General features: G+C 71.9%; 64 protein-coding genes and 1 pseudogene. 46 read left to right on the plus strand and 19 right to left on the minus strand.

Going from position 1 to position 86,579, the window contains the following annotated elements; all coding sequences use genetic code 11:
• Positions 1 to 83: pseudogene (locus tag ACIQM0_RS36265) on the minus strand (electron transfer flavoprotein subunit beta); the annotation flags it as partial.
• Between the two features lie 107 nt (positions 84 to 190).
• Here ACIQM0_RS36265 and ACIQM0_RS36270 point away from each other — a divergent pair.
• Both ACIQM0_RS36270 and ACIQM0_RS36275 read left to right on the plus strand, forming a co-directional pair.
• Positions 191 to 895: a TetR family transcriptional regulator gene (locus ACIQM0_RS36270; RefSeq protein ID WP_385025911.1), complete on the plus strand. Its 705-nt coding sequence runs from the start codon at positions 191 to 193 to the stop codon at positions 893 to 895.
• Between the two features lie 198 nt (positions 896 to 1,093).
• A complete protein-coding gene (locus ACIQM0_RS36275; RefSeq protein ID WP_401294957.1) occupies positions 1,094 to 1,495 on the plus strand; it encodes a Zn-ribbon domain-containing OB-fold protein in 402 nt (133 codons plus the stop codon).
• Positions 1,496 to 1,565: 70 nt separating this feature from the next.
• Here the strand turns inward: ACIQM0_RS36275 and ACIQM0_RS36280 are convergent, their stop codons facing one another.
• Positions 1,566 to 2,540 (minus strand): NAD(P)-dependent alcohol dehydrogenase, encoded by a 975-nt coding sequence (locus ACIQM0_RS36280; protein ID WP_401295057.1) that lies wholly within the window; start codon positions 2,538 to 2,540, stop codon positions 1,566 to 1,568.
• A gap of 123 nt (positions 2,541 to 2,663) precedes the next feature.
• Here ACIQM0_RS36280 and ACIQM0_RS36285 point away from each other — a divergent pair, with 123 nt between their 5' ends.
• The 3 genes from ACIQM0_RS36285 (at position 2,664) to ACIQM0_RS36295 (ending at position 6,979) form a co-directional block, all read left to right on the plus strand.
• A complete protein-coding gene (locus ACIQM0_RS36285; protein WP_401294959.1) occupies positions 2,664 to 3,353 on the plus strand; it encodes a TetR/AcrR family transcriptional regulator in 690 nt (229 codons plus the stop codon).
• 187 nt (positions 3,354 to 3,540) lie between these two features.
• On the plus strand, positions 3,541 to 6,240 hold the full coding sequence (locus tag ACIQM0_RS36290; protein ID WP_401294961.1) for a cellulose binding domain-containing protein: 2,700 nt from the start codon (positions 3,541 to 3,543) through the stop codon (positions 6,238 to 6,240).
• A gap of 181 nt (positions 6,241 to 6,421) precedes the next feature.
• Positions 6,422 to 6,979 carry a hypothetical protein gene (locus ACIQM0_RS36295; RefSeq protein WP_401294962.1) on the plus strand — a complete coding sequence of 186 codons (558 nt, stop codon included), beginning with the start codon at positions 6,422 to 6,424 and terminating at the stop codon, positions 6,977 to 6,979.
• Positions 6,980 to 7,190: 211 nt separating this feature from the next.
• Here ACIQM0_RS36295 and ACIQM0_RS36300 read toward each other — a convergent pair whose 3' ends face one another.
• Positions 7,191 to 8,075 (minus strand): SIS domain-containing protein, encoded by an 885-nt coding sequence (locus ACIQM0_RS36300; protein WP_401294964.1) that lies wholly within the window; start codon positions 8,073 to 8,075, stop codon positions 7,191 to 7,193.
• 184 nt (positions 8,076 to 8,259) lie between these two features.
• Between ACIQM0_RS36300 and ACIQM0_RS36305 the strand changes: the two genes are divergently transcribed.
• The 20 genes from ACIQM0_RS36305 to ACIQM0_RS36400 all read left to right on the plus strand — a co-directional run bounded on the left by ACIQM0_RS36305 (position 8,260) and on the right by ACIQM0_RS36400 (position 31,060).
• Positions 8,260 to 9,060, plus strand: coding sequence for a DeoR/GlpR family DNA-binding transcription regulator (locus tag ACIQM0_RS36305; protein ID WP_385025929.1), 801 nt, complete (start codon positions 8,260 to 8,262; stop codon positions 9,058 to 9,060).
• A 500-nt stretch (positions 9,061 to 9,560) separates the two neighbouring features.
• Positions 9,561 to 10,736 carry a Gfo/Idh/MocA family protein gene (locus ACIQM0_RS36310; protein WP_401294966.1) on the plus strand — a complete coding sequence of 392 codons (1,176 nt, stop codon included), beginning with the start codon at positions 9,561 to 9,563 and terminating at the stop codon, positions 10,734 to 10,736.
• 127 nt (positions 10,737 to 10,863) lie between these two features.
• Positions 10,864 to 12,039, plus strand: coding sequence for a ricin-type beta-trefoil lectin domain protein (locus tag ACIQM0_RS36315; protein ID WP_401294968.1), 1,176 nt, complete (start codon positions 10,864 to 10,866; stop codon positions 12,037 to 12,039).
• 364 nt (positions 12,040 to 12,403) lie between these two features.
• Complete coding sequence (locus ACIQM0_RS36320; RefSeq protein ID WP_401294970.1) at positions 12,404 to 13,402, plus strand: MBL fold metallo-hydrolase; 999 nt, start codon at positions 12,404 to 12,406, stop codon at positions 13,400 to 13,402.
• A gap of 95 nt (positions 13,403 to 13,497) precedes the next feature.
• On the plus strand, positions 13,498 to 14,871 hold the full coding sequence (locus ACIQM0_RS36325) for an ATP-binding protein (protein ID WP_401294972.1): 1,374 nt from the start codon (positions 13,498 to 13,500) through the stop codon (positions 14,869 to 14,871).
• Entirely contained in the window at positions 14,868 to 15,293 is a 426-nt protein-coding gene (locus tag ACIQM0_RS36330) for a roadblock/LC7 domain-containing protein (protein WP_363028602.1), read from the plus strand. The genes ACIQM0_RS36325 and ACIQM0_RS36330 overlap by 4 nt, the downstream gene beginning before the upstream one ends.
• A complete protein-coding gene (locus ACIQM0_RS36335; protein ID WP_401294974.1) occupies positions 15,290 to 15,643 on the plus strand; it encodes a DUF742 domain-containing protein in 354 nt (117 codons plus the stop codon). The genes ACIQM0_RS36330 and ACIQM0_RS36335 overlap by 4 nt, the downstream gene beginning before the upstream one ends.
• On the plus strand, positions 15,621 to 16,235 hold the full coding sequence (locus tag ACIQM0_RS36340; RefSeq protein WP_363028598.1) for an ATP/GTP-binding protein: 615 nt from the start codon (positions 15,621 to 15,623) through the stop codon (positions 16,233 to 16,235). The genes ACIQM0_RS36335 and ACIQM0_RS36340 overlap by 23 nt, the downstream gene beginning before the upstream one ends.
• On the plus strand, positions 16,232 to 17,506 hold the full coding sequence (locus ACIQM0_RS36345; RefSeq protein ID WP_401294976.1) for a cytochrome P450: 1,275 nt from the start codon (positions 16,232 to 16,234) through the stop codon (positions 17,504 to 17,506). Before ACIQM0_RS36340 ends, ACIQM0_RS36345 begins: the two co-directional genes overlap by 4 nt.
• Positions 17,507 to 17,589: 83 nt before the next feature.
• The gene (locus ACIQM0_RS36350) at positions 17,590 to 18,009 is read left to right on the plus strand and encodes a cell division protein SepF (protein ID WP_401294978.1); all 420 of its coding nucleotides are present in this window, start codon (positions 17,590 to 17,592) and stop codon (positions 18,007 to 18,009) included.
• Positions 18,010 to 18,454: 445 nt separating this feature from the next.
• The gene (locus ACIQM0_RS36355) at positions 18,455 to 19,588 is read left to right on the plus strand and encodes an ATP-binding protein (RefSeq protein ID WP_401294980.1); all 1,134 of its coding nucleotides are present in this window, start codon (positions 18,455 to 18,457) and stop codon (positions 19,586 to 19,588) included.
• Positions 19,585 to 19,944: a nucleotide pyrophosphohydrolase gene (locus tag ACIQM0_RS36360; RefSeq protein WP_401294982.1), complete on the plus strand. Its 360-nt coding sequence runs from the start codon at positions 19,585 to 19,587 to the stop codon at positions 19,942 to 19,944. Before ACIQM0_RS36355 ends, ACIQM0_RS36360 begins: the two co-directional genes overlap by 4 nt.
• Before the next feature lie 125 nt (positions 19,945 to 20,069).
• Positions 20,070 to 20,606: a DUF6099 family protein gene (locus ACIQM0_RS36365; protein ID WP_363028590.1), complete on the plus strand. Its 537-nt coding sequence runs from the start codon at positions 20,070 to 20,072 to the stop codon at positions 20,604 to 20,606.
• Between the two features lie 99 nt (positions 20,607 to 20,705).
• Positions 20,706 to 21,629, plus strand: a complete 924-nt coding sequence (locus ACIQM0_RS36370; RefSeq protein WP_385025964.1) for an LLM class F420-dependent oxidoreductase — start codon at positions 20,706 to 20,708, stop codon at positions 21,627 to 21,629.
• A 206-nt stretch (positions 21,630 to 21,835) separates the two neighbouring features.
• Complete coding sequence (gene mmuM / locus ACIQM0_RS36375; protein ID WP_401295059.1) at positions 21,836 to 22,738, plus strand: homocysteine S-methyltransferase; 903 nt, start codon at positions 21,836 to 21,838, stop codon at positions 22,736 to 22,738.
• A gap of 43 nt (positions 22,739 to 22,781) precedes the next feature.
• Positions 22,782 to 24,260, plus strand: coding sequence for a 3' terminal RNA ribose 2'-O-methyltransferase Hen1 (locus ACIQM0_RS36380; RefSeq protein WP_401294984.1), 1,479 nt, complete (start codon positions 22,782 to 22,784; stop codon positions 24,258 to 24,260).
• Positions 24,257 to 26,971 (plus strand): polynucleotide kinase-phosphatase, encoded by a 2,715-nt coding sequence (locus ACIQM0_RS36385; RefSeq protein ID WP_401294986.1) that lies wholly within the window; start codon positions 24,257 to 24,259, stop codon positions 26,969 to 26,971. The genes ACIQM0_RS36380 and ACIQM0_RS36385 overlap by 4 nt, the downstream gene beginning before the upstream one ends.
• A 102-nt stretch (positions 26,972 to 27,073) precedes the next feature.
• Positions 27,074 to 28,306: an arginine deiminase gene (locus ACIQM0_RS36390; protein WP_401294988.1), complete on the plus strand. Its 1,233-nt coding sequence runs from the start codon at positions 27,074 to 27,076 to the stop codon at positions 28,304 to 28,306.
• A 118-nt stretch (positions 28,307 to 28,424) separates the two neighbouring features.
• Complete coding sequence (gene argF, locus ACIQM0_RS36395; RefSeq protein WP_401294990.1) at positions 28,425 to 29,429, plus strand: ornithine carbamoyltransferase; 1,005 nt, start codon at positions 28,425 to 28,427, stop codon at positions 29,427 to 29,429.
• Between the two features lie 203 nt (positions 29,430 to 29,632).
• Positions 29,633 to 31,060, plus strand: a complete 1,428-nt coding sequence (locus tag ACIQM0_RS36400) for an amino acid permease (protein ID WP_401294992.1) — start codon at positions 29,633 to 29,635, stop codon at positions 31,058 to 31,060.
• 23 nt (positions 31,061 to 31,083) lie between these two features.
• Here ACIQM0_RS36400 and ACIQM0_RS36405 read toward each other — a convergent pair whose 3' ends face one another.
• Positions 31,084 to 31,518: an ATP-binding protein gene (locus ACIQM0_RS36405; protein ID WP_401294994.1), complete on the minus strand. Its 435-nt coding sequence runs from the start codon at positions 31,516 to 31,518 to the stop codon at positions 31,084 to 31,086.
• Between the two features lie 225 nt (positions 31,519 to 31,743).
• Here ACIQM0_RS36405 and ACIQM0_RS36410 point away from each other — a divergent pair, with 225 nt between their 5' ends.
• Together ACIQM0_RS36410 and ACIQM0_RS36415 are read left to right on the plus strand one after the other, a co-directional pair.
• On the plus strand, positions 31,744 to 32,571 hold the full coding sequence (locus ACIQM0_RS36410; RefSeq protein WP_401294996.1) for an enoyl-CoA hydratase family protein: 828 nt from the start codon (positions 31,744 to 31,746) through the stop codon (positions 32,569 to 32,571).
• A gap of 4 nt (positions 32,572 to 32,575) precedes the next feature.
• Positions 32,576 to 34,891, plus strand: a complete 2,316-nt coding sequence (locus ACIQM0_RS36415; protein WP_401294998.1) for a bifunctional salicylyl-CoA 5-hydroxylase/oxidoreductase — start codon at positions 32,576 to 32,578, stop codon at positions 34,889 to 34,891.
• Positions 34,892 to 35,015: 124 nt separating this feature from the next.
• Here the strand turns inward: ACIQM0_RS36415 and ACIQM0_RS36420 are convergent, their stop codons facing one another.
• The 3 genes from ACIQM0_RS36420 to ACIQM0_RS36430 are packed head-to-tail and all read right to left on the minus strand — an operon-like array spanning position 35,016 to position 38,344.
• The gene (locus tag ACIQM0_RS36420; protein ID WP_401295000.1) at positions 35,016 to 35,843 is read right to left on the minus strand and encodes a GNAT family N-acetyltransferase; all 828 of its coding nucleotides are present in this window, start codon (positions 35,841 to 35,843) and stop codon (positions 35,016 to 35,018) included.
• Positions 35,844 to 35,886: 43 nt separating this feature from the next.
• Positions 35,887 to 36,702, minus strand: a complete 816-nt coding sequence (locus tag ACIQM0_RS36425) for a PaaX family transcriptional regulator C-terminal domain-containing protein (RefSeq protein ID WP_401295002.1) — start codon at positions 36,700 to 36,702, stop codon at positions 35,887 to 35,889.
• A gap of 4 nt (positions 36,703 to 36,706) precedes the next feature.
• Entirely contained in the window at positions 36,707 to 38,344 is a 1,638-nt protein-coding gene (locus tag ACIQM0_RS36430; RefSeq protein WP_401295004.1) for an AMP-binding protein, read from the minus strand.
• A 197-nt stretch (positions 38,345 to 38,541) separates the two neighbouring features.
• On the opposite strand from ACIQM0_RS36430, the gene ACIQM0_RS36435 reads away from it, so the two are divergent.
• Together ACIQM0_RS36435 and ACIQM0_RS36440 are read left to right on the plus strand one after the other, a co-directional pair.
• Entirely contained in the window at positions 38,542 to 39,669 is a 1,128-nt protein-coding gene (locus ACIQM0_RS36435) for an acyl-CoA dehydrogenase family protein (RefSeq protein ID WP_401295006.1), read from the plus strand.
• On the plus strand, positions 39,666 to 40,067 hold the full coding sequence (locus ACIQM0_RS36440; protein ID WP_401295008.1) for a RidA family protein: 402 nt from the start codon (positions 39,666 to 39,668) through the stop codon (positions 40,065 to 40,067). Before ACIQM0_RS36435 ends, ACIQM0_RS36440 begins: the two co-directional genes overlap by 4 nt.
• Positions 40,068 to 40,157: 90 nt before the next feature.
• On the opposite strand, the gene ACIQM0_RS36445 is transcribed toward ACIQM0_RS36440, so the two are convergent.
• The 5 genes from ACIQM0_RS36445 to ACIQM0_RS36465 are packed head-to-tail and all read right to left on the minus strand — an operon-like array spanning position 40,158 to position 45,601.
• Positions 40,158 to 41,291 carry an FAD-dependent monooxygenase gene (locus ACIQM0_RS36445; RefSeq protein ID WP_401295010.1) on the minus strand — a complete coding sequence of 378 codons (1,134 nt, stop codon included), beginning with the start codon at positions 41,289 to 41,291 and terminating at the stop codon, positions 40,158 to 40,160.
• A 55-nt stretch (positions 41,292 to 41,346) separates the two neighbouring features.
• Positions 41,347 to 41,916, minus strand: a complete 570-nt coding sequence (locus ACIQM0_RS36450) for an ATP/GTP-binding protein (RefSeq protein WP_362962772.1) — start codon at positions 41,914 to 41,916, stop codon at positions 41,347 to 41,349.
• Between the two features lie 6 nt (positions 41,917 to 41,922).
• The gene (locus ACIQM0_RS36455; RefSeq protein WP_401295012.1) at positions 41,923 to 42,330 is read right to left on the minus strand and encodes a DUF742 domain-containing protein; all 408 of its coding nucleotides are present in this window, start codon (positions 42,328 to 42,330) and stop codon (positions 41,923 to 41,925) included.
• The gene (locus ACIQM0_RS36460; protein ID WP_123463130.1) at positions 42,327 to 42,764 is read right to left on the minus strand and encodes a roadblock/LC7 domain-containing protein; all 438 of its coding nucleotides are present in this window, start codon (positions 42,762 to 42,764) and stop codon (positions 42,327 to 42,329) included. Before ACIQM0_RS36460 ends, ACIQM0_RS36455 begins: the two co-directional genes overlap by 4 nt.
• Positions 42,761 to 45,601: a nitrate- and nitrite sensing domain-containing protein gene (locus ACIQM0_RS36465; RefSeq protein ID WP_401295014.1), complete on the minus strand. Its 2,841-nt coding sequence runs from the start codon at positions 45,599 to 45,601 to the stop codon at positions 42,761 to 42,763. The genes ACIQM0_RS36460 and ACIQM0_RS36465 overlap by 4 nt, the downstream gene beginning before the upstream one ends.
• 327 nt (positions 45,602 to 45,928) lie before the next feature.
• Between ACIQM0_RS36465 and ACIQM0_RS36470 the strand changes: the two genes are divergently transcribed.
• From ACIQM0_RS36470 to mnhG, 6 genes are read left to right on the plus strand one after another with little or no spacing between them, the layout of a single operon-like run.
• Entirely contained in the window at positions 45,929 to 48,865 is a 2,937-nt protein-coding gene (locus ACIQM0_RS36470) for a Na+/H+ antiporter subunit A (RefSeq protein ID WP_401295016.1), read from the plus strand.
• Positions 48,862 to 49,551: a Na(+)/H(+) antiporter subunit C gene (locus ACIQM0_RS36475; RefSeq protein ID WP_401295018.1), complete on the plus strand. Its 690-nt coding sequence runs from the start codon at positions 48,862 to 48,864 to the stop codon at positions 49,549 to 49,551. Before ACIQM0_RS36470 ends, ACIQM0_RS36475 begins: the two co-directional genes overlap by 4 nt.
• Positions 49,548 to 51,200 carry a Na+/H+ antiporter subunit D gene (locus ACIQM0_RS36480; RefSeq protein WP_401295020.1) on the plus strand — a complete coding sequence of 551 codons (1,653 nt, stop codon included), beginning with the start codon at positions 49,548 to 49,550 and terminating at the stop codon, positions 51,198 to 51,200. The genes ACIQM0_RS36475 and ACIQM0_RS36480 overlap by 4 nt, the downstream gene beginning before the upstream one ends.
• A complete protein-coding gene (locus ACIQM0_RS36485; protein WP_401295022.1) occupies positions 51,197 to 51,841 on the plus strand; it encodes a Na+/H+ antiporter subunit E in 645 nt (214 codons plus the stop codon). The genes ACIQM0_RS36480 and ACIQM0_RS36485 overlap by 4 nt, the downstream gene beginning before the upstream one ends.
• Entirely contained in the window at positions 51,838 to 52,173 is a 336-nt protein-coding gene (locus tag ACIQM0_RS36490; RefSeq protein WP_363028547.1) for an MrpF/PhaF family protein, read from the plus strand. The genes ACIQM0_RS36485 and ACIQM0_RS36490 overlap by 4 nt, the downstream gene beginning before the upstream one ends.
• Complete coding sequence (mnhG, locus tag ACIQM0_RS36495) at positions 52,170 to 52,523, plus strand: monovalent cation/H(+) antiporter subunit G (protein WP_401295024.1); 354 nt, start codon at positions 52,170 to 52,172, stop codon at positions 52,521 to 52,523. The genes ACIQM0_RS36490 and mnhG overlap by 4 nt, the downstream gene beginning before the upstream one ends.
• An 87-nt stretch (positions 52,524 to 52,610) precedes the next feature.
• On the opposite strand, the gene ACIQM0_RS36500 is transcribed toward mnhG, so the two are convergent.
• The gene (locus ACIQM0_RS36500) at positions 52,611 to 53,069 is read right to left on the minus strand and encodes a hypothetical protein (protein ID WP_401295026.1); all 459 of its coding nucleotides are present in this window, start codon (positions 53,067 to 53,069) and stop codon (positions 52,611 to 52,613) included.
• Positions 53,070 to 54,082: 1,013 nt separating this feature from the next.
• Between ACIQM0_RS36500 and ACIQM0_RS36505 the strand changes: the two genes are divergently transcribed.
• Complete coding sequence (locus ACIQM0_RS36505; RefSeq protein WP_401295028.1) at positions 54,083 to 54,643, plus strand: hypothetical protein; 561 nt, start codon at positions 54,083 to 54,085, stop codon at positions 54,641 to 54,643.
• 396 nt (positions 54,644 to 55,039) lie between these two features.
• On the opposite strand, the gene ACIQM0_RS36510 is transcribed toward ACIQM0_RS36505, so the two are convergent.
• Positions 55,040 to 55,597 (minus strand): MarR family winged helix-turn-helix transcriptional regulator, encoded by a 558-nt coding sequence (locus tag ACIQM0_RS36510; protein ID WP_401295030.1) that lies wholly within the window; start codon positions 55,595 to 55,597, stop codon positions 55,040 to 55,042.
• Between the two features lie 46 nt (positions 55,598 to 55,643).
• On the opposite strand from ACIQM0_RS36510, the gene ACIQM0_RS36515 reads away from it, so the two are divergent.
• Together ACIQM0_RS36515 and ACIQM0_RS36520 are read left to right on the plus strand one after the other, a co-directional pair.
• Complete coding sequence (locus tag ACIQM0_RS36515) at positions 55,644 to 56,948, plus strand: multidrug effflux MFS transporter (protein WP_401295032.1); 1,305 nt, start codon at positions 55,644 to 55,646, stop codon at positions 56,946 to 56,948.
• A gap of 91 nt (positions 56,949 to 57,039) precedes the next feature.
• Positions 57,040 to 58,140, plus strand: coding sequence for a P1 family peptidase (locus ACIQM0_RS36520; RefSeq protein ID WP_401295060.1), 1,101 nt, complete (start codon positions 57,040 to 57,042; stop codon positions 58,138 to 58,140).
• A 50-nt stretch (positions 58,141 to 58,190) separates the two neighbouring features.
• Here the strand turns inward: ACIQM0_RS36520 and ACIQM0_RS36525 are convergent, their stop codons facing one another.
• From ACIQM0_RS36525 to ACIQM0_RS36540, 4 genes are read right to left on the minus strand one after another with little or no spacing between them, the layout of a single operon-like run.
• Positions 58,191 to 64,901 (minus strand): beta-ketoacyl synthase N-terminal-like domain-containing protein, encoded by a 6,711-nt coding sequence (locus ACIQM0_RS36525; RefSeq protein WP_401295034.1) that lies wholly within the window; start codon positions 64,899 to 64,901, stop codon positions 58,191 to 58,193.
• A gap of 59 nt (positions 64,902 to 64,960) precedes the next feature.
• Positions 64,961 to 70,963 (minus strand): SDR family oxidoreductase, encoded by a 6,003-nt coding sequence (locus tag ACIQM0_RS36530; protein ID WP_401295036.1) that lies wholly within the window; start codon positions 70,961 to 70,963, stop codon positions 64,961 to 64,963.
• A gap of 56 nt (positions 70,964 to 71,019) precedes the next feature.
• Positions 71,020 to 72,603 carry a PfaD family polyunsaturated fatty acid/polyketide biosynthesis protein gene (locus ACIQM0_RS36535; RefSeq protein WP_401295038.1) on the minus strand — a complete coding sequence of 528 codons (1,584 nt, stop codon included), beginning with the start codon at positions 72,601 to 72,603 and terminating at the stop codon, positions 71,020 to 71,022.
• A gap of 33 nt (positions 72,604 to 72,636) precedes the next feature.
• Positions 72,637 to 73,785 (minus strand): SDR family oxidoreductase, encoded by a 1,149-nt coding sequence (locus ACIQM0_RS36540; protein ID WP_401295040.1) that lies wholly within the window; start codon positions 73,783 to 73,785, stop codon positions 72,637 to 72,639.
• Between the two features lie 631 nt (positions 73,786 to 74,416).
• On the opposite strand from ACIQM0_RS36540, the gene ACIQM0_RS36545 reads away from it, so the two are divergent.
• Positions 74,417 to 75,763, plus strand: a complete 1,347-nt coding sequence (locus ACIQM0_RS36545) for a hypothetical protein (protein ID WP_401295042.1) — start codon at positions 74,417 to 74,419, stop codon at positions 75,761 to 75,763.
• An 18-nt stretch (positions 75,764 to 75,781) separates the two neighbouring features.
• Here the strand turns inward: ACIQM0_RS36545 and ACIQM0_RS36550 are convergent, their stop codons facing one another.
• Positions 75,782 to 77,143: a flavin-containing monooxygenase gene (locus tag ACIQM0_RS36550; protein WP_401295044.1), complete on the minus strand. Its 1,362-nt coding sequence runs from the start codon at positions 77,141 to 77,143 to the stop codon at positions 75,782 to 75,784.
• A gap of 337 nt (positions 77,144 to 77,480) precedes the next feature.
• On the opposite strand from ACIQM0_RS36550, the gene ACIQM0_RS36555 reads away from it, so the two are divergent.
• From ACIQM0_RS36555 to ACIQM0_RS36585, 7 genes are all read left to right on the plus strand, one after another.
• On the plus strand, positions 77,481 to 78,095 hold the full coding sequence (locus ACIQM0_RS36555) for an ABC transporter ATP-binding protein (protein ID WP_401295046.1): 615 nt from the start codon (positions 77,481 to 77,483) through the stop codon (positions 78,093 to 78,095).
• Complete coding sequence (locus ACIQM0_RS36560; protein WP_401295048.1) at positions 78,092 to 78,967, plus strand: ABC transporter permease; 876 nt, start codon at positions 78,092 to 78,094, stop codon at positions 78,965 to 78,967. Before ACIQM0_RS36555 ends, ACIQM0_RS36560 begins: the two co-directional genes overlap by 4 nt.
• Before the next feature lie 186 nt (positions 78,968 to 79,153).
• On the plus strand, positions 79,154 to 79,675 hold the full coding sequence (locus ACIQM0_RS36565; protein ID WP_401295050.1) for a hypothetical protein: 522 nt from the start codon (positions 79,154 to 79,156) through the stop codon (positions 79,673 to 79,675).
• Between the two features lie 249 nt (positions 79,676 to 79,924).
• On the plus strand, positions 79,925 to 80,590 hold the full coding sequence (locus tag ACIQM0_RS36570; RefSeq protein ID WP_401295051.1) for a DedA family protein: 666 nt from the start codon (positions 79,925 to 79,927) through the stop codon (positions 80,588 to 80,590).
• A 198-nt stretch (positions 80,591 to 80,788) separates the two neighbouring features.
• Complete coding sequence (locus ACIQM0_RS36575; protein ID WP_401295053.1) at positions 80,789 to 81,001, plus strand: hypothetical protein; 213 nt, start codon at positions 80,789 to 80,791, stop codon at positions 80,999 to 81,001.
• Between the two features lie 285 nt (positions 81,002 to 81,286).
• Positions 81,287 to 81,922, plus strand: coding sequence for a response regulator (locus tag ACIQM0_RS36580; RefSeq protein WP_401295062.1), 636 nt, complete (start codon positions 81,287 to 81,289; stop codon positions 81,920 to 81,922).
• A gap of 639 nt (positions 81,923 to 82,561) precedes the next feature.
• Complete coding sequence (locus tag ACIQM0_RS36585) at positions 82,562 to 85,972, plus strand: S8 family serine peptidase (protein ID WP_401295055.1); 3,411 nt, start codon at positions 82,562 to 82,564, stop codon at positions 85,970 to 85,972.
• The last annotated feature ends 607 nt before the right edge of the window (positions 85,973 to 86,579 follow it).

An 86,579-nucleotide genomic window follows, 5' to 3' on the forward strand; every position in this document is an offset into this window, starting at 1 on the left:
TCCAACGTCAGGTCATCGGCGAAATGCCGGTCACCGGTCGCGTCGGGCACGTACTTCACACAGACAACGATCCTCAAGCTCACGCCGGCTCTCCTCACTGATGCGGTTCGTGTGCCGACCCTATGGCACTCAGTACCCTGAGTAAAGGTACCAAGTGCCGGATATCCGCTTCTGGTGCTACGTTTCCGCCATGACTGAGGACCGCGGACCAGCCAAGAAGCCGCCTATGCGTGACGTGCTTGCCGAGGCGGCCTTCGGGCTCTTCATGGAGCGCGGGTTCGAGCGGACCACGGTGGACGACATCGTCGCCAGGGCGGGGGTGGGGCGTCGTTCGTTCTTCCGCTACTTCCCGTCGAAGGAGGACGCCGTCTTCCCCGATCACGAGCGTTGCCTCGCGGACATGACCGCGTTCCTGGAGGCCGCCGGTGACGGCGATCCGGTGGACACGGTGTGCGACGCGGCCCGCCTCGTGCTGCGGATGTACGCCGTCAACCCGGAGTTCTCCGTACAGCGTTACCGGCTCACCCGGGAGGTGCCCGGTCTGCGCACCTATGAGCTCTCCGTCGTGCGTCGCTACGAGCGGACCCTCGCCGGATACCTGGAACGACGCGGCGCCGGCACCCGGGACGCCGCGCTCCGCGCGGAGGTGATCGCCGCCTCGGTGGTCGCGGCGCACAACAACGGCCTCCGGTCCTGGCTGCGTTCGGGCGGTGAGGGCGATGCCGGGGCCGAGGTGGACCGGGCGCTCGAACTCGTCCGCACGGTGTGGGGCCGGGCGGCCGGGCTGCCCGCCGTGAGCGCCCGCGAGGACGAGGTGATCGTGATGGTCGCGGCGAAGGGCGCCCCCATGTGGCGCGTGGTGCAGCGCATCGAATCGGCTCTCGGCAAGGACTGAGCCGTCGGCCGGAGGCGCTTCCGAGGCGCTTCCGGAGTCTGTTCGTGAGCAGTTCGAGGGCGCGTCGAGGACCCTTTCAGGGCGCTTCCCGAACTTTCGGCACTCAGTACCTTTACGTGCTGGCACTAAGTGCCATACGGTGCCGGTGTGCCGTCGCCGGAGGTGCGGCGCACCGAGTCGAGCGCGGGAGGCCGAGACGTGTTCAGTACCGGAACCGATGTGGGGCGGACAGCCGGCGACGCGGCGGAGCCGCACACCGTGGCGGGGCTGGCCTACCAGGTGTGCCGATGGTGCGGCACCGCCTCCTTCCGCAAACTCCTCTGCCCCGTCTGCGCGTCGAGCGACCTCGAACCGGAACGCAGCGATGGTCACGGCGTCGTCGTGCGGTCCAGTGTGGTGAACCGCTATTCGCGGGTCATGCGGAACGAGTCCCTGGTCCGCTTCCCCGAAGGCTTCGTGTACCGGTGCCGGATCGTGGGCGCGGCGCCCCATCTCGTGAGCGTCGGCGACCGGGTCCGTCCCGTCGGCGGCGCGACCTCCGAGGCGGGCGAGGTGGTCCTCGAACTGTGCGATCCGCCCCTCACGGCCAACTGGTACTGACGCGAACCGGGCCGCGCCGAGGACCGGCCGCGGAGCGGAGTCGCCCCCTCCGGTCCGCCGGGCCGGAGCCTCAGGCGGCCGGCAGCGTCTGATCCGTCGGTGCGATCCGGATGACGTGCTTGCCCCGGACGCCGCCGTCCTCAAGTGCCCGGTGCGCGGCCGCGACGTCCGCGAGGGGATGGACGGTGTCCACGACGGCGCGGATCTCGCCGGCCTCCGCGTACCGCGCCACCCGGGCGAGCAGTTCGGTGTCCGGGTTGCCGCTGAAGAAGCGCACCCGCCGGGAGCCGTGGACGGCCGAGGCGAGGAGGTAGGAGAGGGACGGGAGCAGGTGCTCCATGTCGAAGGCCACGGCGACCATGCGCCCGCCCGGGGCCAGGAGCCGCCGGTACGCGCGGTGCTGGGTGCCCACCGTGTCCAGGACGACATCGAACGCGCCCAGTTCGGCGGGGCCGGTCGTGCGGTAGTCGAAGGCCTCGTCGGCGCCCAGGCCACGGACGAAGTCGAGGTTCTTCGCACCCGCGAGCGCGGTGACATGGGCGCCGAGCGCCTTGCCGACCTGTACCGCGACGCTGCCGACCCCGCCGCTCCCGCCGCGCACCAGAAGCCGTTCACCGGGCCTGAGGCCCGACTCGGCGGTCAGGGCGGTCAGGCTCGTCGTCCCGCCGGCCAGCAGGGAGACGGCCTGTTCGGGCGTCAGGTTCTCCGGGGCGGGCGAGACGTTCCGCCGGGGGACGGCGACGTAATCCGCCGCACTGCCCAGTCGTCGCGGCAGAACGCCCCACACCCGCTCACCCACCCGCACCCCGGCCACCGACGGTCCCAGGGCGGCGACCTCGCCCGCGAAGTCGATCCCGGTGCGCTGGGGGAAGCGGCGACCCGTCACCAGCCGCACCTTCCCGGCCCGGCCGTACAGCTCACCGCCGTTGACCCCGACCGCGTGGACGCGGACCAGTACCTCGTCGGGCTTGATGTCCGGCACGGGCACCCGGCCCACGTACAGGACCTCCGGGGGGCCGTACCGGTCGTAGAGGGCCGCGCGCATCTCGTCCACGTTCTCGTCCTGCTCTTTCTCGGGAGCCGTGAGCGGAACAGCTTCTCCGCTTCCTCCTCCTCAAGCTAACAGCCTAAGTGGATGGCACCTTCCACTTACCGTAAAGTGAGAGACATGCCTGCTCAGCCCTCTCGGAAGCGCCCCGCACCGGCCGCTGGATCGATGCCGCCCGCATCGTCGGCCGGGCTGCGGGCCGACGCCCGGCACAACCGTGACCGCATCCTCGAAGCCGCCCGGGAGGCCTACGCCGCCCATGGCATCGACGTGCCCGTCACCACGATCGCCCGCCGGGCCGGCGTCGGGGTCGCCACCCTGTACCGGCGCTTCCCCACCAGGGACGCACTCGTCACGGAGGCGTTCTCCGAGCAGCTCGCCCTGTGCGTCGCGGTCCTCGACGAGGCGCTGCGGGATCCCGATCCCTGGCGCGGCTTCTGCTCCCTCATCGAGAAGGTGTGTGCGATGCAGGCCACCGACCGGGGCTTCACGGCCGCGTTCCTCTCCCGGTTCCCCGACGCCGTCGACTTCGGCGGCCAACGCGCCTGCGCCGAGGAGGGCATCGCCCAACTGATCCGCCGGGCCCAGGACTCGGGGCAGCTCCGCGCCGACTTCGACCCCAGCGACGTCACGCTCCTGCTGCTGGCGAACAGCGGTGTCGCCGGAGAGGCCCCGGAGGTCTCGGCGGTCGCGTCCCGGCGACTGACCGGCTACCTGCTCCAGTCCTTCCGGGCCGACCGGGCGGCCCCCCTGCCGCCGCCGGCCCCGCTGGAGCTGCGCCGCGTCCACCAGCTCCCTCAAGGTCCGTGAGCGGAGGTCAGCACGCCTCGATCGCGTCACGGACCGCCGCGCTGCCAAGTCATCCGATGAGCTCGCGTACCACCCTTCTCCCGGCGGGTTCGCGCCGCTACCATCGGGACGCGAATGGGAGCGCTCCCACATCCGTACCCGCCCCGTACCGCCGCTGTCGGCGGTCTCGTTCGGAGAGGACGCTTCCGTGCGCTCAAGCGCCAGACCCCTGGCCGCCCTGTTGGCGGCACTCACTCTCACCGCCGGGTTGTCCGCCGCCGGCGCTCCCGCATCGGCACGCCCCGCCGACGTCGCCCACGCCGCCGAAGCATCCGATGTGTCCCTGGCCGCGGACACATATGACTGGAAGAACGTGCGCATCGACGGTGGCGGCTTCGTGCCCGGCATCGTCTTCAACCGGTCGGAGAAGAACCTCGCCTACGCGCGCACCGACATCGGCGGCGCCTACCGCTGGGACCAGTCCGGCAAGCGGTGGACGCCGCTGCTCGACTGGGTGGACTGGGACCGCTGGGGCTGGTCCGGGGTGGCGAGCCTGGCCTCCGACTCGGCCGACCCGGACAACGTGTACGCGGCCGTGGGGACGTACACCAACAGCTGGGACCCGGCCAACGGCGCGGTCCTGCGCTCCTCGGACCGGGGCGCCAGCTGGAAGGCGAGCACGCTCCCGTTCAAGCTCAGCGGCAATATGCCGGGCCGCGGGATGGGGGAGCGCCTCGCCGTCGATCCGAACAGGAACTCCGTGCTGTACCTGGGCGCTCCCAGCGGCAACGGCCTGTGGCGGTCAACCGATTCGGGCGTGACCTGGTCGGAGGTGACGGCCTTCCCGAACCCCGGCAACTACTCTCAGGACCCTTCCGACACCAGCGGATACGGCAACGACAACCAGGGCATCGTCTGGGTGACCTTCGACGAGCGCACCGGCAGCGCGGGCAGCGCGACCCGGGACATCTACGTCGGGGTGGCCGACAAGGACAACACCGTCTACCGCTCCACCGACGGCGGGGCCACCTGGTCGCGCATCGCGGGCCAGCCGACCGGATACCTGGCCCACAAGGGAGTGCTCGACTCCTCCGGCGGCTATCTGTATCTGACGCTCAGCGACACCGGCGGCCCCTACGACGGTGGCAAGGGCCGGATCTGGCGGTACGCCACGGCGACCGGTGAGTGGAAGGACGTCAGTCCGGTCGCGGAGGCCGACACGTACTACGGATTCAGCGGGCTGTCCGTGGACCGGCAGCAGCCCGGCACCCTGATGGCGACCGCGTACAGCTCCTGGTGGCCGGACACCCAGATCTTCCGTTCCACGGACAGCGGGGCGACCTGGACACAGGCCTGGGACTACAGCGGTTACCCGGACCGCACCAGCCGCTTCACCCAGGACGTCTCCTCCGTGCCCTGGCTCACCTGGGGAGCCAGTCCGGCACCCCCGGAGACCACGCCCAAGCTGGGCTGGATGACGGAGGCGCTGGAGATCGACCCGTTCGACTCCAACCGGATGATGTATGGAACCGGCGCGACGATCTACGGCACAGAGAACCTCAGGAACTGGGACTCCGGCAGCCGGTTCAGGATCACCCCGATGGTGAAGGGACTGGAGGAGACGGCCGTCAACGACCTGGCGAGCCCGCCCTCGGGAGCCCCGCTGCTCAGCGCGCTCGGTGACGTCGGAGGCTTCCGGCACACCGATCTCGACACGGTGCCGGACATGATGTTCACCTCGCCGAACCTCACCTCGACCACGAGTCTGGACTTCGCGGAGGCGAGCCCCGGCACCGTCGTACGGGTCGGGAACGCGGACGCCGCCCCGCACATCGGCTTCTCCACGGACAACGGGGCCAACTGGTTCCAGGGCTCGGAGCCCTCCGGGGTGACCGGCGGTGGCACGGTGGCCGCGGCGGCCGACGCGAGCGGCTTCGTGTGGAGCCCGGAGGGCGCGGGAGTGCAGCACACCACCGGGTACGGGAGTGCGTGGTCGGCGTCCACCGGGATACCGGCGGGGGCGACGGTCGAGTCCGACCGGAAGAACCCGAAGAAGTTCTACGGGTACGCGGCCGGCACCTTCTACGTCTCGACGGACGGCGGCGCCACGTTCACCGCGAAGACGTCGAGCGGCCTGCCCGCGGAGGGCGACGTCCGCTTCAAGGCGGTGCCGGGCACCGAAGGCGATGTGTGGCTCGCGGGCGGCAGCGCGACCGGTACGTACGGGCTGTGGCACTCCACCGACTCGGGGGCGACGTTCACCAGGCTGTCCGGGGTCGAGCAGGCGGACTCCGTCGGCTTCGGCAAGGCGGCCGCGGGCGCCTCGTACCAGACGCTCTTCATCACCGCCAAGATCGGCGAGGTACGTGGCGTCTTCCGTTCCACGGACGCCGGTACCAGCTGGACCCGGATCAACGACGACGCCCACCAGTGGGGTTGGACCGGCGCGGCCATCACCGGCGACCCGAGGGTCTACGGGCGGGTGTACGTCTCGACCAACGGGCGCGGAATCATGTACGGGGACTCCTCGGACGGCGACGGCGGCGGCACGGACCCCGGTACGGACCCGGGGAATCCGCCGGAGGGCGCGGCCTGCTCGGTGACGTACAAGGTCACCAACCAGTGGGCCGACGGCTTCCAGGCCGACGTGACCCTCGCCAACACCGGGAGCACGGCCCTGGACGGCTGGAAGCTCGGCTGGACCTTCCCGGACGGTCAGCGGATCACGCAGATGTGGAACGCGGTCTCCGGGCAGGAAGGGCCGAAGGCGACGGCCGCCAACGTCTCCTGGAACGGGAAGGTGGCGGCCGGTGCGTCGGCGGGCTTCGGCTTCACCGGCAGCCTGTCGGGCGGCAACGGCAGACCGACCGCGTTCGCTCTGGGGGGCGAGGCCTGCACGGGCGGTTGACGCCTGAGGCCCCACGGCTGACGGGCAGTGGGCGGTGGCGGGCGGACCGGGCCGACGGGCCGCCGCACCACCGCCCACAGCCCCGTTCCGATCCGCTACGTCCGCGTCCGCGGGCACGGGCGGGGCCGGGTGAACACGGGCTCACTGGCCCCGTACAGGTTCGTCGGCCATACTGCCCGCCGTGGAGCAGCGCATAGATCCGAAGACTCAGCCCGCGTACGCCGCAGGGACAGACCCGGCGTACATCCCTGGTCTCACGGCCCCCCGAGCCACCGGAAAGGCGGACGAGGAGCCGGAGCGGACCGAGGAGCCGGCACCCGAGGACATGGCGTCCGACGGTGCCGGGCCCAACGATGCCGCAGTGGAGGCCGTGTCCGAGGACGCGGAGCCCGACGGCGAGGCCGTCGCCGACGCGGCGGACGACGAGGAGGAGGACGAGAAGGGGAGCAAGGACGGGGACGGTCCCGCGTTCGCGGTGAGCGACCGCCGCGGCTCGATCACCGCGGACCGCGAGGGCATCCGGTTCACGCTGGACGACCAGGAGGCCGACTTCCGCTGGGACGAGATCGGCGCGGTAGAACTGAAGCCGGCGCGGTTCGGCCGCCGGTTCACGATCACGGTCCACATGTCGACCATGCGTTGGTTCAACGCGGAGGTCGAGGCGGCGGCCAGGAGCAGCCTCAAGGAGTGGACGGAAGGCTTCGACGCGGTGCTGGACGCCTACTTCGAGGAGTCCTGACCGCTGGGGCCTCTCGTTTGGATCATGCCGTGCTCGCAGGGGTCAGACGGAGGGCCCTGGCCCACCTTGCCGTGTCCGCGCCGTGAAGGGCGTCGAGCACGGCACCCCGACTTCGCTGCCGTGCGCGGGTGCGGCGCGGAAGCCCGTCCAGGCATCCGCGCCGGCACCCGGTCCGGCGTGCACGCTGCTCGCGACGCCGTCCGGCACGGGCTCAGGCGTCGGCCAGCACCACGGAACGCGTCAGGTGGCGCGGGCTGTCCGGGTCCAGGCCGCGGGCGGCGGCGCGGGCGATGGCCAGGCGCTGGACGCGGACCAGCTCGGCCAGCGGGTCGAGCCCGCTCTCGACCCAGCGGGCACCGGTCGCCAGGACCTGCTCCCGCAGGCCCTCGGGGGCGGTGCCGAACATCCAGGTCGCGGTGCCCGTGGTGGCGATGCTGATGGGGCCGTGGCGGTACTCCATCGCGGCGTACGCCTCCGTCCAGGACAGCGAGGCCTCCTTCATCTTCAGCGCGGCCTCGTTGGCGAGACCGGCCGTCCAGCCGCGGCCGAGGAAGGTGAACTGGGTGCAGTCCAGAAGACCTTCGGGCAGCGGCTCGGCCAGCGCGGTCTCCGCGTCGCGGACCACGGCGTCGGTGTGCAGACCGAGGTGGGCGCGGAGCAGTGTCAGCAGCGTGGTGGCGAACCGGGTCTGCACGACGGACTGCTCGTCGGCGAAGTCGAGGACCACGACCGCGTCCGCGGACGTCATCACCGGGGTCTCCGGATCGGCGGTGATGGCCACCGTCGGGGTCACCCCGCGCAGCCGGTCGAGGAGTGCGAGCACCTCGGTCGTGGTGCCGGAGCGGGTGAGGGCGACGACCCGGTCGTAGCGGCGGCCGGACGGGAACTCCGAGGCGGCGAAGGCATCGGACTCGCCCTGTCCGGACTCCTCACGGAGCGCGGCGTATGCCTGAGCCATGTAGAACGAGGTGCCGCAGCCGACGACGGCGATGCGCTCGCCGGTCGCGGGCAGTGCGTCCGCCTGGCTCTGCGCCAGCTCCGCGGCACGACGCCAGCAGTCCGGCTGACTGGCTGTCTCGATCTCGACAAATGACACTTTTGCACTCCGTACTGGTGATGGGATGCTCGTTAACGCACGATATACGGGATGTGCAAGCATTATCAAGCATTCTCCTTGCAGGTGACTTGACTCGCCGGAGCCTTGTGCGACGCTTGCGCGAGCCCGGTGACCGCGCCCAAGGGGATGGGTGTCCGCAGCCCGGACTGTAAGGAGAGTTCACGTGTCCAGGGATTCCCGGTGGAACGCACTGCTGGAGCTCGTCGGTAAGCATGGCCGGGTGGACGTCGAGGACGCCGCCAGGACACTGGATGTCTCGGCCGCGACCATCCGCCGCGATCTGGACCAGCTCGCCGAGCAGCAGCTGCTCACCCGCACGCGGGGCGGCGCGGTCGCGCACGGTGTCAGCTACGAGCTGGCGCTGCGCTACAAGACGGGGCGCAACGCCCCGGAGAAGCAAGCCATCGGCCGCGCCGTCGCCGAACTGGTCGCGGTCGGCGAGGTGGTGGGGCTGACCGGCGGCACCACCATCACCGAGGTGGCCCGCTCGCTCGCCGTACGCTCCGACCTCGTGGGGGACGGCGCCGCGGGGGTGGCCGGCCAGCCGACCCTGACGGTGGTCACCAACGCCCTCAACATCGCCAACGAGCTGGTGATCCGGCCGCAGATCAAGATCGTGGTGACCGGCGGGGTGGCCAGGCCGCAGTCGTACGAGCTGACGGGCCCGCTGGCCAGCGGTGTACTGGGCGAGATCACGCTGGATGTCGCCGTACTGGGCGTCAACGCCATCGACACCGAGCGCGGTGCGTACGTCCACCACGAGGGCGAGGCCAGCATCAACCGGCTGCTCGCCCAGCAGGCCCAGCGGGTGGTGGTGGCGGCCGACTCCTCGAAGATCGGCAAGCGGGCCTTCGCCCGGGTCTTCGATCTGGGGCTGGTCGACTTCCTGGTCACCGACAAGGGCATCACGCCCGAGGTGACGGCCCGCTTCACCGAGGCCGGCGTCACGGTCATCGCTGTCTGAGCTGTCTTAGCCGTCTGAGCTGTCCGAATCGTGTGAGCTGTCCGATTCGTCCGAGCGGCGGGTCGTCCACCCGGCGGGTGTGGCGGCCCGAGGTTCCGCGTACCAGCCTCGACCGTGCTCTGACGTGCCGGAATGTGCGCAGGTGCATGCATGATCAATCGCAACTGAGCGTTCAGTGGCCGGATCTGACGGGTTTGCGACGGTGTCGGTGGTCACCGCGCGGCCGTTCTGGGATGCTTCCGCGTGCAATTCGCACCCTCGCGTACCCGGCAACGCTGCTGGCAGCCGATTGTCCTGCCACTAAATGTTCGTTAGGTCTGTCAAATGAACAACTCTTGCCATCTCGGTGCGCCATCGTGAACTATGTGCGTGTTGCCGCGAAGGGGTAGGAGGTCGCACCCCTTCCGGGAGAAGCCGGATGCGGCGGCCGGCAGCACGCCTGCACGACCTGCGTCACCTGCATTACCTGCGCCACCCGTACAGACAGAGAAGGGACCCCCGTGTCAGACCTGCGACTCGGCGTCATCGGACTCGGCCTGCGCCGTTCCATCGCGATGTCCGCCCACCACCCCGGACAGGGTTCGGCGATCACCGCTGTCTGCGACCTCGACCCCGAGGTGCGCCGCCGTGAGGCCGAGCTGTTCGACACGGATGTCGCGGTCGAGGACTACAAGCTGCTCCTGGGCCGGGACGACCTCGACGCGGTGATCATCGCGACGCCGGACGACACCCACGAGGCCATCGCCATCGACGCGCTGCGGGCCGGCAAGGCCGTCTTCGTCGAGAAGCCGCTCGGGATCACCGTCGAGAGCTGCGACAACGTCCTGCACGCCGCGTACGAGACCGGGACCCGGCTCTACGTCGGCCACAACATGCGGCACATGGGTGTCGTACGGCTGATGCGCGACATCATCGCCCGCGGCGACATCGGCGAGCCCAAGGCCGTGTGGGTGCGGCACTTCGTCGGCTACGGCGGCGACTACTACTTCAAGGACTGGCACGCGGACCGGACCCGGACCACGGGGCTGCTCCTCCAGAAGGCCGCGCACGACATCGACGTGCTGCACTGGCTGGCCGGCGGCTACACCCGGCGCGTCAACGCGCTGGGCGACCTGCTCGTCTACGGTGACCTGCCGCGGCGGGAGCCGGACACCCCGCGCCCCGACAACTGGCTGCGTGAATTCGACTGGCCGCCGACAGCCCGCAAGGACCTGCACCACATCGTGGACGTCGAGGACGTCTCGGTGATGAACATGCAGCTCGACAACGGCGTCGTGGCCGCCTACCAGCAGTGCCACTTCACCCCGGACTACTGGCGCAACTACACCGTCATCGGCACCGAGGGGCGGCTGGAGAACTTCGGCGACAGCCCCGGTGACGAGGTCAAGGTCTGGAACACCGGCCCCAGCGGATACCGCGCCGACGCCGACATCACCTACCGGGTCCCGGAGGCCGGCGGCACGCACGGCGGCGGGGACACCCGGATCATGGAGGAGTTCTGCCGCTTCGTGCGCGACGGGGGTGTCACCGACACCTCGCCGGTCGCCGCCCGGATGAGCGTCGCCGCCGGTGTGCTCGCGACCCGCTCCCTGCGTGAGGGCGGTGCCCCGTACGACGTGCCCGCTCTCGACCCCGAGCTGGTGGCGTACTTCGAACGCGGTCAGGTCCGCACCTGAGGATCTGACCGGGAAAGGCCGGACAGGGCCTCGGCCCTGCCCGGCGGGTTTCACCGCAAGAGATGCACCGATCCGGTGCACGCACGGCAATGATCCCCGTTCCCCCCACCAGAAGCAGGTGCAACGCATGACCCTGCGCCACTTGTTAGGCACCGTCACCGCCACCGTCGCAGCAGCCGCTCTGGCCCTGCTCGGTACGGCGGCCCCCACTCAGGCCGCGGACCTCGGAACCACTCCCGGCACTTACACCAACTACTCCTTCTCCGGTGCGCCGAAGCTGACCGACGTCACCTGGTCCACCACCGTCCTTCACGATCCCGGATACCGGGCGAACGTCTTCTGGAGCCACCAGTTCGGCTTCGACCAGGGCAGCGGCGCGTACTTCGGGATGCAGTCCAACGGAGGGTCGAGCCGATTGCTCCTCTTCTCCGTCTGGGACGTCTCCGAGGCGAGGACCGGCTCGGCCGGGAGCTGGTGCCAGAACTTCGGCGGCGAGGGCGAGGGCATGAGCTGCCGGATGAACCTCGACTGGACGGCCGGCCACCGGTACACCTTCAAGGTGGCGGCCGAGGGTGACGGCTGGTTCGGCGCGACCGTCGCGGACACCGGCACGGGCGCCTCGTACAAGCTCGGCAGCATCAAGACCCCGGCCACCGCCATCTCCCCGTCGGGGATGGTCGACTGGACCGAGTACTTCGAGTGGAACAACCCCCGCTCGAACTGCTACGACCAGCCGTTCAGCGATGTCCGCTTCGGGGTGCCCACCGGCAACGGCGGCACGGTCACCGGCGCGGTCTCGGCCACCTCCAGCAGCGACAACGCCTGTGCGTCCATGACCCGGACCGATGTCGCCGCCGACTCCACGGTGCAGAACCTCGCCGTGGGCAACTCGGTTCGCGGCGCGGTGACGGGGCAGGGCGGAAAGTGTGTGGACGCCTTCGGGGGTGTCTCGGACGGTGTCGTCGCCGACCTCTACACCTGCTCGGGCGGCGCCAACCAGGCCTGGGTGAAGGCTGCCGACGGCTCACTGCGCCTGACGTCCGACTACTGCCTCACCGCGGAGGGCGCCGGCAACGGCGCCGCCGTACGGGTGCGTGACTGCGCCGGTACGGGCGCGGGCGGCGCGGTCACCGATCAGGCCAGACAGTGGACGTACAACAGCTCCACGCACGCACTCGTCAACAAGGCCTCCGGCCGCTGCCTCGACGTCCCGGGCGGCGACACCACGAACGGGACCGCGCTCGACCTGTGGGACTGCGGAGGCGGCGCCAACCAGCAGTGGAACGTGCCCGCGACCTTCTAGGTCCTGTCCGGCCGTGATTCGCCGGACAGCCCCTGGGACACCGCACGCCACAAGGCCCCCGGCAGGCCGTTTCCCACGGTCACGGCGGGGGTCTTGTGCTGTCTGTTTTCAGCCATGCTCGGTGGGTAATCGGCCTCTCCCGGTTTGACGTCAGGCTGTTCTGCGATGGTGACCTGGTGGCCGGCGATCGGACGGAATGTGCCGAACTGCCCGGATAGTTCCGCAAGGGAGGCGGCTCCGGCGCTCTCGTACGGTCACCGGTCCACCGCCCCGGAGGCGACAGGGAGGCGATTTCAAGCCAACGAGATCTCTTTGTGGCTGAGTTCGAACGCGCGACCGGAAAGCGGTCGGCATAATCGCGTCCATGTCGATCACGGGTGGAGACGTCGTTGACCTGGGCCGGAACCTGCACGCGTGGCTCCCGCCGAAACGGGGCTGGGGGCTGGCCAACTGCGGCCTCCTCGTCTCGCCCCGCGGCGCGCTCTGGATCGACACCCCGTACGACCCGGTGCTGGCGGGACAGTTCCTGGCCGAGAGCACGAAGCTGCTGCCCGACGGTGTCTCCATCGACCGGGTGATCGTCACGCACGCCAACGGCGACCACTTCTGGGGCGCGGGCGTGCTGCCGGACGCGGAGATCATCGCGACCCGCGAGGCCCGGGACCACATTCACTACGAGCCCACTCCGAAACAGCAGCACGCGCTCGTCAACGGCAGCGATCCGGCCGGACCGCTCGGCGCCTACCTCGGCCGCCACTTCGGCCCGTTCGACTGGTCGCAGACCGAACCGGTCCAGCCGACCACCTACTTCACCGGGGAGCTCGAACTGACCTTGGGGGAGTACCCCGTCCAGATCTCCGCCCTGCCGTCCGCGCACACCACAGGGGACCTGATCGTCCACCTGCCCGCCCAGAGCGCCGTGTTCAGCGGAGACATCATCTTCTCCTCGACCCTCCGGCAGCCGGGGGACCACCCGATCCACTGGGCGGGCCCGCTGAGCAACGTGATCGCCGCCTGCGAACAGGTGCTGGCCACCGGAGCCGAGACCGTCGTGCCGGGCCACGGACCGGTCCTGGACCGGGCCGGGGTACGCGACCACATCGTCTATCTGGAGTACGTACGGGAGCGCGCGCACGCCTTCCACTCCGCCGGGGTGCCCGCCCTGGAGGCGGCCCGCCGGGTGATCGGTGAGGGCCGCCACCCCGAACTGGGACTCCCCGAAAGGCTGGTGGTGACGATCGGCAGCGAGTACCGGCAGCTCGACGGCTCCGCACTGCCGGGTGTACTCCAGGTGATGACCGAGGTGGCCGTACTGGCACAGGAAGTGGAGCAGGCCCGTGAGCCCGCGGGCGCGGCGGAGTGACCGCCCGGCCCGCCGCACCGGCCGGGCCGTCCGCCTGATCCTCCGCCGCCGCCCCGGCCGGAGGACCGACCCGACGACAGAAATGCGGTAACGGCATGGGATGGATCGTGGCGGTGATCGCCGTCATGGCCGCCGTGGCTGCGGCGACGCGCTCGTACGGGTCCGCCCGTTCGGAACAGCTCGCCCTGGCCCACGCCGAGCTCACCGAACGGCAGATGAAGGCCGCGGAGGCCCGCACCGCCGCACTCGTCGACGAGATCCGGCAACTGGCCCACAAGCGGATACCGGCCGCCGCGGTCGCCCTCTCCCACCCCAGCGCCCAGGTTCCGGGACTGCGCGAGGCGGCCGAGGTGGACGGCGACGCCGCCCGGCTGCTCACCGAAGCCGTACAGGCCGCGCGCACCGCCGTCATCGAGGAGCGGCAGCGCGTCGACGCGGCCGCCCGCGCGGCGATGCGCGGCACCTCGGCCAAGATCCAGTCGCTGCTGAACCAGTCCCAGCAACTGCTGCACGAGCTCCAGCACGAGTACGACGACCCGCGCATCCTGCAACTGGACTTCCGCAACGAACTGGCTCTGCGCCGAACCCAGTCCACCGCCGTGCTGTGCGACGCCTGGCCCGGTCTCGCCCGGCAGAACTCCCCCCTCGTCGAGATCGTCCTCGGAGCCCAGTCCCGCGTCGCCGGCTACGAGCGGATCAAGGTGGCCAACCATCTGCGCGAGGAACGGCTCGCACTCGCCGCCAGGGCCGCCGAACCCCTCGCGATCGCCCTCGCCGAACTGCTGGCCAACGCCACCGCGTACTCGCACCCCGACACCGATGTGACGGTGACGCTCCAGCAGAGCGGCGGCCGGGGCGCGTTCCTGGTCGTCGACGACGCGGGCATCGGCATGGACGAGGACGCGCTCGACCGGGCCCGCGCTCTCCTGGCAGGCCCCTCAGAGGTGCTCCTCACCGAGCTGGGCGACCCGCCGCAGACCGGCTTCGCGGTCGTCGGCCGGCTCGTGGTGCAGTACGGCTTCCACTGCCACATCGAGGCCTCGCCGTTCGGCGGAATGCGGACGATCCTGCGGGTCCCCGCTCATCTGCTGACCGTGCTGAAGGAGGACCGGACCCTCTCCGCCCTGGCACCGACGCCCGTATCGGCGCACCCCGCCGCGGCGGAGCCGGACGCCCCCGCGCCGCCCGCGCAGGACCCGCCGCAGGCCGCCGCCCCCGCGGAGCCGGCCGGCCTGCCCAGCAGGCGCCGGCGCGCACCCAGACCGGCGGCGGTCGCGTCCACCGCACCCGCCGCCGCACCGGCCGCCGGACAGATGCCCCGTACACCGGAGCAGGCCGAGTCTTCCTGGGCGGCGCTCCAGCAGGGCACTCTCAACGGCAGGAGCGTCGCCGGGCGGGCCCCCGCCCCGGATTCGGACGGCCACGACCACCTGGGTGACCAGGACGACCAAGGAGACGACGAGACGTGAGCGCCCCCAGCCCCACCACCGGTGACCTCGCATGGGTGCTGAGCCCGCTGCTGGAACTGCCCGGAGTCCAGCATGCCGTGGTCGCCACCGGTGACGGCCTCATCGAGGGCGCCTCACCCGGCCTCGACCGGGCGTCCGGCGAACGGGTCGCCGCGATGACGGCGACCCTGCACGCCGCGGCCCGCGCCTTCACCACGGCGTTCACCGACGTCGAGGGCCCGAAACTGGCCCAGACGGTCGTCGAATCCGATCTGGGCTTCGCCGTCGTCGTACCGGCCGGGAACAACACCACGCTCGCCCTGTTCGCCGAACCCGGCGCCAAACTCGGCGACATCGCCTACCAGATGCAGGTGCAGGTCACCGCGCTGACCCGGGCGATGCACGCGCCCGCCCGCCAACCGGACACCGCCGCCCGACCATGAGCTCCGGACCGGGACGCCGTCTGATCCCCGCCTATCTGGTCACCGGCGGCCGGTCCCGGCCCGCCGGCCCCGCGCTCGACCGGCTCGCCGTGCTCGTACGCACCGACACGGCCCCGCCCTCCGACACCGGCTCGGAACAGCGCAGGCTGTGCGAACTGCTGGAACCGGGCGCACTCACCGTCGTCGAGTGCGCGGCCCATCTGGACCTGCCGGTCAGCGCCACCGTATTCCTGGCCGCGGATCTCGCGGCCGCCGGACTTCTGCTCACCCGACCGCCGATACCCAGTGCCGGGGAGATCGACCGGTCGCTCGTCGAGAGGCTGCTCGTTGGACTCCGCTCCCTCCACTGACCGGACCGGCGTCGGCTATCTGCCGACTGCCGCCCGGACCCTGATGAAGCTCGTCGTCACGGGTCCCTTCGGCGTGGGCAAGACGACCCTGATCCGTACGCTCTCGGAAATACCCACACTCCACACCGAGGAGGCGATGACCCAGTCCAGCACCCTGCTCGACGACACCGCCGGCCTCCCCGACAAGACGACGACCACGGTCGCCATCGACTTCGGACGTCTCACCGTCCTGGACGACCTGGTGCTCTACATGTTCGGCACGCCCGGCCAGCAGCGGTTCCTGCCGCTGTGGGAGGACATCGCACGCGGGGCGCTGGGCGCGCTCGTCCTGGTGGACACCCGACGGCTCGGCGACTCCTTCGCGGTCATGGACATGGTGGAGGAACAGGGGCTGCCGTACGCCGTCGCGGTCAACCGCTTCCCGGACGCGCCCGCCCACAGCGACGAGGTCCTGCGCAAACACCTCGACCTCGCCCCCGGAACCCCGCTGATCCAGTGCGATGCCCGGGAACGCCGCGGCAGCATCGACGCCCTGATCGCGCTGGCCGAACACGTGCTGACCCGAATGCCGCAACCCGAGGACCCGTCATGACCCTGTTCGTACAGCCGCCGCAGCCCCTCGCGCTGTACGGCCCCGACTTCGCGGCCGACCCGCACGGCCACTACCGCAGGCTGCGCGAAAACGGGCCCGTGGTACCGGTCCGGATCGCCCCCGACGTCGAGGCGATGCTCGTCACCGACTACCAGGCGGCCGTCGATCTGCTGCGCGACACCCACACCTTCAGCAAGGACCCCCGCGCCTGGCAGGCGACGGTCGCGCCGGACTCGCCGGTGCTCCCCGTGCTCGGACACCGCCCCACCGCGCTGTTCAGCGACGGCGACGAGCACGCCCGCTACCGCGACGCCATCAACGACACCCTGGCGCTGATCGAACCTCACATCCTGCGGGCGGAGGTGGCCAAGGTCGCCCAGCAGCTCATCGGCGAGTTCGCCGCCACCGGCACCGGCGATCTCATCGCCCAGTACGCCCGCCGGCTCCCGCTGCACGTCTTCATCACCTGGTTCGGCGTGGCCCCCGACGACGGCGAACGGATCGTCGACGGCATCGGCGGCATGATGAACTCGGCGCAGGGCGCCGCCGCCGCGTACGCCGACCTCGTCGATGTCGTCACCCGCCTCGTCGCCGACCGGCGCGCCCGCCCGCGCCGTGACCTCACCTCCTACTTCCTGGCCCACCCGGCCCGTCTCGACAACGACGAGACGGTGCGCCAGATCACCCTGGTGATGAGCGCGGGGCACGACCCCACGACCAACCTGATCGGCAACGCCACCCTGCACATGCTCACCGACGAGCGGTACGCGGGCTCGCTGCACGGGGGAGCGATGACCGCGCACGAGGCGATCAACGAGGTCCTGTGGCAGGACCCGCCGCTGGCCAACCTGGCCGCGCACTACCCGCGCCACGACACCGAGTTCCACGGCGTCCGGCTGCGCGCCGGACAACTGGTCCTGGTCTCCTTCGGGGCCGCCAACACCCAGTCCGCACCAGCAGCCCCGGACGCGGGGGCCCGCTCCGGGGCCAGCGCCCACCTCGCCTGGTCGGCGGGACCGCACCGCTGCCCCGCGAAGCAGCCCGCGCTGCTCATCGCGATGACCGCGATCGAGCAGCTCACCAGCCAGCTGTGCGATGCGGAACTGGCCGTTCCGGTGAGTGAACTGCTGTGGCGACCCGGCCCGTTCCACCGGGCCCTGGCACATCTCCCGGTACGTTTCACCCCCCTCGACATCAGGGCGACCGCCGACCCTGACGAGCGCTCCGCGACCGCGCCCGGCAGCACTTCCACGGTGTCGATCGGGTCCTGAGCCGTGTCGCTGGTAGGCCGAACGGGTGAGGGGCGAGAGAATTGCCCGATGAACAGTGAGCGCAGCCGGCGCAACGCCAACCGATGCACAGACGGGGTGGTCCGGTGAGTAGGTACGACAGGTATGACGTCACCGATGAGCAGTGGGAGGGACTGGCCCAGGTCGTACCGCTGCGCAGCCGCAACGAGTGGCCCTCCCGAGTGGACCACCGGACGGTTCCGGAGGAGCGGGAGAGCGCGGAACAGCGGCGCATGGTGGTGCTGCGGGTCCAGATCTTCGCGGACGCACGCGAGGTCGCCGAGTACCTGGTCGCGCAGATTCCGGTGCTGCTCGATCTGACCAGCGCCGAGTCCGATGTGGCCAAGCGGATCCTGGACTTCACCAGCGGGGTCGTCTTCGGGCTGGGCAGCGGAATGCACCGGGTGGACCGGAACGTCTTCCTGCTGTCACCCATCGGTATGGAGGTCGAGGGCGTGACGGCGGCGGGCTTGCCGGGGGCCTAGAAGGGCTGCCGCGAGGGCGTTGCGGGGCGGTCGCGCCTCCGGGCTACCCAGATCGGTGGCGCGGTATGCGGGCGGGCGACGGCTTACTTCGATCGAAGGACGGCCGATCCGGCGGAACGGTTCGCCGGGGAGTCGCCTGCGTACGGTCCGGGGCATGACCGCACCCCGCCCAGGCGCCCTTGCGCCCGATCCTGTTCGATCCGGGCCGTCAGACCGGACCGAGCCGTCGGACCGGACCGAGCCGTCGGGCCGGACCGAGCCGTCGGGCCGGACCGATTCCGTATCCGATGTCGGCCCCGGCCCCGGCCCAGTCTCCGGCCCAGTCCCTGGGCCGTGGGGTGACCCGGATTCCGCATCCGGCCCCGCTGTCGCCCTGGTCCCTGCCCTCGGCCCCGAATCCGCAGCCGACGGCGAGCCCCGGTCAGGGCGTTGGGCCGGGCCTGTCGTGACCGAGCTGCGGCTCTCCGCGTTCGCCGCGCACCGGGGCACGGTCGTGCCGCTGGCCCCGCTCACCCTCCTCGCCGGCCCCTCGGGCAGCGGCGCGTCGAGTGTGCTGCGCGCGTACGAGGCGCTGTCCCGGCTGGCCGCCGGGGCGTCGCTCGCCGAGGTGTTCCCCGATCCGGCGGGGTGCGTGCCCGAAGGGGCCGCACCCGACCGGCAGGGGCGGCGCGGGTTCCGGATCGGGTGCACGGCGGACGGCCCGGCCGGGCCGGTCCGGCTCGAACTCGCCGTCCAGGCGGAGCCGACCCTCCGGATCGTCGGCGAGCGGCTGACCCGGGCCGGGCAGACGCTGCTGAGCACCGCACTCCGCGATCCGGGGCGGCCGACGCTCCAGGCGGCCTGGCACACCGCGGACGAGCTCCCGGTGAGGCGGGAACAACTGCCGGACGACCGGCTGGGCACGGCGCTGCTGCCGCTGCGGGTCGCGGGCCGGACACCGGGCCAGCTACAAGTGCTGGCCGCCGCCGAACAGATGGTGGTGGCCCTGCGCCCGTCCTTCGCCTGCGAACCGCGGCCCCATCGGATGCGGACACCGGTGCCGCCGGGCGAGGGCCGGCTGCGCCGCGACTGCGGGAACCTCGCGGCGGTACTGCACGCCGCGCGCAACGGGCAGGGGAAGGGACAGGTCTACCGATACGGGCACGGGCGCCGCCATGCCCGGCTGGTCGCGCTGGCGAACGCCGGATGCGCGCGACCGGTGACCGGGATCGACGTCGAGCGGCCGGCGGACGGGCTGGTCCGCGCGGTCGTGGCCCGGGGCGACGGACCCGGCACCCCGCTGGAAAGGCTCGGGAACGGCGAACTCCGTTACCTGGCACTGGCCGTGGCGCTGCTCATGGGGCCGGGGGCGGATCCGGCGGACGGCGATTCAGAGGTGCCGCAGGCGCTGCAGACCCTGACCGTGCTGGCCGACGGGCTCGACCGTGACCTGGACGGACAGCAGACGCGGGAGCTGCTGACCGCGGCGGCCTCGGCGGCGGCCGCCGGCCACGTCCGGCTGCTCGGGACGGTGACGGAGGCGGGCGCGGCACGGGCCCGCGGGACGGCCGGGGCGGCGGTGGTAGACCTGGGGATGTGACAGAACTCGACGTACCCGCCCTGCAACGACGGCTCGCCGCATTCGCGGCCGCACGCGACTGGGAGCAGTACCACACCCCCAAGAATCTGGCGTCGGCGCTGAGCGTCGAGGCATCCGAACTCATGGAGATCTTCCAGTGGCTGACGCCGGAGCAGTCGTCGCGCGTCATGGACGATCCCGAGACCGCGCACCGGGTGTCGGACGAGGTCGCCGATGTCCTCGCGTATCTGCTGCAGTTCTGCGAGGTGCTGGGCATCGACGCGACGGCGGCGCTCGCGGCCAAGATCGAGCGGAATGAGGTGCGCTTCCCTGCCACAAAGGGTAGTGATACCCCCGATCGTCACTCTTTGGAGTGATCAAATTATTCACATTCGACAGGGTGTCCACAGATTTCCGAATTCCCCTGGCCTTTCGGTACCACCGCCCTCACTGTGGGTAATGGAATAGGTGAGCGGGTTTTCGTATCGAACGGGGGCAACACATGGAAGCGGAGCGGCTGGTAAGGGTCATCAGGCGGGCTCTGTCCCAGAGCAGGGGCACACCGGACATCATCGCGGAGGCCTGGCAGGCCCAGGCCCTGGCACAGGCGGTCGGCAGCCGGCTGGCGGCAAGCGGTCCCAAGGAGTTACGGGGCGAGGCGGGAGGTCTCAGCGAGATCGGCGGCAGAAGCAACGGGGCACTTGACCACCCGGCGGCGCGGGCCGGGGTGGCCAGGGCGACGCAGCTCTCCGAAGTCGCCGATCCGCGCGCCGCGCTGACGGGGCTGGGCGCGCTGCTCGGGGAAGTGGGGATAGCCCTCGTCGGGGTGGCCTGCGAGACCGATGAACAGAGCCTGTACTGGCAGTGCATGGAGGCGATCGACGCCGCCGACGAGTCGACGGACCGGGTCCACGGAATGCTCCGGCTGCTCGACGAACGGGACCGGGAGCGCCAGCAGGATCTGGAGCGCGGCAGGGAGCGGGACGGACCCCACGGTGTGCTCCACGGACCGGCGGGACCGGCCGCGGGGCGGCCCTGAGAGCCCGGCGCCCCGGATGCCCGGGATGCCCCGGGACACCGCGGCGGTGAAAGACGGCAGGAGAAGGACGCGCGGTGCCCGGGGGTGCAGGATGGATGCATGGATCTTCGAATCTTCACCGAGCCCCAGCAAGGGGCGAGCTACGACACCCTGCTCACCGTCGCCAAGGCGACCGAGGACCTCGGCTTCGATGCCTTCTACCGTTCCGACCACTATCTGCACATGGGAGGGGGAAACGGTCTCCCCGGCCCGACTGACGCCTGGATCACGCTGGCCGGGCTGGCGCGGGAGACGAAGCGGATCCGTCTCGGCACGCTGATGACCGCGGGAACCTTCCGGCTCCCCGGTGTGCTCGCCATCCAGGTGGCTCAGGTCGACCAGATGTCCGGCGGCCGTGTCGAACTTGGCCTGGGCGCGGGCTGGTTCGAGGACGAGCACAAGGCGTACGGCATCCCGTTCCCCCAGGAGAAGTTCGGCCGCCTGGAGGAGCAGCTCGCGATCATCACCGGGCTGTGGTCGACCGAGGTCGGCAAGACGTTCAGCTACGACGGCACGTACTACCAGCTCACCGACTCGCCCGCGCTGCCCAAGCCGGCGCAGGCCAAGGTGCCGGTACTGATCGGCGGGCACGGCGCGAAGCGCACACCGAGGCTGGCCGCCAAGTACGCCGACGAGTTCAACATCCCGTTCGCCTCGCTGGAGGACAGTGAGCAGCAGTTCGGCCGGGTCAGGGAAGCGGCCGAGGCGGCGGGCCGGGGGCCGGACGACCTGGTGTACTCCAACGCCCTGGTCGTCTGTGTCGGAAAGGACGACGCCGAGGTGGCGCGCCGGGCCGCCGTCATCGGTCGGGACGTGGCGGAGCTCAAGGCGAACGGCCTGGCGGGCTCGCCCGCCGAAGTGGTCGACAAGATCGGCCGGTTCGAGGCCATCGGGGCTTCGAGGATCTACCTCCAGGTGCTGGATCTCGACGACCTGGCTCACCTGGAACTGATCTCGTCGCAGGTCCAGTCCCAGCTGACCTGAGAGGGCCAGTCCCCTCTGACCTGCCCTGGCCTGCCCTGACTTGATCTGAGAGGAGAGGAGCACCTGTGCAGCCCGCCCGCGATTCCGGACGCGATTCCGGACGTGAGTCCGCCCGTGAGTCCGCCGGCGACTTCCGCGGCTCCGTCCGGCCCTTCGCCGGGACGCCGTCACGGTCCCCCGCGGCTGCCCTTGCGGCGGGGACGGTCCTGCTCGACGGCGGCCTCGCCTGCCAACTGGAGGCGCAGGGCTGCGATCTGTCCGACGCGCTGTGGTCCGCCCGGCTGCTCGCCGACGGGCCCGAGCAGATCGAGGCGGCGCACACGGCGTATGTGCGGGCGGGGGCGCAGGTGCTCATCACCGCCAGTTATCAGGCGAGTTTCGAAGGGTTCGGGCGGCGTGGGATCGGGAGGGCGGAGGCGGCCGCGCTGTTCGCCCGCAGTGTGGAGCTGGCCCGGCGGGCGGCCGGTTCGGTGGAGCGGGACGTGTGGGTCGCCGCCTCGGTCGGCCCGTACGGGGCGGTGACGGCGGACGGCGCAGAGTACCGGGGCCGGTACGGGCTCTCGGTCCGGGAGCTGGAACGCTTCCACCGGCCCCGGATCGAGGCGCTGGCCGCCGCCCGCCCCGACGCGCTGGCGCTGGAGACGGTGCCGGACAGCGATGAGGCGGAGGCGCTGCTGCGGGTCGCGGGGGAGTGCGGGCTGCCGGTCTGGCTCTCCTACACCGTGGGGGACGGGGAGACCCGGGCGGGACAGCCCCTGGAGGAGGCGTTCGGCCTCGCGGCGGGGCGGGACCAGGTGGTGGCGGTCGGGGTGAACTGCTGCGATCCGGCCGACGCGGACCGGGCCGTCCGGACGGCGGCGGAGGTGACCGGCAAGCCGGTCGTCGTCTATCCGAACAGCGGTGAACGCTGGGATGCCGGGAGACGTCGATGGGCCGGGGGCGCCACGTTCGATCCCGGCCGGGTCCGGGCCTGGCGGGCGGCCGGTGCGCGGCTGGTCGGCGGCTGCTGCCGGGTCGGTCCGGACACCATCGCTGAACTGGCCGCGCTGCTCGGAGCACCGGCGGCGAACCACACGGAAGGAGGGACGGAAGATCCGGCGACGGGCTGAAATTGCCTGGTGAGAGGGAGCGAGCCCGACCATAATCGGACGGGTGTTCCTGACGATCAGTACAACCGGCACCCCGGAGCGTCCCGCCACCGATCTCGGATTCCTGCTGCACAAGCATCCCGAGAAGGCGCAGACGTTCTCCACTTCCCATGGCACCGCGCACGTCTTCTATCCCGAGGCGTCCGCGGAGCGCTGCACGGCGGCGCTTCTGCTGGAGGTGGATCCCGTGGCGCTGGTGCGGCGGGGCAAGGGCAAGGGCCGGGGCGGTGCCCCCGACGCGGCGCTCGCCCAGTACGTCAACGACCGCCCGTACGCGGCCTCCTCGCTGCTGTCCGTCGCGATGAGCACCGTCTTCAAGTCCGCACTGAGCGGCGCCTGCCGGGCGATGCCAGAGCGGGCCGAGGAGACGCTGCCGTTGCGGATCGAGGTGCCCGCCCTCCCGGCCCGTGGTGGTGCCGAGCTGGTGCGCAAGCTCTTCGGTCCGCTCGGCTGGTCGCGGGTGGACGCGGTGGCCGTACCGCTGGACGAGCAGTTCTCCGAGTGGGGGGACTCCCGGTACGTACGGCTCGTGCTGGAGGGCGAGCTGCGGCTGGCGGACGCGCTGCGGCAGCTGTATGTCCTGCTGCCGGTGCTCGACGACGCCAAGCACTACTGGGTGTCGCCCGACGAGGTGGACAAGCTGCTGCGCGCCGGTGAGGGCTGGCTGGCCGATCACCCCGAGCAGAAGCTGATCACCAGCCGGTATCTGGCCCGCCGCTGGGGACTGACCAGGCAGGCGATGGAGCGGCTGGAGCTGGTCCGGCTGGCCGAGTCGGACGACCTCGACGTCGAGAGCATCGACAACGCGGTCGACGAGACGGCCGACACCGAGGAGCGGCCGGTGCCGCTCGCCGAGCAGCGGCGGACCGCGATCCTGGCCGCGCTGAGCGGTGCGGGGGCGAGCCGGGTGCTCGACCTGGGCTGCGGACAGGGCCAGTTGGTGCAGGCGCTGCTGAAGGATGTGCGCTTCACGGAGATCGTCGGGGTCGACGTCTCGATGCGCGCCCTCACCATCGCCTCGCGCCGGCTGAAGCTGGACCGGATGGGGGAGCGGCAGGCCGCCCGCGTGACGCTTCAGCAGGGCTCGCTCACGTACACCGACAAGCGGCTCAAGGGGTACGACGCGGCGGTGCTCAGTGAGGTCATCGAGCACCTCGACCTGCCGCGGCTGCCCGCGCTGGAGTACGCGGTGTTCGGCTCGGCCCGGCCCCGCACCGTGCTGGTGACCACGCCGAACGTCGAGTACAACGTCCGCTGGGAGACGCTCCCGGCCGGGCACGTCCGGCACGGCGACCACCGGTTCGAATGGACCCGGGCCGAGTTCCGGGACTGGGCGGGCGAGGTGGCCCGCCGGCACGGGTACGCGGTGGAGTACGTCGCCGTGGGCCCCGACGACCCCGAGGTGGGCCCGCCCACCCAGATGGCAGTTTTCACCATGACCGTGGCCGACGACGAGACCGAGAAGGGGGCGAAAGCCGCATGAGCAGTACCAGTGACAGCACCGGCGCAGACATCAGCGCAAGCACCGGTCACAGCACCAACGACAGCGACAGCGACGGTGACAGAAACAGCGAAAGCCGCAGCAAGAACAGCGAAAGCCGCAGCAAGAACAGCGAAAGCAGCAACAACAGCGAAAGCAACCCGCGCACCCTGCCGGTGACCGACCTCTCCCTCGTGGTCCTCATCGGGGCGAGCGGCTCGGGCAAGTCCACCTTCGCCCACCGGCACTTCGAGCCGACCGAGATCATCTCCTCGGACTTCTGCCGGGGTCTCGTCGCCGACGACGAGAACGACCAGAGTGCGAGCAGGGACGCCTTCGACGTCCTGCACTACATCGCGGGCAAGCGCCTGGCCGCCGGACGGCTGACCGTCGTCGACGCCACGAACGTCCAGGTCGAGAGCCGCCGTCAGCTGGTCAAGCTGGCCCGGGAACACGACGTGCTGCCCATCGCCATCGTGCTCGACCTGCCCGAGGACGTCTGCCTCTCCCGCAACGCGGCCCGTCCGGACCGTGCCGACATGCCCCGCCACGTCGTCCAGCGCCACCGCCGCGAGCTGCGCCGCTCGCTGCGCGGTCTGGAGCGCGAGGGCTTCCGCAAGGTCCACATCCTGCGCACCGAGGACGAGGCCGGGCGCGCGGAAGTGGTGCGTGAGCGCCGCTACAACGACCTCCGCCACCTCACCGGCCCCTTCGACATCATCGGCGACATCCACGGCTGCAGCTCCGAGCTGGAGACCCTGCTCGGCAAGCTCGGCTACGTGGACGGCGCACACCCCGAGGGGCGTACGGCGGTCTTCGTCGGCGACCTCGTCGACCGCGGCCCCGACAGCCCCGGCGTGCTGCGCCGTGTGATGTCGATGGTGGCGGACGGCAACGCGCTCTGCGTGCCCGGCAACCACGAGAACAAGCTCGGCCGCTACCTCAAGGGCCGCAAGGTCCAGCAGACCCACGGACTCGCGGAGACCATCGAGCAGCTGGAGCGGGAGGACGCCAAGGGCCCGGAATTCCGGGAGCGGGTCACGGAGTTCATCGACGGGCTCGTCAGCCACTACGTACTGGACGGCGGCAGCCTGGTCGTCTGCCACGCCGGGCTGCCCGAGAAGTACCACGGGCGCACCTCCGGCCGGGTCCGCTCGCACGCCCTGTACGGCGACACCACCGGTGAGACCGACGAGTTCGGCCTGCCGGTGCGCTACCCGTGGGCGGAGGAGTACCGGGGCCGCGCCGCCGTCGTCTACGGCCACACTCCCGTACCCACCACCTCCTGGGTCAACAACACCATCTGCCTGGACACCGGCGCCGTCTTCGGCGGGAGGATGACCGCGCTGCGCTGGCCGGAGCGCGAGCTCGTCGACGTACCGGCCGAGCAGGTCTGGTACGAGCCGGCGAAGCCGCTGTCCACCGAGGCGCCGGGCGGCCGTGAGGGCCGTCCGCTGGACCTCGCCGATGTGCGGGGCCGCCGGATCGTGGAGACCCGGCACATGGGCCGGATCGCGGTGCGCGAGGAGAACGCGGCGGCCGCGCTGGAGGTCATGAGCCGGTTCGCCGTCGACCCCAGGCTGCTCACCTACCTCCCGCCGACCATGGCGCCGACGGCCACCTCGAAGGAAGAGGGCTATCTGGAGCACCCGGCCGAGGCGTTCGCCCAGTACCGGGCGGACGGCGTGGCCAGGGTCGTGTGCGAGGAGAAGCACATGGGCTCCCGGGCGGTGGCCCTGGTCTGCCGGGACGCGGACGTGGCACGGGAACGCTTCGGTACGGGGGACGCAGTCCCCGCCGCCGGAGGCCCGACGGGCGCCCTGTACACCCGCACCGGACGCCCGTTCCTGGACGACGCCGCGCTGACCGAGGTCGTCCTCGGACGGCTGCGCGCGGCCGTCACCGCCGCCGGGCTGTGGGAGGAGTGGGACACCGACTGGGTGCTGCTCGACGCCGAGTTGATGCCCTGGTCCTTCAAGGCGGCCGGGCTGCTCCGCTCGCAGTACGCGGCGGTCGGCGCCGCGTCGGGCGCCGTCCTCCCCGCGGCAGAGGCCGCCCTCGCGGCAGCGGTGGAGCGTGGCATCGACCTCGGCGCGCTCGCGGACCGGCAGCGCGGCCGGGCCGAGGACGCGGCGGCGTTCACCGAGGCCTACCGCCGGTACTGCTGGAGCACCGAGGGTCTCGAAGGGGTGCGGCTGGCACCGTTCCAGATCCTCGCCGTGCAGGGCCGCTCGCTCGCCGCCGTGCCCCATGACGAGCAGCTGGCCTGGCTGGACCGGCTGGTGGAGCACGACCCCACGGGGCTGCTCCAGGTCACCCGGCGGCTCGTCGTCGAGACCGCCGACGAGGCGTCGGTCCGCTCCGGCATCGACTGGTGGCGGGAGATGACCGGCCGGGGCGGCGAGGGCATGGTGGTCAAGCCGCTCGGCGCGTTCGTCAGGGACGGCAAGGGCCGGCTGGTCCAGCCCGGCATCAAGGTGCGCGGCCGGGAGTACCTGCGGATCATCTACGGCCCCGAGTACACCCGCCCGGAGAATCTGGACCGGCTGCGCGGCCGCTTCCTCGGCCACAAGCGGTCGCTCGCCCTGCGTGAGTACGCACTGGGGCTCGAAGCCCTGGACCGGCTGGCCGGGGGCGAGCCGCTGTGGCGGGTGCACGAGGCGGTCTTCGCGGTGCTGGCGCTGGAGTCGGAACCGGTCGACCCCCGGCTGTAGGACCCGTCCGGCGGGCCGGGACGCAGCGGCATCCCGGCCCGCCGGAAGAACCGGCAGGCGATTCTCCGGGTGAACGGCGCTCCGCGCGGTGAGGATGGGGACATGGGATTCCATGTCGACTCCGAGGCCGGGCGGCTGCGCCGCGTCATCCTGCACCGCCCCGATCTGGAACTGAAACGGCTCACCCCGAGCAACAAGGACGCGCTGCTCTTCGACGACGTGCTCTGGGTGCGCCGGGCGAGCCAGGAGCACGACGGCTTCGCGGACGTGCTGCGCGACCGGGGCGTCGAGGTGCACCTCTTCGGGGATCTGCTCCGCGAGTCGCTGGAGATCCCGGCGGCCCGGCGGCTCGTGCTGGACCGGGTCTTCGAGGAGAAGGAGTACGGCCCGCTCGCCACCGAGCATCTGCGGGCCGCCTTCGAGGAGCTGACCGCCACCGAACTCTGCGAGGCGCTGGTCGGCGGGATGACCAAACGGGAGTTCCTGGAGCGGCACCGCGAGCCGACCTCGGTGCGCTTCCACGTCATGGACCTGGACGACTTCCTGCTCGGGCCGCTGCCGAACCACCTCTTCACCCGTGACACCTCGGCCTGGATCTACGACGGGGTCTCCATCAACGCCATGCGCTGGCCGGCCCGGCAGCGCGAGACCGTCCACTTCGAGGCGATCTACGGGCACCATCCGCTCTTCACCGGCCCCGACGCGGGCGCTTTCCAGCGCTGGTCGGAGGGGCAGGCCGCCTACCCCTCCACCATCGAGGGCGGCGACGTCCTGGTCATCGGCCGGGGAGCCGTCCTCATCGGGATGAGCGAGCGCACGACCCCGCAGGCGGTGGAGATGCTGGCCCGCGGGCTCTTCGACGCCGGGTCCGCCCGCACGATCGTGGCGCTCGACATGCCCAAGAGCCGGGCGTTCATGCACCTGGACACGGTGATGACGATGGTCGACGGGGACACCTTCACCAAGTACGCGGGCCTGGGGATGCTCCGCTCGTACACCATCGAGCCGGGAGACGGCCCGCGTGACCTCAAGGTCACCGACCATCCGCCCGAGCACATGCACCGCGCCATCGCCGAGGCGCTGGGCCTGGACTCGATCCGGGTCCTCACCGCCACCCAGGACGTGCACGCCGCCGAGCGCGAGCAGTGGGACGACGGCTGCAACGTCCTGGCCGTCGAACCGGGCGTCGTGGTCGCCTACGAGCGCAATGCCACCACCAACAGCCACCTGCGCAAGGAGGGGATCGAGGTCATCGAGATCCGTGGCAGCGAACTGGGCCGGGGCCGGGGCGGGCCCCGCTGCATGAGCTGCCCGGTGGTCCGCGATCCGGTGTGAGCGGTGTGACCCGTGCGGTTGAGGGGCACAGAAACCACTCTGTATAGCGATGCATTGTGTCGTATAGACTTCCAGGGTTACCGTATGCGTCCCCCCGCCCGACCCAGGAGCAGTCACCATGGCCATAGACCTCGCAGGCCGCCACTTCATCAAGGAGCTGGACTTCACGGCCGAGGAGTTCCGCGGCCTGATCGACCTGGCCGCGGAGCTGAAGGCCGCGAAGAAGGCGGGGACCGAGGTGCAGCGGCTGCGCGGCCGGAACATCGCGTTGATCTTCGAGAAGACCTCGACCCGTACCCGGTGCGCGTTCGAGGTGGCCGCCGCCGATCAGGGCGCGGCGACGACGTACCTCGACCCGTCCGGTTCCCAGATGGGCCACAAGGAGTCGGTGAAGGACACCGCACGCGTCCTCGGCCGGATGTTCGACGGGATCGAGTACCGGGGCGACAGCCAGGCGGCCGTCGAGGAGCTGGCGGCATACGGCGGGGTGCCCGTCTTCAACGGGCTCTCCGACGACTGGCACCCCACCCAGATGCTCGCCGACTACCTCACCATGACCGAGCACAGCGCGAAGCCGCTGGAGCGGATCGCCTTCGCGTACCTCGGTGACGCCCGGTTCAACATGGGCAACTCCTACCTGGTCACCGGCGCCCTGCTGGGCATGGACGTGCGGATCGTCGCGCCGAAGGCCTACTGGCCCGCCGACGGCATCGTCGCGGAGGCCCGCAGGCTCGCCGAGGGCAGCGGGGCGACCGTCACGCTCACCGAGGACATCGCCGAGGGCGTGCGCGGCGCCGACTTCGTCGCCACGGACGTGTGGGTCTCGATGGGGGAGCCCAAGGAGGTCTGGGACGAGCGGATCACCGCCCTCGCGCCCTATGCCGTCACCATGGACGTCCTGCGGGCCACCGCGAACCCCGACGTGAAGTTCCTGCACTGCCTCCCGGCCTACCACGACCTCGGCACCAAGGTGGGTCGGGAGATCCACGCCCGGCACGGTCTGACCGAGCTGGAGGTCAGCGACGAGGTCTTCGAGTCCGCCCACTCGGTCGTCTTCGACGAGGCGGAGAACCGGATGCACACGATCAAGGCGGTCCTGGTCGCGACGCTGGCCGGGGCCTGATCCGCGCAGTCCCGACCGGGACAAACCGTATGTTCATGCGCTCAATTGGGTGAACATGCACATGGGTGCCTACTATGGCCCCCTTGGTGGGGTTCGGGCTCGCATGCTCGAACCCCATTTTCCGTGCGTCCCACCGGCCCCCACGCCGCGGACGCACCCCCCCCACATGTGCCACCAGAGATTGCCAGAGATGAGAACACCCCGTGAGTCCCCTGCGCCTGCCCGCCCCACCGCGCCGCGTCAAGGACCCCCACCAGCTGATCGCCGAATCGGGGGCGGACCTGGAGGGGCACGGCCTCAAGCGCACCATGGGGCTTTTTCAGCTGGTGTGCTTCGGAGTCGGCGCCGTGGTCGGCACCGGCATCTTCGTCGGCCTCTCCGACAGTGTCGCCGAGGCCGGCCCCGCCGTCGTGCTGTCCTTCGTGCTCGCCGCGGTCACCTGCATCTTCACCGCGTTCTCCTTCGCCGAGCTGGGCAGCGCGATCCCGGTCTCCGGCAGTTCGTACTCCTTCGCCTACGCCACCCTCGGTGAACGTGTCGCCTTCCTCGTCGGCTGGTGCCTGCTCCTGGAGTACGGCGTATCCGTCTCCGCGGTGGCGGTGGGCTGGAGCCAGTACGTGAACGAGCTGCTCAACAGCCTCTTCGGATGGCAGCTGCCCGCCGCGCTCTCCGCGGGACCCGGCGACGGCGGCGTGATCAACCTGCCCGCGGTCATCGTGGTCATGATGGCCGCGACCCTGCTGGTGCGGGGCATCCGCGAGAGCGCCGGGGCCACGGCCGCGATGGCCGTCCTCAAGATCACCGTCCTGATCATGTTCTGCGCCATCGCCTTCACCGCCTTCGAGCACGGCAACCTCACCCCGTTCGCGGCCCACGGAGCGGGCGGTGTCACCGCGGGGGCGTCGCTGGCGTTCTTCTCGTACATCGGGTTCGACGCCATCACCACCGCGGGCGAGGAGGTCAAGAACCCCCGGCGTGACATTCCGCTGGCGATCATGATCTGCATCGGCCTGGTCACGCTGCTCTACTGCGCGGTCGCCCTCGCCGCGATCGGGGCCCTCGGCCCGGACGCCGTCTCCGACAAGCCGGCCGCGCTCTCGCTGATCGTCAACCGGGTCACCGGCTCGACGGTCGGCGGCGGGATCATCGCCTTCGGGGCGATCGTCGCCATCGCCTCGGTCGTCCTCGCGGTGATGTACGGGCAGACCCGCATCCTCATGTCGATGTCGCGCGACGGCCTGGTCCCGCGGGTCTTCGAACGGGTCTCGCCGCGGACCTCGACGCCGGTCGCCAACACTTGGATCGTGGCCACCGTCTTCGCCGTACCGGCGGCCTTCTCGTCACTCGATGTCGTGGTGAACCTGACGACCATCGGGACCCTCGCCACCATGGTCGCGGTCAACATCGCGGTGATCGTGCTGCGCCACCGCAACCCCGAGGTGAGGGGCTCCTTCCGGATTCCGCTCCACCCCGTCGGCCCGGTCCTCGGCGTCGGTTTCTGTGTCTATCTCATGTACGGGACCGGCTGGACGACCTGGGTGCAGTTCGCGGTGTTCCTCGCGGCCGGCGCGGTGCTGTACGCCTGCTACGGACGGAGCCGCTCGCGGCTGGCCGGCCGGAACGCGGGCTGACCGCACCGCCTTCCGCAGCCCGGTCAGATCACCGGACGGGCGGGTGACGGCAGGGTGAACCACACGGCCTTGCCGCGTTCCGTCGTGCGGTGACCGCACGACGAGCTGAGGGTACGGATCAGCAGCAGACCCCTGCCGTGCTCCTGCCAGGGGTCCGGTTCGCTGCCCGGTGCGGGACGGGAGAGATCGCCCGGCGGGGCGGGGTCGCGGTCGTGCACCTCCACCTGGCAGCCGGTCGGCAGCAGCTCCACCACCAGCTCGATGGACCCGTCGCCGGGGGTGTGCTCCACCGCGTTGGCGACCAGTTCGGCGGTGAGCAGTTCGGCGGTGTCGCTGTCGGCCGGGACCTCGATGTCCGCCAGCGCCGTACGGATCAGGGCACGGGCCATCGGCACGGCCGCAGCCGTGTGCGGCAGTGCGATCCGCCAGGAGGCGGGAGCGGGGACATCGGACGGCACAGCGGCGGTTCCATTCGAGGGATGAGACGTTCATGGAACGCATTACTTCTTGGTTTCAACCATACGAAGCCCCACGGCCCGGACAAGGGGCTGTCGACCGGTACGAAGGGGACTTTCGTCACAACGGTCTCACGCTCTGCATATTGCGTACTCGTGACGGGAGTCACGTACGAGTGATAAATTCGACGCAAGCAGCAGCCCGACGGCTGAAGGGGATCACCCTCCATGAGCCCGTTTCCCAGCTCCGCACCACGTACGGAGAACTGGCGCCACCTCAGGGTCACGACGCGTGACGGTGTCGCCACCGTCACCCTCGCCCGCCCCGAGAAACTCAACGCGCTGACCTTCGGCGCCTATGCCGATCTGCGCGATCTGCTGGCCGAGCTGTCCAGGGAGCGCACCGTGCGGGCCCTGGTCCTGGCCGGTGAGGGGCGCGGCTTCTGCTCCGGCGGTGACGTGGACGAGATCATCGGCGCCACCCTCGCGATGGACACCGCGCAACTGCTGGACTTCAACCGGATGACCGGTCAGGTCGTACGGGCCCTGCGCGAGTGCCCGTTCCCCGTCATCGCGGCCGTGCACGGGGTCGCGGCCGGAGCGGGCGCCGTCCTCGCGCTGGCCGCCGACTTCCGGGTCGCCGACCCGACGGCCCGGTTCGCCTTCCTCTTCACCCGGGTCGGGCTCTCCGGCGGCGACATGGGCGCCGCCTATCTGCTGCCCCGGGTGGTGGGCCTCGGCCACGCCACCAGACTGCTGATGCTCGGCGAACCCGTCCACGCACCCGAGGCGACACGCATCGGGCTGATCAGCGAACTGACCGAGGAGGGCCGCGCCGACGAACGGGCCGCCGAGCTCGCCCGCCGCCTCGCGGACGGTCCCGCCCTCGCCCTCGCCCAGACGAAGGCGCTGCTCACCGCCGAACTCGACATGCCGCTGGCCGCCGCCGTCGAGATGGACGCCGCCACCCAGGCCCTGCTGATGCACGGCGAGGACTACGCCGAGTTCCACGCCGCCTTCACCGAGAAGCGGCCGCCGAAGTGGCAAGGCCGGTAGCGCGATGACGGCGCCCGGGAGCCCGCACCCCGACCACCCGTCCGCCGGCCCGCACCGGATCGCCGTCATCGGCGGCGGCCCCGGCGGGCTCTACGCCGCGGCGCTGCTCAAGAGGCTGGACCCCGGGCGCGAGATCACCCTCTGGGAGCGCAACGCCCCCGACGACACCTTCGGTTTCGGCGTCGTCCTCTCCGACGAGACGCTCGGCGGCATCGAGCACGCCGACCCCACCGTCCACCGCGCGCTCCAGAAGGAGTTCGTCCGGTGGGACGACATAGACATCGTCCACCGCGGGCACACCCAGACCTCCGGCGGTCACGGCTTCGCCGCGCTCGGCCGCCGCCGCCTCCTGGAGATCCTGCACGAGCGCTGCGCGTCCCTCGGGGTACGGCTCCACTTCCGCACGGAGGCCCCGCCCGCGGCCGAACTCGCCGGCTCGTACGACCTGGTGATCGCCGCCGACGGGGTGCACAGCGCCACCCGCACCGCCCACGCCGACCACTTCGGCCCCCGCGTCACCACCCACCGCTGCCGCTACATCTGGCTCGCCGCCGACTTCGCCCTGGACGCCTTCCGCTTCGAGACCGCCGAGACCGCGTACGGCGTGATGCAGCTGCACGGCTATCCGTTCTCCCCGGACGCGTCCACCGTCATCGTGGAGATGCGCGAGGAGGTCTGGCGGGCCGCCGGCTTCGACACCCGCGACCCGGCCGACTCGACCCGGCACTGCGCCGCGGTCTTCGCCGACGCGCTCGGCGGCCGGCCGCTGCGCTCCAACAACTCCTCCTGGCTCACTTTCAGCACCGTCGTCAACGCCCACTGGTCGCACGGCAACACGGTCCTCATCGGCGACGCCGCCCACACCGCGCACTTCTCCATCGGCTCCGGCACCAAACTCGCCGTCGAGGACGCCCTCGCGCTCGCCGCCTGCATCGAGGAGCAGCCCGGCCTGCCCGCGGCCCTCGCCGCCTACGAGAGCGAGCGCCGCCCCGTCGTCGAATCGACCCAGCGCGCCGCGGCCGCCAGCCTGCGCTGGTTCGAGGAGCTGGGCCGTCACGTCGACCAGCCGCCCCGCCAGTTCGCGTTCAACCTCCTCACCCGCAGCCGCCGCGTCACCCACGACAACCTCCGGCTGCGCGACGCAGGGTTCGCCGCGGCCGTCGAGGAGGAGTTCGGCTGCCCGCCCGGCACCCCGCCGATGTTCACCCCGCTGCGGCTGCGCGGACTGGAACTGCGCAACCGCGTCGTCGTGTCGCCCATGGACATGTACTCGGCCACCGACGGTGTCCCCGGCGACTTCCACCTCGTCCACCTGGGGGCCAGGGCGCTCGGCGGGGCCGGGCTCGTCATGACGGAAATGGTCTGCGTGAGCCCCGAGGGCCGCATCACCCCCGGCTGCACCGGCCTCTACACCGACGCACAGGCCGCCGCCTGGACCCGGATCACCGACTTCGTGCACACCGGATCGCCCGGCACCGCCATCGGCGTCCAGCTCGGCCACTCCGGCCGCAAGGGCTCCACCAAGCTGATGTGGGACGGCATCGACCAGCCGCTCGACGAGGGCAACTGGCCGCTCGCCGCCGCCTCCCCGATCCCGTACACGCAAGGGGTCAACCAGGTCCCGCACGCCCTGGACCGGGCCGGCCTCGACGTCGTGCGCGAGCAGTTCGCGGACGCCGCCGCCCGCGCCGACGCCTGCGGATTCGACCTCCTCGAACTCCACAGCGCCCACGGCTACCTGCTCTCCGGCTTCCTCTCGCCGCTCACCAACCACCGCACCGACCGGTACGGCGGATCACTGGAGAACCGGCTCCGCTACCCGCTCGAAGTCTTCGACGCCGTCCGCGAACGGTGGCCCGACGACCGTCCGATGACGGTCCGGATCTCCGCCACGGACTGGGCGCGGGGCGGCACCACGGCCGAGGACGCCGTCGGGATCGCCCGCGCGTTCGTCGCCCACGGAGCCGACGCCATCGACGTGTCCACCGGCCAGGTCGTCCCCTTCGAGCAGCCCGAGTACGGGCGCTCCTACCAGACCCCGTACGCCGACCGGATTCGCAACACCCTGTGCGTGCCCGTCATCGCGGTGGGCGCCATCTCCTCCTGGGACGATGTCAACTCCCTGCTGCTGGCGGGCCGCGCCGACCTCTGCGCCCTGGCCCGGCCCCACCTGTACGACCCGCACTGGACGCTGCACGCGGCCGCCGAGCAGGGCTACGCGGGGCAGGGCGCGCCCTGGCCGCTCCCGTACGGCGCGGGCAGCCGCACCCCGCCGACCGGCCGCACCGACGCACCGAAACCGCGGCTCACCCTGGGCTGACAGCCTCTGACGACAGGCACGTGTGGGTAGGCGTTCGCCCCGCCCCGGAACGGCTCCGTACCGGCGCGGAACTCCTGCCCCGGCTCCCCGTACCGCCGCGACCAGCCACACCGGCCCGGGAGTCTCATCCACCGCTTCCCTCCACGCTGATCAGCATCCGGTCGGAGACCGCCCGGTAGCCGACGCGTACATAGACACCGTTGCTCGTGGGGTTGGCCAGGTCGGCGAAGAGCAGCACCTCGTCCGCGCCGGCCTCCCGGGCCGCCCGGCTGACCTGCGCGGTCACCGCCGCCGCGTAGCCCCGGCCGCGGTGGGCGGGCGGGGTGTAGACCGGCGCGACCCGTACCGTGCCCGCGATCCGCGGCGAGACGCCCGCCATCGACACGGGGACGCCGCCGTCCTCCCAGAGCGTCAGCCGCCCCTCGGCCGTCCGCTCGTCCACCGCCCGTTCCGGGTGCCCGGCCGGCTCGCCGATCTCGGCGGCGAAAGCGCGGAACCAGCCCAGCAGCAGTTCCCGGTCCGCCCCGGTCGCGGCCCTTGCCCGGCCACCGGGAGCGGGCGAGGGCGGCAGCAACTCGCCCAGCCGGTAGAGCCGCTGCTCCTCGTCGACGCGGTGCCCCGGCCAGTGGGCCGCCACCGCCCCGGCCGTGGCCCGGTCCGCGTTGACGCCGGTGAGCGGGAGCGCGGCCAGCAGCGGACCGACCGCCTCCGGGACGAGCCCGTTCAGCAGCGCCGGACGGGGCGGTGTCCGTACCACGGTCCCCGCCACCGCGCCGTCCGCCCCGTGCCACCAGCCCAGCACCGGGGCGTGATCGGTGAACGCGTGCGGGCCGTTGCGCCGCAAGGACGCGGTGACGGTCAGCGCGAGGGTGTTCTCGGCCGGCCGGGCGGCGAGCGAGGCGCCGGCCGCGTCGAGGAACACGTCGACATCGTCGGTGAAGGTCCAGGTCATGCACCCGCATTCTGCCGGGCGGGCCACCCGGGCAGCACCTGTATTACGCGCGCACGAACTCCGCCCCCGCGTCCCGCAGCCGCTCGTGCAGCAGCCCGAAGACCTCCGCCGACCTGCCCCCGGGCCACTCCTCGGGCAGCAGCTCGCGCGGCAGTCCCGGGTCCGCGTACGGCACCCGGCGCCAGGAGTCCAGCGCGGTCAGGTAGTCGCGGTAGGCGTGCTCGGGATCGGGCACCTCGTTCCCCCGCGACTCCCAGTCCCGCAGCACCGGTTCGTGCCGCTCCAGGAAGTCGTGGTGCAGCCGGGCGATCGAATCCAGGTCCCACCAGCGCCCCACCGACTCCGCGGTGGCGGCGAAACCCAGATGGTCGCCGCGGAACAGGTCGACGTACGGGGCGAGTCCGAGGCGCTCCAGGGTGTGGCGGGTCTCGTCGTACAGCCCGGCCGGGGCGATCCAGACACCGGGGGCGGCCGTGCCGAAGCCCAGCCGGGCCAGCCGCGAGCGCAGCAGGTGCCGCTTGTGACGCTCGGCCTCCGGTACGGAGAACACCGCGAGCACCCAGCCGTCGCCGGGCCGGGGCGCCGGGTGCCGGTAGATCCGCCGGTCGCCGTCGTCGAGCAGTTGGCGGGCGTCGGCCGAGAGCGCGTAGCCGGCGGCCCCGTCCGCCGTACGGGCCGCGACGAGCAGCCCGCGCCGCTTCAGCCGGGAGACGGAGGACCGTACGGCGGGTGCGTCCACGCCGACGGCATCCAGTAGCCGGATGAGTCCGGCGACCGGCAGCGGGGCGTCGCCGGGGGTACGGCCGTAGGCACCGTAGAGGGTGACGATCAGCGAGCGGGGTGCGTGCGGTTCGGCCATGTGATCATTCTCGGCCCGGGGCGGGAGGGCCGGCACCCTGTTCGTCCGCACGCAGCCGGAACCGTTGCAGTTTGCCCGTCGCGGTACGGGGGAGTGCGGGCAGGAACGTGATGAGGCGCGGGCATTTGTGCGGGGCCAGCTCCGTCTTCATGAAGGTGCGCAGCGCGTCCGCCGAGAGCGTGGAGCCCTCCCGCAGGACCACGTACGCCGCCACGATCCGGCCGCGCAGCTCGTCCTCGCGGCCCACCACCGCGGCCTCCGCCACCTCCGGGTGGCGCAGCAGCGCGTCCTCGACCTCGGGGCCCGCGATGTTGTAGCCGGAGGAGATGATCATGTCGTCGGCGCGGGCCACGTAGTGGAAGTAGCCGTCCGCGTCGCGCACATAGGTGTCGCCCGTGAGGTTCCAGCCGTGCCGTACGTACTCCCGCTGCCGTTCGTCGGCGAGGTAGCGGCAGCCGACCGGTCCGCGTACGGCCAGCAGTCCGGGCTCGCCGTCCGGCACCGGCGCGCCGTCCCGGTCCACCACCCGGGCCCGCCAGCCGGGTACCGGGACGCCGGTGGTGCCGGGGCGGATCGCGTCGTCGGCCGCGGAGACGAAGATGTGCAGCAGCTCGGTGGCGCCGATGCCGTTGATGATGCGCAGACCGGTCCGCTCGTACCAGGAGCGCCAGGTCGCGACGGGCAGGTTCTCGCCCGCCGACACACAGCGGCGCAGCGCGGAGAGGTCGTGCCCGTCGAGCTGGTCGAGCATCACCCGGTAGGCGGTGGGGGCCGTGAACAGCACCGAGACGCGGTGGGCGGCGAGGGCCGGCAGCAGCAGCCTGGGACCGGCCTGTTCCAGCAGCAGCGCCGAGGCACCGGCTCGCAGCGGGAAGATCACCAGGCCGCCGAGCCCGAAGGTGAAGCCGAGCGGCGGGCTGCCGGCGAACACGTCCTCGGGCACCGGCCGCAGGACGTGCCGGGAGAAGGTGTCCGCGATGGCGAGCACATCGCGGTGCAGGTGCATGCACCCCTTGGGGCGGCCGGTGGTCCCCGAGGTGAAGGCGATCAGCGCGACGTCGTCCGACGCGGTGTCCACGGCCGGGTAGGGGCCCGGCCGGGCGGCGGCGAGCCGCAGCAGGTCGTCCGGGGCGTCACCGCCGTACGCGGTGATCCGCAGCCCCGGTACCCGCGCCCGCGCCAGGTCGTCGACCGAACGGACGTCGCACAGGGCGTGGCTGATCCTGGCGATCGAGCAGATCGTGGCGAGTTCGGCGGCCCGCTGCTGGGCCAGTACGGTGACGGCGATCGCGCCGGCCTTCAGCACCGCCAGCCAGCAGGCGGCGAGGTGGGGTGTGGTGGGGCCGCGCAGCAGCACGCGGTTGCCGGGAACGACCCCCAGGTCAGAGGTGAGGACGTGGGCGATCCGGTCGACCCGGTCCCGCAGTACCCCGTAGCTCAGCACCGCGCCGTCCGGGGTGCGGAAGGCGGGGCGCCCGGCTCCGAAGCGGTCCGCCGTGCGGTCCAGGAGCTCGACGGCGCAGTTCAGCCGGTCCGGATAGTGCAGCTCGGGCAGGTCGAAGGCCAGTTCCGGCCACTGGTCGGCGGGTGGCAGATGCTCCCTGGCAAAGCGGTCGATGTGCGCTGAGGCCTTCGGGTCCATGACGGATCGCCCCCCTTGTCGCCCCTGAAGCGTATCGTTTGAGTGACGGTAGTCAACGGTCCGCGATAAAACGGGATACTCAGGCAAGGCACGGGAGAAGGCGTGCGCAGAGCTCACGGCGGACGGCCCGCAGAGAAGCCGTGAGCGAACGGCAGGCGCCATGCTTCCGACGGGACTCCGACAAGAGAGGCGCCGGTATGACGGCATTCTCGCTCGAACCGGCCCAGACCGCCTGGTGCGAGGAACTGCGCACCCTCGCCGAGCAGCGGCTGCGCCCGCTCGCGGAGAAGGGCGAGCCCGGCCACGTCAACCGGCCGCTCCTCGCCGCCCTCGGCGAGCTGGGGCTGCTGGACCGGCTGCTGGACTCCGGCGCCCTCGACCTCTGCCTGCTGCGCGAATCCCTCGCCCGGGGCTGCACGGAGGCCGAGACCGCCCTGGCGCTCCAGGGGCTCGGTACGTACCCCGTGGTCCAGGCGGGTAGCGCGGCCCACCGGGAACGCTGGCTGCCCGAGGTCCGCGCGGGCCGCGCCGTCGCCGCCTTCGCGCTCAGCGAGCCGGGAGCCGGGTCGGACGCGGCGGCCCTCGCCCTCGACGCCGCGCCCGTACCGGACGGCTGGCGGCTGACCGGCGAGAAGTGCTGGATCTCGAACGCCCCAGAGGCCGACTTCTACACCGTCTTCGCCCGCACGACGCGGGGCGCCGGAGCCCGCGGCGTCACCGCGTTCCTGGTCCCCGCCGACCGCCCCGGGCTGACCGGCGACTCCCTGGACATGCTGTCGCCGCACGCGATCGGGTCCCTCGCGTTCGACGGCGTACCGGTCACCTCCGACGACGTCCTCGGGGAACCGGACCGGGGCTTCCGGGTCGCCATGAACACCCTCAACCTGTTCCGGCCGAGCGTCGGCGCGTTCGCCGTCGGCATGGCCCGCGCCGCCCTCGACGCCACCGTCGGACACACCGAGGAGCGCACCGCGTTCGGCGGCCCGCTCAAGGACCTCCAGGCGGTCGCCCACCAGGTCGCGGAGATGGCCACCCGCACCGAGGCCGCCCGGCTGCTGGTGTACGCGGCCGCCGCCGCGTACGACGCGGGGGAGCCCGGCGTCCCGCGCCGCGCCGCCATGGCGAAGCTGTTCGCGACCGAGACCGCGCAGTACGTCGTGGACACGGCCGTCCAACTGCACGGCGCCCGCGCCCTGCGCCGCGGCCATCTGCTCGAACACCTCTACCGGGAGGTCCGCGCCCCGCGGATCTACGAGGGTGCCAGCGAGGTGCAGCGCACGATCATCGCCAAGGAGCTGTACGCCAACCGGGAGCCGTCCGCATGAGCCCGATCCACCGCATCAACCCCGTCGAACTCTCGCCGCCCACGGGCTTCTCGCACGCGGTCACCGCCACCGGGAGCCAACTGGTCTTCCTGGCCGGGCAGACCGCTCTCGACCAGCGGGGCGACATCGTCGGGTCCACCCTGCCCGAGCAGTTCGCCGCCGCCCTCACCAATCTGCTCGCCGCCCTGCGCGCGGCGGGCGGCGCTCCGGCGGACCTGGCCAGGGTCACGGTCTACGCCACCGATGTCGCCGACTACCGGGCGAACGCCTCCGAACTGGGGCGGATCTGGCGGCGGCTGGCGGGCCGCGACTACCCCGCGATGGCCGTGATCGGGGCGGCGCGGCTCTGGGACGAGCAGGCGCTCGTCGAGATCGACGGAGTGGCGGTGCTGGCCTGAGCGGGCCGGACAGCGCGAACGCCCCCTGCGGGCCCGGGGATCCGGGCCCGCAGGGGGCGTACTGGCGCGCACGGGGCGGTCAGCGCATGATCAGTACGGCTTCACCAGCACGTGGGCCGCGCCCGGAATGCCGACCTTCAGCAGCGCGTCCTCCTCGGGCGTCGTCTCGCCGCCCGTCTCCTGCTTGAGCACGGCACGCGACATGGCCTGCACCCACATGGCACGGGGGCGGCGGCGCCCCTCCCAGAGGTCGAGCGCGGCGGCCACGTCCGGCTCGGCGTCCAGCGACTCCGCGAGCACCAGCGCGTCCTCGACGGCCATCGCCGCACCCTGAGCGATGTGCGGGGTGCTCGCGTGGGCGGCGTCACCGGCCAGGACGACCCGGCCGATGTGCCACGGCTCCTCGACGGTCACCTGGGAGATCCGCGAGTACACCACGTTCTCGGGTCCGGTGACCGCGGCGAGCGCCTCCGCGACCGGCCCGGAGAACATCGGGAGCCGCTCCTTGAGCTGCTCGTGGGCCTTCTCCGGGTCGGGCCGGAAGTCCTCGGACTCCGCGAACACCGCTCCCAGGTACATCAGTTCGTCCGTGATCGGGGTGAGCAGCGCCTTGGCGGCCTGGCCCGCGGTACTCATCACGACGCCCCGCACCCGGTCCTGACGGGGCATGGTGACACGCCAGTTGGCGAAGCCGGTGTACTCGGGGACGAAACGGTTGCCGTACAGCCGGCTGCGCAGCGGCGAGCCGATGCCGTCGAAGCCGACGACCAGGTCCCAGCGGGCGGCCGAGCCGTCGGACAGGGTGACGTCCACGCCCTCGCCGTTGTCCGCGAGCTTGGCGATGGTGGTGCCGAACCGGATGGTGGCCCCGGCCGCCGTGGCGGCGGCGCCGAGCACCTGGGCCAGGGCGGGGCGGGGGATGCCGTTGTTGGAGGGCGCGTCGCCCATCCGGGGCTGCGGAATCTCCGCCAGGGTGTTCCCGGCCGGGTCCGCGATGGTCAGCACCTCCCACTCGAAGCCCGCCTTGAGGCAGTCGTCGAGCACCCCGATCTCCCGCATGACGTGGAGGGCGTTGGACGGCTGGATGATGCCGACGCCGAGTGCGTCGAGCTCGTCGCGGAGCTCGGCGACCTCGACGGTGTGGCCGCGCCGGGCCAGGGCGGTGGCGAGCGTCAGCCCGCCGATGCCGCCGCCGTGTATCAGGACGCGCAGAGGTGTTGCCATATCGGATATCTCCAGAGCGGGAGTCAGCGGAAGGACTTGCGGGAAGGGGGGCTCGTCAGCCGGCCGCGACGGGCAGGCTCATCAGGTGGTCCACCAGGGCCAGCAGCACGTCCCGGCCGAACGGCCGGTCGCGCACGTCGCCGACCAGCAGGGGGACATGGGGGTCGAGGTCGAGCGCCGCCCTGACCTCGTCCGCCGTACGGGTGTTGTGGCCGTGGAAGCAGTTGATCGCCACCACGAACGGGATGTCGCGGCTCTCGAAGAAGTCGATCGAGGCGAAACTGGTCTCCAGCCGACGGGTGTCGGCGATCACGACGCCACCGAGCGCGCCGTTGACCAGGTCGTTCCACATGAACCAGAAGCGCTCCTGGCCCGGTGTGCCGAAGAGGTAGACGACCAGCTCGGGACTGACCGTGATCCGGCCGAAGTCCAGCGCCACGGTGGTCGTGTCCTTCTGGCCGACACCGGCCAGGTCGTCGACGCCGATGCTGGCCTTGGTCAGGAACTCCTCGGTGCGCAGGGGCGCGACCTCGCTGACGGCGCCCACCAGGGTGGTCTTGCCGACACCGAAGCCTCCGGCGATAAGGATCTTGACGGCGGCGGGGGCCGCGTAACTGCTTGTCATCTTTACTCAGAGTCTCCGGAGTCCGTCGCGAACAGCGGCCAGCACGCCCATGTCCGCACCGCCGGCCGCCCGTGCCACCGAGAGCGGGGCGCGGGCGAGCAGCAGGCCGTGGGACACCAGGTCCGCCAGCAGGATCTTGGTCACCGAGACCGGGAGGTTGAGGTCGGCGGAGACCTCGGCGACCGCCGCGGGGCGACGGCAGCGGTCCAGGATCATCCGGTGCTCCGGCTGGAGCCGGCCGGGCCTGGCCGCCGCGCCGTGTTCGTCCCGCGGGTCGTGTGCGGTCGTCAGTACGGTGATGAGGGTGAAGTCGTCCCGCTCGGGGGCGGTCCGGCCACGGGTGATGGTGTACGGGCGGACCATGGTGCCCGCGCCGTCCTCCTCCGTCTCCTCGTCCTCCCAGGGCGGGGTCACGCGTGCGGCCCGTCCCCGCCGCCGAAGGCGTCGAAGTCACCGCGCACCGGGGTGCTGAGCTTCTGGCCGACCTGCTGGACGAGGTTGTGCATGGCCAGCGACATGATCTCGGCGTCCACCTCCTGGGAGGCGACGACGGCCAGGTGTGTGCCCTGGGCGGCCGAGATGATGAAGAGCCACAGGTCGGACAGCTCGACGATCACCTGGTGCACGCCGCCGCCGTTGAAGAGCTGCCCGACACCGCGGGCCAGGCTCTGCTGGCCGGTGCAGATGGCGGCCAGCCGCTCGGCGTCGGCCCGCTCGACGGTGCGCGAATGGCTCACCACCAGGCCGTCGTCGGAGAGCAGCACGGCGTTGAGGGTCTCGGCCACCGAGTCCACGAGACCGTCGAGCAGCCAGTCGAGGTCCTGGTGAGTGGCGGTTGTGCGTGTCATGACCGTTCTTCTCTCGTGGGGTAGTGGGCGGGCGGGTCGGGCTCCGGCGGCGCCTCATCGCTCGCGCGGGCGGCGCGGGACCTGCGCTGGAAGGCTCCGATCGCGGCTCCGGCCCGACGGGGGGCCGGCCGGAGCAGAGGGTTCTCGTCCCGGCTCTGCGGCTGCGACGCGGCAGGCCGGGCGGCCGGGGCGATCCGCAGTTCGTCCGCGAGGCTGGCCTGCCGTACCCGGCGCGGCAACGGGGGTTCCGCGGCGGCCGGGACCGGCAGTGCGGGCCGCCCTGACCCGCCACCGGGAGCGAGGGCCTCCGGCGACGGCGGAGCCGGATGGTCGGGCTCGGCCACCGGCAGCTGCGCGGGGTGTCCGGCCGCCGGTTCCGGCTGGCGGACACCGGGGACCGGGAATCCGTTCGGGTCCCCGGCGACGCCCGCCGGATACGGTCCCGTGTACGGCTGTTGCGGAGTCATGTACGGCTCCTCCGGCATCGGATACGGCTGGTGCGGTACGGGGTACTGGCCGTCGGCCTTCATGTACGGCTGTTCGCCCGGGGCGTACGGCTCCTCGTGGGAGCTGCCGTACGGGGACGCCGGGCCGGCGGAACCGTACGGGGATGTCCCGGGCGCGGTTCCGGTGTACGGCGGGAACGGGTGCTCGGTGTCGCCGAACGGGTCGTCGGCGGGCACGGGCTGCGGCTGCGGCCCCTCCCGGTCGGGGAAGGGCTCGGACACCACGGTGTACGGGGCCGCGGTGTAAGGAGCCGCGGTGGCATCGAACGGTGCGCCGGAGGCGTGCAGCGCGGTGACCCCGGCGAGGGCCTGGCCGCGGCCCCGGCTGGGCAGTGCCTCTCCGTCGCCGGTCGCGGCGGGCGCGGGCGGCGCGGGGGCCTGGGCGGCCTCCTCGGGGGAGGGCACGCCCACCGGGCCGGTGCGCGGCTCGGGGACCGTGAGCGCGTCGGGGACGAGCACGACGACGCGGGTGCCGCCGAAGGCCGAGGGGCGGAACTCCACCCGCAGGCCGTGCTGGTCGGCGAGGCGTGCGATCACGTACAGGCCGAGACGGATGTCGTCGGAATGGGCCAGCACGTCCATCCGGGGCGGACGGCTCATCAGCTCGTTCGCCTCGGACAGCTGTTGCTCGTCCATGCCGAGTCCGCGGTCCTCGACCTCGATGGCCAGACCCCGGCTCACCCGGGCGGCCCTGACCTCGACGGGGCTCGGCGGCCTGGAGAAGCTGAGCGCGTTCTCGATCAGCTCGGCGAGCACGTGGGAGACCGGTCCGACGGCCCGCTCCGTGAGCCACGGGGTGCCGTCCAGATCCAGCACCACGCGCCGGTAGTCCTGCACCTCGCCCTGGGCGGAACGCATGACGTCCAGCAGCGGAACGGGCTTGCGCCAGCGCCGGTGCGGGGAGCCGCCGGCGAGGATCACCAGGTTCTCCTCGTAGCGCCGGAGCCGGGCGGTGAGGTGGTCGAGGTCGAAGAGGCCGTCCAGGATCTCGGGGTCCTCGTGCTTGCGCTCCAGCTCGTCCAGCTTCTTCAGCTGCTGGCCGATCAACTGCTGGGTGCGGCGCGCGATGCGCTGCAGCAGCCGTTCGAAGCCGCGGTGCTGGTCGGCCTGTTTGACGGCCGCCTGCACGGCGCTGGTGCGGGCCAGGTTGAGGGCGTTGCCGAGCTGTGTCAGCTCGTCCGACTTGCTGCTCCCGCTGTCGTGCGCGATGGCACGGGCCTCGGCCTCGACATCGATGCGTTCGCCCTTGGCGAGCCGGTCGACGACATCGGGCAGCGTCTTCTCCAGCTCCTCGGCCCGCTCCTGGAGCCGGCCGATGCGGCGGCGCAGGTTACGGGTGAGGCGCCAGGTGATCCAGATGACCGCGATGACCGCGAGAAGGCCGACCACGGTGGTCAGGACGACCCTGATCAGCAGCGAGATGACGCTGTCCTTGCCCTTCTCGACCACCAGGGCGGTGCGGTGCTCCATCAGCTTCACGAGCTGCGGAGTGAGCTGGTCCATCGCGCCGCGCCAGGTCTTCTCCTGGGCACCGAGGCTGACGAATCCTGCACTGTCCGGGTCGGCGGGCCGCAGCACCTCCGTCTCCACCTGGGTCTTGGTCTTCCAGGCGGGACTGCTCGCGATCTCGTCCCACATCGCCTTCTCGTCCGGCGGAAGGTAGGGGGCCACCTTGTCGGAGTACTGGAACGACTGGCTGGAGACGGCCTGCCTGACCTGCTGGAGGTCCTCGGTGCTCAGCTTGCCCTTCGGCCAGCCACGGGCCAGCAGGGCGTCGGAGCGCGAGATCATCTCCTTGCTCCAGAACAGGTCGACCAGCGGCTGCGACAGCGTGGTGATCTTGCCGTTGTCCACATGGCTGAGCGCGGTGAACAGCTTCAGGTCGACCGCGATCAGGTCCGTGTAGTAGCCGTACACGGCCTTCTGCTGCTCGTTGCCGCCCTCGTCCACGAGGGTCCGCTGCGCGGGCAGTTGGCTGATCGCCTGGCGGGCCTGGCCGACCGCGTCCAGCACCTCGCCGGGCGCGTCGTCCTCGGTCACTCCCGAGAGCGACTGGAAGCTGGTGATCGCTTCGTCGGTCAGCTTGCGCTGCTTGCGCAGCGCGTCGGTGACACCTCCGTGGCGGGCCAGAGTCTCGGCGCTCAGCCGACGCTCCTCCTGCAGGTTGTAATACACGATATTGGACGGCTGGCCGGCCTTCTGGGCCAACTGCCCCTGGGCTGCCTGGCTCTGGAAGTCGAGCAGAGTCTGACCACTGGTGACGGCCCAGAGGGCGGCCAGTGCGACACCGGGGACGATGGCCAGTACGAGCAGGGCCGTCCGCAGCGACATGGTGGTCGAGTCGCTCCGCCGAGACGCGCGCGTGCGCAGGGCATGCTCCTTGGCGATGATGCCAGCCTCACGACTGGTCAAATCCGTTTAGAACTTCGACAGATAGATATTAGCCACACTGTAAAAATGAAAAGGAAGCGGGCTCACATGTGCAACACCGATCACTCACGTCTTCACCATCTACGCGCGGAGCCGCCGCGGCCGATCTGAGTGCGCCCGGGTGGGCGCGGCGCGCCGTACGGGTGAAGCCGGTCCAGAGATATATCTGTATTTAGTGCCCTTTGCCCGTTCTGCAGCACCCTGCGTCGCAGCTCCCCGCGGAGCCGTATGACCGCGCTCATCGTCTGCCACTTCGTCCTGGCCGCCTGCGCCCACCCGCTGGTCCGACGACTGGGCACGCGCGCCTTCGTCGTACTCGCCCTGCCCCCGGCGGCCACCACCTGCTGGGCCCTCGCCCAGTGGGACACCGCGGCCTCCGGCTCCTCGGTCACCTGGTCGTGGAACTGGATCCCGGCCTACGACGTCTCCCTCGGCCTGCGCCTCGACGCGCTCGCCGAACTGATGGTGCTGCTCGCGGCCGGTGTCGGCACACTCGTCCTGCTGTACTGCGCCTCGTACTTCACCGACGACACCCCGCAACTGGGGGGATTCGCCGGGAACCTCCTCGCCTTCACCGGGGCGATGCTCGCCCTCGTCCTCACCGACGACCTGATCTCGCTCTATGTGTTCTGGGAGCTGACCACGGTCTTCTCCTACCTGCTGATCGGCTACAACAGCGAGCACCGGCACAGCCGCCGCTCCGCCCTCCAGGCACTCACCGTCACCACCTTCGGCGGCCTCGCCATGCTGGTCGGCTTCCTGATCATCGGTCAGTCGGCCGGCACCTACCGGATCTCCGCGATCCTCGCCGACCCGCCCCGCACGAGCGTCGCCGTCTCGGTGGCCGTGGTGCTGATCCTGTGCGGGGCGCTGTCCAAGTCGGCGATCTGGCCGTTCAGCGTCTGGCTCCCCAACGCCATGGCCGCGCCCACTCCCGTCAGCGCCTACCTGCACGCCGCCGCCATGGTCAAGGCCGGTGTCTACCTGGTCGCCCGCCTCGCACCCGGATTCGCCGACGTACCCGTGTGGCGGCCCGTCGTGATGGTCCTCGGCGCCGCGACCATGCTGCTCGGCGGCTGGCGGGCGCTGCGGCTCAACGACCTCAAGCTCGTCCTCGCCTACGGCACCGTCAGCCAGCTCGGCTTCCTCACGCTGCTCGCCGGTGTCGGCACCCGTGACGCGGCACTGGCCGCCGCCGTGATGATCCTCGGTCACGCCCTCTTCAAGGCCCCGCTGTTCCTGGTCACCGGCATCGTCGACCACGCGGCCGGCACCCGGGACCTGCGCAGGCTCTCCGGCGTCGGACGGGCGCTGCCGCACGTCTGCGCCGTCGCCGTGATCGCCGCCGCGTCCATGGCCGCGCTGCCCCCACTGCTGGGCTTCGCCGCGAAGGAGGCCGCCTTCGAGGCGCTGCTGCACGGCGACACCGCGGACCGCTGGGCGCTGGGCATCACCGTCGCCGGGTCGATGCTGACCGTCGCGTACACCGTCCGGTTCGTCTGGGGAGCCTTCCTGCGCAAGCCGGGCGTCACCGACACCCCGGTCCACCGGGTCGGCTGGGCCTTCCTCGCCCCGCCCGCGCTGCTCGCCGCCTGCGGGCTGGTCCTCGGGCCCGGAGTCGGCTGGACCGACCGGCTGCTGAGCGCGTACGCGGACGCCTTCCCCGCCTCCGCGCACCCGTACCACCTCGCGCTCTGGCACGGGTTCGGCACCGCGCTGCTGCTCTCGGCCGTCGCCCTGGCGGGCGGCGCGGCGCTCTTCGCGTGGCGCGGCGAGGTCACCCGGCTCTCCCGGCGGATCGCCTGGCCGACCGCCGACAACGTCTTCGGCCATCTGCTGCTCGGCCTGGAGCGGCTCTCCCTCCAGATCACCGGATTCGTCCAGCGCGGCTCGCTCTCCGTCTACCTCGCCACCACGCTGCTCGTGATGCTCGGCGGGCAGCTGGCCGTGCTCGGCGTGGACCGCCCCTGGGAAGGCGCCGTCGCGCCCCGGCTCTGGGACGTACCGCTGCAGGGCGCCGTCGCCCTGCTGACCTGCGCGGCCGCCCTGCTCTGCCTGACCGTCAGACGGCGGATGAAGGCCGTGGTGCTGGCCGGACTCACCGGATACGGGACCGCGTTGCTCTTCGTCGTCCAGGGCGGTCCGGACCTCGCGCTCACGCAGTTCTGTGTGGAGACCGTGTCCATGATCGTGTTCGTGCTGGTGCTGCGACGGATGCCGGTGCACTTCCAGGAGTCCGTCAGCAGCTGGCGCCGTGCCGTGCGCATCCCGGTGGCGCTGGCCGCGGCCGCGACCCTGAGCGTGGCGGTGTGGGTCGCGGCGGCCGCGCGCACCGCGAAGCCGGCGGGCGCCGCCATGGTCGAGGAGACCGCGCACCACGGGCTCAAGGACGTGGTGGCCACCATCCTCGTCGACCTGCGGGCCTGGGACACGATGGGGGAGTCCGCCGTGCTCGCCGCCGCCGCGATCGGTGTGACGAGCCTGATCTATCTGCACCGCCGCGCCGAGGGAGCCGCCGCGCCCCCGGAGAGACCGGGGCACACCGCCTGGTCGGTGACCACGACCCGGCTGACGGGGCTGCCGCACGGCGACGAGGGTGCGCCGGAGCGCGGTTGGCTGGCGGCCGGCGCCACGCTGGCGCCCGAGCACCGCTCGGTGGTCTTCGAGGTGGTGGCCCGGCTGCTGTTCCACCCGATCCTGGTGCTCTCGGTGTACCTGCTGTTCTGCGCCGAGAACATGCCGGGCGGCGGCTTCGTCGCCGGACTGGTCGCCGGAGTCGCCCTGATCACCCGCTACCTGGCCGGGGGCCGCTTCGAACTCGCCGAGGCCGCCCCGCTGCAGCCGGGACTCTTCACCGGCCTCGGCCTCTTCCTCTCCACCGGAGTCGCCCTGCTGGGCCTCACCGACGGAACGGTCCTGCACGCCTGGACCCACCACGGACACCTGCCGCTGATCGGCGCATACCACTTCGGTACGCCGGTGATCTTCGACTTCGGGGTCTATCTCCTGGTGCTGGGCGTCGTGCTGGACATCGTGCGGGCCCTCGGCGCCAAGATCGACCGCCAGATCGAGCGGGCCGCCGCCGAACAGGCGGCCGCGGCAGGGCCCGGACCGGCAACGGGGCCCGCTTCGGGACCGGCACCCGGGACGGGAGGCGCGGGATGACCGTCAGCGCCTCCCTCCTCGCCACCGCCGCGGTGCTGTGCGCGGTCGGCGGCGCCCTCATGCTCACCCGGCCCCTCACCCGGATCCTGCTGGGCGCGGTGATCGCGGGCAACGGCATCAACCTGCTCGTCCTGTCCGCCACCGGAACGGCCGGCCGCGAACCCCTGCTCTACGGCGTCGCGCTGAGCAAGGTCACCGATCCGCTGCCCCAGGCCATCGCCCTCACCGCCATCGTCATCACCCTCGCCACCACCGCGTTCCTGCTGGCCATGGCCTACCGCAGCCACCAGCTGACCGGCACGGACGAGGTCCACGACGACCTGGAGGACCGGCGCATCGTGCTGCGCGCCGAGGTGCTGGGGGAGCGCGACGAACTGCGCGAGCGGTACCGGTCCGCGTCGGAGCGCACGGACGAGGAACGCCGCCGGTACCGCGCGGAACGCCGCCGGCTGAGGGCCAGGCTGCGTGCCGACCGCGCCCTGCAGGCCCGCGGCCGGGACGCGTCAGGGGACCTGTGGCACGACGTCCTGGGCGCGGACCCGGAGCACTACGCGGCACAGGCGGAGGACGGGAACCCCGTCCCTCCCGAGGAACCGGGCCCCGCCGCACAAGGCGGACCCGACACCGCTCCCGACACCACCCCCGACCCCCCTCCCGACGACCCGAACCGAGGAGCCACCGGGTGAACGCACTCGTCCCGCTGCCGGTGCTGCTGCCGCTCTGCGCCACCGGCCTGAGCCTCGCCTTCGGTACCCGGCTCAAACAGTTCCAGCGCTTCATCAGCGTCGCCGTGCTCACCGCCGTACTGGGCCTCTCCGTCACCCTGATGATCGACGCGGACATCGAAGGACCGCTCATCGTCCACCTCGGCGACTTCGCCCCGCCGCTCGGCATCACCCTGGTCGCCGACCGGCTCTCCGGGCTGATGCTGACGGTGTCCTCGGCCGTCACCCTCTGCGTCCTCGTCTACTCCCTCGGCCAGGGCATGGCCGACCGGGACGAGGAGACACCCGTGGCGGTCTTCCACCCCGCCTACCTGATCCTGGTCGCCGGGGTCTCCTGCACCTTTCTCGCCGGTGACCTGGTCAACCTCTACGTCGGCTTCGAGATCATGCTCGTCGCCAGCTTCGTCCTGCTCACGCTCGGCGGAACCGGCCCCCGGGTCCGCGCCGGCTCCACCTACGTGATCATCTCCCTCTTCTCCTCGATGCTCTTCCTCACCGCCATCGCCATGACGTACGCGGCCACCGGCACCGCCAACTTCGCCCAGCTGGCCGGGCGCCTCGCCGCACTCCCGCTGGGCGTCCAGACCCTGATCCAGGCGATGCTGCTGACCGTCTTCGCCATCAAGGCCGCCGTCTTCCCGCTCGCCGCCTGGCTCCCCGACTCCTATCCGACCGCGCCGGCCCCGGTCACCGCGGTCTTCGCCGGACTGCTCACCAAGGTCGGCGTCTACTGCATGCTGCGCACCGAGACCCTGCTCTTCCCCGGCAACCGGCTCGGCGATCTGCTGATGGCCGCCGCCCTCGCCTCGATGGTCGTCGGCATCCTCGGGGCCGTCGCCCAGACCGACCTGAAGCGGCTGCTCTCCTTCACCCTCATCAGCCACATCGGCTACATGGTCTTCGGCATCGGACTCGCCACCCGGGAGGCGTACGGCGGCGCGATCGTCTACGTCGTCCACCACATCACCGTGCAGACCACGCTCTTCCTGGTGGCCGGACTGATCGAACGGCGGGGCGGCACCACCGAACTCACCCGGCTCGGCGGAATCGCCAAGGCAGCGCCGCTCCTGGCCGTCCTCTTCTTCGTACCCGCGATGAACCTGGCCGGGATCCCGCCGCTGTCCGGATTCATCGGCAAGCTCGGGCTGATGCGCGCCGGTGTCGCCGACGGCAGTGTCTGGGCCTGGATCCTCGTCATCGGATCGACGGCGACCAGCCTTCTCACGCTGTACGTGATGGCCAAGGTGTGGAACCTGGCGTTCTGGCGGGCCGCACCCCCCGGACAGGCGCTGGACGGCACGGTCCTGGAGTCCGACGAGGAGGACGACAGCGACGCCGACGAGGGCCCGGACCGGGTGCCCGGCACCGGCGACGAAGGGGTACGGATCCGCCACCAGCCGGCCGGGCGCGCGGTGGCGGCCACCCTGCACGGCCACGCCGTCACCACGACGACGAAGCTGCCGCGGCCGATGACCTGGGCCACCGCCGCGACGGTCGCCCTCGGACTCGCCTTCACCGTGTTCGCCGGGCCGCTGACCTCGTACACCGACCGGTCGGCCGCCGAACTCATCGCACGCTCCCCCTATATCGAGGCGGTGCTCGGACGGTGAGACGACTGATCAGGTTCTCCTACCGGAACAAGGACCTGCCGCCGTACAGCTGCGAGTTCGGCGGCCGCCGGCGGCGTGTGCTCGACCTGCCGCTGATCGCCTGGCTCACCGTCATCTGGGTGCTGCTCTGGTCGGGCCTGCACTGGGCCAACGTGCTGACCGGCGCGGTGGTCGCGGTCGCGGTCTGCCTGGCGTTCCCGCTGCCGAAGGTCGACCTCGGGCTCCGCCTGCACCCCTGGGGCATCCTGCGGCTGGCCGGCTTTCTGCTCTACGACATGTACACCTCCGGTGTGCGGGTCACCCGGCAGATCTTCGGCAGCCGTCCGCACCGGGCCGCCGTCATCGCCGTACCCCTGCGCTGCCGCTCTGACCTGATGCTCACGGCGACCGCCGTCGCGGTGTCCAACGTGCCCGGCGGCTCCGTCGTCGAGGTGCGCCGCGCCACAGCCACCGTCTTCCTGCACGTCCTCGACGCGGGCCGGCCCGCCGAACTGGACGCGGCCCGGCGTTCCGTGTGGCGCCTGGAGGAGCTGACGGTCCGGGCCTTCGGCACCCGCGACGAGATCGCCCGCGTCGCCGTTCCGCCACCGACCGCACCACACACCGGCGAGCAGCCGGGAGACCAGGGGGAGGACGCATGAGTGTTCCGGAGACCGTCGACCGGGTGCTGCTCATCGCGGCGGTCGTCGTGATCGTCATCGCCGGGGCGGGCCTGCTGACCCGTATCTGGCTGGGCCCCTCCATGCTGGACCGCGCGATCTCGCTGGATGTCTGCGCGGCCCTGATCATCGCCGGACTCGGCGCCAAGTCGGCGTTCGCACGCGACCCGTTCTACTTCCCGATCATGCTGGTGCTGGCCTTCCTCGGCTTCACCGGTTCGGTGGGCATCGCGCGCTTCATCGCCGTACGCGACCGGCCGCCGGGCCGCCCGCGCGCCGACGGTCCCAAGCGGACGGGCGGGCCGACACCATGAGCGTCTGGCTCCAGATCACCGACACGGCAGGCGCGGTCCTGGTCCTCCTCGGCGCGGCCATCTGCCTGCTGGGCGTGATCGGCATGCTGAAGCTGCCGGACGTCCTGTCCCGCAGCCACGCGGCTACCAAGCCGCAGTCGCTCGGCATGCTGATCGTGCTGGCGGGGGTCGCGCTGCGGCTGCGCAGCGGCATGGACCTGGCAACCCTGGGGCTGATCGGTTTCTTCCAGCTGATGACCGGCCCGGTCGCCGCGCACCTGGTCGCGCGCTCGGCGTACCGGACGGGGCAGGTCGACCACAGCGGGCTTCTCTTCGACGAACTGGACGAGCAACTGACGGAGGAGAGCTGACTTGACTCTGTCGGCGATCTTGGAGTTTCACGGTGTGGCAGCATGATCAGCGGCCTTGCTCGGGGCTGTGAGGCCAATGGCTCCGTGTCAGGTCCGCTTGAGGCTCGCGATCTCGTCAGAGAGCCGCTGCACGTGGGCGGGGTCCGCGTCCCGGGCGAGGGCGACGTAGTGGTCCATGACGGCCGGCCGGTAGCGCACGGGCAACGTCTGTCCTGGGGCGAGTCGGGTGAGCTCGGTGATGGTGAGGTCTTCGTCTGCGATACCGCGGAACGAGATACCGCCGACGGTCTCCACATCGAACATCAGGACCACGCGTGGACTGCCGTCGCTGCTGACCTCCCGCCAGTTGACGAGAACGCCGAGCGCAAGCGCCCCCGTACGCAGTTCCGCGTTGCGCTTCCGTGCATCACTGCTCAGGAGCGGGTTCGGGGTGACGCCCGGGAAGTCGGGCCCGACGCCGAGCGATTCCCGACTCAGGTCGGGCCTGAGCTGCGCCATCAGATCGGTGAGCTTCAGATCGTTGAGCTTCTTCTTCCAACCGAACATCCTGCCCCCTCCCTCACACCGGTGCCGGGATGTCGGCCTGGCGCCTCGCCTTCACTGCGATTGTATGGGTGCTCCTGCACGCGAGCCAGCAGATCGACCGCCCCGCCCTGCGCCTCCCGCTGGTCGCCCGCACGATCCGCGGCCGCGAACTGGCCACCGGCGCCGTGGTCGGCGTCGCCCGGATCGCCGACTGCCACCAGGACCCCGACACCTCTATTGGTCATCGCGGCATCACAAGTTGCCCAATGAGTACCGCAAGGGCGGCTCGGCGTGCCTGGTTGCGTTCACGACAACGGTTCCAGCTCCACTAACGCGTTGCACGCACGCTGTGTGACGCGGGTGGTCTGGTCACGGACCCGACCTGCACTGAAAGCCGACAGAGGGCAGCCCGTCGGTCGACGTACCCTTCGGCTATGTCACGGTCTCGCATCTCGTCGGCCACGAGAGCCGAACTGGACGCCGAAATAACCGACTTCGGGGAGGAGCTGGCCGGGCACTCTCATCTTCTGCCGGGTCCAACGCATGATGAGGCTCTGCTGAGCGATTACACCGTGGCGCTCGACGCGTACGAAGAGGCGAAACGTGTCCTCGGTGCTGCGCGGACAGAGGCAGAGGCCCGTTCGTCCGTACGGCGGGTACTGGACACGGGGCGGGAAGCCCTCAGGCGGGTCGACAGCTTCGGAGTCCGCGAGGCACCGAAGTCCCCGCTCTGCTTTTTCGACCCGAAGCACGGCCGCTCCACAGCCAGAGTCCCTTGGGCGCCGTCCGAAGGTGCGGCCCGGCTGGTGCCCGTGTGCGCGGCCGACGCCGTCCGGCTTCAGGGGGGTCGGTCGCTGCGGGGGGTCCATCGGCCCTCACGGAATCAGCGCGGGAAGCGGAGTGAGCGTGATGAGCGGCACCCGCGGCGCCGTGTCGTACGCCTCGACAGTCCAGGGCCACAGGAGTTCAGGCATCACTGGACCTCCGGGTCTCCCGCTGTGCTCGTTCTGCGTGCCGTTTCCTACGGGAAGCCCATGTCGACCGCTCTTCGGGAGATGCGCCGAGGGAGTACCGGCTTTCTCGAACCTCGCGACCTGGTGCTCAAAGCGCGTGGTGACTTCTCTGCACGACTGCCGTTCCCGTGGAGAGGCGGGTCTGACGGTGGTACGGCGTACCGGGTTTCAGGCGGCAAGTCTGCCCGTGGAGGAATGCGCTCCCGGGCGCCTTACGACACCACCGACTTCGATGTGGACCGCATCCCGTATTGGGAGACCTGGCTGGAACCCATCAGTGCCTGCCGGGAGTTCAGTACCTCGATCAGCGGTGACGGCTGGGACGTCATCCGCTACACCGGAGGCAGGGCCACCGCCCGCGTCACTCATGGCGGACGGAGTGGAGAGACCGTCGTGGCCCGACTGGACCGCCAGTTCCACCCGAAGCAGAGGCTGTACATCGCCCGTCGACCAATCTTCGGCGGTGCTCTTCTGGCTCTGCCGCCGAAACCGGCGTGGCTGGCTGTGCAGTGCGACGGCACCTGGTCTCTCAACATTGGCACCGATGAGGCCGGGCCGCCGACAGCGGTGCGGGTGATGTAGACCGACCGGCAGATCGTCTCGTGGCTGATCCGCATCTCCGGGTCGTCGCCATGATGCAGCCGCAGATGCCCGACTATCTGCTCCGGTGACCACTCCTCCCGCACGCTGACCGACTCGCAGGACCTCCACCGCCGCCACAGAGCGGCTTCATCTCATCCGACATCCCCGGCCGACCCAGTCTTGCCACTTGTACCGCCCTCAACCTGCACTGTTTGCCTGACCGGTTGAACCTAAGCCCATCGAGTTCTTCGTCGCCCTGGCCGGCGCCATCGTCACCGTCCACTGCCATATCCGACGCGCTTGGACGCTCTACCGCTGGGACACCCGCCCACGAAACCCCCGCATCCGATGGCCTGCTGGCGGACGCCCTTGGGTATTCCGACGTGGCGCGCCCGGTCAAGAAGCCTGGGCGCCAAGGATGTTGGACAGGCCGAGGCCGATGTCGCGGCCATGGCCGCGTACCCGGTTGGCCAGCCCGTCCTCCATCACCTCGGCGAGGCGGGCGAGCGCGTCGAGCACCGCCGCCCGGTCCGTGCCGAGGCCGGACAGTATCTGCGCCTCGATGGAGAGCTGACGTGGGAACAGCTCGTCGATGGCCTGCTTCCCGGACTCCGTGATGGTCACCAGCGCGGCCCGCCGGTCGGCCGGGTTGGGAGTGCGGGCGATATGGCCGCGCTTCTCCAGCTTGGCCAGCGTCTTGCTGACCCCGGCCCGCGACATTCCCATGTTGTCGGCCAGCCGGCGGGCGATGGACGGCTCGTTCGCCCAGCGGAGCGGGATGAGCAGGTCCGCCTCCGGCGCGGTGAGCGGGGCGCCCTCGTAGAGCGGTTCGAGGGCGCGGTCGAACAGCGAGGACACCTGCTTGACGAGCGCCACGACCTCCATGGCGGAGGCGTCCAGTCCGGGATTGCGGCTGACCCACTGATCGCGGACACCATCGGGATGGGACTGCACCAGCACTCCTTTGTTAACCAGTGAACCATCGGTTATCTTTCACTCCATGCTAACCCCTTCCCCCGCCTCCGACGAGGCGGCGTCCCAGGCTGCGCCGCCCACCCCGCTCGCCTCGCCCCGGCAGGTCTCCGCGCTGGTCGCCGTGCTGGGCGCGCTCACCGCCGTGGCTCCGCTGGCCACCGACATGTACGTGCCCGGCTTCCCCTCGATGGGGGCCGCGCTGCACGCGAGCAGCTCGGCCGTTCAGCTCACCCTGACCGCGTTCCTGGCCGGACTGGTGGTGGGGCAGCTCCTGATCGGCCCGATGAGCGACGGCTGGGGCCGCCGCCGGCTCCTGCTGTCCGGAGTCGCGGGCTTCATCCTCTTCTCGCTGCTCTGCGCCGTCGCTCCGAACGTGGAACTCCTCACCGCGGCCCGGTTCCTCCAGGGCGTCGCGGGCGCGGCGGGCATGGTGCTGGCCCGAGCGGTCATCACCGACTGCTTCCGGGGCGCGGACGTGCCGCGCTACTTCGCGCTGCTCTCCCAGGTCATCGGCATCGCACCGATCGCCGCACCCGTCATCGGCGGCGCCGTCCTGTCGTTCTCGACCTGGCGGACCGTCTTCCTGGTCCTCGCCGTGATCGGCGCACTGCTCCTGGCCGCCGTACTGCGCAAGGTCCCCGAGACGCTGCCGCCCGAGCGCAGGCACAGCGGCGGACTGGCCGGCACCCTGCGCACGATGGGCACACTCCTCACCCACCGGGCCTTCATGGGGTACGTGCTCGTGCTCGGCTTCACCTCTGCGGCGCTGTTCGCCTACATCAGCGGATCCAGTTTCGTCTTCGAGAACGTGCACGGCGTCTCGGCCACCGTGTACTCGCTGATCTTCGCGTCGAACGCGGTGGGGATGCTCATCGCCGGTGCCACGTTCGCGCGGCTCTCCCGCCGGGTCCGGATGAACACGCTCCTGACCGCCGGGCTCATGGTCTCCGGTGCCGGCGCCGTGGCGCTGCTCGTGGTCCCGGCCCTGGCCGGGACGACCCTCGCGGCCACCTGGATCTGCCTCTTCTTCACCATGGCCGGCATCGGGCTGGTCTTCCCCGCCACCATGAGCATCGGCCAGACCCTGGGGCGCGTTGCCCCGGGTGCGGCCTCTGCGCTGCTGGGCGGCCTCCAGTTCCTGTTCGGCGCGCTCGCCTCACCGCTCGTCGGCGTCTTCGGCGAGGACACCGCGACACCCATGGCCGTCATCGTGCTCACCGCCCTCGCCCTGGCGGGCCTCGCCCTGATCCTGCTCGCCCGGCCGTGGCTGAGCCACGGCGAGATCACCGCCGAACCGGCCGAATCCGCGGAATCCACCGAGACGGCCTGAACCGCTCCCGCCGGGGCGCCGGGCCGGTCCCGTAACCTCTGCGCCCATGGCTGACGACGGCGTGAGGGAAGAACCTGTGGACGAGAACCGCATGAGGGCGCGCGAGCTGGGCATACCCCTGACCGGTGAGCCGGGGCCCTGGAACGCGATCACGGACGTGCCCGGTGTCGAGGTCGGCTATGTGACCCTCTGCGAGGGCGACGACGTACGCACCGGAGTGACCGCGCTCCTGCCGCGCGGCCGGGACGGTGTGGGCCTGCCCTGCGCGGCCGGCTGGCACTCGTTCAACGGCAACGGTGAGATGACCGGCACCGCCTGGATCGAGGAGAGCGGCTCGCTCGCCGTGCCGGTGCTCATCACCAACACGTACGCGGTCGGCCCGGTGCACCGCGGCGTGATCGAGTGGGTGCGCGCCAACTGCCGGGGCATGGCGCCGGAGTGGCTGCTGCCGGTGGTCACGGAGACCTGGGACGGCCACCTCAACGACATCCACGGCGCGGCCGTGGAGTCCGGCCACGCCGCGGCGGCCATCGAGGCGGCGGCCACGGGCCCGGTCGAGGAGGGCTGCGTCGGCGGCGGGACGGGGATGCGCTGCTACGGCTTCAAGGGCGGCTCGGGGACCGCGTCACGCGTGGTGGAGTACGGCGAGGACCGCTACACCGTGGGCGCGTTCGTCCAGGCCAACTTCGGCGCTCGGCGCGAACTGGTGGTGGCCGGTGTGCCGGTGGGCCCCGAACTGCCCGACAGCCCCGGCCCGGCACCGGAGGGCGAGCGCCAGGTGCCGCCCGGTGCGGGTTCGGTGATCGTGGTGGTGGCGACGGACGCCCCGCTGCTCCCGGGACAGTGCAAGGCGCTGGCCCGCCGCGTCACCCTCGGCCTCGCCCGCACCGGTACCACCGGAAGCCACTTCTCCGGGGACATCTTCCTGGCCTTCTCCACCGCCAACGAGTCCGCGCTGACCAGCACGTTCCCCTCCGACGACGGCAGCGCCCCGTACGAGTCGATGCGCTTCGTGCCGTGGGGCCGGATGGACCCCTTCTACGGCGCGGTCGTCGAGTCGGTGGAGGAGGCGGTGCTCAACGTGCTCACCGGCGCCCACTCGATGACCGGCCGCGACGGCCACCACGTCCGGGCGCTGCCGCTGGACAGGGTGTCCGAACTGCTGGCCGCACGCGGGGCGGGGTCGGCCTGACCGGACCCGGAGGCCCCGGACCGGCGATCGAACAGGCGGCACGCCGTGCGTCACGGCACGCGTGCCGCCCCCGGCACCACGCGCATACCCAGCCCCCGCACCCGGTAGATGCACGTGTCGTCGCCCCACAGCGACGCGTCCGCCACGGCATAGGGCCCCCGCGTGTCCGTGCCGCTCTCCACGATGTCCATGTCCACCCGGATCAGCCGGTTGGCCGGGGTGATCTGGCCGCGGTACGTCCAGACCGCCTCGCGGCCGGGCAGCACCGGTTCGAACCGGGGGTGGGGGACGCCGTCGGCGGCGCCGCGTTCGAGCAGGTGGTACTGGAGCAGCTGGCACATGGCCTCGATGCCCAACGAGCCTGGCTGCACCGGGTCCTGGAAGAAGTGGGCCCGGAAGAACCAGGCGTCCGGGCGGACGTCCTTCTCCGACCGGAGCCGGCCGAGTCCCGCGCTTCCCCCGTCCGGCCAGTACCCCGTGATCCGGTCCAGCATCAGCAGCATCGGGCCCGGCAGGCGCGGCTCCCCGGCGCAGTACCGGGCGGGACGGGCGGTCAGGTCGACCGTGCGGCCGCAGGGCTCGTCGAGGCCGGCCCGGTCCTCCGCCGACGTCGGGAGACCCTGCTGGTCCTCGAAGGCCGACCGGGGGAAGTAGCCGAAGACCGTGGAGAGTTCGAACACGGCCACGTCGTCGGCCGTGCACGTCACCCGGAACGACTCGATGATCATGTCTCCGCTGCGCGAGACACGCGTCAGTTCGGCCCTGGTACGGATCCTGCGCGTCGCCGGGGTGATCTCGCCGGTGACCGTTCCCGACCCGTCGAGGTTGCGGAACAGCAGGTCCGTCTCGCTGGTCGTCGCGCTGCCCACGTACGAGGCCAGCCAGCCGCAGGGTTGCAGTGCGACCTCCATGAGGACGGCGAACGGCATGGCGCGGCCGCCGTTCTGCTCGAAGTACCACGCCCGGTCGGGGACGTCGTACTCGGCGACGACGACGCTGCCCTCCCGCATTCCAGCCTGCGGCCCGTCCACCGAGACGATCCGGCTCATGAAGTGGTACGGCGGGCCGGGAAGCCGGGCCACCCTGCGGGTGCCGTCGAAGGGTTCGTACATGGCGCCGAACGCCTCGCTCGGCCGGCCCCAGGCGCACGCCAGCAGCGAGGCGTGGTCGAAGGGGAGCCCGTCGGCCGCCACGGCCACCGGCTTCTCCTCCACGTGCCCGGCCAGCCCGCCGAGCCGCGGGAGCGGCACCGGGACCCCGTCGGCCTGCACGGCGGGCGGGCCCGAGTGCCGCCAGTACGACAGCGGCCAGTCGGGGACCAGCCGGAGCGCCATGTCGCGGCCCAGGAACGCCTTCGCCCCGTCGACGGAGCCGAGGACGTCGGCGTGGAGCGTCGGGACCGGCCCGGCCGAGACGCCGCGTACGAACACCTCGTAGACGACCCGCCGGTCCTGCGGGGTCGCCTGGCCCCGGCACATCGCGCTGGAGGGATGCTCACTGACCGGTTCGAAGCGCCAGCCGTCCCGGTCGATGGTGAAGCCCATGGCCGCCAGGTAGAACGCCATCGCCTGGAGACCGCCCTGGAACATCAGGGTGCCCGGCATGCAGGGGTCGTTCTTGAAGTGGCCGGAGAAGAACCAGTCGTCCGGGGACAACGACGTCTCGGCGCGCAGATATCCCCGGCCCCACGGCCCTCCGGCCGGGTCGAACGCGGTCACTTCGTCCAGCAGCAGCAGTCGGCCCTCGTCGAGACCGGGCGAGCGGACGTGGGCCGCCGTCGCCTCCCAGCCGGGCCCGAAGCAGTCCGCCGGCCGCCCCTGCGCCAGGGCCCGCACCCGGTCCGTACCGAAGCGGGCCGATGCGCAGCGCACGGCCGGAGGGTCGAGCGGCAGGCCGTCGCCGGGGGCGTGCTCGGCGGGGTCCCAGCGGACACCACCGCTGCCGGCGAGCTCCGCGGGGGTGAAGAACCCGGCCCGGCCCTCGCGGACACTGAGCCGCAACTCGCCGTCCACGTAACAGTCGTAGTGGAAGAAGGCCAGCCGGACGCCGTCGGCCTCCGCGTGGCCGTCGACATGGATCTCGAAGCTCAGGGTGTCGCCGGCCTCCGGCGGGCCGCCGTGGAACGTCACCTCGCAGCCGAGCAGCCGGTAGGCGCGCTCGCCCCGGTTGAGGAGGTCGACACCCAGCCAGCTGAGCAGGAGCAGATCGGCCTGGCCCGCCTCGATCAGCAGGCCGGCGGGCATCCGCCCGGTGGAGTCCAGATACCAGTCGCCGGGCAGGACATCGGTCTCCGTCCAGATCCTCCCGTCCGTGCGGACCGGACCCGGCAGGGCGAGCGCTCCGGGCACCGCGTCGATGCCGGTGACCCGGTCGGCGAACAGCATGGGCGGCTCGGGCATCCGGGTCTGCACCGCGTAGCCGTCCTGCTCGGCGAAGAGCGGACCGAACAGGGTGGAGATCTCGCGGGAGGCGAGGTGCTCCAGTTGGGCGCGGTCGAACGTCGGCCCCGGCTTCGGGCCCGGAACGGGCGGCGCCTCCGCCGGGGGAGCGGGCAGCGGCAGCGGACGGGACGCGGAGGAGCGCACGAAGGCCGGGGGCGCAGGCGCGGTGGGGCCTGGCGGCCGTACGGGAGCGGGGCCGGGCCGGGATCCCGTCGTGCCGGCGGCCGTCAGCGCCGTGACGGCGAGCGCGGACACCCGCAGGAACCGCTGATGGGCCTCGGTGTGCGCGGCCATGACCTCCTGGTGCAGCGCGGCGGCCCGCAGCGCCTGCCGGGCGACCGCGGTCCCGACCCCTGAAGTCCCCGGCTCCCGCGCGCCGTCGGCCGGCGGCCGGGACCGCTGTCCCACGGTGACGGGGGAGGGTACGGCGACGGCGGCCGGGGCGGAGAGGCGTTCGGGCTCCCGTTCCGCCGGGGCGGCGAAGTGGCCAGGGGCCCGGTCCGGTGCGGCGGCGGAACAGGTGGGCAGACCGGGGCCCCGGTCCGGTACCGGGGCCAGCTCGGGGGCCCGGGGCAGAACGGTCACAGCAGGCTCCAGGGGCGGTAGGCACGGAGACGGGGGCACGGGAACAGTGACGGTGGGGCCGGGCTCCGGGAGTTCGGTCGCGGCCCCGGCGAGCCGGGCGAGCAACGCGTCGGCCCGCACCGGCACTCCGGCGACGACGAGTTCGCCGACCGCGACGCACAGGTGCCGCAGCCCGGTGTCCCCCGGGGCGTCCAGCGCGACGGCCACATGCTCCCGGTCACCGAGCACCCGCTTGATCCAGCCGGTGCACAGCTTCCGCGGCCCGTGCTCCACGAAGACCCGGACACCGTCCGCCCACGCCTGCTCGACCGTGGCCGCGAAGTCGATCGTGCCGAGCCCCTGAGCGGTGATCGCCTCCGCGGCCCGCTCGGCCGTCGGCCGGTACGCCCGCCCGGTGGCCCCGCTGTAGAACCGGACCCCGGGCACCTCGACCGTGGGACGGCGGTGGGTCTCGCGCCACACCTCCCGGACCTCCGCCAACTCCGGTGCGTGGGCCGCCATGTCGTAGTCCAGCTCGACCGCCCGGTCGGCGCCAATCCTGGCGACGACGGCCGCGCACGCCCGTGACTCGCCACCGATGACACAGACCCCGGGCGCGTTCACCGCCATCAGATGGACCGCGGCCTCCGTGGCGAGCTCCGCACGGACGGCTTCCAGCGGTGCGCCCACCAGGTAGCTCGACCACCGGGAGCCCCGGATGCCGCGCCGCCCCCAGTAGCGCCGGACCGCCCGCAGCTCACCCGTGAGTTCGGTCGTGAACAGACCACTGTCCCGGGTGGCTTCGTACAGCCCCGGGGCATCCGGCCAGGCCCCCAGCGCGACCAGCGCCGTCGACTCGCCCGAGGAGTACCCGAGCGCGGCGTCCGGCCGCAGACCGAGCACGTCGCGGCTGAACACGGTGTGGAAGGAGGCCAGTTCGGCGGCGGCCCAGATCTGGCCGAGCACTCCGGGCTCCGCCCGGGACCGCAGCCGCGTACCGAGCGCCCGGTGCTCCTCCCGGACGGCCTCGCCCAGCGACGGCAGGGCGAGCATCAGCTCATGGCCCATGCCCGGGTACGCGGCCGAGCCGTTCGTGTACACGAAGGCGGTCTGCCCGGTGACCGGCCCGTCCCGGTACAGCACGTCGGCCGGGCGGACCCCGCCCTCCGTCAGCCAGCGCCGGGCGGCTTCCCCGCGTTCCGCCCGCGTGGCGTCGCCGTCGACCACGAGCGCCAGCCGGGCCGGGCCGGCCGAGGACTCCGTACCGGAGTCCAGCGCGGCCAGCACCTCCCGGCGGTCTGCCCCGGAGAAGACGTGCAGGCGCGGAGCCGGGCCCCGCAGCCACGGCCGGGCGTCACCCGCGCGCAGCCGTACGCTCTCGGCCGGCCCGTCCAGCGGCGTGACCACGGCCCGCGCGGTGTGGGCGACGGCCGCGGTGTCCGCGGGGCCGCCCGTACGGGGTACCGCGCGGTGCTGGAGCGAGAGCGCCGCGACCGCGACGGACACCAGCCCGGACGCGGCATGGGCACGCCCGAAGGCCGACGCCGGATCGAACACCGTGCCGGGGCCGTCGCCGATGACCACGTCGGGCTCGTCGGCGTTCCCCTCGTCCCCGTCCCCGTCCCCGTCCCCGTCCCCGTCCTCGTTCTCGTCCAGCAGGGCGACGACGGTGTCGCCGTCCCTGCGCGCGGCGTCCAAGGGCTTGAGGACCAGGACGACGGCCGCGTCCCCGGGCTCGTCCTCGTGGCCGAGCTCCCGCAGGGCGGCCCGGTGGACCGCCTCGCAGGACAGGTCGGTGGCACCGACGAGAGCGGCGTCGGCCTCCCCGGACCGGATGGCACGAGCCGCGATCTTCAGGGCGACCAGCCCGGACGCCTCCTCCGCGGACACCGTGAAACCGGGCCCCGCCAGATCCAGTTGGGTACTGATGCGGTTCGCCGCGAGGTTCGGCATGCTGCCCACCACGCCCTCCGCCGTCATCGGGGGAGTGAACGCCTCCCGAGCGGCATCCGCCGACGGACCGGTGACGGGCACCCCCGACTCCTCCAGCCAGAACGGCACCCGCCAACGGGCACCCGCGCGCGCCACCTGGGGGTCCACCCCGGTCCCGATGACCACCACGGTCCGCTCACGGGGCAGGCGCACCTTCCGCACGGCTTCCCGGGCCGCCTCCAGCACCAGGAGCTGATGGGGCACGGCCCGCGCCAGGGCCAGCGGCGGGAAGCACAGATCCGTCAGCTCCACGGCGATGTCCGCGACGGGACCGCGCCGTTCACCACCCAGCACCGCCCGGCGGAAGTCCTCGGCGGACGTCCCCTCGCCGACCCGGGCACCGATGGCGACGATCGCCACCGGTACCGGCGCCGCCGGTACGTCGAGTGCCGGCACCGGTACGGCGGAGGCCGACACACCGCGTCGCACTGCGGACACGGGAACGGCATCCGGAGCATCGACGATCACGTGGGCGTTGGTCCCGCCGAATCCGAAGGCGCTCACCGCCGCCCTGCGCTGCCCCGCCCACTCCTCCGGCCCGGTCAGCACCCGCAACGGGGTGCCCGCCAGCACGTCCAGCGGCTGTTGCGCGCCGAGCGTCGCCGGGCGGACCCCCGCACGCATCGCACCGAGCACCTTCAGCAGCCCCGTCACGCCCGCAGAGGCCAGCAGGTGCCCGACGTTCGACTTCGCCGAACCGATGGGCACGTCGTCGCCCGCCCCGAAGACCCGGGCCATGCCGCGCGCCTCCACCGCGTCCCCGACCGGTGTCCCCGTCGCATGGCACTCGATGAGCGACACCGACTCGGGAGCGACGCCCGCCACGTCGTACGCCAGGCGCATGGCCCGTACCTGGCCCTCCTCCGACGGGCTGATCAGCCCGGAGCCACGCCCGTCGTTGGACAGCCCCACACCGCGGATCACGCCGAGCACGGGCAGGCCGGCGGCGCGGGCCGCGGACAGCCGCATCAGAGCGACGAACCCGGCGCCCTCGCCGTGCACCAGCCCGTCCGCGTCCCGGTGGAAGGGGCGGCTGCGCCCCGTGCGGCTCGTCGCGGACAGCCCGCAGAACCCCACGTGAAGGTAGAGGGGATCGGGGCGGCTGACCGCACCGGCCACCATCAGGTCGGCCGTGCCGTCGTGCAGCCGGTCGCACGCCAGCTTGATCGCGTACAACGAGGACGCGCAGGCGGCGTCCAGCGACCACGCCCCCGCCCCGAGCCCGAGCGCGCGGGCCGCGAGCCGGGCGGGCAGCCCGGAGGAGAAGCGGTTGCGGGCGTCGGGGCGCGCCCGGCGCTCACCCGTCAGCAGCGCGTCACGGAGCGGTGGCCGCTGCCCGGACAGCCAGACGTGCTCGGCGAAGGCCGCCCCGGCGGGTGTGGGGTACGACAGGTTCCCCAGCACCAGACCCCCGCGCGGCAGCGGGCCCGCGCGGCCCGCCTCCGCGAGCGCCTGCCGCACCCCGTACAGGACCCAGTGGAAGAGGGGGTCCAGCGAGGCGATCCGCTCCGGTGCGATCCCGAAGCCGCCCGGATCGAAGACGTCCTCGAACCCGTGGACGTACCCGCCGACATCGGTCCAGGTGCGGTCGAGGTGGTCGTCCACCGAGCCCATGGCCCATCGGCGCGGCAGCCGCCAGCGGCCTGCCGGTGCGGCCGACAGGCTCAGGCGGCCGGCGGCGATGTTCTCCCAGAACGTGTCCGGGTCCAGCGCGCCGGGCAGCACACAGCCCCGGCCGACGACGGCGATCGGTTCGAAACGCATGCGGGTCTCACTTCACGGCAGGGCGGAGGCCGAGGACGAGGACGGGGACAGGAACGGGGTCAGGAGGGGCGGCGGACGAGTTCGACACCGATCAGTTCCAGCCGGACGGACCCGTCGGCGTCGATCAGTGCCGCGTCGCAGCGCGCCCCCGTGTCGTGCGCCTTCCGCCCCCGCACCACGCATCGCACGGTGCCGTCCACCGGGCCGCGCCGGTGCACCCTGCACTCGGCGACAGCCATCGGCAAGGTCGCCGCCCCGAGCACCTCCGCACCCCAGAGCAGGGCGAGTTGGAGCGCGCCGTCCACGGCGGCCGGATCGAGCGGCCCGTGCTCACCCGCCCAGTCCAGGGCGCGCAGGCCGGCGACGGTCGCCTCTGCTCCGTGTTCCGAGACACCGAGCACCGTGCGCAGCGCGTGGAACCGGGGGCCGTGGAAGAGCACCTCCCCCTCGTACCACGCGGCCCGGTCGAGCGGCTTCAGGCCGTCCGGGGCCTCCCACGCGGCCGCGTCGGGCTCCACGGCCCCGGTGTCCAGGACGGCCCGGAAGTGCGCCAGGCCGTCCTCGCCCCGCAGTTCCGCCTCCAGACCCGAGGGTGAACCGGGCGCTCCCAGGCCGCCGAGCACGGTGATCCGGTGTCCCGCGCCGGGCAGTTCCGGCAGGGCGAACTTCTTGTACACCCGCAGATCGCGCAGGACGAGCGGCCCGGCGGCCGGCAGCCACGCCGCGCCCGCGGCCGCGAACCAGTTCAGGACCAGCGCCACGGGCAGCACGGGAACCCCGGCCGGCGCGTGGTCGGCCAGCTGCGGCCACGTGTCCGAGCGGACCAGCAACTGCGCGCGACGCGCATCACCGGCCGGGGACAGGGCGGCCGGATCGGCCCCGGCGGCCAGGACGACGCGGGCCTCACCGGCGGTGCCGTCCAGCTCGGCCGTGAAAGCCGCGGCGCCCTGATCCAGGGGGATGAGCGGGACCCCGGACCGGCCGAAACGCGCGGCCAGGGCGGGGGTGACCATGCCACCCTGCCAGGGGCCCCAGGCCAGGCAACGCACCAGGCAGCCGGGGCGGCGGGCCTGCTCGGCCGACGCGACCTGGTGGAGGATCTCGTTGGCCATGGCGTAGTCGCTCTGCCCCGGGTTGCCGAACACGGCGGCCACCGAGGAGAACAGGCAGATGGTGTCCAGGGGATCGTCCGCCGTCGCCGCCAGCAGCGCCCGCAGACCGTCCACCTTGGTGGACATCACCAGCTCGGCCTGCTCGTCGGTCTTGTCGGCGATCCGCTTGTCGGCGAGCACTCCCGCACCGTGCACGATGCCGGTGACCGGCCCCCACGTCTCGCGCACGTCGCGCAGGGCCGCACCGAGGGCGTCACCGTCGCGGGCGTCCACCCGGACGTACCGGGCCGTTGACCCCGCGGCCTCCAGCCCCGCCAGGGTCGTCCGTACCTCGCGGGCGGCCAGGATGTTCCGGGCCCGCTCGGCGATCCGGGCGGGCGAGGAGTCCGCCGCGTCCCCGGCGGAGCGTTCCGCGAGCAGCCGGGTGAGCGCCGGTTCGTCGGTCGCCGACGCCAGCCCGTCGGGCTCGGCGGTCAGGTCCGTCCTGCCCAGCAGGACGATCCGCGGACGGTGGGTCCTGGCCAGGTCGAGCAGCGCCGCGGCGGTCACCCCGCGGGCCCCTCCGGTGGCCACGATCACCGACGCGGACGAGATCCGCCGGGTGCCGCCCGGCGTCACCGGCTCGGGCACCATGCGCGGCAGGGTGCGGCTGCCGTCCGCGCGGAGACCGACCTCCACGTCGGCCCCGCCTTCGAGCAGTTCCCGCACGATCGCGTCGGCGACCTCCTCGTCGCCCCGGCCGCCCCGCTCGCAGTCGAGGACCTTGACCGAGGCGTCCGGCCACTCCTTCGCCGCGGTCCTGGCCAGCCCGGCGACCCCGCCCAGCCAGGCACGGCCGGGCGCGTGGCCTCCGAGCCCGAAGTCGCCCCCGGTGTCCTGAACGGTCACGAACAGCCCGCCGCCTCCAGCCGCTTGTGCCGCCACCGCACGCGCCGCGCGGAGCGCGGAGCGGTGGACCTCCCGCGCCTCGTCCGGTGCCTCGCTCGCGGTGAGCCCGCCGAGGTGGACGACACCGCGAGCGTCCGCGGGCACCTCCGCCACGGCGGTGGCGTCCACGCCGCGCTCCGTCAGTTTCCGGGCGACGAGGCCGGTGATCCCGCACCCGCCCGTGCCCCGGCCGGTGACCATGACGGGCCCGTCCAGCAGTCCCGCCGTGGCCAGCCCGGACGCCGGCGACTCCACCGCGCGCGGTACCAGCCTCGTCAGCGGCGTCTCCTCGCCGGACCCGGCGTACTCGCGGGCCTCCGGTACGGCGGGGGTGACCGTGTCCGCGCGGGGCGCGGGCACGTCGTGGGTGGCCGGTCCCGGGGTCTCGGGGGACGGGGCGCCGGCGGTGAGCGTGTCGACGATCTCGCGCAGCGTACGGAGCTTGCCGAGCTGCCCGACGTCTCCCGTCGCCACGTCACCGACCTGCCGGCGGACGACCGACAGGATCTCGACGCGCTTGATGGAGTCGACGCCCAGATCCGCCTCCAGCTCCATGTCCAGGTTGAGCATGGTGGCGGGGTACCCGGTGAGCCGGGCAACCACCGACAGGAGCAACTCCCCCAGCTCCGAAGGCGACAGGGGCGAGGCATCAGCGACGGGAGCGGGAGCCGGTGCGGCCTCGACGGGCACTGGTACCGCTACGGGTGCTGCTGCCGGGACAACGGGCGCGACGGGAGCCGGCGGTGCCACGGGGGCTGGTACGGGGGCCGGCACGCGCCGCGGCGACGCGGCGCGGGGGAGCGGCAGCGGCGCCGCGGGAGCCGGTACGTCCATGGCCCCACCCGTGTGCGACACCCCGAGCATCGCGGCCAGGGTCGTCTCGGTCATCCGGAGAAAGGCCATGTGGCTGTCGGTCAGCATGCGTTGGACGGCCGCGTGGGCCTCCGCCGTCTGCCGCTGGACACTCTCGACGGCGGCGAACCAGTCACCGTCGACGCCGCCCCCGGCCTCGTGCACGGGTGTGGGCTCCGGCTGCCAGGGGGCGGAAGCCGTTCCGTACGCCGCCGGCTGCGGGGGGTGGACGGGGGCGGGGGTGTACGCGGGCATGGGGACCGCCGGGGTGTCGGACGCGGATACGGGTACGGGGGCAGGCCGGGGCCGGCGTTCCGGCTCACGTTCCGGAGCGGGTGGCGGTTCGGCGGGCGCGGCGCGGGGCAGGGGCAACCGGCCGTGGTTCGCTCCGCTGATCTTCACGGTCATCCGGGGCTCGCGCTCCTTCGCTGGGGTTCCGGGCGGGGTGTACGGCGCCCAGAGAGCGTCGAGATCGAAGGGGACGCCGCGTACGGCGAGTTCGCCGAGCGCGGCGTGCAGGGTGTCGGCCCCGGGCCGGGCCGGCCGGTCCAGGGGAACGGCCGCGTGCTCGCGGTCGCCGAGGATCTGCCCGACCAGGCCGGTCAGCGCGGTGCCCGCACCGACCTCGACGAAGGTCCGTACCCCCGCCGCGTACATCGCCTCGATCTGGTCCTGGAAGAGCACGGGTGAGGCGAGATGAGCGGCGATCCGGCGGCGCACCTCATCGGGGGACGACGGGTACGGCGCCGCGTCCGTGTTGCCGTAGACCTCGATCCGGGGCTCCGTGAGCGGCACCGTGCGCAGGTACGCGGCGAGCGGCTCGACGGCCGGGGCGACCAGCGGGCTGTGGAAGGCGGTCGACGTGGCCAGCCGGCGGGTGTCGACACCCTCGGCCGAGAACGCCTTCCCGGCCCGCACGACCGCCTCCACCGACCCCGAAAGCACCACTTGGCGCGGGGAGTTGTGGTTGGCCGGCCAGATGTCGCCGAATCCTCCACCGGCCAGCACCTCCGCCACGTGCGCGCGGTCCGCCGCCACCGCCAGCATCGCGCCCGGGGTGGCCGCCGCGTCCCGCATCAGCTCGCCGCGGCGACGGGCCAGACCCACCAGCGACCCGGCGTCCAGCGCACCCGCGCAGTGCAGCGCCACCAGCTCACCGAAACTGTGGCCCGCCACGCAGTCCGGCCGCAGCCCCAGCTCCCGCACCACCTCCAGCAGCGCGAGCGCGTGCACCGCCAGCGCGGGCTGCGCCCACTCGGTGGCATCCAGCAGGGTCCGCCTGGCGGTGCGTTCCTCGTCGGTGAAGGCGGGAGGCGGGAACACGACCCGGTGCAGGGGCTGCCCGTCGAAGCGGGTGCCGCCCAGCCGGTCCCACACGGCCTGAGCGGTCGGCGCCAACATCGCGAGATCGGCTCCCATCCCGACGTACTGGGACCCCTGGCCCGGGAACAGGAAGCCGATGCGGCCGGGCGCGGCCTCCCCGCACGCGTACCGCACACCGTTGGGCGTCGAGAACGCCGTGTCGGGTCGCTGCCGGATCAGCGCGACCGCCTGCGCGCACTTCGCCCGCAGGTCCTCGGTATCGGTGGCGACGACGGCCAGCCGCACCCGGGCGGCGGGCGAGAAGGCGGTGTGGCTCTCCCGCGCCAGCGCGGCCAGCGGCCGTCCGTCGTCCGTCCGCGGGGGCACCAGGTCCGACGGGGAGGCGCCGCTGAACAGGACGAGCTCGCTCGGTGCGGAGCGGTGGCGCAGGGCCGCACGGCCCCGGGCGCCCGAGGGCTCGTACTCCTCCAGCGTGACGTGGAAGTTGCTGCCTCCGAAGCCGAAACTCGACACCGCAGCCCGGCGCGGATGGCCCGCCGGCCGTACCCACGGGCGGGTCTCCGTGTTGACGTAGAATGGGCCGTCAGGGGCGGCGGCGGCCGGGTTCGGCCGTTCGACCTTGACCGTCGGCGGCAGCACCTTGTGATGCAGGGCCATGACGGCCTTGAGCAGCCCCGCCGCACCCGCCGCACACTTGGTGTGGCCGATCTGCGACTTGACCGAGCCGATCGCGCACCACTGCCCGTCCGTACGGCCCGACGCGCCGAACACCTCGCCGAGCGAAGCCAGTTCGGCGGTGTCCCCGGCCTTCGTGCCGGTGCCGTGCGCCTCGACCAGCTCCACGGTCTCCGGTCCGTAGCCCGCTACCTCGTAGGCGCGTCGCAGAGCCCGCGCCTGGCCGGCGGGCAGCGGGGCGTAGATCGCCGTGCTCCTGCCGTCGGACGACGTGCCGATGCCCCGGATCACCGCGTGGATCCGGTCGCCGTCACGCTCCGCGTCGGACAACCGCTTCAGCGCGTACATGACGACCGCTTCGCCGAGCATGGTGCCGTCGGCCGCGGCCGAGAACGGCCGGCAGTCACCGCTGGGGGACAGCGCGGGTGTCTTGGAGAAGCACAGGAACATGCCGATGTCGTTCCCGGTGTCCACGCCTCCGCTGATCACCAGGTCGGCCCGGCCGAGGGACAGCTCACCGACCGCCGTCGACAAGGCCGCCAGGGAGCTGGCACAGGCGGCGTCGGTGGTGTGGTTGATGCCGTGCAGATCGAACCGGTTGGCGATCCGGCCCGCGACGACGTTGCCGAGCAGCCCGGGGAAGGACGATTCCTGCCACGGCGCGAAACGGGCCGAGATGCGGTCGCACACGGCCTGCGCCTCGGCCTCGCCGAGCCCGCCCTCCCGCAGCCCCGCGAGCCACACGGGGCGTTGCGTGCGCCCGTACATGTGCGGAAGGAGCTCCAGGGCGGCCGCGCCGAGGACGACGCCGGTCCGGTCCCGGTCCACCCCGGCCAGACCGCCGGCGTCCGTCAGCACCTGGTCGGCGACCATCAGGGCGAGCAGCTGGGAGGCATCCGTCGCCGGCAGGTTGGCGGGGGGCACCCCGTAGGCCATCGGGTCGAAGTCCACCTCGGAGAGGAAGGCGCCCCGACGGGCGTACGTCTTGTCCGGGGCGGCCGGGTCCGGGTCGTAGTGGTCCTCCACCCGCCAGCGGGAGGCGGGCACCTCGGTGATCAGGTCGCGGCCGCCGGTCACGATCCGCCAGTAGCCGGCCGCGTCCTGCGCGCCGGGCACCTGGGCGCCCACACCGACCACGGCGATGGGGACCTGGCGAGGGGCGGTTGCGGGCACGGGCTCTCCTGGAGGTCGGGCTGTCGTCGCTGACGCCTCGGCGGCGCCGGTGCCGATCACGCCAGCTCGCACGGCACGTAGGTGAACGCTTCGGACGGCAACGGAACCCCGTACGTGCGCAGTTGATGGGCGCGGGTGAGCACGGCGGCCCCTTCGAGCAGGTTGAGCGCGATCTGCACCACGGACCGCTGCGCCGGGTCGGCCAGGGACGTGCCCGCCACCCACCGGTTGAACGCGCCCATCGCCGGCCCGCACCAGATCTGGTAATCGGCCCGCCGCGCCCCCTCCCCGGTGATCGCCCACCGGCTGGAACCGCCCAGGTACCAGCGGAAGACCAGGGCCATGCGGTGCTTCGGGTCGGTCTCCGCGCGGGTGATCTCCGCAGGATCGCGCTCCTCCCAGAACGCACGCGTGTGCTGCCAGATCTCGTCGAACGGGGCGCGCAGCACATCGCGCTCGATCGAGGTACGCAGCACGGACGGGATCTCCTCCAGCGAACCGTGGGCCCGGTACGCCGCGTGGAGCCGGCCGGCCCGCTGCGCGAACATCGTTCCCCGGGAGAGCACTTGCAGCTTCACGCCGAGCTCGAACATGTCGGCCGCCGGCGCCATGGTCACATCGGAGATGTCGGCGTCGCAGAGCATCGCCTTCGCCTCGTCGGACAGGCCCGCCTCTGTGGCCGTCTGGTTCACCGACCCGACGACCACGTAGGCCGCGCCGAGGGCGAAGGCCGCGGCCACCGCCTCCGGTGTGCCGAGGCCGCCGGCCGCGCCGATCCTGACCGGCCGGCGGTAACCGAAGCGGCGGCACAGCGTGTCGCGCAGGGCGGCGATCCTCGGCAGCAGGGCCGACAACGGCCGGTTGTCGGTGTGCCCGCCGCTGTCCGCCTCCACGGTGATGTCCTCGGCCACCGGCACCAGGGCCGCCAGCTCCGCCTCCTCCCGGGTCAGCTTCCCCTGGGCGACGAGGGGGCCCAGCAGTGCGGGTGGGGCGGGGGAGAGGAACCTCTCGGCCACCTCGGGCCGGGAGACCTTGGCGAACAGACCGGTACGCCGGACGACGCCGCCGTCCGCGCCCCGGCGCAGCCCGTGGGCCGAGCACAGCACGACCGCCGGGGTCAGCTCCATGAACGCCGACGCGGAGATCCGAGGGACACCGCAGCGCAGCAGCAGCTCGGCGACGCGCGACTCCAGCGCCGGCTCGGCCGGTGAGTGGATGAGGTTGACGCCCCAGTTCGGCCGGGATCCCAGCTCGTGCCCCAGCGTGTGCACGGCCCGCTCCACGTCGGGGTAGGCCAGACCGCCGGCGCCGAAGAAGCCGATCATCTCCGCCCCGGCCATCGCCGAGACCATCCGGGTGGTCGCGATGCCGTTCGCCATCTCACCGGCGACATAGGGAAAGCGGACGCCGTGCGCCTCGCAGAAGGTGCGACCGCCGAGCCACTCGGGGTACAGCGGCGGCAGCGTACCGAGCACCGGAACGCCGGGTACGGGGCCGGTCGCGAGCCCCAGCTCACGGCCGTCCGGCCCGCTGACGATGTGGACGGGTTCCCGGATCCGCCGGGCACGGGCCGTGATCCCCTCGGGCGAGAAGACCGGCGGGGACGCGGCGGGGGAGCCGGGAACTGCGAGGACGGACACGGAGAGGCTCCAACGGGAGAGGACGTCTGCTGGTCAGGCGTACGAGGCGGAGGAGAGGAGGGCCGGGGGGATGTCCGGCGACCCGGGGAGGGCCCTGTCCCGCGGGGCCAGACCGGACCAGAGGTAGTCGAGGCCCACCGGGGCGGAGGCCGCCGACGGCCCCAGCCGCGTCCTGACCCGGGTGTCGTCGAACCGCCGCCGGTGGGCGAGGTAGGCCGTCATCCCCGGGTAGTAATCCAGCAGCGCCTCCAGCGCCGACGGGGCGTCCGGCCTGGTGGCGACCAGGTCGATCGAGAGCGGGACCAGCCGTTCCAGGAGGGTCACGACCGTCGGTACGGGCACATCCCGGTCATGGACGACGTGATACGTGTCGACCCCGCCCGAGGGCGCCAGGCCGGCCAGCCGCACCATGACCTCGGCCGCGTGCTCCACCTGCAACAGGTTCAGCCGGCCGTGCGGATGCCCCACCGTGCGGACACGGAGCCGGCCGGCCGGGCCGGGGCTCGCGGGGTCGGCGGCACGGCACGCGTCACGCAGGATCCGCTCGATGACCAGCAGCGGATGCGCGGGCAGCTCGGGGTGCGGCGGCAGGTCCGTGACCAGGATGCTCGGCCGCAGGACCAGGGCCGGGCGGCCGTGCTCCCGGGACCACGCGTGTACCAGCAGCTCCGCCTCGTACTTGGACCGTTCGTAGGCGTTCTCGAAGCCGCGGGCATCGTCCAGCTCGTCCTCGTACGCCACTCCGTCCCGCCGGGCACCGGCCACGAACGCGGTGCTCACGTGGTGGACCGCGGGCAGCTGACGGCCCGCGGCCGCCAGCTCCAGTACGTGCCGGGTCCCTTCGACGTTGGTCCGGCGCAGCTCGGGAAGGTCCCCTTCCAGATTGATGCTGCCCGCGCTGTGCCAGATCGCGCCGAGGCCGTCGGCCAGCTTCTGGAACGTCCGTCCGGACAATCCCAGCCGCGGCAGTGCCAGATCGGTCTCCACCACCCGTAACCGATCCGGCAGCCCGGCGGTGAACTCCTCTGACGCGCCCGTCAGTTCGAAGAACCGGCTGATGCGGTGCAGGGCGTTCCCCGAACCCGTGTGGGCCAGGACCGTCACCGACCGGTGGGTGTCGAGCAGACGACGTAACAGGCGCAGTCCGAGAAATCCGGTGGCGCCGGTGAGGGCGACGTGCACGAGTGCGGCTCCAAGGGCAGTGAGAGGGGCGGGCCGCGACCGCGCGCGGAGAACGGGGTGCCGCCGTGGAGGCGAACGGAAGCGGGGGAACGGGACGCCACCGGCCGTCCTGCGACGCGGGGTGTCACTGGCGGTCGCACCGCGCACGGTGCGGCCGGTGCTCGCCGGTCCTCCGACGCCCTCTGTCCCGCCGGGGTTCCTCAGGCCCTCCCTGGGCCCGGTGACCTCCGGCGCACGGCACACAATGTCAGACGGCGGGCGGGGCGCGAGCCCTGATTCCCTCCGCTCACCCGAACGAAGTACGCCGTCCCGTGAACCGTGCGGGGGCGGTCGGAAACCCATCCTCCTTTCGAGGGAACTTGCCGGCGGGGATGCCGGATCGGCCTGCCCCCGCCGGTCTGCCAGGAGTACGGCCGCCGAGGCCGGAGCGGGGCGCGGATGCCGGACGGCTCCGCACCGGACGGGGGTCATCCTGGTGCTCGGCCGGTGCGGACAGCGCTGCGCTGCGGTCGGCCGGGGGCGGGGTGGGCCGCCCGGCGCGGTGGCCTCCTGCCGTACGTCCGCTCGCGTTCCCCGCCCTTCCTGCCGTCAGCGCGCCCGTCCCCGGCCCGAATCGGAGCCCCGAAACCCCATGTCTGTTCCAGAGCAGTCCACCCGGTCCGACCCGTCCGGCCGGCCCGGTCGGTCCGTTCCTTCTCCCCGCCACCCCACCCACTCGGTCGACCGCGCGTTCCTCAGCCTGGAGCGCCGTCGGCCCGACGTCCGCTGGGACGCCGGTGGCGTCGCGTACCTCAGCGGTCCGCCCCCGACCCTGGCGGGCCTCCGCGCGCACGTGGGCTTCCGCCTCCGCGGGCTGCCCCTGCTCACGAGCCGGGTCGAGGGCGGTCGGCGGTCCCGGTGGCAGCCGGACGCGGATTTCGCCGTCGACCGGCATGTGCACGAGGTGGTCGCCGACGGACCCGCCGCGTGGGAATCCGCCCTGCACACCGCGCTCAACGCCCCGTTCGCGCCCGGCGCCTACTGGGGGGTCTGGCTGGTCCACGGCCACGAACCCGACGCGTACGCCCTGTGCTACCGCTTCCATCACGCCTGCCAGGACGGTTCGGCTGCCGCCATGACCTTCCGGGCCGTGCTGGGCGAGGGGGAGCCATCGGCGCGCCCGGTGCCGGGCCGGAGCCGTCGGGCCGGGGTGCCCCGACGGGTGGGTGCGGCTGTCGGGCTGGCCGCGAAGTTCGTGGCCGACTCCTTCGCCGTTCGCGGTCACCGTCCGGGCGCCGCCTTCACCCCCTCCGGGGAACGGCGGCTGTCGCGGGGCCGGGTACCGGCGGACACCCTCCGCCGGATCGGTACCGCGCGTGGCGGCTCGGCCCACGACGTACATCTGGCCGCACTCGCCGGGGCGTTGTCGCTCTGGTCGGCCCGCTCCGGCGTCCCGCTCCCTCGGGTGACGGCTGTGCTGCCCGTCGACGCACGCCGCCCCGACGAGGACCAGACGTGGGGAAACCGCTGCTTCGCCCTGCCGCTGGAGCTGCCGGTGGGGACTGTCTCCGAACACCCGGACGGGTCCCGGGACGGTGACGCGGCCCTGCGGCGACTGGACCATGTCATGGCCGCGACTGGGAAGTTGCGGGGCGAGGCGTGGCGGCAGGCCATCCAGGACCTGGTCCGCTTCATGCCGGGCCGCCCCACCGAGTGGTACCTGCGAAGGATGCTCTCCCCACGCGTCACCAACGTCATGGCCACGTCCATGCCGCTCGCCGAGAAGGGGAGCCTGGGGGAGACACAGGTGACGGGTACCGCCCTGCTGCCCCTGCTCGTGCCCGGACACCTCTTCGGGGTGGGGCTGTCGTTCTTCGGCGACTGGGCCGAGGTGTCCTTCGTCGCCGACCGCGCCCTTCCGCTGGGGGAGCTGCTGCCCGAGCTGTGGGAACAGGCCGTGGCCGAGCTGGAGGGGAGCTCGGCGCCGGTCGGCACCTGAGAGTCCGGGCGGAGCGGATCACACAGCTTCGGACGCCGGAGCGGGACCGGCCACGCCGGACAGGGGCGGGACCGCACCGCGTGCCCGGCGTCTGCCCGCCCGTAGTTCCCGGCGGAGGGCCCTTCGGTAGGAGCGGACGTCGACCTCGATCCCATGACGGTAGGTGGACACGTAGGTCCGGTCGTGGGATCGCCACTCGCGGGCGATCGCCCGCGTCATGTCCGCCGGTGACGGCAGGGCGACCGCTCCTTGGATCAGGTCGGCGATCCATTCCGCCTGCGGTTCGAGCAACGGGAAGGCCTCACCGGCGGGTTGGGCGAGCCCCATGAAGTAGAGCCCGGGAAGCCGGGGCGGCATCGTGCGCAGATAGAGCTCCGTGCGGCCGTCCGGGGCGGCGAAGACGGAGGGGGCCAGGAAGGGGAAGGAGATGGAGTAACCGGTGGCGTACACCACGGCGTCCACGGTTTCGCGGCTGCCGTCCGCGAAGGCCGCCGTGTCCCGGCCGAACGAGCTGACGCCGGGCTTCGGGGTGATCGCGCCCCTGGCCAGCTGGACGAGGAGCTCGTCCGAGGTGGAGGGGTGAGCGGTGAGGGGGCCGCGCTGCGGTTCGGGGAGCCCGTAGTGAGCCGGGGTGCCACGGGTCAGCCGCAGGAGGAGCGCCATCGCCGGCTCCTTGAGGAACCGCGGGAGAACGGACAGCGGGCTCCACACCAAGTGATCCGCCGGCCGGCCGAGCAGCATCTTGGGGAACACGTGCACCGCCTCGCGTGCGGAGAGGAACGTCCGCGCTGCCGTACGGGAGATCTCCGCCGCGATCTCGCACGCGGAGTTGCCCATACCGATCACCAGCACCCGCCGGCCCGCGTACGACTCGGGGGAGCGGTAGTCGTGCGAGTGGACAGCGGGCCCCTCGAAGTCCTCGGACCCGGGCAGGGGAGGGTCCGGGAGACGGGGGTCCCAGTGGTGCCCGTTGGCCACGACCACCTCGCTGTATCGCTGCGTCTCCGCGTCCGTGTCCCCGCGGCGTCGGCGGGCGACCTCCCAGCCGCCGTCGTCCAGGGGCCGCACCGAGGTGACCTCCGTGCCGAGCGCGATGTGGCGGTGCAGACCGAACGACGCGGCGTAGTCCTCCAGGTAGGCGAGGACCTTGCTGTGGTGCGGGAAGACCGGGTAGGTCTCCGGCATGGCCAGCGAGGAGAAGGACATGCTCTCCTTCGAGATGTTCGTGTGCAGCGACGCGTACACCCCCGACATGCCGTTGTCGTTGCCGTACCGCCAGAGCCCGCCGATGCCCGAACCGGCCTCGAAGCAGTCGAAGGGAACGCCGCGCGAGGCGAGGACCTTGCTCGCGGCCAGGCCGGACGGGCCTGCTCCGATCACGCACGTTCTCCGCATGGTTGACCGACCTTCCCTCGTGAGCGCGCGACGTCACCGGTGCGCGCGTGGACCGCGGGCACCGGCCCCGGTCACGCTAGCCACACCGCGGCCCCGGGGCCGCGCTTCGGGGCGAGACATGATCGCGTGAGTGACACGTCGTGTACGGGATTGACGCCAGGGAGCGGGCGCGCTTCCGGCGCCGTTTCCGCTGCTGTGCTCGCTCGTTGGGCAGGAGCGGTCCGGTCACGCCGCCGAGCGGCCGACCGGAGGACCCCGCAGAGCGGAAGGCGCGGACCGGTTCCGCGGCCCTCAGGAAGACCTGGTACGACGGAGCAAGGCGATGGACGTCAGAGATGTGCACCACTCCTACCGGCAGCACGCCGTTCTCCGGGGCGTCGACCTTCGGCTACGGCCCGGCGTCCTCGCCGGGATCGTCGGGGAGAACGGCGCGGGCAAGACGACCCTGCTGAAGATCCTCTCCGGTGAACTCGCCCCGGACCGCGGTTCGGTGCGGCACGACGGCAGGTTCGGCTACTGCCCGCAGACCGTGGTGCTGAACGACTCCTTCACCGTCCGCCAGCACCTCGACTTCTTCAAGAGGGCGTTCGGGCTCGCGGACCTGCGGCGGGCCGAGGAGGTGATGGAGGTCCTGGCCTTCACCGAGTACCTCGACCGGCGTGCGGGTCTGCTCAGCGGGGGCTCGCGACAGAAGCTGAACCTGACCCTGGCGCTCATGCACGATCCGGACGTACTCCTGCTGGACGAGCCCTACCAGGGGTTCGACTGGGAGACGTATCTGCGCTTCTGGGATCTGGCGACGAAGCTGCGCGACGCCGGGCACTCGGTGCTGGTCGTCTCGCACCTGGCGTACGACGTCGACCGGCTGGACCTGTTGTGGCGCCTGGAGGGCGGGCGCCTCCACCAGCAGGAACGGCGTGCGGAGGCGGCGGCATGAGGCGGCACTGGTCCCTGTTCGCCACGGCGTCCCGGTACGCGCTGATCGGCCATGCCCGCAACCACTTCGCGATGCTGCTGGTGGTCGTGTACATCCCCGTGTGGATCGGCCTGGCCTATGTGACCATCCCCGACCGGCCGGCACCCTTCCGGCTGCGGGCCACCGGCGAGATCCTCTCCCCGCCCGGCAACCACCTCACCCAGATCACCGGCGCGCTGAACGCGGTCACCCTCATCGCCGGGTTCATGATGTTCGCCGCCACCTTCACGGGCGGCGCTTTCGACCGCCGCCTGGCCATGGCGGGCTACCCGCGGTATCACCTCGTCCTCGCCAAGCTCTCCGCGCTCACGCTGGTCTGCGCCGCCATCGCCGCGTACGCCACGGCCGCCGTCGGATGCGCCTGGCCGCCGCGGCAGCCCCTCGTGCTGGCGGCCGCCCTGTTCTGCGCCGCCCTGACCTACGGCGCGCTCGGCGTCGTCTTCGGATCGGTACTCCGCCGGGAGGTGGAGGGGATGTTCGCCATCCTGATGATCAGCATCCTCGACGTCGCCCTGCAGAACCCGCTCTCCAGCTCCGGGTCGGACAGCGCCGTCGTGCGCTTCCTGCCGACGTACGGGGCCGTGCAGGCCAGCATGTCCGCGGCCTTCTCCGACGCATCGGCCGCCCAGGGCCTCGTGATCCAGTTCCTCTGGCTCATCGGCGCCGCGTGCGCCGGGTTCCTGGTCTTCCGCCGCCGCACCCGAAACGCGCTCCGACCGGAACGCAAGCCACGGGTTCCGGCTGCCTCCGGGCGCGGGACGGCGCAGGGCACCGAAGGAGCGCTGCCCCCGGCGGAGCCCGGCCCGTCCGCGGAGCGCGTACGGCCCACATGATCCGCCGGACCACCGGCCGTTCCGCGAGTCCTCGCTCCTCGCACGGACGGCCGACGGCCCTGTGTGCCAACGGCCGTCCCGCCGGCAGAAGCCGTGACCTGGGGAAGACGGTGATCGTTCTGTAGCCGTCGGGCGCTGACGCGGTGCCCGGACCGACCCGCCCTTCCGTGCAAGGAGCACCACCCCATGACTCTTTCGCGTACCGTCCAGCGCACCGTCCTCACCGCGGCTCTCCTGGCCGGCTCAGCACTGGCCGTTCCCGCCACCGCACACGCGGCCCCGCTGCCCCCGGCGTGTCAGGATGCGCTGCTCACAACCCTCGACAAGTTCCCCGTCGCGAACTTCACGGTCCCCGACAAGGTCCAGAACACCATGCTGGTCGAGGTCATGGGACTGAGCGAGGACGACCAGAAGGCCCTCACCGAGGTGGCGTGCGCGGCCTGGAACACCTGGGCGACCGACAACGGCCAGGCGGTCGCCACGGACCTGGACACCCGCTACCGCAACGCTGCCGGCCCCGCGTGCAACAAGTTCGCCAAGTCCTCCATCGCGACGATCAAGAAGTACTCCCCGAACGTACCCGCCGCGACAAGGGAGTTGGAGAAGCTGGCCAAGAAGGTCTGGAAGAACTCCATGACGAAACTGGCCACGGAGGCCACCAACGCCGACTGCCGTGCGGCCTACGACGGGGTGAAGGCCGGCTGGTAGCGGAACACCGGGCGGCCGGCGCTGCGAGGCCGGCCTGTTTCCGGTGCTTGAGCGGACAGCGGACCGGCCCGTGGCCCTCCCCCGTGTCAGGGGCCGAGCAGCCCTGCGGTTTTCCACAGGGAGAGAGCTGCGGACAACCCCGGGAGTTCGAGGGAAACCCGCAATCCGGCGTTGATCCGGGCTTTCCACGGTGATGAACAGAGCGCGGCAGGCAGCCCGCGCCACCGTCCCCGTGACCCGGGAGCTCTCATGGACCTCATCGCCCTCGCTCTTCCCCAGGCGCCCGCCGACGGCATCGCGGGCTGGGCGGCCGACCTCGTGGACACGTGGGGCGGCCCCGGCGCCGGTCTCGCCATCGCCCTGGAGAACCTGTTCCCGCCGCTGCCGAGCGAGGTGATGCTGCCCCGCACCGGCTTCGCGGCCGGCCAGGGCGTGATCAGCCTGGCGTCCGCGCTGTTCTGGACCACGCTCGGCTCGGTGGTCGGCGCGGCTGTCCTCTACTGGATCGGGCTGCTGTTCGGCCGCGAGCGCATGTACGCCATCTGGGGCAGGCTGCCGCTGGTCAGGACGTCGGACCTGGAGCGGACGGAGGCGTGGTTCGGGAAGCACGGCACGAAGGCGGTCCTCTTCGGGCGCATGGTGCCGATCTTCCGCAGCCTCATCTCGGTGCCCGCCGGGCTGGAACGCATGTCCATGCCGCTCTTCCTGCTGCTGATTGCTCTGGGCAGCCTCATCTGGAACTCGGTCCTCGTCATGGCGGGGTACTGGCTCGGTGACCAGTGGGACACCGTCGAGACGTACGTCGGTGTGCTGGGCAAGGCCGTCCTGGTCCTGGTCGTCCTCGCCCTGGTGCTGTACGTGGCGGTCAGGGCCCGCTCGCGCAACTCCACCGCTCAGCACAGGCGTTCCTCGTGAGCGGCCACGCTCCGTCCCCGTTCCCCCTGGCAGCGCTTTGCCCGGCTGCGCGGCCTGGGTAGGCTCCCCGACGGACCGTGCAGGGGGATGCGGCGGATGCCACTGGTCACGACCTACCCTCCGCGCCGGGTCCCGCGCCCGGCGAGGCGGCGCGGGCGCCCATGGCGCTCCCGCGCCGGGCCGCCGGGCTGCTGGGCCGTGCTGCTGGGCCGTGACCGCCGGGGCCGTACGCCCGAGCAGGCCGACGCGCTCCTGCTCCAGGCGCACAAGGAATCGCGGGAGGTCCTGACCGAACTTCGGGAGGTGGCCTGGCGCGTCCACCCGACCGCGCTCGACAACCTGGGCCTCCAGAAGGCGCTGGGCGGTGTCTCCGAGCGGTGCGGCATCCCCGTCCGGATGGCTCTCCACTGACCGGGAGGCTGCCCCGGTCAGTGGAGACGGCAGCCTACTTCGTGGTCTCCGAAGCGGTGACGAACGCGGCCAAGCACTCGACGGCGAGCGCGATCTCCGTAGACGTCCGCCAGTACCCGGACCTCCTCGTCGTCCAGGTCGAGGACAACGGTGTCGGGGGTGCGGACATGGCGGGCAGCGGGCTCAACGGGCCGGCCGGCCGGGTCGACGCGCTCGACGGACGCCTCCATGTCCACAGCCCCTCCGGGGCCCCGCCACGATCATCGCGGAGCTGCCGTGCGCGTAATGCTGGCCGAGGACTCGACCCTCCTGCGGGAAGGGCTCGTCCGCCTGCTCATCGAGGAGGGCCACGACGTACGCGCGGCGGTGGGCGACGCGGAGACCCTGCTGCGGAGGGTCGGGGAGGAGCCCCCGGAGATCGTCGTGCCGGACATCCGGATGCCGCCCACCCACACGGACGAGGGGCTGCGCGCGGCGATCGAGGTGCGCAAGCACCGGCCGGACATCGGCGTCCTCGTGCTCTCCCAGCACATCGAGCGCAACCACGCCGCCCAGCTTCTGTCCGAGAACGCCGAACGCGTGGGCTACCTGCTCAAGGACCGGGTGGCGCAGGTGGAGGAGTTCCTCGACGCGCTGGAGCGTATCCACGCCGGCGGCGTTGCCATCGACCCGGAAGTGCTCCGCCAGTTGGTGTTCCGCACCGCACACGTCGACCCGCTCGCGCGTCTGACCCCGCGCGAGCGCGGTGTCATCGAGGAACTGGTGCAGGGATACACCAACGCCGCCATCTCCGAGAAGCTGCGCATCTCGACGAGCGCGGTCGAGAAGAACCTCAACACCGTCTTCGACAAGCTCGACCTCCCCCGGACCACCGCCTACAACCGCCGCATCCTCGCCGTACTGCGCTATCTGGAGTCCTAGAAGAGCAGGTCGGGCGGGGCGCGGCGGCAGCCGTCTGTCAGATGTCCTGGAAGGGACCGGCGAGGCCGTGACCTGCCGGCCTTGGCGGGTGGGCCGATCACCCTGCGCCTATGGTCCCTGCTGGCTGGGCCTGCGTCGCGCCCGGTGCGCCGGCGCGGCTTGTCGGTGGAGACCACCTGCTCGCTTAGCCCCGGTCGGCGCCGATCCGCGACCCGCAGTAGAAATCTGACGATCTCACGTCCCGGATCGGACACGGGTGACCTTGGGCCGAGAATCCGTCTACCAGGAGCTTCGCCGTTCCGTGCAGCTTTCACTCATCAACATGTCCCCACCGCAGCCAGGTTGCCTTCGGCGTCGTGAGTGCGCCGATTTTGGCGATGTTCATGGCCATTCGCCAGAGGTCACCACGGCTGCCGATGGCGGGCCGCGCGCAGGTCCTGGCGGCCACCTACATGACGACCTGTCAGTAAATTCGTGGCCGTCGTGTCCAACCTGATGGGGGGCCACCCCCGTCTCTAAGGCGAGCCGTTGAACGGTATGGGTGGGACGCCGGGGTTACCGGCGTCGCTGACGGCTCCTGCCCGATTCCAAATATCAGGAGTTCAAGTGGAGTTACGCGCAAGATCCTTTCGTTCGGCCGTGGCCGCGGGAGCGGTTTCCACGGCCCTTCTGCTGGCTGGCCTCCCGGGCGGTGCGGCCCAGGCCGCGCCGTCCGGTGAGCAGCCCGACGGAAGTTTCAGGACGCTGTCCGAGGGCGTGAGCGGCGTCGGCAAGGACCGGGAAGTCAAGACGGTGACATTGGTCACCGGCGACCGGGTCCGGCTGGACGGGGCCGGCAAGGTCGCCGGGGTGGAGCGGGCGAAGGGCCGGGAGCGGATGCCGTTCTCGATCCGGACGGTCGGGGGTCACACCCACGTAGTGCCAGGTGATGCGCAGTTGCTGCTGGCGCAAGGCAAGCTGGACGTCAGGCTTTTCGACGTGACCCAGTTGCTGGCGGACGGCTACGACGACGCCGGCCGCTCCGATCTGCCGCTGATCGTCACGTTCCGGGGCAAGAAGGCGCCCTCGATGAGTGCGTTCACCGGGGCCGGTGCGCGGGTCGGCCGGGCCCTTCCGGTAGTCAACGGCCGTGCGATGCGTCCCGTGAAGAAGCGCGGCACCGAGTTCTGGGACGCCGTGACCGACTCCGGCGCCGCCCGCGACGGTGACGGATCGGCGGAGTTCACCGACTCCGCCGCTGTCGAGAAACTGTGGCTGGACGGCAGGCGCAAGGCCAGCCTCGACAAGAGCGTCCCGCAGATCGGTGCGCCGACGGCCTGGGCCGCCGGGTTCGACGGCACCGGCACCAAGGTCGCCGTACTGGACACCGGGATCGACACCACGCACCCCGACCTGGCGGGCAAAGTGATCGAGGAGCGGGACTTCTCCGACTCCTCCTCCGGCACTGCTGACAAGTTCGGCCACGGCACCCATGTGGCATCCATCACGGCTGGTACGGGAGCCAGGTCGGACGGCAAGTTCAAGGGCGTCGCCCCGGGTGCGAAGCTCCTGAACGGCAAGGTCCTGGACGACACCGGCTACGGTTCGGACTCCGGCATCATCGCGGGCATGGAGTGGGCGGTGGCGCAGGGCGCCGATGTCGTCAACCTCAGCCTCGGTGGCACCGACACGCCCGGCATCGACCCGCTGGAGGAGACGGTCAACCGGCTCTCCGCCGAGTCTGACACGCTCTTCGTCATCGCGGCCGGCAACGAGGGTATGGGCGGCGAGGGAACCGTCGGTTCGCCCGGCAGCGCCGATGCAGCGCTTACCGTGGGCGCGGTCGACAAGTCCGACCAGCTCGCCGATTTCTCCAGCCGTGGCCCCCGCGTCGGCGACAGCGGGGTCAAGCCCGACCTGACTGCGCCCGGTGTCGCCATCACGGCCGCCGCGGCCGCCGGCAGTGTCCTGGAGGACGAAGTCCCCTCCGACATACCCGGCTACCTCACCATCGACGGCACCTCCATGGCGACGCCGCATGTCGCGGGCGCCGCTGCCCTCCTGGCCCAGCAGCATCCCGACTGGACGGGGGAGCGGCTCAAGGCGGTCCTCACCGGTTCCGCGAAGCCGGGCTCGTACAGTTCCTTCCAGCAGGGCACCGGCCGCACCGACCTGGTCCGTGCGATCGAGCAGAGCGTCGTCACCGAGCAGAAGCCGATCGACTTCGGCAAGCAGCAGTGGCCGCACACCGACGACAAGCCGGTGACCAAGAAGCTGACCTACCGCAACCTCGGTGCGGAGCCGGTCACCCTGGACCTGTCCGTCGAGGCGCTCTCGGTCGACGGCAAGCCCGCGGCCGAGGGCATGTTCGCCGTGTCGCCGCCGCAACTCACCGTCCCGGCGGGTGGCGAGGCGACCGCCGACGTGACGGCGGACACCCGCGCCGGTAGTGCCGACGGCGCCTTCGGCGGCTCGGTGGAAGCCATCTCGAAGGACGGCAAGGTCCAGGTGCGTTCCGCCGTCGGCGTTGAGCGCGAGATCGAGTCGTACGACCTGACGCTGAAGCACATCGACGAGAACGGCAAGCCGACCGGCGACGCCGTCACCGAGGTCGTGAGCCTCGACAACAACTTCTACGAGACCTACGCCGCCGAGGAGGACGGCGAGCTCACGGTCCGGCTGCCCAAGGGCGACTACAGCCTCGACGGGCTGATCCACCCGTCGGACGAGTCCACCACCCACGCCGTACTGGTGCAGCCGAAGCTGAGCCTGGACAAGGACGCCAGCGTCAGCGTCGACGCCCGGAAGGCACGGCCGGTGGACATCACCGTGCCCGACGCCGCGGCCAAGAACACCACAGCCATGCTGAACTACACCTACGCACGGGCCGAGGGGCAGCACGAGGGCCGGTTGGAATACCACGCGCCCACCTTCGAGGGCGTGAGGTTCGGGCAGCTCGGGCCCGACCTGCCCGCGGACAGGACATCCACCCTGTTCGCCGGTGACTGGACACGAGAGGGCGACGAGGGCCGGCCGGTCACCTACCACCTGGGCTGGAACCGCAGCGGCCGGCTGGGCGGCTTCGCCGCCGAGGTCGAGCAGGATCAGCTCGCCAAGGTCGACCTCCTGGCGGGCACACCCGCCGACGGCCGGACGGGCCAGTTCGAGGTGTCTCCCCACACAGCCGGCGGGGGCCTGGTCGTGGGCCTCAACAACCAGACGGGAGCCCTGCCGTTGCGTACCAGCGAGTACATCCTCGACAACGGCGTCAAGTGGTCCCTGCGTATGTGGCAGACCACGGGCGAGGGCCGCGAGACGCGCTCCGAGCAGTTTCTGATGAGAATGCCGAGGACTTGGCAGGGCGGACAGAACTACACCGAGCGGTTCAACGTCGGCGTCTTCGGCCCGACCCTGAACGGCCCCACGGACCCCGGACCGGAGGTTCTGTACCCCGGTATCGGGCGGTACGGCAATGTCATCAGGGCCTACCTGCCGCTGTTCGGCGACGGCGCAGGCCACTGGGGCATCTCCGACACCACTACGGGGAAGAGCACGCTCCTGGCGGACGGCAAGGAGATCGCCGACAACTTCGAGACTTCGCCGACCGACGGCGTCACTGAGTACACCGTTCCCGCCAAGGCCAGCACGTACAAGCTGACCGTGGAAAACTCCCGTGATCCCGCGGTGTATCCGGTCAGCACCCGCGTCAAGGCGGAGTGGACCTTCCGCTCCGCCACGACCTCAGAGGACGACTTCACCAAGGTGCCGCTGTCGGTGATCCGCTTCTCTCCGGAACTGAGCCTGTCCAGCACGGCGAAGGCGGGCAAGCAGTTCGCGGTTCCCTTCACCGTCGAGGGCGCGGCAGCCGGCAAGCTTCCCGCGAAGCTCGCCTTCGAAGTCTCCTACGACGAGGGCGCCACCTGGCAGCCCACCCGTGCCGTCCACGGCACGCACCTGTCACTGAAGCACCCGGCGGAGGCGGGCTCCGTCTCCCTGCGAGCCAAGATGACCGACCGCGCCGGCAACACCCTGGTCCAGACGATCGACCGCGCCTACAACACCACCCGGTAACCCGGTAACCCGGAACCGGTAGATCCGGACCTTGCACTCGGCTGCGCCCGGGGTGGCGTCACCACCCCGGGCGCAGACGCGCGTCGGGGACGCCCTCGACTCCAAGGTCCCCGACAGAGTCACTCATTGGGCCGGAGGCACGACGGCGACTGTGCCTTTCCTGCAACGCGCGGCCACCCGGCGCCTCCGTAGGACCCGCCCCTCGAAATGCATCGGAGCCCTGGTACCAAGGGCGCCGGGCCTTCGCTGCACTGCTACACCATTCACGGGCCCTGATCCCGCGCCGGCGGGGCGTACTGCTGACGCTGCGGACCACTGGCGAGCTCTCATAGCGCCACTACGGCAGTCCCGTGGCCCGTCCTGTGTCTGCTCCGGCTTACGGACCCCACTGCCGAATCTCTCGGCACGCACGCCGCAACTGACGCCGTTTACCGAGGGAGGACTGGTACTGCGGACTGCGGTACTACTTGTAACCGCCGTCGACGGGTACGCCGGAAGGTGTCGGCGGCGGAGGGAGTGTCATGAATCAGGTGTGGATCTCCCCGAAGGAGTGAGCCTGATGAGTACGACGACTGGTCACCTGATCGAGACCGTGGACGGTGTGTCG

This window comes from Streptomyces sp. NPDC091387 (genome assembly GCF_044756945.1).
Classification (GTDB): Bacteria; Actinomycetota; Actinomycetes; order Streptomycetales; family Streptomycetaceae; genus Streptomyces.

What these genes read in the sequence shown, in the direction of transcription:
- ACIQM0_RS36440 (WP_401295008.1), top strand. Translation starts at nt 39,666, where the DNA reads ATGAGCCCGATCCACCGCATCAACCCCGTCGAACTCTCGCCGCCCACG.
- ACIQM0_RS36560 (WP_401295048.1), top strand. Translation starts at nt 78,092, where the DNA reads ATGAGGCGGCACTGGTCCCTGTTCGCCACGGCGTCCCGGTACGCGCTG.
- ACIQM0_RS36420 (WP_401295000.1), bottom strand. Translation starts at nt 35,843, where the DNA reads ATGACCTGGACCTTCACCGACGATGTCGACGTGTTCCTCGACGCGGCC.
- ACIQM0_RS36465 (WP_401295014.1), bottom strand. Translation starts at nt 45,601, where the DNA reads ATGTCGCTGCGGACGGCCCTGCTCGTACTGGCCATCGTCCCCGGTGTC.
- ACIQM0_RS36350 (WP_401294978.1), top strand. Translation starts at nt 17,590, where the DNA reads ATGCACAGACGGGGTGGTCCGGTGAGTAGGTACGACAGGTATGACGTC.
- ACIQM0_RS36525 (WP_401295034.1), bottom strand. Translation starts at nt 64,901, where the DNA reads ATGCGTTTCGAACCGATCGCCGTCGTCGGCCGGGGCTGTGTGCTGCCC.
- ACIQM0_RS36270 (WP_385025911.1), top strand. Translation starts at nt 191, where the DNA reads ATGACTGAGGACCGCGGACCAGCCAAGAAGCCGCCTATGCGTGACGTG.
- ACIQM0_RS36490 (WP_363028547.1), top strand. Translation starts at nt 51,838, where the DNA reads ATGAGTGTTCCGGAGACCGTCGACCGGGTGCTGCTCATCGCGGCGGTC.
- ACIQM0_RS36430 (WP_401295004.1), bottom strand. Translation starts at nt 38,344, where the DNA reads ATGGACCCGAAGGCCTCAGCGCACATCGACCGCTTTGCCAGGGAGCAT.
- ACIQM0_RS36280 (WP_401295057.1), bottom strand. Translation starts at nt 2,540, where the DNA reads ATGCGCGCGGCCCTCTACGACCGGTACGGCCCCCCGGAGGTCCTGTAC.
- ACIQM0_RS36365 (WP_363028590.1), top strand. Translation starts at nt 20,070, where the DNA reads ATGGAAGCGGAGCGGCTGGTAAGGGTCATCAGGCGGGCTCTGTCCCAG.
- ACIQM0_RS36425 (WP_401295002.1), bottom strand. Translation starts at nt 36,702, where the DNA reads ATGGCCGAACCGCACGCACCCCGCTCGCTGATCGTCACCCTCTACGGT.
- ACIQM0_RS36545 (WP_401295042.1), top strand. Translation starts at nt 74,417, where the DNA reads ATGTCTGTTCCAGAGCAGTCCACCCGGTCCGACCCGTCCGGCCGGCCC.
- ACIQM0_RS36415 (WP_401294998.1), top strand. Translation starts at nt 32,576, where the DNA reads ATGACGGCGCCCGGGAGCCCGCACCCCGACCACCCGTCCGCCGGCCCG.
- ACIQM0_RS36435 (WP_401295006.1), top strand. Translation starts at nt 38,542, where the DNA reads ATGACGGCATTCTCGCTCGAACCGGCCCAGACCGCCTGGTGCGAGGAA.
- ACIQM0_RS36470 (WP_401295016.1), top strand. Translation starts at nt 45,929, where the DNA reads ATGACCGCGCTCATCGTCTGCCACTTCGTCCTGGCCGCCTGCGCCCAC.
- ACIQM0_RS36500 (WP_401295026.1), bottom strand. Translation starts at nt 53,069, where the DNA reads ATGTTCGGTTGGAAGAAGAAGCTCAACGATCTGAAGCTCACCGATCTG.
- ACIQM0_RS36385 (WP_401294986.1), top strand. Translation starts at nt 24,257, where the DNA reads ATGAGCAGTACCAGTGACAGCACCGGCGCAGACATCAGCGCAAGCACC.
- ACIQM0_RS36460 (WP_123463130.1), bottom strand. Translation starts at nt 42,764, where the DNA reads ATGACACGCACAACCGCCACTCACCAGGACCTCGACTGGCTGCTCGAC.
- ACIQM0_RS36520 (WP_401295060.1), top strand. Translation starts at nt 57,040, where the DNA reads ATGAGGGCGCGCGAGCTGGGCATACCCCTGACCGGTGAGCCGGGGCCC.
- argF (WP_401294990.1), top strand. Translation starts at nt 28,425, where the DNA reads ATGGCCATAGACCTCGCAGGCCGCCACTTCATCAAGGAGCTGGACTTC.
- ACIQM0_RS36445 (WP_401295010.1), bottom strand. Translation starts at nt 41,291, where the DNA reads ATGGCAACACCTCTGCGCGTCCTGATACACGGCGGCGGCATCGGCGGG.
- mnhG (WP_401295024.1), top strand. Translation starts at nt 52,170, where the DNA reads ATGAGCGTCTGGCTCCAGATCACCGACACGGCAGGCGCGGTCCTGGTC.
- ACIQM0_RS36555 (WP_401295046.1), top strand. Translation starts at nt 77,481, where the DNA reads ATGGACGTCAGAGATGTGCACCACTCCTACCGGCAGCACGCCGTTCTC.
- ACIQM0_RS36325 (WP_401294972.1), top strand. Translation starts at nt 13,498, where the DNA reads ATGGGATGGATCGTGGCGGTGATCGCCGTCATGGCCGCCGTGGCTGCG.
- ACIQM0_RS36565 (WP_401295050.1), top strand. Translation starts at nt 79,154, where the DNA reads ATGACTCTTTCGCGTACCGTCCAGCGCACCGTCCTCACCGCGGCTCTC.
- ACIQM0_RS36410 (WP_401294996.1), top strand. Translation starts at nt 31,744, where the DNA reads ATGAGCCCGTTTCCCAGCTCCGCACCACGTACGGAGAACTGGCGCCAC.
- ACIQM0_RS36315 (WP_401294968.1), top strand. Translation starts at nt 10,864, where the DNA reads ATGACCCTGCGCCACTTGTTAGGCACCGTCACCGCCACCGTCGCAGCA.
- ACIQM0_RS36450 (WP_362962772.1), bottom strand. Translation starts at nt 41,916, where the DNA reads ATGACAAGCAGTTACGCGGCCCCCGCCGCCGTCAAGATCCTTATCGCC.
- ACIQM0_RS36475 (WP_401295018.1), top strand. Translation starts at nt 48,862, where the DNA reads ATGACCGTCAGCGCCTCCCTCCTCGCCACCGCCGCGGTGCTGTGCGCG.
- ACIQM0_RS36285 (WP_401294959.1), top strand. Translation starts at nt 2,664, where the DNA reads ATGCCTGCTCAGCCCTCTCGGAAGCGCCCCGCACCGGCCGCTGGATCG.
- ACIQM0_RS36335 (WP_401294974.1), top strand. Translation starts at nt 15,290, where the DNA reads ATGAGCTCCGGACCGGGACGCCGTCTGATCCCCGCCTATCTGGTCACC.
- ACIQM0_RS36570 (WP_401295051.1), top strand. Translation starts at nt 79,925, where the DNA reads ATGGACCTCATCGCCCTCGCTCTTCCCCAGGCGCCCGCCGACGGCATC.
- ACIQM0_RS36345 (WP_401294976.1), top strand. Translation starts at nt 16,232, where the DNA reads ATGACCCTGTTCGTACAGCCGCCGCAGCCCCTCGCGCTGTACGGCCCC.
- ACIQM0_RS36320 (WP_401294970.1), top strand. Translation starts at nt 12,404, where the DNA reads ATGTCGATCACGGGTGGAGACGTCGTTGACCTGGGCCGGAACCTGCAC.
- ACIQM0_RS36390 (WP_401294988.1), top strand. Translation starts at nt 27,074, where the DNA reads ATGGGATTCCATGTCGACTCCGAGGCCGGGCGGCTGCGCCGCGTCATC.
- ACIQM0_RS36515 (WP_401295032.1), top strand. Translation starts at nt 55,644, where the DNA reads ATGCTAACCCCTTCCCCCGCCTCCGACGAGGCGGCGTCCCAGGCTGCG.
- ACIQM0_RS36580 (WP_401295062.1), top strand. Translation starts at nt 81,287, where the DNA reads ATGCTGGCCGAGGACTCGACCCTCCTGCGGGAAGGGCTCGTCCGCCTG.
- ACIQM0_RS36370 (WP_385025964.1), top strand. Translation starts at nt 20,706, where the DNA reads ATGGATCTTCGAATCTTCACCGAGCCCCAGCAAGGGGCGAGCTACGAC.
- ACIQM0_RS36505 (WP_401295028.1), top strand. Translation starts at nt 54,083, where the DNA reads ATGTCGACCGCTCTTCGGGAGATGCGCCGAGGGAGTACCGGCTTTCTC.